The organism is Streptomyces sp. NPDC042201 (assembly GCF_055582185.1).
Genome location: NZ_JBVJDS010000002.1, coordinates 440784 through 554914 on the forward strand (window position 1 = coordinate 440784; position 114131 = coordinate 554914).

Sequence of the window (114131 nt, forward strand, 5' to 3'; positions counted from 1 at the left end):
TTGTCGGCCACTGAATATCGTTGGCTGGCCTGCCGGTTGACCGAGGCCCTGGCGGACGCGCTCCGAGTAGCAGACTCGCGCGGACAGCGCCTCCCGGACCCGGAAGAGGAAGAGGTGGACGAGGGTGCCTGACTCTGCGGACACCGACGCACCGGTCCGCGACTCCGCACGGGGGCGCTACCGATTCCGCGAGTACCACGTGACCACCGTCCCCGACCCCCTGGCTCTGCCGGCCTTCGCGGCGGTCTGCGTCACCGGCGAGGAACGCAACTGCGGTGCCACATCCGGCACACTGCACACCCCGGACGAACTGACCTGTTGGATCGCCGGACACTGCGCCCAGAGCGGCCACGAACTGTATGAGCACACCGTCCGCGCCCTCGTCCGTGCCGAGCCTGGAGCATGGCAGTGAAGTCCCCGGGGGTGACACCACGCCAGCGGCAACGCGACCGCGCGGCCCGAGCCCTTGACGGCAGTAGCGACGGCAACACCTACGGCTTCCCCCGCACAACCACGGACACCAGTGGAACCCGAAACCGCTGCTGATCTGCGAATACTCAGATAGAGAGGGGCCGTGTAGCACACGTACTATGTGCTGGCGGGGGCTACGCCGATCTTGGTGCACAATTGCGACGGTGATATCCATTGGGTAAATCAAAATGCTCACATGAGCCCTGCGGCTCAGGCGTACGACGCTGGAGCTACGGGATCACAATCGGGATTGGCGCCAGCGCTCCAGTACAACAAGCCAAATGGCAGAGCGGCGGTCGTGGCGTGTGCCGACGACCGCCGCGATCGGGCGGGCGCGTCGGCGGTTGGGTCCTGAGCCGTTGAAGGTGCTGTTCGGGCGGGTGTGCCGGCCGGTGGCCGTGCCCGGGACGGCTGGTGCCTGGTATCGGCGGTGGCGTGTGGTGGCGGTGGACGGCACGACGCTGGATCTGGCGGACACCGTGGCCAATGACGGCTTCTTCGGCCGCCCGGGGTCCGGGCGCGGGGCCGGCGCGTTCCCGCAGGCCAGAGTGGTGGCCCTGGCCGAGTGTGGCACCCACGCGGTGTTCGGCGCGGCCATCGGCCCGCTGTCGGCCGGCGAACAGGTGCTTTCCCGGCAGCTGTTCACCGAACTCCGGGCGGGGATGCTGCTGCTGGCCGACCGGGGCTTTTACGGGTTCGAGCTGTGGCAGGCCGCCCGGGCGACCGGCGCGGACCTGCTGTGGCGGATGCGCAAGAGCGCGGCCCTGCCCGTCGTGCAAATCCTGGCCGACGGCTCCTACCTCAGCACGGTCCACGCCGAACGGGACCGCAGGAGCCGCCGCGATCCGGTGGTGGTCCGGGTGATCGAGTACACCCTCACCGGCACCGGCGACACCACTGTCTACCGCCTCCTGACCACCCTGCTCGACCCTGAACAGGCACCCGCCCGGGAACTGGCCGCGCTCTACTCCCAGCGCTGGGAGATCGAGACCACACTGGACGAGATCAAAACCCACCAGCGCGGCCCGAAACTCCTCCTGCGTTCGAAGTATCCGTGGGGCGTGGAACAGGAGATCTACGGCTTCCTCCTCGTTCATCACGCCATCCGGCAGCTGATGCACCAGGCCGCCCTCGACCACGGTCTCGACCCCGATCGCATGTCCTTCACCCGGTCCCTGCGGATCGTGCGCCGCCAGGTCCCCGCCCAAGCGGCGTTTTCCCCCCGGCAGACTCGCACGGGCGCTGACCCGCACCCTGGCTGAGATCGCCGAACGCCTGCTGCCCACACGACGCCACCGGACCTGCCCCCGCGTGATCAAACGCAAGATGTCCAACTGGCCCCTCAAACGCGCCACACACCGCAACTGGCCACCACCAGCCCCAGCAATGATCACCATCACCCAGCCAACAACAACCTAAAGTCACCAGCATTGGGCCTAGGCCGGACGGGGCCTGACCCGCGCCGTCGGCCGTCAGAGCCTGCCGCGTCGGCCGCGCAGTTGCTCCGCCACCGGGGTGAGGGAGGTGCGCAGGTCTGCGAGTGCCTCGGGGGAGAGCAGGTCGATGAAGTGCTTGCGTACGGACGCGACATGGTGCGGCGCGACCTTCCGCATCGTTTCCATGCCCTCGTCCGTGAGGACCGCGTACAGCCCCCGGCGGTCGGACTCGCAGTGCTCCCTGCGGACCAGGCCCGCGGCTTCCATCCGGGTGATCTGGTGCGAGAGCCGGCTCTTGGACTGGAGCGTGGTGGCCGCGAGGTCGCTCATCCGCATGCGCCGGTCCGCCGACTCCGAGAGATTCACCAGGATCTCGTAGTCGTTCATGGTCAGGCCGAACGGCTGCAGGTCCTTTTCCAGCTGATGCGTCAGCAGCTTGTTGACATCCAGGTGGGTGCGCCAGGCGCACTGCTCCGCGTCGGTCAGCCAGCGGGTGGCCGTCTCGCTCTCCATATGTGGATTCTACCTAAGAAGTTGAATTCTGGACGAAGTCTGCGGCTGTGATGCCGCGCACCCGCTCACCCACGGGGGCGCAGGCGTTCGACCTCACACTCCGCAGACTACCGTTCACAGGCCGAAGCGACGCTGGAGATCCCCGAGCTGACCCGGCAGCCGGGGCGCGGCCCCCTGCTGCCCGTGCTGCCCATGCTGCCCGGGGGCAGGGGCGCCGTGGCCCGGCACCCCGGGCTGCTGGGGTGTGGCCCCTGTCGCCAGCTCCGCCATCAGCAGCTCGGTCGACTGGAGCAGTACGGTGCCGGCCCCGACGAACTCGAACTGGTGCTCCTCGCCCGAGGTTCCGCCGATGCCGGTCAGCGCCCGTACGCCGCCCATCACGCCCGTCATATAGCCGTGGTCGTAGTGATGGCAGGGGGAGGGGCAGTCCGACCAGCCCACCAGCGCCTGCGGATCCACCCGGATCGGCGGCTCCATGAACACCACCGGCCCGTTGGACGCCGCCACGAACTTCCCCGTACCGATCAGGGTCAGAAAGCCCGGCACGATCGACTGCTTCAGCGCCAGCGTGGGCTGATAGGCCAGCAGGTTCCCCGAACGGATCGTCAGATTTCCCTGGTCGAGATCGAACGAGTTGACGTCGAAGGCCCGGTCGGCGAGCAGCATCTTGCCGCTGCCCTCCGCCACCACCCAGTCACTGGCGTGCAGTGGCGAATGGAAGCTGGTGCGCACCAGCCGATCGAACCGGCCGTGCCCGATCCCGTTGAAGTCGATCCGCCCGTAGTAGGCGATCATCTTCCCCTTCTGCAGGAACCACTGGCTCCCCTTCAGCTCCACACAGAAGGTGTACGCGTTGACGTTGTCGTCGCTCGGCAGCGTCATCGGGTCGAAAATCACGGGCGCGCTCACAGCTTCTCCTCCGACGCCTGGACATAGACCGCGCCACTGCCGCTCAGCTCCAGCTGGAAGGCCTCGCCCGAGCCGCGCCCCACCATGTCGCGCCAGCCGAGCGCCGTGGAGAGCTTGTTCCGTACGTCGCCGTGGTGCGCCACATACGCCTGCGGGTCCACATGGACGGGCCGGCCCGGGGTGATGGGCACCTCGATCACCCCACCGTGGGCCATCACCGCGACCGCGCCATGGCCCTTGAGCGTCGTGGTGAACAGGCCCTGGCCCGTCACCTGGCCGCGCACCATGCCCATGACCCCGCCCTGCGAGCCCATGAACATCGTCCCCTGCTGGAGCGTCCCGTCGAAGGCCAGCAGCCGGTCGGCCTCGACATACAGGGTGTCGCCGGCGAGGCCGATGACCTGGATGTGGTGGCCGCCGTGACCGAACATCACCGTGCCGCTGCCCTCGACCGTCATCAGCGGGGTCGCCTCGTTGGCCACCCGCCGGCCGATCATCGACATCAGGCCGCCCTGGCCGCCCTGGATGTTCGGGGTGAAGCTGACCTCGCCCCGGTACGCGAGCATCGCGCCGCGCTGGCTGAACATCTTCTGGCCGGGGGCCACCGTCGCCTCGACCATCTTCGAGTTGATCTCACGGAACGGCATCAGACGTCACCACCGATCGTGTTCCGCTCACTCGGCTGTACGTAGACGAGCCCGTCGCCCTCGAAGCGGATCTGGAAGGCCTCGCCCGAGCCCTCACCGATGAACGTCCGGAACGTGACCCCGGACTGGAAGTGCTGCTGCAGGTTGCCCTGGTGGGCGATGTACGCGCCGGGGTCGACGAAGAGCGGGTACTGCGGGGTCACCCGCAGGATCACCGCCTGGCCGTCCGACATGATCGCGGCCTGGCCCATGCCCTCGACGGTCGTCGTGAACAAGCCGTTGCCGGACGCTCCGCCGCGCAGCCCGGTGAAGGACGTGCCGGTCCGCAGCCCCGCGTCCGCGCAGAGCAGATTGCTCGCCTCCACGTAGAGCTTGTCGCCGTGCAGCGAGACGAGGTTGATCTCGCTCGCCCGGTCGGCGAAGTAGCAGGTGCCCTGGCCCTTCACCTCCATCACGGTCATCTGTTCGCCGGTGAGGCGGCGGGTCACCATCCCGCGCACGCCCTCACCGCCGCCGGACATCTTCTTGAAGGCCATCTGGCCGTCGTACGCGACCATCGAGCCGTTCTTCGCTTTGACGGCATCGCCGGTCATATCGACGGCGAGCACCTTGCTGCCTTGGAGTCGAAACTGAGCCACGGGTCGAAGGTAACGGGCCATGCCACCCGCGCACAGGGCCTCTCGCCCTTTATCACCCCTGAACGGACCCTGATAACGGTCGGGCAAAGTCGGGCTGCCACAATGAGCCGACGCTTGTGCGTGGATTCACAAGATCACCTTGCCCCCGATGACGAAGGTGCCTGCCTCGTGGACATCAAGACCGCCTCCTCCCTCCATCGCCTCCGCCTGGTCTCCGCACCGGAGGCCGTGTCCTTCCTGCTGCTTCTCGTCTGCTCGGTGCTCAAGCGAACGACGGAGTTCAACGCGGTTCCCGTAATGGGCGCGGTCCACGGCCTGCTCTTCGTGCTGTACGTGATCTTCTGGCTGGACGCCTGGAACCGCACCAAGTGGTCCTTCGGGACGGCCGCCCTCTACTTCGTCCTCTCCGTCCTGCCGGCCGGCGGCTTCTTCGCCGAGCGCAAGCTCAGGTGCGCCGCCGACGACGCGGTCATCGCCTCCCGCGCTCCCGCGAAGGTACGGTGAGCGCATGATCGTCGCCTTCTCCGTGAGCCCGCTGGGTGTGGGCGAGGACGTCGGTGAGTACGTCGCCGAGGCCGTACGGGTGGTCCGCGAGTCCGGGCTGCCGAACCGTACGGACGCCATGTTCACCTCGATCGAGGGGGAGTGGGACGAGGTGATGGACGTGGTCAAGCGCGCCGTCGCCGCCGTCGAGGCCCGCGCCCCGCGCGTCTCGCTCGTCCTCAAGGCCGACATCCGGCCCGGCGTCACGGACGGCCTCACCTCCAAGGTCGAGACGGTGGAGCGCCACCTCTCCGCCTGAGAGCCTGTCGGGTGCGCCCCGGCGGACCGTCGGTGCCCGGCCGCGACGGCGGTCCGGCCGGGCTGATCGGACCGAAGTTCGAGACGGGGCTGACCAGCATGTGACCAGTGGGTAAGGTCGGGCCCGTGCCGAAGCCGCTCAGCCTCCCCTTCGACCCCATCGCCCGCGCCGACGAACTCTGGCAGCGGCGCTGGGGCCCCGTTCCCTCGATGGGCGCGATCACCTCGATCATGCGCGCGCACCAGATCCTGCTCGCCGAGGTCGACGCGGTCGTCAAGCCGTACGGGCTGACCTTCGCCCGGTACGAGGCGCTCGTGCTGCTCAGCTTCTCCAAGGCGGGCGAGCTGCCGATGTCCAAGATCGGCGAGCGGCTGATGGTCCACCCGACGTCGGTCACCAACACCGTGGACCGGCTGGTGCGATCCGGTCTGGTCGACAAGCGGCCCAATCCCAACGACGGCCGCGGCACCCTCGCCTCCATCACGGAGAAGGGCCGCAAGGCGGTGGAGGCGGCCAGCCGCGATCTGATGGAGATGGACTTCGGGCTCGGGGCGTACGACGCCGAGGAGTGCGCGGAGATCTTCGCGATGCTGCGCCCGCTGCGCGTCGCGGCCCAGGACTTCGACGAGTAGTCCGATGACTGGGCGGCGGGACGACTGCACGGCGGGAGGGCGCCGGAAGATCGCTCGTCGTGCCCGGTTAGGCTCGACGCCATGAAGTCGAATGTGCTGACCCGCTACCGGGTGATGGCCTACGTCACCGCCGTATGGCTGCTGGTGTTCACCGTGGCGATCATCCTGAAGTACGGGTTCGATACCGGCGACACGATGCTGATCTCGCAGATCCACGGCGTGCTGTTCATTGTCTATGTGATCTTCGCCTTCGACCTGGGCTCCAAGGCGAAGTGGCCGTTCGGCAAGCTGCTCTGGGTGCTGGCCGCCGGCTGTATCCCCGTCGCGTCCTTCTTCGTCGAGCCGAAGATCACCCGTGAGGTCCAGCCGCTCGTCTCCGGCCGCGACCAGGCCACCGTCAAGGTGTAGCAACCGCCCCGACGCCCCGCCCGCACGATGTGTGGGCGGTTCGCCATCGACATTTACTTGGACGTCCTAGTAAATTCGAGGGTATGGACGGTGTAGGCAGGGACGGTACGGACGCTCACGCGAACGGCGCGGCGGCCATCGAGGAAGGCCGCCGGCGCTGGCAGGCCCGTTACGACAAGGCCCGCAAGCGCGACGCGGACTTCACGACGCTCTCCGGTGACCCGGTGGAGCCGGTCTACGGGCCCCGGCCCGGCGACACCTATGAGGGCTTCGAGCGGATCGGCTGGCCCGGCGAGTACCCCTTCACCCGCGGACTCCACCCCACCGGCTACCGCGGCAGGACCTGGACCATCCGCCAGTTCGCCGGCTTCGGCAACGCCCAGCAGACCAACGAGCGCTACAAGACGATCCTGGCCAACGGCGGTGGCGGGCTCTCCGTCGCCTTCGACATGCCGACGCTCATGGGCCGCGACTCCGACGACCCGCGCGCGCTCGGCGAGGTCGGCCACTGCGGCGTCGCCATCGACTCGGCCGCCGACATGGAGATCCTCTTCGGGGACATCCCGCTCGGCGAGGTCACCACCTCGATGACGATCAGCGGTCCGGCGGTCCCGGTCTTCTGTATGTACCTCGTCGCGGCGGAGCGCCAGGGCGTCGACCCGGCCGTCCTCAACGGCACGCTCCAGACCGACATCTTCAAGGAGTACATCGCGCAGAAGGAGTGGCTCTTCCAGCCCGAGCCGCATCTGCGTCTGATCGGCGACCTGATGGAGCACTGCGCGCGCTCCATCCCCGCGTACAAGCCTCTCTCGGTCTCCGGCTACCACATCCGCGAGGCGGGCGCGACGGCCGCGCAGGAGCTGGCGTACACCCTCGCGGACGGCTTCGGCTACGTCGAGCTGGGGCTCAGCCGCGGGCTGGACGTGGACACCTTCGCGTCCGGCCTCTCCTTCTTCTTCGACGCCCACCTCGACTTCTTCGAGGAGATCGCCAAATTCCGCGCGGCCCGCCGGATCTGGGCGCGCTGGATGAAGGAGGTGTACGGCGCCAGGACCGACAAGGCCCAGTGGCTGCGCTTCCACACCCAGACCGCGGGCGTCTCGCTCACCGCGCAGCAGCCGTACAACAACGTCGTACGGACCGCCGTGGAGGCGCTGGCGGCCGTCCTCGGCGGTACGAACTCCCTGCACACCAACGCGCTCGACGAGACCCTCGCGCTGCCGAGCGAACAGGCCGCCGAGATCGCGCTGCGCACCCAGCAGGTGCTGATGGAGGAGACCGGCGTCGGCAATGTGGCCGACCCGCTCGGCGGCTCCTGGTACATCGAGCAGCTGACCGACCGGATCGAGGCCGACGCCGAGAAGATCTTCGAGCAGATCAAGGAGCGCGGGCTGCGGGCCCACCCGGACGGACAGCACCCGATCGGTCCCGTCACGTCGGGCATTCTGCGCGGGATCGAGGACGGCTGGTTCACCGGCGAGATCGCCGAGTCCGCCTTCCAGTACCAGCGCTCCCTGGAGAAGGGCGAGAAGCGGGTCGTCGGTGTCAACGTCCACCACGGCTCGGTCACCGGCGACCTGGAGATCCTGCGGGTCAGCCACGAGGTCGAGCGGGACCAGGTCCAGGTCCTCGGTGACCGCAAGGGCGCCCGCGACGACGCCCGGGTGCGCAAGGCCCTGGACGCCATGCTGGCCGCGGCCCGCGACGGCTCCAACATGATCGCCCCGATGCTGGAGGCGGTCAGGGCGGAGGCGACGCTCGGCGAGATCTGCGGCGTCCTGCGGGACGAGTGGGGCACCTACACGGAGCCGCCCGGCTTCTAGGGCGGCTCTGAGCGGCCGCTCCCGGTGCCGGTCCACGGCGCGGGGGGCGGCCGTCGGCTGTTTACTGGGACGGGTGGACCGCGAGGGGTGGAGGACGAGCCGTGGCACTTACCTCTGAGTGAGAGCTAAAATATGGTATGGCCACAGAGGAGTTCCCCGACTCGCTCGCCGCCGTGCTGGCCGGTGTCCAGCGGATGGTCAGACGGCGGCTGCGCCAGAGTCTGACCGCCCCGCCCCTGCGCGGCGCGCAGGTCGAACTCCTGCGTCTGGTCGCGGCCCGCCCCGGCATCAGGGTGTCGGCCGCCGCGAAGGAGCTGTATCTCGCGGGCAACTCGGTCTCCACGCTGGTCAACCAGCTCAGCCGGGCCGGCTATCTGCGCCGTGAGACCGACCCGGACGACCGCCGCTCCGGGCTGCTGCTGCCCACCCAGGCCGCCGAGTCGCGGCTGCGTGACTGGGAAGCCCGCCGGAGCGCGCTGATGCACGCGCAGGTGGAACGTTTGACGGAGGAGGAACGCTCGGCCCTCGCCGCGGCGCTTCCGGCGCTGCGCAAGCTCGCCCAGAACCTGCACGAGGAAGTGGAGGGGACATGACCGATGAACCGGTGACACAGGAGGGGGAGAACGGGCCCGACGCCGTCAGCTGCCGCGGACTGGAGTACGCGTTCGGTGAGACCAAGGCCGTCGACCAGCTCGACCTCTCGGTCCACGCGGGCGAGGTCTTCGGACTGCTCGGCCCGAACGGCGCCGGCAAGACCACCGCGATCCGCTGCATCACCACGCTGCTGCCCGTCCCCGCGGGCATGGTGCGGGTGTTCGGACATGACGCGGCCAAGGAGAAGATGGCGGTGCGCCGGCTGCTGGGGTATGTCCCGCAGCAGTTGTCCGCCGATGCCGCGCTGACCGGCCGGGAGAACGTGACCCTGTTCGCCCGCGTCTTCGACGTGACCCGCCGCGAGCGGTCCGAGCGCGTAGCCCAGGCGCTGTCGGCGGTCGGCCTGACCGACGCGGCCGACCGGATGGCCAAGACGTACTCCGGCGGCATGATCCGCCGGCTCGAACTCGCCCAGGCGCTGGTCAGCGCGCCGCGGCTGCTGATGCTGGACGAGCCGACGATCGGCCTCGACCCGATCGCCCGTACCAGCGTGTGGGAGCACATCAACGCCGTACGGATCGCCACCGGCATGACCGTGCTGGTGACCACGCACTACATGGACGAGGCCGACCAGTACTGCGACCGGGTCGCGCTGATGCACCGCGGCCGCATTCACGCGCTCGGCACTCCCGACGAGCTGCGGGCCGAGCTGCGTGAGCGCCGTCTCGCCTCGGGCGAGTCGGCCGAGAAGGACGCCGTGCCGACCCTGGAGGACGTCTTCCGGGACGTGGCCGGCAGCGGCCTCGACGAGGAGGGAGGCGACTTCCGCGATGTCCGGAGCACCCGCCGCACCGCGACCCGCGTCGGCTGAAACCACGGGCCCGGGACGGCTCGATCTGCTGCTGATCCCGCCGCGGCCCCGCACCGGCTGGCGGGTCCTGCCCGTCAGGGTCGTCGCGATGTGCGTGGTGGAGTTGCAGAAGCTGCGCCACGACCGCACCGAGCTGTACACCCGGGCCGTCCAGCCCGCCCTGTGGCTGCTGATCTTCGGTGAGACCTTCACCCGGATCAAGGCCATCCCGACCGGCGGTGTCCCGTACATCGACTTTCTCGCGCCCGGCATCATCGCCCAGTCCGCGATGTTCATCGCGATCTTCTACGGCATCATGATCATCTGGGAGCGGGACGCCGGCATCCTCACCAAACTGCTGGTCACCCCGACCCCTAGAGCCGCCCTGATCAGCGGAAAGGCCTTCGCCTCCGGGGTGAAGGCGCTGATCCAGGCGGTCGTGGTGATCGTCATCGCGGCGGCCCTCGGCGTGGGCCTGACCTGGAACCCGCTGCGGCTGCTGGGGGTGGCCGTCGCGGTGATCCTCGGCTCGGCCTTCTTCTCCTGTCTGTCGATGACGATCGCGGGGATCGTGCTGACCCGCGACCGGCTGATGGGGATCGGACAGGCCATCACGATGCCGCTCTTCTTCGCCTCGAACGCCCTCTATCCGGTGGCGATCATGCCCGGCTGGCTCCAGGCGGTCAGCAAGGCCAATCCCCTGAGCTATCAGGTCGACGCCCTGCGCGGGCTGTTGCTCGGTACGCCGTCGCATCTGCTGCTCGACTACGGCGTGCTGTTGGCGGCTGCGGTGGCGGGTATCGCGGCGGCCTCGTCACTGCTCGGACGACTCGCGAGATGACACCGGCGGCTGGCCGGCCAGGCCGCCCAGCAGCAGGGCCGTGAAGGAGCGCGCCCACTCCTGGTCGACCGGTTCCGCGCTGACCAGGGCGCGGTGGACCACCGCGCCGGCGATCACATCGAAGACCAGGTCGGTGGTACGGGCCGCCGTCGCCCCGTCCGGCTCGCGGGGGAGTTCACCACGGGCCCGGGCCCGCTCCCGGCCCAGCAGCACCAGCCTCTTCTGGCGGTCCACGATGGAGCCGCGGATCCGCGCCCGCAGCGCCTCGTCCCGGGTGGACTCCGCGACCACCGCCATGAACGCGGTCCTGGTCTCCGGCCGTTCCAGCAGGGCCCCGAACTGCAGCACCACGTTCTCCACATCGGCCGCCAGACTGCCGCGGTCGGGGAGTTCCAGCGCGTCGAAGAGGACCGCGACCGCGTCCACCACCAACTCGCTCTTGCACGCCCAGCGCCGGTAGAGGGTGGTCTTGGCGACGCCCGCCCGGCTCGCCACATCACCCATCGTCAGCTTGGCCCAGCCCAGCTCCACCAGGGCGGCCCTGGTCGCCTCCAGGATCGCGGAGTCGGCCGTGGTGCTGCGGGGGCGGCCCGCCCGGGACGCGGCGGTCCCGGGCGTCGTCACCTCGGACGTCCGCGCGTCGGCGGGGCGGGGGCGGCTGCACATGACGGCGACCATACCGGCCAGTAGCCAATCTGCTGTGAGCCAGTTCACCGGGAAAATCTCACACGTGTTCAGGACCGGGAAGTTACGCTACGGCCCGTAGCGAAAGCCGTGACCGGCCGGTGGCGACGCGGCGGTGCGCGTACCGCTTTCCTGAAGTGTGCGCGGAAGGGGGAGGATGTACTCATGCAGCCTAGGAACATGTCTATGAGCGGCGTCGTCGACCTCGCCGCGGTGAAGGCGGCCGGTGAGGCCAAGGTGAAGGCGGAGCAGGCCCGCGCCGAAGCGGCCCGCCAGGGCGGCACCGGTGCCGTCCCCCCTTCCAGCCTGGTGATCGACGTCGACGAGGCGGGCTTCGAGCGCGATGTCCTCCAGCGTTCCACCGAGGTCCCGGTCGTCATCGACTTCTGGGCCGAGTGGTGCGAGCCGTGCAAGCAGCTCAGTCCGGTACTGGAACGGCTGGCGCGGGAGTACAGCGGCCGGTTCGTCCTCGCCAAGATCGATGTCGACGCCAACCAGATGCTGATGCAGCAGTTCGGGATCCAGGGCATCCCCGCGGTCTTCGCGGTGGTGGCCGGCCAGGCGCTGCCGCTCTTCCAGGGCGCGGCCCCGGAAGCCCAGATCCGCCAGACCCTGGACCAGTTGATCCAGGTCGGCGAGGAGCGCTTCGGGCTGACCGGGATCGCGGTCGACGCCGGCGCGGAGGCGGAGCCCGGCGACGAGCAGGAGGCCGTGGTGCCCGAGGGGCCGTACGACGCCCTGCTGGAAGCCGCCGTACGCGCCCTGGACGCCAACGACTTCGCCGGCGCCGCGCAGGCGTACCGCAATGTCCTCTCCGACGACCCCGGCAACACCGAGGCCAAGCTGGGTCTCGCCCAGGCCGAACTGCTCGCGCGGGTGGAGGGGATGGACCAGCAGCAGGTACGCAAGGACGCGGCGGAGCAGCCGGGCGACGTCCAGGCGCAGATCGCCGCGGCCGACCTCGATCTGGTCGGCGGACATGTGGAGGACGCCTTCGGCCGGCTGGTCGAGGCCGTGCGCCGGACCTTCGGTGACGAGCGGGAGGCGGCGCGGGTGCGGCTGCTGGAGCTGTTCGAGGTCATCGGCGGGGATGATCCCCGGGTGACGGCGGCCCGTTCGGCACTGGCGAGGGTGCTCTTCTGAGGCGTACGCCGGAGCGCCGGCTGACGCGCTGACAGCTCTGCCGCGGCAGGGCGGATTTGGCGACAGAACGATAACAGCGGCCGCGCTTTGCCAAAACTTGGTAAACGTGGCCGCTGTTACTCGCAGTACAGCGAGCCTCTTGGTCTGCCCCTCTATGAGGGGCAATCGCCGCTTCTGGCGCACCCGTTGGCCCCACCCTGTGTGGCCGCTCGATACCCTGGGGTCGCCTGCTGGTTATCGGGTCGTTACTAGCCAGTAACGAACCCCCTTGTGTCGCGGCCTGTAATGCACCACGATCGTCGACGCTCGGTCCAATTCCGTACCAGCACGGCAGCCAGCCGCGCCGTCGGTCCTGGGTCCCCACCGAGCGGACCGGCGGCAGCGCCGCCGGCCCGGACAGGGGGGTTCCTGCCCACCGGCAGGGCCTGTCCAGAGGTTGCGCGAAATGGCGTGGCCAGTGGTTGTCGCTCGGGGGTGATCGCCGGTGATTTCGGACGCACCTCGCGCCTCCGGATCAGGCGCTCTCCTTCCCGAGGACGTAGCACTTCTCCCATCCCAGGACGGGCTCCGGCCCGATCCGGAGATGTACGTCCGAGAAGGAGGAAATTCATGGAGTCCCAAGTTCGTGGCGGGACCAGATGGAAGCGGTTCGCGGTCGTCATGGTGCCGAGCGTGGCCGCGACGGCAGCGATAGGTGTCGCTCTCGCTCAGGGAGCGCTGGCCGCGTCGTTCAGCGTGTCGGGCCAGAGCTTCAAGGTGCGGGCCGACAAGCTGGTCGGTCACGACTTCGTGCAGTACGGCGGAGTCGCCGAGGGGACCGACCTCGAAGGCAAGAAGGCCATCCACCCGGTTGCTGTCTCCGGGTTCAAGACGGCCGAGATCACGGCCATGTGCCAGTCCGTGGTCACCCCGCTGCCGCTGCTCAACACCAGCGTCACGCTGGTGCTGAACGCCGGTAACAAGGGGAGGGACATCGAGGCCGAGAACCTGTACCTGGATGTCGAGTCCCTCGACGCCGACGCGGTGTTCAAGAACATCGACATCGGTGTGGCGGCCGGCGCGAACAAGTCCCCGGGAATTCAGCCGGGGACGAAGGCGAATCCGTACGGTTTCGCCCAGCAGGCCGAGACGGCCACGCTGACCGACGTGAAGCAGACCGCCTGGGCGACCACCGCGGGCACGTTCAAGCTTCCTGACCTCAACCTGAGGCTCAAAGTCGGTGACCCCAGCAAGTACGAGTGCTACTAAGCACTTTTCCCGGGCGGGCCGTACGGTCCCAGGACTGTTCGGCTCGCTCGGCCCCCTGTCTTTCATCGCGATACCGCTTCCAGGGAGCTGTTTTCCATGAGCGCCGAGTCCACAGGTTCCCGCGGATTCACGTACTGGCGGCTTCGTTTCCGGGCCTGGCGAGGCGCCCGGCCGTTCTGGGCGGGCCTGTTCACTCTTCTCGGCGGACTGCCGATCGCCTATTTCCCGTACGCGAAGCTGCACCTCGGGAACCTCACGCTGGCCATGTCCACCACGGCCGGTGCGGGTTCGCTCATCATCGGCGTACTGCTGGTGACGCTGGGGCTGACGATGTGGTTCCACAGCATCGTCCGCGTCTTCGCCGGTGTCGCCGCCATCCTGCTCGCGCTGGTGTCGATCCCGGTCTCCAACATCGGCGGTTTTCTCCTGGGCTTCCTGCTCGCCCTGTTCGGTGGCGCGCTCTCCCTCTCCTGGGCACCGGGCAAGCCGGCCGAGCACGCCGCCGAGAACGACATCCCCCACTACCGGTCTGCGGAGCCCGAGGGCGCCGACGACCCCCTCTTCCCCGGTCCGCGCGAGGGGGAGGACCCGAACGTGACGGATATGACTGCCCATGCCAACGGCGGGAGGAACAGTGCGGGGTGAAGAAACGCAGCGGTTCGCGGCCGGAGGCGATGATTCCCGGGTGAGAAAAGGGCCGCGCCACGCGGCCCCCAGGAAGTCGCTCCTGACCAAGCTGCAGATACCCGCCGGCAAGGCGATGGCTCTGGCCGCGATGCCGACGGCGGTCTTCGTAGGGATGGGGCTCACCCCCAGGCTCGCGCTGGCCGACGACAACAAGGACATACCCTTCGCGCCGGGTCCGTGTGTGACCCGCTCCGACGAGCCCGACGCGTCCGAGTCGCCCTCTCCTTCCGAGTCGGCGAAGCCGTCCGGGTCGCCGTCGCCCTCGTCCTCGGCGACGCCCGGCCCGTCCGCGAGCAGTACGGCCGGGGACGGTACGGACGCGAAGCCGTCAGGGGCTTCGACCTCCGGGCCGGACCAGCCGAAGGAGCCGGAGTCCAAGGCTCCCGCCGCTCCGGAGCCGACCGAGAGCAAGAACCCGCTGGATCCGCTGGGTCTGGGTGACGCGCTGGGCGACATCCTCGGCATTCCCGGCAAGGGGACGACGAGCAGCCCGGCGCCGAGCACCACCGGGAAGCCGGACACCGGAGGGACGTCGAAGCCCACGTCCGAGCCGAAGCCGGACGATCCGGTGGGTGACACGGCCGACGGGGCCGTGGACGGGATCAAGGACGCCATCAAGGAAGCGGCGGACCAGGCCGGCGCCACGGTCGAGGAGCTGGACGAGGACGCGAAGGGTCTCGACGCCCGCAAGGACGACGAGATACCGGCCGGCGCGGACGGGAAGGAACCCTTCCCCTGCCCGACCGCCGACCCCGAGGCCCTCGCCGCGGCCGATCTGGAGCCGGGCATCCCGCTGCTGCCGGACGAGCCGTGGAAGCTGCAGAGCACGCGGCTGACGCTGAACGGTCTCGACTACCACGGCATCGTCGAGGTGAAGACCGGCAGCGGCAAGATCAAGAAGGCGCTGAAGTTCACCGCGTCGTCGCTGGACATCAAGGACCTGCACCAGACCGTCGTCTACCCGCAGGGAAAGACGGCCCATGTGAAGGCCCGCGAAGGCTCCACGTCCACGATCCGCGACGGCGAGGTGACGATGTACACGGAGGAGCTGAAGGGCAACCTCTTCGGCCTCATCCCGATCACCTTCAGCCCTCAGACTCCGCCCCCGCTGAACGTCCCGTTCGCCTTCTTCACGGACGTCCAGGTCACCCAGGCGGGCCAGTTCGGCGGCACGCTCACGGTCCCCGGCCTCCAGAACTACATGACGGACTGACAGACCTCCCGGGAGCCGCGGGAAAAACTGTGGCCCGCACCCCCCACCGGGGTGCGGGCCACAGCCATGCCAGGGGCGTACGGGTCAGTCGCGGTCGCCGCTGCCCACGTGGTGGACGCGCACCATGTTCGTGGTGCCGGGGACGCCGGGAGGCGAGCCGGCCGTGATGATCATGGCGTCGCCCTCGTTGAAGCGCTGGAGCTTCAGTACTTCCTCGTCGACCAGGTCGACCATCTCGTCCGTGCTGCCCACCCAGCGGACGATGAAGGACTCCACGCCCCAGCTCAGCGAGAGCTGGTTGCGGGTCGCCTCGTCCGTGGTGAAGGCCAGGATCGGCTGGGCCGCGCGGTAGCGGGAGAGGCGGCGGGCCGTGTCGCCGGACTGGGTGAAGGCGACCAGCGCCTTGCCGCCCAGGAAGTCCGCGATCTCACAGGCCGCGCGGGCCACGGAACCGCCCTGCGTACGGGGCTTCTTGCCCGGCACCAGCGGCTGGAGGCCCTTGGAGAGCAGCTCCTCCTCGGCGGCGACCACGATCTTCGACATCGTCTTGACCGTCTCGATCGGGTACGCGCCCACCGAGGACTCGGCGGAGAGCATGACCGCGTCCGCGCCGTCCAGGATCGCGTTCGCGACGTCGGACGCCTCGGCGCGGGTGGGACGGGAGTTGGTGATCATGGACTCCATCATCTGGGTCGCCACGATCACCGGCTTGGCGTTGCGGCGGCACAGCTCGATGAGCCGCTTCTGCACCATCGGGACCTTTTCGAGCGGGTACTCGACGGCCAGGTCACCGCGGGCGACCATGACACTGTCGAACGCCGCGACGACGGCCTCCATGTTGTCCACCGCCTGCGGCTTCTCCACCTTGGCGATGACGGGGACGCGGCGGCCCTCCTCGTCCATGATCTTGTGGACGTCCAGCACGTCGTGCGCGTCCCTGACGAACGAGAGCGCGACCATGTCGCAGCCCATCCGCAGGCCGAAGCGCAGGTCGTCGATGTCCTTCTCGGACAGGGCGGGGACATTGACCGCCGCGCCGGGCAGGTTGATGCCCTTGTGGTCGGAGATGACCCCGCCCTCGATGACGATGGACTTGACCTGCGGGCCCTCCACCGCGACGACCCGCAGCTCGACGTTGCCGTCGTTGATCAGGATCTGGTCGCCCTTGGAGACATCGCCCGGCAGGCCCTTGTAGGTGGTGCCGCAGATGGACTTGTCGCCGGCGACGTCCTCGGTGGTGATGGTGAACTCGTCACCGCGCACCAGCTCGACCGGTCCCTCGGCGAAGGTCTCCAGACGGATCTTCGGGCCCTGGAGGTCGACGAGCACACCCACCGCGCGGCCGGTGTCCTTCGCCGCCTTGCGGACGCGGTTGTACCGCTCCTCGTGCTCCGGGTGACTCCCGTGGCTCATGTTCAGACGGGCCACATTCATACCGGCCTCGATGAGCGACTTCAGCTGCTCGTACGAGTCGACGGCGGGGCCCAGTGTGCAGACGATTTTGGAACGGCGCATGAGGCGGATCCTATCGGTTTGTTTCGACGCGGAATATTCCGTCTGGTGGAAAGTACAAATGGGCGGGCGGCCGCTCAGGCGTCGACTGTTCGAACCTCGCCGACGAGTGCGAAGGTCTGCTGGGCGATCTCCAGTTCCTCGTCGGTCGGGACCACGGCCACCACGGTCCTGGCACCGTCCGGCGAGATGATCCGCGGCTCATCGGAACGTACGGCATTACGATCGGCGTCCACCGCCAGGCCCATCGGTCCCAGACCTGCGACGGCGGCTTCCCGTACCGCCGCGGCGTTCTCACCGACACCCGCCGTGAAGACCACGGCGTCCACCCGGCCGAGCACCGCGCTGTAGGCGCCGATGTACTTCTTCAGCCGGTGGATGTAGATGTCGAAGGCGAGCCGTGCCCGCTCGTCGCCCTCGTCGACCCGGCGGCGGATCTCCCGCATGTCGTTGTCCCCGCAGAGGCCGGCCAGACCGCTTTTCTTGTTGAGAAGTTCATCGATCTCGTCCACGGACATCCCGGCGACCCGCGTGAGATGGAACGTGACCGCCGGATCGATGTCTCCGGAGCGGGTACCCATCACCAGCCCCTCCAAGGGGGTCAGTCCCATCGAGGTGTCCACACACCGGCCGCCCGCGACGGCCGCGGCCGAGGCGCCGTTGCCGAGATGCAGGACGATCACATTCACCTCGGAGGGATCCTTGCCCAGCAACGCGGCGGTCTTCCGGGAGACATACGCGTGCGAGGTGCCGTGGAAGCCGTAGCGGCGGATGCGATGGGCGTCGGCCGTCTCGGTGTCGATGGCGTAGCGGGCGGCGTACTCCGGCATCGTCGTGTGGAACGCGGTGTCGAACACGGCGACCTGCGGCAGGTCCGGACGCAGCTCCCGGGCGGTACGGATACCGGTGAGATTCGCCGGGTTGTGCAGCGGCGCCACCGGCACCAGCCGCTCGATCTCCGCCAGCACCCCGTCGTCGATGACGGTCGGTTCGCTGAACTTCAGCCCGCCGTGCACGACCCGGTGGCCGATCGCCGCCAGCTCGGGGGAGTCGAGTCCGAGCCCGTCCCGCGCCAGCTCGTCCGCGACCGCCCGCAGGGCCTCCGTATGGTCGGCGATCTTCCCCGTACGCTCGCGCTTGCCTCCTGCGCCGGCCGTCAGCGGGGTGTGCACCAGCCGGGAGTCCCGCTCACCGATGCGCTCGACCAGACCGACGGCGAGGCGGGAGTGGTCCTTCATCTCCAGCAGCTGGTACTTCACCGACGAGGAACCGGAGTTGAGGACGAGGACACGGGTGGCATGCGCGGTCACGGATCGGGTGCCTTCTGTCGGGGTGGCGGACGCCGGGATGGTGGACGCCGGGGTGGAAGCGGCGGTCATTCGGTTCCGCCCTGCGCCTGGATCGCCTGGATCGCCGTGATCGCGACGGTGTTCACGATGTCCTGGACGAGCGCGCCGCGCGACAGGTCGTTCACCGGCTTGCGCAGACCCTGGAGCACCGGGCCCACGGCCACGGCGCCGGCCGAGCGCTGCACGGCCTTGTAGGTGTTGTTGCCGGTGTTCAGGTCCGGGAAGATCAGCACCGTCGCCCGGCCCGCCACCTCGGAGCCGGGCAGCTTGGTCGCGGCCACGGACGGCTCGACCGCCGCGTCGTACTGGATCGGCCCCTCGATCCGCAGATCGGGACGGGCGGCGCGCACCAGCTTGGTGGCCTCGCGCACCTTGTCGACATCGGCTCCCGAGCCCGAGGTGCCGGTGGAGTACGAGAGCATCGCGATCCGCGGCTCGACCCCGAACCGGGCGGCGGTGGCCGCCGCCTGGACGGCGATGTCCGCGAGCTGCTCCGCGTCCGGATCCGGGTTGACCGCGCAGTCGCCGTACACCAGTACCTTGTCCGCCAGGCACATGAAGAAGACCGAGGAGACGATCGAGGCGTCCGGCTTGGTCTTGATGATCTCGAAGGCCGGGCGGATGGTCGCGGCCGTCGAGTGCACCGCGCCGGACACCATGCCGTCCGCCAGGCCCTCCTGGACCATCAGCGTCCCGAAGTAGTTCACGTCCGCCACGACGTCGTACGCCAGCTCCACCGTCACGCCCTTGTGGGCGCGCAGCCCCGCGTACCGCTCGGCGAACTCCTGGCGCAGCTCGGAGGTGGCCGGGTCGATCAGCTGCGTGGTGCTCAGATCGATACCGAGGTCGGCGGCCTTCTTCCGGATGGCGTCGGTGTCACCGAGCAGGGTGAGATCGCAGACGTCACGGCGTACGAGGACGTCGGCGGCGCGCAGCACGCGCTCCTCGGCGCCTTCCGGGAGGACGACACGGCGGCGGTGCGCGCGGGCCTGCTCCAGCAGTTCGTGCTCGAACATCATCGGGGTCACCCGGCCGCTGCGGGCCACCGACAGCCGGGCCAGCAGATCGGCGGTGTCCACATGGCGCTCGAACAGCCCGAGCGCGGTCTCCGCCTTGCGTGGCGTGGCCGCGCTCAACTTCCCTTCCAGGCCGAAGAGTTCGGTCGCGGTGGGAAAGGAGCTGCCCGGCACCGAGACGACGGGGGTGCCGGGCGCCAGCCGGGCGGCCAGGGTCAGGATGGAATCGCCGGGCCGCTCGTCGAGGGTGAGCACCACGCCCGCGATGGGCGGGGTGCCCGCCGAGTGCGCGGCGAGGGCGCCCACCACCAGATCCGCGCGGTCGCCCGGGGTGACCACCATGCAGCCGGGGGTCAGCGCGGACAGGAAGTTCGGCAGCATCGCGCCGCCGAAGACGAAATCGAGCGCGTCCCTGGCCAGGCCCGAGTCGTCCCCGAGCAGCACCGTGCCCCCCAGGGCCTGGGTGATCTGGGCGACGGTCGGGGCCGCGAGCGCCGGCTCGTCCGGGAGGACGTAGCAGGGGACCGGGAGCCGGGCCTTGAGCCGCTCGGCGATCACCTCGCGGTCCTCGGCGGCGACCCGGTTGACGACCACGCTCAGGACATCGCAGCCCAGGACCTGGTAGGCGCGGTGGGCGTTGCGCGCCTCGGCCCGTACGGACTCGGCCGTCTGGCCCTTGCCGCCCACCACGGCTATGACGGACGCCCCGAACTCGTTGGCGAGCCGGGCGTTGAGCGACAGCTCGTCGGGGAGCTGGGTGGCCGCGAAGTCCGTGCCGAGGACGAGAACGACCTCGTACTCCCGCGCCACCTCGTGGAAGCGGCCGACCAGCCGGGAGACCAGCTCGTCGGTGCCCTGCTCGGCTTGGAGCGCGGACGCCTCGTGGTAGTCCAGGCCGTAGACGGTGGCCGCGTCCTGTGACAGCCGGTAGCGGGCACGCAGCAGATCGAAGAGGCGGTCGGGGCCGTCGTGCACCAGCGGACGGAACACCCCCACCCGGTCGACCTGGCGGGTCAGGAGCTCCATGACTCCCAGCTCGACGACCTGCCGGCCGTCTCCGCGGTCGATCCCGGTCACGTACACGCTGCGCGTCACGCGTGCTCTCCCGTCCATGCTCGTGGGACGCCCCGCGCAGAGCGGGGTGCCCCCGCGCCCGATGGGATGTCCCGGCTCAGTGAACAAAAATTCCCGTTAGGGTGACAATGCCCTCTTGACAATACCTCCGCGGGTGATTAAGGCGACCGTGGATCAAAAGGCGAGGAAACACCAGGCAGGACGCCCCCTGACCGGGGTCCGCGGCCGGCGCGACGGTCGGAGGCGCACGGCCCCGATCGACCGTGGGAGGATCGAACCTGGCTCATGCTGGAGGGCCGGAGGCCCGCCCCCCAGAAAAGCACAGCACTAGCGAGCAGGAGACACAGCACGATGCGTATCGGAGTTCTCACCGCAGGCGGCGACTGTCCCGGCCTGAACGCAGTGATCCGTTCGGTCGTGCACCGGGCCAAAACCGGGCACGGAGATGAAGTCATCGGATTCGAGGACGGATTCAAGGGGCTGCTCGACGGCCACTACCGCACCCTCGACCTCAACGCCGTCAGCGGCATCCTGGCGCGCGGCGGCACCATCCTGGGCTCGGCCCGGCTGGAGCGCGGCCGGCTGCGCGAAGCCGCCGAGAACTGCGCCGAGTTGGCCCACCGGTACGGCATCGACGCGCTCATCCCGATCGGCGGCGAGGGCACACTCACCGCGGCCCGGCTGCTCTCCGACGCGGGGATGCCCGTCGTCGGCGTACCGAAGACCATCGACAACGACATCTACTCCACGGACCGGACCTTCGGGTTCGACACCGCCGTCACGGTCGCCACGGAGGCCATCGACCGGCTCAAGACCACCGCTGAGTCGCACCAGCGCGTGATGGTCGTCGAGGTCATGGGCCGGCACGCGGGCTGGATCGCGCTGGAGTCCGGCATGGCGGGCGGCGCGCACGGCATCTGCCTGCCGGAGCGGCCCTTCGAGGTCGACAGCCTGGTGAAGATGGTCGAGGCGCGGTTCTCCCGGGGCAAGAAGTTCGCGGTCATCTGTGTCGCGGAGGGCGCGCATCCGGCGCAGGGCTCGATGGAGTACGGCAAGGGCGAGATCGACAAGTTCGGCCACGAGCGCTTCCAGGGCATCGGCAACAGCCTCGCCGCGGAGCTGGAACAGCGGCTCGGCAAGGAGGCCAGGCCGGTCATCCTGGGCCATGTCCAGCGCGGCGGTACCCCGACGGCCTACGACCGGGTGCTCGCGACGCGGTTCGGCTGGCACGCGGTGGAGGCGGTGCACCGGGGCGAGTTCGGGCGGATGACGGCGCTGCGGGGGACAGCGGTGGAGATGGTCCCGCTGGCCGAGGCGGTCACCCAGCTCAAGACGGTCCCCGAGGACCGGATGCACGAGGCGGAATCGGTCTTCTAGGGCACAGTCCGGCGGGGGAGGCTCCGCCGGACCATCACCCGTCAGCCCTTCACCGCGCCGCCCAGCGCGAAACCGCCTCCCAGCCGGCGTGAGATCAGGATGTACAGGACCAGGACCGGCGCCGAGTACAGGATCGAGAACGCTGCCAGCTGACCGTAGATCACCGATCCGTAGTTGCCGAAGAAGTTGAAGATCGAGACCGACGCGGGCAGCTGGTCCGGGGTCAGCAGCAGCATGAACGGTACGAAGAAATTGCCCCAGAGCTGGATGAACGTGTAGATCGTCACCACCGTCAGCCCCGGCCCCATCAGCGGCAGCACCACCCGGGTCAGGGTCTGGAGGTTCGAGGCCCCGTCCGTCCAGGCCGCCTCCTCCAGGACCGTTGGCACCCCGTCCATGAAGTTCTTCATCAGCCAGATGGAGAAGGGCAGTTGGGAGGTGGCGAGGAAGAGCGACGTGCCGTACATCGTGTCGACCAGATCGACCTGTACGAACAGCCCGTACACCGGCACCATGATCGCGGTGATCGGCAGACACGTCGTGAACAGGATCGTCAGCAGATACGGACGGTTGAAGCGCGAGCGATAGCGGGAGAGCGGATACGCGGCCAGTGCCGCGCACACCACCGTCAGCAGCGTCGCACTCCCGCACAGCAGCAGGCTGTTGAGCATCGGCGTGAAGGTGATCTCGTCGGTGAGGACCCCGGCGAAGTTCTCCGTGGTCAGCGACGAGGGGGCCCGTACCCGCAGATCGGCCTCGGCGTCGACGGACGCCAGCACCAGCCAGAGCAGCGGCACCGCGAACGCCGCCGCGGTCAGCAGCAGCGAGGCGTCCGCGGCGAGGCGCCCGCGGGTACGGCGGCTGAGGGAGCGCGTCATCAGACCTCCACCTTCATCAGCCGCAGATAGACGAGGGAGAAGAGCGAGCCGACGAGGAGCAGGAGCAGCGCGACCGCCGTGCCGTACCCGATCAGGCTCTTCAGGAACGCCTGGTCGTACATGAACACCGGCAGGGTCTGGCTGCGGTTGCCGGGACCACCTCGGGTCATCGCCCAGATCAGGCCGAAGACGGAGAGCGTGGAGAGGGTGTTGAGCATCAGGTTGGTGCCGATGGAACGGCGGATCATCGGCAGCGTGATGTGCCAGAGCCGCCGCACCCCGCTCGCGCCGTCGACCTGCGCCGCCTCCGTGATCTCCTGGGGGATCTCGGACAGCGCGGCCGAGTAGATCAGCATGGAGAACGCCGTGCCGCGCCAGACGTTGGCGAACGACACCGCCAGGATCGGCAGGGTGAACAGCCAGTTCTGGGACGGCAGATGGAGCCAGTCCAGGATCGCGTTCAGCGTCCCCTCACGGCGGAAGAAGGCATAGAGCAGAAACGCCGCGACGATCTCCGGCAGCACCCAGGCGGCGATCACCAGGGAGCCGGTGAGCGTACGGACCGGCCGGGAGGCGGTGCGCATCAGCCCCGCCAGGGCCAGCCCCAGGGTGTTCTGGCCGACGATCGACGAGATGAAGGTGAAGACGAGCGTCAGCCAGACGGCGTTGCGGAAGTTCTCGTCGGCGAAGGCCCGGCGGAAGTTCGCCAGGCCGACGAAGTCCGAGGTCGACGAGCCGGTCAGCTGGGTGTTGGTGAACGCGATCCAGACGCAGTAGCCGATGGGTCCTGCCAGGAAGAGCAGCAGCAGGATCGTGGCGGGGGCGAGCGGCACCCACCGCCACAGCCGTCCCTGCTGCCGCCCGGCGGGAGCCTTCCTCGCCGGGCGGGCCGACCGCGCCGGGCCTGGCGTGCCCGTGGCGTCGGCCGTATCCAGCGCGCTCACTTGCTGACGACCGCACCGTCGACGATGGTGTTCAGCTGGTCGTCGTAGTCCTTCGCCGCGTCCGCCGGAGACCCGTCACCCGTGGTGACCTTCTCCATCGCCTCACCGATCGCCGTCGACACCTGCGGATAGACCGGCAGCGCCGGGCGGTAGTGGGTGGCCGCGACCAGCCCGGTGAAGAACTCGATGCCCGGCATGGACTTCAGATAGCGGGGATCGGCCGCGACATCCTTGCGTACGGCGATCTGCGCGGCGACCACATCCCACTCGACAGCGTTGTCCTTCGTCTGCTGCGTGGTGATGAATTCCCAGGCGAGGTCCGGGTTCGCGGACTTCTGCGGGATCGCCCACGTCCAGCCGCCGGACATCGACACCTTGCCGGGCGCCTGCCCGTGCTGTGTGGGCATCGGTGCCTGCGCGAGATCCGTCGACCAGTCAGGCCACTCCTTGGGGCCCTTGTTGATCCAGTTCTGGCCCATCCAGGAACCGTCCAGGGAGATGGCGAGCTTCCCCTCGGGGAAGAACTCCGTGGCGACGCGGGTGCCGATATTGGGGTCGAGGGCGTCGGAGACATCGGGGCCGAGCTTCTCCGCGTACACCGTCCGTACGAAGCCCAGCGCGTCCCGGAAACCCTGGCTGCCCGCCACCCACTTCTTGGCGGAGGGGTCGTAGAGGGGGTCCGCGCCGGTGCCGTACAGCAGCATCTCGAAGCCCTGCATCACCGCTGCCTCGCCGGGCCCCTTGCCGGTGTAGACATTCAGCGGGATGACACCGGGGACCTTCTCCTTGACGGTACGGGCCGCGTCCAGCACCTCGGCCCAGTTCTTGGGCTGCCAGTCGGCGGGCAGGCCCGCCTGGGCGAAGATCTTCTTGTTGAACCAGAGGCCGCGGGTGTCGGTGCCGTCGGGGATGCCGTACGTCTTGCCGTCGTCCGCCTTGGCCGCCGCCTTCGCCGTGTCGACGAACTGGTCCCAGGTGTCCCACGTCGCCAGATACTCGTCCAGCGGGCGCAGATAGCCGGCCTTGATGTCGGAATTGATGCGGAAGGTGTCCTCGTAGACCAGGTCCGGGGCGGTCTTCGGGGAGCGCATCATCTGCTGCGCCTTGGTGGCGTAGTCGTTGTCCGGGGCCTGGATCGGGATGAGCTCGACCTTCTTGCCCGGATGGGCCTTCTCGAACTGCTTCTTCACGGACTCCAGGTAGTTGTCCTTGAAGCGGATCTTGTTGTCCGTGGAGCGGTTGTAGGCGACCTTGATGGTGTCCGGATCACTGCCTGAACCGCCGCCGCACGCGGTGAGTGAACCGGCGGCGAGTACGGCGACGAGGATCAGCGGAGCGGTGGGGCGCACGGGCACGACCTCCTCATGAGCCGGTGAGGGCTGCCCGGCGACCGTAGGACTGGGCCGTTACCAAGGTCAATCCCCGTGCAGGACCCGGTCGTTGCCGGTCCCCGGATCAGCGGGTGGCGGAGATCCAGCGGTACTGCAGCTCCGGGCGCCCGATCTGCCCGTACTGCGGGCTGCGTTCCGCGCGCCCGTTGGAGACCAGGTGTTCCAGATAGCGGCGCGCGGTGATGCGGGAGATCCCGGTCTTGATTCCGGCCTCGGCGGCGGTGAGCCCGTCGGCGGACGCGCGCAGCGTACGGGTCACGGCCTCCAGCGTCGGAGCGCTCAGCCCCTTGGGCAGCGAGGCCGGATGGGGCGACCGGAGCGCGCCGAGAGCCCGGTCCACCTCGTCCTGGCCACTGGCCTCCCCGGCCGCCGCGCGGAACTCCGCGTACCGGACGAGCCGGTCCCGCAGGGTCGCGAAGGTGAAGGGCTTGAGGACGTACTGAACGACTCCGAGGGACACGCCTTCGCGCACCACGGCGAGATCGCGCGCCGAGGTGACGGCGATGACATCCGCCTGGTGTCCGCCGGCGCGCAGACTGCGCAGGAGCTGGAGCCCGTGCCCGTCGGGGAGGTAGAGGTCGAGCAGGATCAGATCGATGTCCGTACGCTCCAGCAGCCGGCTCGCCTCCCCCCGCGAGTGGGCGACGCCCGCGACGGCGAAGCCGGGCACCCGGGCCACGTACAGCTGATGGGCGTCGGCCGCGACCGGATCGTCCTCGACCACCAGCACCCGGATCGCCTGGCTCAGGGGGCCGGTGGCGGTCACCGGGCCGCCTCGACGCCGTCGGCGTTGCGGGCACCGTCGGCGTTGCGGGCACCGTCCGCGTCCTCGCGCGGCGCCACCACAGCGGCGTTCCGCGCGCCCAGCGGCAGCCGTACGGTGAACACCGCGCCGCCCTCCGTGCCCCGCGTCAGCTCCACCGTCCCGTGCGCGCGGTGCACGGCCTGCCGTACGAGCGCCAGCCCGAGCCCCCGGCCTGGCCCCCTGGTCGACCAGCCGCGCCGGAACACCTCGTCCATGTCACCGGGATCGACCCCGGCCCCGGTGTCCCGCACGCCGAGCAGCAGTTCCCGGCCGTCCACGAGCGCGGTCACGGTGACCCGCGCGCCCTCGCCGCCCTGGGCCGCGTCCACGGCGTTGTCGATCAGATTGCCCAGGATGGTCACCAGATCGCGGGCCGGCAGCGTCCGGGGCAGCACACCGTCGTCGATCCGGCTGTCCTCGGCGAGCACCAGCTCCACCCCGCGTTCGTTGGCCTGCGCCGCCTTCCCCAGCAGCAGCGCCGCGAGGACCGGCTCGCCGACCGCCCCGACCACCCGGTCCGTGAGCGCCTGGGCCAGCTCCAGCTCCGCCGTGGCGAACTCCACCGCCTGCTCCACCCGCCCCAGCTCGATCAGCGAGACCACCGTGTGCAGCCGGTTGGCCGCCTCATGAGCCTGTGAGCGCAGAGCCTGGGTGAAACCACGCTCGGAGTCCAACTCCCCGGAAAGCGCCTGGAGTTCGGTGTGGTCGCGCAGGGTGATGACCGTACCGCGCCGCTCACCGCCGACCACCGGACTGGTGTTGACCACCACGATCCGATCGGCGGTCATATGCACCTCGTCGACGCGCGGCTCCGGGGCGAGCAGCGCGTCGGTGAGCGGCGCGGGCAGCCCCAGCTCGGTGACGGGACGGCCCACCGCGGAGTCGTCGAGACCGAGCAGCTCCCGGCCGCCGTCGTTCATCAGCGCGATGCTGCGCCGCCCGTCGAGCATCAGCAGCCCTTCGCGTACGGCGTGCAGCGCGGCCTGGTGGTAGTCGTGCATCCGGCTCAGCTCGGCGGCGTTCATGCCATGGGTGTGCCGGCGCAGCCGGGCGTTGATGACGTACGTCCCCAGACCGCCGAGCGCCAGCGCGGCCCCCGCCGTCAGGGCCAGCACCTTGACCTGCTGGGTCACCTCGGTGGAGATCCGGTCCACGGTGATACCGACGCTGATCAGACCGATGACCCGGCCGCCGTCCCGCACCGGGGTGACGGCCCGCACGGACGGGCCGAGCGTGCCGGTGTACGTCTCGGTGAACGTACCGCCGCGCAGCGCCGGAGCCGTACGGCCCAGGAAGGGCATCCCTATCTGCCCCGGATCGGGGTGCGTCCAGCGGATCCCCTGCGGGTTCATGATTGTGATGAAGTCGACGCCGGTGTCCCGCCGCACCCGTTCCGCGTACGGCTGGAGCGTGGCCGTCGGGTCTGCCGTACGGATCGCTTCCCGTACAGAGGGCGAATCAGCCATCGTCCGCGCGGTGGCCAGAACTTGCTTGCGTGCGGTCTCGTCCGTGTGGGCACGACCTGTGACATAGGCGAAGACCGAGCACCCCGCCACGACGGCCGCGACCAGTACGACCTGCATGGCGAAGAGCTGGGCGGCGAGACTGCGCGGACGGGGCAGGTGCATGAAGCAAGTCTGCATCGCCGCATTCATATGAACGAAATGAACACAAGGGTGACCGGCATCACATGCGTGGTGGATAGTCTCCGAGACCCCTCGGGACAGGGACGGGGGCATTGCAGGGACGAGTCAAGGAGGACCCGTGGCCGCAGCAAGGCGGGACCGTACCCACTATCTGTACATCGCGGTGATCGCAGCCGTAGCGCTCGGCATTCTGGTGGGCTTCGCGGCTCCCGGTGTCGCTGTGGAGCTGAAGCCGCTCGGTACCGGCTTCGTGAACCTCATCAAGATGATGATCTCGCCCGTGATCTTCTGCACGATCGTGCTGGGGGTCGGGTCGGTCAGGAAGGCCGCGAAGGTCGGAGCGGTCGGCGGGCTCGCCCTCGGCTACTTCATCGTGATGTCGACCGTCGCGCTGGCCATCGGCCTGGTCGTCGGCAACATCCTGGAGCCCGGCTCGGGCCTCCACCTCACGGACGCCACCCGCGGCGCGGGAGCGGCCCAGGCGGAAGGCGCGAGTGAATCCCTTCCCGACTTCCTGCTGAGCATCATTCCGCACACGATGGTGTCGGCCTTCACCGAGGGCTCGGTGCTCCAGACACTGCTGGTGGCGCTGCTGGCCGGCTTCGCGCTCCAGGCGATGGGCTCGGCGGGTGAGCCGGTGCTGCGGGGCATCGGGCACATCCAGCGCCTGGTCTTCCGCATCCTCGCCATGATCATGTGGGTCGCGCCGGTGGGTGCCTTCGGCGCCATGGCGGCCGTGGTCGGTGAGACGGGCCTCGACGCCCTGAAGTCGCTCGCGATCATCATGATCGGCTTCTATGTCACCTGCGCGCTGTTCGTCTTCGTCATGCTCGGCGCGCTGCTGAGGCTGGTCGCGGGCATCAACATCCTCTCGCTGCTGAAGTACCTGGGCCGCGAGTTCCTGCTGATCCTCTCCACCTCCTCCTCCGAGTCGGCGCTTCCCCGGCTCATCGCGAAGATGGAGCACCTGGGTGTGAGCAAGCCCGTCGTCGGCATCACCGTGCCGACCGGCTACTCCTTCAACCTGGACGGCACGGCCATCTATCTGACGATGGCCTCCCTCTTCATCGCCGAGGGCATGGGCGACCCGCTCTCCATCGGGGAGCAGATCTCGCTGCTCGTCTTCATGATCATCGCGTCCAAGGGCGCGGCGGGTGTCACCGGCGCGGGTCTGGCGACGCTGGCCGGCGGGCTTCAGTCGCACCGGCCCGAGCTGGTCGACGGCGTCGGCCTGATCGTCGGCATCGACCGCTTCATGAGCGAGGCGCGGGCCATGACGAACTTCGCGGGCAACGCGGTCGCCACGGTCCTGGTTGGTACCTGGACGAAGGAGATCGACAAGGCGCGGGTGGACCAGGTGCTGGCCGGCCAGATCCCGTTCGACGAGAAGACCCTGCTGGACGACGGCCACGGCGGTGACGCCGACGCACCGCAGGAGGTGCCGGCGCCGCGCGACGGAGAGAAGACCCAGGCCGGGGTCTGACCCCCCCTTACCCCGGCCCAGCGAGGACCGGCCCGCACGGGGGCGCTTCCGTGCGGGCCGGTCCGTTTTCCATGACCCATCCCCGCGCACGCGTTCGCTCGCGGGCCCGCGAAGATCCGCCGGACAGGGCCTAGCGCCACTGCGGGGTCGGCCCGCCCGCCCGCGGCACGACCTCCTCGACCTTCGTCCTGATCTCTCGCATCACGGCGACGATCCGCCGTTCGTGCTCCTCGGTGAGCCGCGCCGTCGGCACCGAGCAGCTGATCGCGTCCGCGGCGGGTGTGTCGTAGCGCAGTGCGAAGCCGAAGCCCGTGATGCCGGCGACGCCCTCCTCGCGGTCGATCGCGTAGCCCCGCTCCCGTACCTGTGCGAGGTCGGCGGCGAGCGACCCGCGGTCGGTGTGCGTGTTGGCGGTGAGCTGCCCCAACGGGCCTTCGGGCAGCGGCAGTTCCTCGGGATCCCGCTCCGCGAGCAGGGCCTTGCCGAGCGCCCCCACATGCGCCGGGAGCCGGCGGCCCACGCGGCTGAAGGTACGCAGGTACTCGTGCGACTCGCGGGTGGCGAGATAGACGACGTCACCACCGTCCAGCCGGGCGAGGTGGATGGTCTCGCCGAGCGCGTCGGACGCCTCGTCGAGGTACGGGCGCGCGGCCTGGACGCGCGGGTCGCTGTCCAGATAGCTGGTGCCGGTGAGCAGCGCCCGTATGCCGATCCCGTAGAGCGATCCGGTGTCGTCGGTGCGGACCCAGCCGCGGTCGATCAGGGTCTGGAGCAGCGCGTACATGCTGCTGCGCGGCACCCCGAGCTCCTCGGCGAGCTCCCGCAGCCGGGCGGGCCGGTCGGCCCGTGCCGCGAGGAGCTCCAGCAGCTCCGCGGTGCGGGCCGCCGACTTCACTTCGCGTACGCCCCCGGTGTCGGACATGCCTCAGATCGTAATCGGCGGCGCGCGCCGCGCGCGGCCGCGGGTATTGACGCTCCTCGTCCACGTCTCTAACCTCCAGCTCCATACGTAGATATCATCTACATAGGGAGACGATGGCATGACGGCTCTCACGGCCGACGCGGCGACGACGGCGGATCTGACCATCACCGAGGTACGGCTCACCCCGATCCTCGTCGCCGACCCGCCGCTGCTCAACACCCAGGGCGTGCACCAGCCGTACACGCCCCGGCTGATCGTGGAGGTGGTCACGGCCGGCGGGGTAACGGGGATCGGGGAGACCTACGGCGATACGAAGTACCTGGAGCTGGCACGGCCGTTCGCCGAGCGGCTCCCCGGGCACAGCGTCACCGACCTGAACGGGCTGGTCACGCTGGCCGGCCAGGTCGCGGTGGACTCCGCCCGGGTGGACGACTCCGTCGACGTCGGCGGACTGCGCGGCGTGCAGACCGCCGACAAGCTGCGGCTCTCGGTCGTCTCCGGCTTCGAGGTGGCCTGTCTGGACGCCTGGGGCAAGGCCATCGGGCTGCCCGTCCACGCGCTGCTGGGCGGCAGGATCCGCGACCGGGTGGAGTACAGCGCGTACCTCTTCTACCGCTGGGCCGAGCACCCGGACGGCGCGGGCGAACCCGACGACTGGGGCGCCGCCGTGGACCCGGCCGGGATCGTCGCGCAGGCCGAACGGTTCGCCCGCGACTATGGCTTCACCTCCTTCAAGCTCAAGGGCGGGGTGTACGAGCCGGCGGAGGAGATCGCCGCCGTCCGGGCGCTGGCCGAGCGCTTCCCGGGACAGCCGCTGCGCCTGGACCCCAACGGCGCCTGGACCGTGCGGACGTCGCTGAAGGTGGCCGACGAGCTGCGCGGGGTCCTGGAGTATCTGGAGGACCCCACCAGCGGCACCCCGCGCATGGCAGAGGTCGCCGCCCGCGCCGGTGTCCCGCTGGCCACCAATATGTGCGTCACCACCTTCGCCGAGATCCGCGAGGCGTTCACGCGCGGCGCGGTCCAGGTGGTGCTGAGCGACCACCACTACTGGGGCGGGCTGCGCAACACCCGCGAACTCGCCGCCATCTGCCGGGCCTTCGGGGTCGGCCTGTCCATGCACTCCAACACCCACCTCGGTATCAGCCTGGCCGCGATGACCCATGTCGCCGCGACCGTCCCCAACCTCGACTACGCCTGCGACAGCCACTACCCCTGGCAGACCGAGGACGTCATCACCGAGCGGCTCACCTTCACCGACGGCTGCCTGGATGTACCGGACGCCCCCGGGCTCGGCGTCGAACTCGACCGCGACCGGCTCGCTGTACTCCACCGGCGCTGGCTCGACGACGACGGCGCCCTGCGTGACCGCGACGACGCGGCCGCCATGCGCGTCGCCCACCCCGACTGGGTCACCCCCGCCGTCCCGCGCTGGTGACCCCGGGCGGCGGTGACGGTGACACTCGTACGAGGCGGCGGACCCGGAGCGGTCAGCGCCCCGCGGGGGTCGCGTTCACGAACCGGATGCACACGGGATAGCGATGCCGCTCTCCCCGGCTGGCCGCGTCGGCCGCCATGACCTGCAGGATCAGACAGCCCGCGAACAGCAGCAGACTCAGGACCATCCCGACGGCTCCCGCCGCCAGGGTGACGAGATAGCAGACGAACGCCGCGATCAGCACGGTGAGCTGCCAGTTCAGAGCCTCACGGGCCTGGTCCCGCAGGTGCTCGGTCTTCGCCGTCGTCATCAGGATGAGAGGCGGAAGGCAGCAGAGCGGCCACATCAGCGGGAAGAGCAGCACGGCGAGGAACGCCACCAGCAGGGGTGACCAGTGCGCCACCGCGGCGAGCGTCCGCTCACTCGCCCCGCCTCCCGCCGGCGCACCGCTCCCGGGCGCGTACCCCGGGGGAGTCGGCCCGTATCCGGGGGGAGTCGGCCCGTACCCCGGTGCGACTCCGGGCGGTGGCCCGTACCCCGGCGCGACTCCGGGCGGCGGTCCCGCAGGCGGCGGCGGCACCGCGCCGCCGCCGGGAACCGAGCGCGGTGCCTGTCCGGGCGCGGGCCCGTACTGCCGCTGGTAGCGGAAGAGCTGGCAGGGATGGCAGTCGCACGACTCGACGTCATGCGGGTGCCGGCCGGGGCTGGGTATCGCGTTCATGGCCCTCATCCCTCGTCACGCATACACGTCACCGCCGAGCGGCTCGTCCCGCCCGCCCCGCGACACAGCGACGGAAGGCCCGACGAACCCCGATTCACGCGCGTGCATCGTACAGCGCCCGTCCCTCAACAACCCTTCCCCACACGCTACTTGACCGGCAACGCGCGGGTTGGACGATGCCGTCCGTTCAGACCGCGGTCCGTTCCACGGGGATCCACAGTTCCGCGTCGGCCTGTGCCGCGTCCGGGGACAGGCGGGTGCGCAGGATCTCGGGGCCCGGCCTGCTGCGGTACGGGTTCGACGGGAACCACTGGGTGAACACGTCCCGCCACAGATACTGGAGCGCCTGCGGGAACGGCCCCGAGTTCTCGAAGACGGCCCACATGCCCGCCGGAACGGTGAGGGTGTCCATGCCCTCGGGTGCGGCGGAACGGGTCACCACGCCGTGGTAGTAGTCGAGTTCGGTCCCCTCCGCCCGGCTGTCGGCGAGTTTGTCGCTCGCCGAGACGATCCCCTTCGGCTCCCCGTCGGACAGCTCCTCGATCTGCCGCAGTGTCTCCTGGCCGATGCCCCGGATGAACGAGGCGATGGCCGGGTTCATCCCCTCGTGGACGAGGGGGACACGAGCCTTCTTGCCCACCACCCGGAACTCCTCCTTCTCCACAACCCGGTATCGCATGCTGCCACTCCCTTCGACGATGAGACGGAAGGACATCCGTGGCTGGGAGTGCAGAGCCGCACCGGTCCGCCTGGCCTCACCCGGACCGACGCCGTGCACGGCACGGAACGCGCGCGCGAACGCCTCGCCCGATCCGTAGCCGTAGCGCACCGCGACCGCCAGGAGCGTTCGCTCTCCGGCGAGCACCTCGGCGCCCGCGACGGTCAGCCGCCTGCGCCGGATGTACTCCGACAGCGGGATACCGGCCAGCGCGGAGAACAGCCGCCGCAGGTGGTACTCCGATGTCAGAGCGATCCGTGCCAGCTCGGCCACCTCGATCCGCTGGTCGAGATGGCCCTCGATGTGCTCCATGGCCTGGTTCAGCCGCTCCAGCACCCCGGCCTCCTTCCCTTCGGTCACCGACACTAGGAAGAAGTCACCCTGCCGGACCCGACATTCTGTGCCCGCCCCGGTCGGGCCCACGAAGACCGACCGGACACCGCTGACCGGACACCGCCTAGGCTGAGCGGGTGACCGAGACCTGGAAGCCCACCGACCCGGGAGTGCTGCGCCTTCCCTCCGGACGCCTGGTCCGAGGCCGAGGGCTGCGCCGGCCGCTTCCGGCCGGTCAGGTGCCCACGTACGCCGTCCATCTCCTCGGCAAGCAGCCACCCGAGGTCCCCTGGGAGGCCCAGTGGCTGCGCTGGCCGGACTTCCGGCTGCCCAGCAGCCGTACGGACGCCCAGCGCATCCTTCGTGAGGCCTGGGCTCGCGCCGACGAGGAACGTGTCGAGCTCGCCTGCGGCGGCGGCCGTGGACGAACCGGCACCGCGCTGGCCTGCCTCGCCGTCCTGGACGGAGTGCCGGCCGGCGAGGCGGTGGACTTCGTACGGCGGCACTATGACCGCCACGCCGTGGAAACGCCCTGGCAGCGGCGGTACGTGCTGCGCTTCGCCGACTGACGGGCGGCGTCCTGAATCCCGCCGGGCCCCCTACGGGTTCCCGGCGGGAAGCGACGGCCGCGCGTCAGTTGAACGGGATACGGACCACCGACTGGTTGCCGATGCCGAGGGTGCCGGCGCCGTTGCCGATGGCGTTCCAGACCTCGATACGTACCTTGCCGTTGACCAGATTGCCGTGCGATCCGGTGGCCGAGTTCAGCCCCTTCGCCTGGGTGTAGTGCTCATAGCCGGCGACGGGGTCGGTCGCGAAGTACCCGTACGTCTCCGTCCGGTCCCAGGTTCCGTCGCCCGTACGGTCGTAACTCACCCTGACCTGTTGGCCGTTGCCGACCGTGGTGCCCGAGTCCACGAAGAGGTCGAACTGCGTCGAGCCGCCGTTGTACGTCCGGGTGATCCCGCTGGAGGTGAACACCTGCGGGCTGTGCGGGGATCCGTCGTAGTTGGCGCCGCCCGCCGAGGCCACGGTGGCTGTCGCGGCCGAGCCCGCGGAGTCGCCGAGTCCGGCGCCGGTCCGTGCGTACAGCTGCGAGGAGCCCGACGGCGGGGGGTCGGTGGGCGGGTTCGTCGGCGGGTCCGTCGGCGTCGAGCCGCCGCCGCGGGTCCAGACGGCCACGTAGTCGACGAGCATGGGGTGGCCGGGAACGGTCGCGGCGGTCGGGGTCGGGCCTCCCAGCGCGTCGGGGAACGCGCCGCCGATCGCCACGTTGAGCAGGATGAAGTACCCGGCGTGGTCGGTCATATTGGCCCACGTGCCGGCGTCGACCCGGTCCTGACGCACGGTGTGGAAGAGCTGGTCGTCCACGTACCAGCGCAGCTCGTTCGGGGTGACGGAGCGGTCCCACTCGAACCGGTAGGTGTGGAAGGCGGACTGGCAACTTGCCCCGGGGCAGGCGCGGTTGGCGCCGATGCCGGTGGTCTCGTTACAGGGGCCGCCCGGGTTCACGCCGCAGTGCAGCACACCCCAGACCGAGTTGATGCCGTTGACGTTCTCCATGATGTCGAACTCGCCCGTGCCCGGCCAGTTCCAGTAGTTGCCGCGGTACGGCGAGCCGAGGGCCCAGAAGGCCGGCCAGTAGCCGAGCGCGGCGCTTCCCGTCACGTTCGGCATCTGGATACGGCCCTCGATGCGGAGGGTGCCGCCCGTCGGAGCCTTGAAGTCGGCGCGCTTGGTCTCCACCCGCGCCGAGGTCCAGTTGCCCCCGCCGTCCCTGAGGGGGGTGATGCGGAGATTGCCGTTGCCGTCGAGGCTCAGGTTGTCGGGGCTCGCGGTGTAGTTCTGGATCTCGCCGGTGCCCCAGTTGCCGGGTCCGCCGGGGTAGCCGTGGCCGGTGTCGGTCTGCCAGTTGGCGGACGACGGCGGGGTGCGGTCGGCGCCGTTGAAGTCGTCGCTCCACTGCAGGTTCCAGCCGGGCGCGGGCGGTACGGCGCCGCGCGCGGTGCCGGCGCCCGTGACGCCGATGAAGCCGGCCAGGGCGACGGTCATCGCGAGGACCGCGGTGAGGAGGGGCGTACGTCTGATGCGGCTCGTTCTCAAGGAAGGACCTCCGGTGCGAAGCGTGCAGAGGAAGGATTGAGAGCGCTCTCAGTACGTCTTGTAGTGGCGCGGGAAGGGGGCGTCAATGGGCTGCGGCGCGTTAACTTCCCGAACGGTTCACCGGCTGAGCCCGTCAGGGCGGAGGACGAGCGCTTGCCTTGACCTCGGCGTCAAGGATTACGGTCGGAGACATGCGCATCGGCGAGCTGGCGGAGCGGGCCGGGACGACCACCCGCACTCTGCGTTATTACGAGTCCCGTGGTCTCCTGCCCGCCCGGCGGGGGGTGAACGGCTATCGCACGTACGACGAGAACGATCTGCGGCTCCTCCAGCAGATCAGGACCCTTCAGGACGTCGGGTTCGATCTCGAGGAGACGCGGCCGTTCGTCGAGTGCCTGCGCGCCGGGCATCCGGCGGGGGACTCCTGTCCTGCCTCGCTCGCCGTCTATCGCCGCAAGCTCACCGAGCTGGACGGTCTGATCGACCAGCTCCAGTCGGTCCGCGCCCAGGTCGGGGCGCAGCTCGCGCGGGCCGAAGAGGCGCGCACCGGGCCGGCGGCCGGCGTGGACGCGGACGGGCTGGGCGGTTCTGAACCGCGGTGCGAGCTGACGGGCACGCTGACGGGCGCGATGGATTACGGCGGTTACGAGAGCGACGAAAGCTATGGAGGCGTAGAGAAATGATCACAATAGAGGGCGTCGACGCGGTCACCGACGCGGACTTCGACGACGCGGTACTGAATTCCGGGCTGCCGGTCCTGGTGGAGTTCACCGCCGACTGGTGCGGTCCGTGCCGACAGCTCGCACCGGTCCTGAGCGCCTTGGCCTCGGAGGAGGCCGGCCGGATCAAGATCGTGCAGCTCGACGTGGATACCAACCCGGAGATCACGGCGCGGTACGGCGTACTCGCGATGCCCACGCTCCTGGTGTTCCGCGCGGGCGAACCGGTGAAATCGATGGTCGGCGCACGCCCCAAGCGCAAGCTGCTCCAGGAACTGGCAGAGGTGCTGTGAGCTCCTCGACGGGTTCGCGGGTTGGCGGGCTAAGACATCGCTTCTTATGGACTGATCGCTCGTTGAACCGTGCATGACGGATCTGGTTGAGCGGTTGGTGCCGGATGAGGACTGGTCGCGGTGCGCGATCGACTCGGGTTGCCGGTTGCTGAGACACGCTCCGAGCTAGGCGTCGAGCGTCATGAAGAGGCTGTTGAGGCCCTCGGCCAGCAACGGGTGCGTGAAGACGGCGTTCGCCATGGCGGTGTACGGGAGTTTGCCCAGCATGGCGACCTGGATGATCGTCATGATCTCGCCGCCTTCCGCGCCGAGCACGGCAGCGCCGAGGATCTGGCCGGTGTGCGCGTCGATGACGGCCTTCATGAAGCCGCGGGTCTCCCCGGTCTCCAGGGCCCGGATGACGGCGTTCATCGGCAGCTTCGCGACGCGGACCGCGCGGTTCTGCTCCCTGGCCTGCCGCTCGGTCAGGCCGACGCGACCGAGTTGCGGGTCGATGAACACGGTGTACGGGACGATCCTGTCCAGCGTGCTCACCTTCTCGCGGCCGAGCAGGTTGGCGTGCAGGATCCGGTAGTCGTCGTAGGAGAGGTGGGTGAAGGCCGGGCCGCCTTTGACGTCTCCCATGGCGTAGACGCCGGGGACGGAGGTCTCCAGGTAGTCGTCGACCTCGATGAAGCCGTTGTCGCGCAGCCGGATGCCGGCCGCCGCCGGCGCGAGCGCCTCCGTGTTGGGGACGCGGCCGATTGCCGCGAGCATGTGGGAGCCCTCGAGTTGCTGCTCGCCGTCCGGCGTGCGAACGGTCAGCCGCACCCGCCCGCGGCCTGCGTCCTCGACCCGGTCCGGCGTCGCCGACGTCAGGACCGTGATCCCGTCTTCGCGCAAGATGGCGGCGACCTCGTCGGAGATGTCGTCGTCCTCCATCATCAGCAGGCGCGGGCCGGTCTGGACGATCGTGACCTCGCTGCCGAACCTGCGGAACATCTGCCCGAATTCCAGCCCGATGTAGCCCCCGCCGAGAATGATCAGGTGCTCAGGGAGCTCGCCCAGCTCCATGATCGACGTTGAGTCCAGGACAGGGACGTTCTGCGCGCCGCTGATTGCCAGCGGCCTGGGCCCGGCGCCCGTGTCGATGACGATCACCGGCGCGCTGATCTCCCGCGTCCCGCCGTCCCCCAGGGCGATCTCGACCGTCTTGGGCCCCGTGAAACGGGCCTCGCCTTCGATCAGGTCGAGCCCGTCCTGCGCCAGGCGGCTCGCGTAGTTCTCCCGCGCGCCCGCGACCATCGCCCGTTTGCGTTCCCGCACGGCGGCGAGGTCGACCGACACCGGACCGGTCCGGACGCCGTACTCCGCGCCGCGCCGTGCCTGGTAGGCCAGGCGCGCGCTGGCGACCATCGTCTTGGTCGGGGTGCACCCGCTGTTCACACAGACGCCACCTAGGTGGTCGCGCTCGACGAGCGCCACCTTCTTGCCGGCCTTCGCCAGATCGACGGGGAGGAACCGGCCACCCTGGCTGGTCCCGACCATAATCACTTCATAGCTCTCGTCTGACACAGGAGGATCGTAACCCTGTGTTTTCCTGCGTGCACTGAGGGTGCGCCGGTGGGCGTGGGCGGTTTACTGGCAGGCGGGGTGGTCGCACTGTGATCGGTGGCCGCGAACAGGTTCGAGTAGGCGGTGTGCGGTGGTGAGGGCCTCGCTGAGAGCCCGCCCCCGGCCCGTCGTAGCCGAGGCCGGGAAGTACCAGCAGGTCCGACGGTGGAGCAGCGCTGCCACAGGTCCCAAAACCAGCAGTGCCTCGGTGGCACCGAGAACGGTGGCTACGAGCGTCGTCCATTCCATCTCGGCAAGCTAGGACATGCGAGCCGGAGTGGGTGGTCGTCACGTTGCCGTGCGTGCGGGATGGAGGCCGATGAGCCGGCTCACCTGACCGCACTCCGCAGGCTCCGTGAGCCACAGTTACCAATCCCCCGGGGGAAGTGACGACACACCCATCATGACAGGTCAGAGGCTGTTTTCGTAGGACGAACGGCACAGGTCACCAGGCTTGTCCGGCCTTCTCCGAGACACCCAGAATCTCCCTCATGAATCACTCGGGAAAAGTCGATCAGGACGACATCATGCGGGCGCGGAATGTACTGCTCGCGTCGGGACGCCGCACTCCACGCGAGGAAGTCGACGCCTACCGGGTGCTCGCCCAGGTCAGTCCTGCCGCCTACCTGCCCCGCCTGGCCAAGGCCCTGCAGCGCCTGAGTTACGACTCCGGCTCCGGCCAACGGCATCCGGCCTGTCTCGCGCTGCGCGAGGAGGCGGTGGCCGCGGCGCGGGCCATCGATCCGGCCGAACCTGCCCGTGCGGATCTTCTGTACGAGGCACTCGACACGTGCCAGAGAGAGCTGTACACCCTGGGTCGACGCGCCGAAGGGCTCGCCATGCGCGCCGAGATGCTCTCCATCGGCCGTGCGCAGGCCGAACTGTCCGGAGGCCCCGCGGTCAAGGGGCTGCGTGACTGGGCTGCCGGTCTCTCCGAGGAAGGCCGGTATGCCGAGGCTGCTGATGCCCTGACCGAGTGGGTCGCTGCGATCCTGCCGGACGGGCCCGGCGAGGGGAGCCTCGCCTGGTCACTCCTTGAGTGGATCGCCGCTCTCTATGACGCCGGCCGGTCCGGCGAAGCACTCGCCGCGTTCGAGACGCTCGTCAGCATGGAAGCGGTCGAGGCCACGAACGACCGCGGCCCGATGTCCTGCCACCTCTACTCGCTGATCGGGTACGCGCAGCTGCTCGACACCTGTGGCCGAGGAGAACAGGCGGCCGCCGTACGGCAAGAGGCGCTCGCCTTGCTGACGGAGCTGGCCGCCACCGGTGAGCGCAAGTCCTGGAGCGGCTATCAGGCGTCCTACTGGGCGGTTCTGTTGTCCTGCTCCGGCGCCGACAGCGAGCGACCGACGGCCGGCGGGCCGCGTCCGCCTTCGGGGGCGACGCCCATGCAGTGGTCCCCCGATGCGAAGCGGCGCTACTTCGACAGCCGCATCACTCTGCGCGAAGAAGTGGACGCCCTTGCTCCGCGAGCCGCCGAAGATCCGGACCGACACCTGGCCGAACTGGTCCGGCTGCACCGGGTACTCACCGTCCGCTCCGCTGTCTACTGGGAGCACCGCACCCATCTGTTCGCGGCGCACGTACGCTCCCTGTTCGATGACGGGGTGGGCCTGGCCCGCCGGCTGTACCAGCACCACCCGGCATGCGGAGCCCCGGTACTGGCCCAGGTCCTGACGGACCGATCGACCTTCCACACCGCCGTCGGCGAGTTCGGGCCCGCCCTCGATGACTTCCGCCAAGCCCTGAGCTACCTGGGGGAGGCCGGCTGACGCGAGCTCTCTGCCGCGCGGAGAACGTGGGCACAAAAATACCCCGATCCGAATTGGCGGTCGGGGTGTTTCTCTGCGTATATTGGGGGTTTCCATGTCTGACGTGAATGAAGACATGAAACCAGGTCGCTGAAGGCAGCATATCGAACAGGGGCTGAATTGTCAAACGAGGAATTGCAGAACGAGCAGCAATTCGTCTCCCTTCTCTATGGGCGTCTCGACGCTCTCCGGGAGCAGGCCGAGGATGCCGTGCGGGCGTCGATCGGGCAGGTCAACACCGTGCGGCAGGCTCGGGTCGAGCGTGATATCAGCGTGGCTGAGCAGTCCGGCCTGGTGTCCTCGTTGAATGCCGTGGAGTCCGGGCTGTGTTTCGGCCGGATTGACCTCGGGGCCGGTGAAACCGGCGACGGCACGACCCATCACATCGGGCGTATCGGAATGCGGCGGGACGATCCGGAACGCACTCCTCTGCTGATCGACTGGCGGGCCCCGGTGGCGCGGCCCTTTTATCTCGCCACCGGATATTCCCCGATGGGGCTGCGCCGGCGCCGGCACATCACCACCGAGGAGCGCCGTGTCACCGCGCTGCATGACGAGATCATGGATCTCACCGACACCACCCGCACCGGGTACGAGGACCCGGACGGCGACGCCGTCCTGCTCTCCGCGCTGAACTCCGCGCGTACCGGCCGGATGAGCGACATCGTGCAGACCATCCAGGCCGAGCAGGACCGCGTCATCCGCGCACCGCACCGCGGGGTCCTGGTCGTCGAGGGTGGTCCCGGCACCGGGAAGACCGCGGTGGCGCTGCACCGCGCGGCGTATCTGCTCTACGCCTACCGGGAACAGCTGGCCCGCCGCGCCGTGCTGATCGTCGGCCCCAACCCCGCTTTCCTCGGCTACATCGGTGAGGTGCTGCCCTCGCTCGGTGAGACCGGGGTGCTGCTGGCGACGACCGCCGAACTGTTCCCCGGCGTACGGGCCACCGGGACGGACACCCCGCACGCCGCCGAGATCAAGGGCCGGGCGGAGATGGCCCAGGTGCTGGCCGCGGAGCTGCGCGACCGGCAGACCCTTCCCGACCCCGTGCTGGAGATCGCGCACGAGGACCACGGCACGCTGTTGCTCGACCGCGCTACGGCGTACGAGGCGAGGCAGCGCGCCCGCGACACCGGGCTGCCGCACAACCAGGCCCGGCCGGCCTTCGCCTTCCGGGTCATCGACGCGCTCACCGAGCAGCTCGCGGACCGGATCGGCGCGGACCCGCTCGGCGGGCCGAACCTCCTCGACGCCACCGACATCGCCCAGCTCGGCAAGGAGATCGCCACCAGCCCCGACGTGCAGGCCGCCATCGACACGCTGTGGCCGAGCCTCACCCCGCAGCAGCTCGTCGGCGGGTTCCTGGAGGAGCCCGGGCGGCTCGGCGCGCGCGACGCCGCCGCCGTACGGCGGCCGGTGCCCCGGACCGGCGCCGACGCCAGGACCGACTGGACCCCGGCCGATGTGCCGCTGCTCGACGAGGCGGCCGAACTGCTCGGTGAGGACGACACCGAGGCCCGCGCCGCCGCCGCGCGGGAGCGGCAGGAGCGGATCGCCTACGCACAGGGCGTACTGGAGCTGTCGTACGGCTCCCGTACGCAGGAGTTCGAGGACGAGCAGGAGTCGGAGGTCCTCGCCGCGCACGACATCATCGACGCCGAACGGTTCGCCGACCGGCACGAGGAGACCGATGCCCGCAGCGCCGCGGAGCGGGCCGCCGCCGACCGCACCTGGGCCTTCGGCCATATCGTCGTGGACGAGGCCCAGGAGCTGTCCGCCATGGCCTGGCGGCTGCTGATGCGCCGCTGCCCGAGCCGCTCCATGACCCTGGTCGGCGACCCGGCCCAGACCGGGGACGCGGCGGGCTGCGACTCCTGGCAGCAGATCCTGGAGCCGTACGTCGGGGAGCGCTGGGAGCTGGCGAAGCTCGGCGTCAACTACCGCACGCCCACCGAGATCATGGCGGTCGCGGCCGAGGTGCGCAGGATGGCGGACCCGCTGTTCGAGCCGCCGGAGTCCGTACGCTCGACGGGCACCGGGCCGCTCGTACGGGTGGTGGAGCCGGCCGCTCTCGCCCGTACGGCCGCCGGGCTGGCGACCGAGCACCCGGGCGAAGGACGGCTCGCGGTGATCGCCCCGGCCGCGCTGCTGCCCGCCCTCGCGACCGAACTGCCCAACGCCTCCTGGGGCGCCATGCCCGATCTGACCCGTCCGGTGGTCCTGCTCGACGCCCGGCAGGCCAAGGGGCTCGAGTTCGACACGGTGATCGTCGTCGACCCGGAGGGAATTCTCGACGGCTCGCCGCGCGGCACCAATGATCTGTACGTCGCGCTGACCCGGGCGACCCAGCGGCTCGGGATCGTACGCGACTCCGAGGTCCCGTCCCGGCTGGCGTCGTTGGACCCCACCGACTCGGCGCTCAACACGGCACGGTGAAAGGGCCGTGAAAGCGCCGGAAGCCCCGTGACAGCGCGGTGGCCCCGCCGGAGCGGATCCGGCGGGGCCAGCACATATATGAGGGTACGTCAGGAAGGCCGCAGCCAGACCGTCGCCAGCGGCGGCAGCGTCAGCTGGATGCTCGCGGGACGGCCGTGCGCGCCCACCGACTCGGGCTTCAGCGGCTCGGTGTTGAGCACATCGCTGCCGCCGTAGCGCGCCTCGTCCGTATTGAGGACCTCGGTCCAGGCCGCGAACTCCTCGGGGACACCGAGGCGGTACTGATGGCGGACCACCGGCGAGAAGTGGGAGACCGCCAGCAGGGGGGAACCCGCCGCGTCGAAGCGCAGGAACGCGAAGACATTGTCCTCACCGGCGTCGCCGTCCACCCACGAGAAGCCCTCGGGCACGGTGTCCCGCTGCCAGAGCGCGGGCGTCGAGCCGTAGACCGTGTTGAGATCGCGGACGAGATCCCGCACGCCCCGGTGATCCGCCTCCGCCCCGTACGACGGGTCGAGCACCCACCAGTCCGGGCCGTGACTCTCCGACCACTCGGCTCCCTGGGCGAACTCCTGTCCCATGAAGAGCAGTTGCTTGCCGGGATGCGCCCACATGAAGCCGAGATAGGCACGTGCGTTGGCGCGCTGCTGCCACCAGTCGCCGGGCATCTTGGAGACCAGCGAGCGCTTGCCGTGCACGACCTCGTCGTGCGAGATCGGCAGGACGTAGTTCTCGCTGTACGCGTAGACCATGGAGAAGGTCATCTCACCGTGGTGGTACTTACGGTGGACCGGCTCCTTGGCGACATAGTCCAGCGAGTCGTGCATCCACCCCATGTTCCACTTCAGCCCGAAGCCCAGCCCGCCGAAGCCGTCGGGGCCGACTTCGTGCGTGGCGCGGGTGACGCCGTTCCAGGCGGTGGACTCCTCGGCGACGGTCACCACACCGGGGCAGCGGCGGTAGACGGTGGCGTTCATCTCCTGCAGGAACGCGACGGCGTCCAGATTCTCGCGGCCGCCGCGCTCGTTCGGAGACCACTGGCCTTCCTCGCGGGAGTAGTCGAGGTACAGCATCGAGGCGACCGCGTCGACGCGCAGCCCGTCGATATGGAACTCCTCGCACCAGTACACGGCGTTGGCGACCAGGAAGTTACGGACCTCCGTGCGGCCGTAGTCGAACTCCAGCGTGCCCCAGTCGGGGTGCTCGGCCCGCTGCGGGTCGCTGGGCTCGTACAGCGGACGGCCGTCGAACTGCGCCAGCGCCCAGTCGTCCTTCGGGAAGTGCGCGGGCACCCAGTCGACGAGTACGCCGATGCCGGCGCGGTGCAGGGCGTCCACGAGATACCGGAAGTCGTCCGGGGTGCCCATCCGGGATGTCGGCGCGTAGAAGCCGGTGACCTGATAGCCCCAGGAGCCGCCGAAGGGATGCTCCGCGACCGGCATCAGCTCGACATGGGTGAAGCCCAGATCCTTGACATAGGCGGGCAGCTGGGAAGCGAGCTGACGATACGTCAGGCCGGGCCGCCAGGAGGCAAGATGGATCTCGTAGACGGAGAACGGCGCCTCGTGCACGGGGCGGTCGGCCCGGTGCGCCATCCATTCCTCGTCGTGCCACACATGGTGCGACTCGGTCACGATGGAGGCGGTCGCCGGCGGCACCTCGGTGCGCCGGGCCATCGGGTCGGCGCGCAGCGTGTGCGACCCGTCGGGCCGGGTGATGTCGAATTTGTAGAGCGCGCCCTCGCCGATCCCCGGCACGAACAGCTCCCACACGCCGGTGGAGCCGAGCGAGCGCATCGGGAGGCTCGTACCGTCCCAGTAGGTGAAGTCGCCGGTGACCCGCACCCCCCGGGCATTGGGCGCCCATACGGTGAAGCGGGTGCCGGTCACGTTCTGGTGGATCATGGGCTGGGCGCCGAGGACCTTCCACAGCTCCTCGTGCCGGCCCTCGCCGATCAGATGCAGATCGAGATCCCCGAGGGCGGGCAGGAAGCGGTACGGGTCCTGGATCTCCAGCTCGTCGGGCTCCGCGTCGTCGTCGCCGTAGCGGACGAGCAGCGAGTACTCCGGCACGGCGCGCAGCGGCAGGACCCCGGAGAAGAGGCCGTCCCCGTCATCGTTCAGCTCGGCCCGCATCTCCTTGGAGACGACGGTCACGGCGCGCGCGTACGGCCGCAGCGCGCGGAAGAGCACTCCGTCCTCCGTCGGGTGCGCGCCCAGCAGTGCGTGCGGATCGTGGTGCGAGCCGGTGAGCAGCCGCTCCCGGTCGCCGTCGTCCAGCGGCCGCGCGGCCCGCACCCCGCGGTCGCCCGCGTCCTTGCGCGGCTTGGGGGCCGTGGGAGACGCGGGGGCGGCGCCGCCCTTGGCGGGCTGGGGGCGCTTGCGGCGCGCGGACTGCTTTCCCGCGGCCGGGGCGGGGACCGGGGCCGGGAGGGAGGTGATGGGGTGCTCTGGCTCGGACGGGCTGTCGGACGGCGGGCGGGCGGTCACGGGAGCTGCCTCCTCGGCGGGCTTGGGTACGGGACGGTCGGATGCGGATGCGGTGGGGGACGCGGTTGGGGACACGGACGCGGATGCGGACGGGGACGGGGATGGGGTCGGGGGTGGTGGGGACCGGTGTGGCGCCGGGGGCGGGACCGCGGGGATGCGGCCGGTGGGACGTCAGGGGCGGTACGGGACCGGCGCCCGCGGCCCCCGGCGCGGCGGCCGCCCCGCCGTCAGGCGTCGCCCGCCAGCCGGCGGATCGCCGCCATCGGGACCGGCAGCCAGTCGGGGCGGTGTCTCGCCTCGTACAGGACCTCGTAGACCGCCTTGTCCGTCTCGTACGCCCGCAGCAGCTCGGGCTCCGCGCGCGGGTCGATGCCGGAGGACAGGGCATATCCCTCGCAGTACGCCGCCCGGCAGCGCGCCGCCCAGTCCGGGCGCCACGGCTCGTGGGAGCGGGCCGCGTAGTCGAAGGAACGGAGCATGCCCGCGACATCGCGGACCGGTGGCTGAGGGCGGCGCCGCTCCGCCAGCGGCCTGGCCGGCTCGCCCTCGAAGTCGATGACCGACCATCTGCCGTCCGGAGTCCGCAGGGCCTGCCCGAGGTGCAGATCGCCGTGGACGCGCTGGGCCGGCCTGGCGCGCCCCGCCTCGTCGAGCCTGGCGAGCGCGCCGAAGGCGGTGCGCAGCCCGGGGACGTACTGCCGCAGGGTCGGCACCGCCTGCGCCGCCGCCTCCAGGCGCTCGGACATCCCGCTCGCCAGCTGCGCGGTCTGCCGGCGGCCCAGGGTCACCGTCGGCAGGGCGGCGGCGAGCGCGGTGTGCACCTCGGCGGTCGCCCGCCCCAGGGCGCGGGCCTCCGTGGTGAACTCGCGGCCGCCCGCCAGCGCCGCCAGCGCCAGCTGCCAGCCGTCCTGGGAGCCGCGCAGATAGGGCTGGAGCACGCCGAGGGTGAGGGAGTCCCCGCTGCCCGACGGGTCGGCCGCCTCGAACCAGCCCACGGGCGCGGGCACCCGGTCGCAGCCTTCCGCCGCCAGGGCCAGCGGCAGTTCCAGATCCGGATGCGGGCCGGGGAAGACCCGGCGGAGGATCTTCAGAATGTAGGCGTCCCCGTAGACCAGGGAGGAGTTCGACTGCTCGGCGCCGAGGAGCCGGCCGGTGAGCCCGGCCGGGATCGCGCCCGCCCGGTCGAACCGCAGCGGCCCCAGCGCGCCGGGGTTGCGCAATCGTTCCAGCAGAAGGTCGGCGAGGCGTGGATCGTGCAGTCCCTCGTAGACGGTACGGCCGGTCAGCGGCCCCTGCGTCGCATGGCCGATCAGCGCGGACGCGAGATACGGCGGCAGCGCCTTCCGCACCCCGAGCAGCAGCTGGTAGCAGTCACCGGCCGACGGCGCCACCGAGGGGGTGGAAGACGGGATCGACGGCGGCGGCCCGGAGGCACCCCGCTGCTCGACCCGTACGAGCAGATGCAGCAGACCCGGACCCCCCGGTTCCATGGGCAGCAGCTCGGTGACCGCCACCGGCACGAAACCGGTGATCTGCCGGCCCTTGCCCGCGAACCAGCGCTGGCGGGGCAGCCAGTCATGGAGCAGCGGCGCGAGCGAGCCGGCCAGCGCTCTCGCGTCGGCGGGTGACACGGCGGGCGAGGCGGCGGGCGAGGCGGCGGCGAGGAACGGGGTAGTCCGGGTGGATGCAGCCTTCGACATGGCATCGCGTCCTTTCCCCGGGCACACCACAGGATGCGCAGAGTGTCCCGGATTGCGGCAATGGCTGTCCGGCTGTGCGGGACGTGTCGGGTGAGGATGATCCGTACGGCTTGATTCCGTACGAAACTCGATCGAACTGGATGTGAGGGAGGGTGCCCCGTGCGGGGCGGTGGAAACCGCCCCGCACGGGGCCACGGGTTAACACCGTGTCACGAGGACGCGATGTCCTTCCTGAGCCGGAACCAGTAGAAGCCGTGGCCCGCGAGCGTCAGCAGGTAGGGCCATTCCCCGATGGCGGGGAAGCGCACCCCGCCGATCAGCTCCACCGGATGACGCCCGCTGAAGGCCTTCAGATCGAGCTCAGTCGGCTGTGCGAAGCGTGAGAAATTGTGCACGCAGAGCACCAGATCGTCGCCGTCCCCCTCTTGGGAGGGCGCCTCGCGCAGGAAGGCGAGTACCGCCGGGTTCGACGACGGCAGCTCGGTGTACGAGCCGAGCCCGAAGGCGTGGTTCTGCTTCCGGATCTCGATCATCCGGCGGGTCCAGTGCAGCAGCGAGGACGGCGACGCCATCGACGCCTCCACGTTGGTGACCTGGTAGCCGTAGATCGGGTCCATGATCGTCGGCAGATAGAGCCGCCCGGGGTCGCTGGAGGAGAATCCCGCGTTCCGGTCGGGGGTCCACTGCATCGGGGTCCGCACGGCGTCCCGGTCGCCGAGCCAGATGTTGTCGCCCATCCCGATCTCGTCCCCGTAATAGAGGATCGGCGAGCCCGGCAGCGACAGCAGCAGAGCGGTGAACAGCTCGATCTGGTTGCGGTCGTTGTCCAGCAGCGGGGCGAGCCGGCGCCGGATGCCGATGTTCGCGCGCATCCGCGGGTCCTTGGCGTACTCCGCGTACATGTAGTCGCGCTCTTCGTCCGTGACCATTTCGAGGGTGAGCTCGTCGTGGTTGCGCAGGAAGATGCCCCACTGGCAGCCCGTCGGGATCGCCGGGGTCTTCGCCAGGATTTCCGAGACCGGGTAGCGGGACTCGCGCCGTACGGCCATGAAGATCCGCGGCATGACGGGGAAGTGGAACGCCATATGGCATTCGTCGCCGCCGGCCGCGTAGTCCCCGAAGTAGTCGACGACATCCTCGGGCCACTGGTTGGCCTCGGCGAGGATCACCGTGTCGGGGTAGTTGGCGTCGATCTCCTTCCGGACCCGCTTGAGGAACTCGTGGGTGGCCGGGAGGTTCTCGCAGTTGGTGTTCTCACGCTGGTACAGATACGGCACGGCGTCCAGCCGGAAGCCGTCGATGCCCAGGTCCAGCCAGAAGCGCAGCGCGGAGACGATCTCCTCCTGCACCGCCGGGTTCTCGTAGTTGAGATCCGGCTGGTGGGAGAAGAACCGGTGCCAGTAGTACTGCTTGCGCACCGGGTCGAAGGTCCAGTTGGACGTCTCCGTGTCGACGAAGATGATCCGGGCGTCCTGGTACTGCTTGTCGTCGTCGGCCCAGACGTAGTAGTCGCCGTACGGCCCGTCGGGGTCCTTGCGGGACTCCTGGAACCAGTCGTGCTGATCGCTCGTGTGGTTCATGACAAAGTCGATGATCACGCGCATGCCGCGCTGGTGCGCGGCGTCGACGAACTCCACGAAGTCGGCGAGATCGCCGAATTCGGGGAGCACCGCCGTGTAGTCGGACACGTCGTAGCCACCGTCGCGCAGCGGCGACTTGAAGAACGGCGGCAGCCAGAGACAGTCGACCCCGAGCCACTGGAGATAGTCCAGTTTGGCGGTGATGCCCTTGAGGTCACCGATGCCGTCGCCATTGCTGTCCTGGAACGAACGCACCAGGACCTCGTAGAAGACGGCTCGCTTGAACCAGTCGGGATCGCGGTCCTTGGCCGGGGTGTCCTCGAAGGTGTCGTGGACGGGCTCATTGACGATCATGTTGTGGGTGACCCTCCGATCGGCGGGGACGGTCGCAGCACCACGATGTGCGCGGGCGTGACGCCCGGCTCTAGGCGCACATAGTTGGCTCTGCCCCAGTGATAGGTCTCGCCGGTGAGCTCATCGCGCACCGGGGCGGTCTCGTGCCGGTCGAGGCCGAGCCGCTCCATGTCCAACGAGACCGTCGCCTCCTGGGTGTGGTGAGGGTCGAGGTTCACGACCACCAGAACGATGTTCGAGCCTGACCGCTTGCTGTACGCGATGACCGCGTCGTTGTCGGCATGGTGGAAGTGGATGTCGCGCAGCTGCTGCAGGGCGGGATGGCGCCGTCTGATCCGGTTGAGCGTGGTGATCAGCGGGGCGATGGTGCGGCCCTCACGCTCGGCCGCATCCCAGTCCCGGGGCCTCAGCTGGTACTTCTCCGAGTCAAGGTACTCCTCGCTGCCCGGCTTGGCAGGGCTGTTCTCGCAGAGTTCATATCCCGCGTACACGCCCCATGTCGGCACCATCGTCGCGGCCAGCACGGCCCGCACCTCGAACGCCGGGCGGCCGCCCTCCTGGAGATAGGCGTGCAGGATGTCCGGAGTGTTCACGAAGAAGTTGGGCCGCATGTACGAGGCGGACTCACCGGACAGCTCGATGAGGTAGTCGGTGAGCTCCTGCTTGGTGTTGCGCCAGGTGAAGTACGTATACGACTGCTGGAAGCCGACCGCGCCCAGGGTGCGCATCATCGCGGGCCGGGTGAAGGCCTCGGCCAGGAAGATCACATCGGGATCGGTGCGGTTGATGTTCGCGATGACCTTCTCCCAGAAGACCACCGGCTTCGTGTGCGGATTGTCGACGCGGAAGATCCGTACACCGTGGGTCATCCAGTGGCGCAGCACGCGCGTGGTCTCCCGGACCAGGCCGCGCAGATCGCGGTCGAAGTCGATCGGGTAGATGTCCTGGTACTTCTTCGGCGGGTTCTCGGCGTAGGCGATGGAGCCGTCCGCGCGGTGGTGGAACCAGTCGGGGTGCTTGGCGACCCAGGGGTGGTCGGGGGAGCACTGGAGCGCGAAGTCCAGCGCGACCTCCATCCGCAGTGTGCGCGCCGTCTCCACGAAGTGGTCGAAGTCCTCGATCGTTCCCAGGTCGGGGTGGACCGCGTCATGGCCGCCCTCGGCGGAGCCGATCGCCCAGGGCACGCCGACATCCTCGGGACCGGGATCGAGGGAGTTGTTGGGGCCCTTGCGGTACGTGGTGCCGATGGGGTGGATCGGCGGCAGGTACACGACGTCGAAGCCCATCGCGGCGACCGCGGGCAGCCGCTCGGCGGCCGTTCTGAACGTGCCGCTGACCGGCGGCTCGCCCTCTCTGACGACCGCGCCCTCGGAGCGCGGGAACAGCTCGTACCAGGAGCCGAACAGCGCCCGCGGGCGCTCGACCAGCAGCGGCGCCGGGCGCGAGGAGCTGACCAGCTCGCGCAGCGGATGGCGGGCGAGGGCCGCGTCGGCCTCGGGGGAGAGCGCGGCGGCGAGCCGGGACGTGGCGGGGAGCGACTCGTCCCGCAGGGCGTCGACGGCGGCCAGCACGGCTTCCCGGCCTTCGCGCTTCGGTACGCCGGCGGCGGCCCGCTCGTACAGCTCGGCGCCCTCCGCGAGGACGAGAGCGGTGTCGATGTCCGCCGGGATCTTGATGCCGGCTGCGTGGCGCCAGGTGGCGACGGGATCGCTCCACGCTTCGACGGTGTAGGTCCAGCTGCCTTCCTCCGTGGGGGTGACCTCGGCGCCCCAGCGGTCCGTGCCGGGGGCGAGCTCGTGCATGGGGGTCCAGGGGCCCGGGTGGCCCCCTGGATCCAGCAGGACGACATTGGCCGCGACGGCGTCATGGCCCTCGCGGAAGACGGTCGCGGTGACCTGGAAGGACTCACCGCTCACCGCCTTCGCGGGGCGTCTGCCGCAGTCGACGAGCGGGCGTACGTCCAGGACGGGAATGCGACCAATCAGCGGTTTCACTGGATCACCTGAGGGCTGTGCGGGCTTGACAGGCATGGCAGGTCGAGCGGGTTGGGAACCTTTACGGGGTTTTGATGTTCTTTGTAGCTGCTCGGTAGACGACTGGGAGGCTGCGGGCATGGCCGCTCCTGTCCGCGTTCACTCGAATAGCGCTGGAATCGCCCGGAATCGTGTGGAGACGCGCTCGTGTGCCGTGCGTAAGGGCTGTGCGGGTGCGCCGTGCGGGTGGACCGTGTGTACCGGAGGAGCCTTCCCCCTCCATTCGGGTGAGCAATCCGGTGTTTTGTTAATTGCCGGGGCGCGGAGAAAGACACCCGTTGCTTTATCGGATGCCCCGCCGGGGCGCGGAAACCCCGGGACATGTGCGCGGATGCGCCGTGGTTGCCGAGGGCGAGGTGCGACTACCGTCGGAGGGACGGCGGGGCCGCACCCCGTGGCGCGTCCCCTCCGGCTCGTACGTCCCCTGCGAAGGTGGAACACGTGAAGGCAATCCGTCGGTTCACCGTCCGCCCCGTCCTGCCCGAACCACTCCAACCGCTCAGCGACCTCGCCCGTAATCTGCGCTGGTCCTGGCACACCGAGACCCGTGAGCTCTTCGAAGCCGTCGATCCCGCCGGCTGGCGAGCCGCCGACGGCGACCCCGTACGGCTGCTCGGGGCCGTATCCGCCGCCCGCCTCGCCGAGCTGGCCGGGGACCGTCCCTTTCTGGACAGACTGACCGCCGCCGCCGACGATCTCGACACCTATCTGCGCGGCGAGCGCTGGTACCAGGCGCGCGACGGCCAGGGCGCCGAGCTGCCCGCCGCCGTCGGCTACTTCTCGCCCGAGTTCGGGGTCACCGCGGCCCTGCCGCAGTACTCCGGCGGCCTCGGCATCCTCGCCGGCGACCATCTCAAGGCCGCCAGCGACCTCGGCGTACCGCTCATCGGTGTCGGCCTGCTCTACCGGCACGGCTACTTCCGCCAGTCGCTGTCCCGGGACGGCTGGCAGCAGGAGCAGTATCCGGTCCTCGACCCCAACGAACTGCCGCTCACCCTGGTGCGCGAGGAGGACGGCACACCCGCCCAGGTCGTCCTCACCCTGCCGGGCCGGCGGGCGCTGCGCGCCTGTATCTGGCAGGCGCACGTCGGGCGCGTGCCGCTGCTGATGCTCGACTCGGACGTCGAGGAGAACGGTCCGGGCGAGCGCGATGTCACCGACCGGCTCTACGGCGGCGGCAGCGAGCACCGCCTCCTCCAGGAGATGCTGCTCGGCATCGGCGGGGTCCGGGCCGTGCGCACGTACTGCCGGCTCACCGGCCACCCCGCGCCCGAGGTGTTCCACACCAACGAGGGCCACGCCGGATTCCTCGGCCTGGAGCGCATCAGGGAACTCGCCGGCACCGGCCTCGGCTTCGACGCCGCGCTGGAGGTCGTCCGGGCCGGCACGGTCTTCACCACCCACACCCCGGTGCCCGCCGGGATCGACCGGTTCGACCGCGAGCTGATCGCCCGCCACTTCGGGGACGACGGCGAACTGCCCGGCGTGGACGCGGAGCGGATCCTCGGCCTCGGCCTGGAGACCTATCCGGGCGGCCGGCCGAACCTCTTCAACATGGCCGTGATGGGACTGCGGCTCGCCCAGCGGGCCAACGGCGTCTCCGCCCTGCACGGCGCCGTCAGCCGGGAGATGTTCGCCGGGCTCTGGCCCGGCTTCGACCCCGAGGAGGTGCCGATCACCTCCGTCACCAACGGGGTGCACGCGCCGACCTGGGTCGCGCCCGAGGTCGCCCGGCTGGGCGCGGCGGGGGCGTCCGGGGCAGCGGGGGCCGCGAGCGCGGGCTCCGGGAGCGGCTCGTCGCGCTGGGACGCCGGATCCGAGATCCCCGACGGCGATCTGTGGGACGTGCGCCGCGTCCTGCGCGAGCAGCTGGTGACCGAGGTACGCAAGCGGCTGCACGCGTCCTGGCGGCTGCGCGGCGCCCAGGCCGCCGAGCTGGGCTGGATCGACGGCGTGCTCGACCCGGACGTCCTCACCATCGGCTTCGCCCGCCGGGTGCCCTCGTACAAACGCCTCACCCTGATGCTGAGCGACCGCGACCGGCTGCGGGCGCTGCTGCTCCACCCGGAGCGGCCGGTGCAGATCGTGGTCGCCGGCAAGGCGCATCCGGCGGACGACGGCGGCAAGCGGCTGGTGCAGGAGCTGGTGCGGTTCGCGGACGATCCGCGGGTGCGCCACCGCATCGTCTTCCTGCCCGACTACGGCATGGCGATGGCGCAGAAGCTCTATCCGGGCTGCGACGTCTGGCTGAACAATCCGCTGCGGCCGCTGGAGGCGTGCGGCACCAGCGGAATGAAGGCCGCGCTCAACGGCTGTCTCAACCTGTCGGTCCTGGACGGCTGGTGGGACGAGTGGTTCGAGCCGGACTTCGGCTGGGCCATCCCCACCGCGGACGCCTCGACCTCCGACGAGCACCGCAGGGACGAACTGGAGGCGAACGCCCTCTACGAGCTGATCGAGGACCGGGTCGCGCCCCGCTTCTACGACCGGGGCGCCGGCGGGCTGCCCGACCGCTGGATCGCGATGGTCCGCCGCACGCTGGGCACGCTCGGCCCCAAGCTGCTCGCCGACCGGATGGTCCGCGAGTACGTGGAACGGCTGTACGCCCCCGCCGCCCACGCCCACCGCCTCCTGGACACCGGCACCGCGACGGAGCTGGCGGCCTGGAAGGACCGGACGCGCGCGCTCTGGCCGCGGGTCTCCGTCGACCATGCCGAGGCCGTGGCGGCGACCGCCGTCGGCAGCACCGCCGAGCTGGGCTCCACGCTCTCCCTGCGGGTACGGATCGGCCTGGGCGAACTCGACCCGGACGATGTGGAAGTACAGGCCGTCGCGGGACGGGTGGGCTCCGACGACGCGATCGTGGACGCCCGGTCCTTCCCGCTGAAGCCGGCCGGCGGGCCCGACATAGAGGGCCGCTGGATGTACGAGGGGCCGCTCGCCCTGGACCGTACGGGCCCCTACGGCTACACGGTCCGCGTGCTGCCGGCCCATCCGCTGCTCGCCACCAGCGCGGATCTGGGGCTGGTCGCCCTGCCGACGGAGGCGACGGGGGAGGGCGCGGGCGTGCTGATGCGCTGACGGACGCGCCGGCCGGCGCGTTGACCGAGGATCAGGGCCGGGCACCGCGGGTGCCCGGCCCTTCGCGTGGGCCCACGGAGGAACCTGACGTTCCATAGGTCCAGACCTTGACGTGTTCATGCGATGGTTCTAGGTTCCTCAGTCAATAACGGGTTCACAACTCCACTCAATGTTCACATGAGTGAACGGAGTTGCGGGCCGTCCATCTGACCGGAAGGCACCCCCACATGCGCCCCGGATCCATCCCCAGATTCCTCGGACTCTCCGCAGCCCTGGCCGGCGTGATCGCCGCGGCCTTCATGGCTCCCGCCTCCGCCGCGAAGGCGCCGGAGGCCCGGGTCTCGGCCACGAAGACGGCGGCCGTCGCCGCCGCCCCGGCGAACTTCACCCACCCCGGCGTGAACCTCAGCACCGCCCAGCTCGACTTCGTACGGGGCAAGGTGCAGGCCGGGGCGCAGCCCTGGAAGGCCGCGTACGACCAGATGATGGCGAGCAGGTACGCCTCCCTGACGCGGACGGCCAAGCCGCGCGCGATCGTCGAGTGCGGCTCGTACTCCAACCCCAACTACGGCTGCACGGACGAGCGCGAGGACGCGATTGCCGCCTACACCGACGCGCTGGCCTGGTACATCACCCGCGACGAGCGGTACGCGAAGAAGTCCATCGAGCTGATGGACGCCTGGTCCAACTCCATCCAGGACCACACCAACAGCAACGCCCCGCTCCAGACCGGCTGGGCCGGCTCCTCGTGGCCCAAGGCCGCGGAGATCATCAAGCACGTCTACGGCAACTGGCCCAACTCCGGTCGTTTCAGCACCATGCTGCGCAACGTCTATCTGCCCAAAATCATCAACGGCTCCAACTCCAACGGGAACTGGGAGCTGACCATGATGGAGGCGGCGGTCAGCATCTCCGTCTACCTCGATGACGCGGCCAGCTACGACAAGGCGATCGGCAAGTACCTCGTCCGCGTGCCCGCGTACATCTATCTGTCCTCCGACGGCGCGCTGCCCAAGACCGTGCCCAGCCAGAACCTGGACACCCGCGACAAGATCGTCAACTACTGGCAGGGCCAGGGGACCTTCGTCACCGGTCTCACCCAGGAGACCTGCCGCGACTTCGTCCACACCGGCTACGGCATCTCGTCCGTCTCGCATGTCTTCGAGACCGCCCGTCTCCAGGGACAGGACCTCTTCCCGCAGGTCGGCGAGCGGCTGCGGCAGGCGCTCGGCTTCCAGTCCAAGTACGAGGTGCAGGCCGAGCCCGTGCCGTCGTCGCTGTGCGGCGGCAGCGTGACCCGCGGTCTCGGGCCCATCACCGAGGTCGGCTACAACGCCCTCAACACCCGGCTGGGCTACGCGATGACCAACACCCAGCGCCTCACCGAGCAGCAGCGGCCCTCCGGGACCAACAACCTGTTCGTGGCCTGGGAGACCCTGACGAACGCGAGCAACCCGAACTAGCAGGACAGTGGCCGACGACAGAGCCGCCCGGGGTGTGTGGCACCCCGGGCGGCTCGTTTGCGTCAAGCGGTTGTGCGGTCGGGACTCAGGCCCCGCTCGGACAGGCTCAGGCTCAGAAGGTGAGCTTGAAGCTGTTGATGCGGCCGACGTCCTGCGCCGCGACATCCTGGACCCGCAGCTTCCAGGCACCGTTGGCGACCTCGGAGGAGGCGTTCACGGTGTAGGTCTCCACGACGTTGTCCGCCGAGTCGCCGCTGCTGGAGTTCTTCACGCGGTACGCGGTGCCGTCCGGCGCGACCAGGTCGATGACCAGGTCACCGCGCCAGGTGTGCGTGATGTCCACGCCGACCTGGAGGGCGGCGGGGGCGTTGCCGGTGATTCCGGTGACGTTGACGGTCGAGGTGACCGCCGCGCCGGCGTCCGGGATGGTGACGGCCGTGGTGCTCTCGAAGACCGTGCCGCCTCCGCCACCGCCGCCGCCGGGACGGGTGCCGACCGCGATACCGGCCCAGGCGTCCGCGACGGACTTGTACTCGGCGCTGGCGGTGCCGTACAGCTCACCGGCGACCGCGAGGGTGCCCGTGCGGGCCGCCGCGTAGTTCGTCGTGGAGGTGAACTTCGTGGCGAGCGCCTTGAACCAGATCTGCTCGGCCTTCGCCCGGCCGATGCCGGTCACCGGCAGACCGTCGGAGGTCGCGGAGTTGTACGAGACACCGTTGACGACCTTGGCGCCGCTGCCCTCGGAGAGCAGGTAGAACCAGTGGTTGGCCGGGCCCGAGGAGTAGTGGACGTCGACGCTGCCGATGCCGGAGTACCAGTAGTCCTTGGAGGCGCCGTCCTTGCTCGGCTTGTCCATGTACCGCAGCGGCGTGCCGTTGCCGTTGATGTCGATCTTCTCGCCGACCAGGTAGTCACCCGGGTCCTGCGGGCTGTTCGCGTAGAACTCGACCGCCGCGGCGAAGATGTCGGAGGTGGCCTCGTTCAGACCGCCGGACTCACCGCTGTAGACCAGGCCGGCCGTGTTGGCGGTGACGCCGTGGGACATCTCGTGGGCGGCCACGTCGATGGACGTCAGCGGCTTGGCGTTGCCCGTGCCGTCGCCGTACGTCATGCAGAAGCAGCTGTCCTGCCAGAAGGCGTTGACGTAGCCGCTGCTGTAGTGGACGCGGGAGTACGCGCCGACACCGTCACCGCGGATACCGGTGCGGCCGTGCACGTTCTTGAAGTAGTCCCACGTCTCGCCGGCGCCGTACGCGGCGTCCGCGCCCGCGGTCTCCAGGTTGGCCGGGGCGCCGTTGCCCCAGACGTCGGTGGAGTTCGAGAAGAGGGTGCCGGTGCCCGAGGTGCCGCGGTTCAGGTTGTACGTCTTGTGGCTGCCGCGGGTGCCGTCGGTCAGGTTGTACGTCGACCCCGACTGGGTGGAGCCGATGCTGACCTGGCCGCTGTACTGCGTGTTGCCCACGCCCGTCTCGACGCCCTGCCACTCGTAGATCTTCTTGCCGGTGGCGGCGTCGGTGACGACGTGCAGCTCGTTCGGGGTGCCGTCGTGCTGGAGGCCGCCGACGACGGTCTCGAAGGCGAGGGTGGGCTTGCCCTGCGCCATCCACACGACCTTGCGCGGGGCGCGGTCGGCCTCGGCCTTCTTCGAACCGTCCGCCGCGGCGGCGCTCAGCGCCTGCTTCTCGGCGGCGGCCGGGGCGATGTCCGCAGTGGTGGCGACGTCCTTGAGGGCGGACCGCGACGCCTTGCTGACGGACTGGGTCGCGCCCGCCTTCGTCGCCGCTACCACGAGGTCACCGCCGAGGACCGGAAGGCCCTTGTAGGTGCGCTCGTAGCGGGTGTGCGTCGTGCCGTCGACGTCCTGGAGGACGTCACGGACAACGAGCTTCTCCTGCGTGCCGAGACCGAGGTCCTTGGCGGTGGCCGCCTTGGTGGCGTCGGCCTCGCGTATCAGCGCGGCGCGCTGAGCGGGAGAGAGATCGCGCGGCAGCGCACCGGGGTCGGCCTTGCCGGCCACCGGTGCGGCGGGAGCGGTGTCGGGCTGCGCGGTGGCGGTGCCGGCCTGCACACCGACGGTGAGCAGCGCTGCTGCGGCGATCAGAGCGCCGGTCGCGGTGGCGCGACGGCTGGGCGTGGATCTCACGCGAACTCCTTCTGCGAGGGGGGTACCGGGCCGCTCGGTGGGCCGCCCGGAAGTGCACGCGGAGCAAGGTGGTGCGAAGAACGGGGGAAGAGTGGCAGTCGTGACGCCTCGCTGTCAGGACCGCGTCAACAAGTTGGCCGGAAATCGTCCGCTGCCCGAAAGCGCTTGTTCGTTAAGCGGACGTTTCGTCGATCATCATCGCAACGCCGCCAAGGGTTCGCCCCACTGCTTCAAAGAGTCTGTGGAGAACCAGTTCGAAGTTGGCGTATGTGAACGGGGTGTTGAACGGAGCATGCGTGAAGGCTGACGCGATCGGTTCGTAACGTGGCTGGATTTATACCATCCACTCGTCGCCGAAGACCGGGCCGGACGGCCGGAGTCAGGCGGTGGGCCGGTAGGAGTCGATCAACCGGGCCAGATGGCTGCCCGCGATGCGCAGGGGTTCGTCGCTCCGTGAGACCTGGGCGGCCAGTTCGGCGCCCTCCAGGGCGCTGATCACCGTGTGACCCAGATCGAGGGCGTCCTGCTCGGCGATGCCGGCGCGGCGGAGGGTGTCGGACACGAGGCCCCGCCAGTGCTCGAAGGCCTGCGCGGCGGCCTGTTGGATGTCCGGGGCGCGGCCCGCCGTGCCCAGGGCGGTGGCGGTGACCGGGCAGCCGTCGAGCCAGTCGGAGGCGCGCAGGCCCTCCGCGAGGCTCCGGGTGCAGGCGACGACCGCCTTCGCCGGGTCCTCTTCGCTGTCCAGTACCTCGCGCAGGATGCCGGCGAACTCCTGGTCGCCGTGGTGGACCGCCGCGACGGCCAACTCCTGCTTCCCGCCGGGGAAGAAGTGGTAGACGGAGCCGAGCGTGGCGCCGGCCTCCTGGGCGATCTGCTTGATCCCCGACCCGTCGTACCCCTGTCGCTGCATCAGGCGCGAGGCCGCACGGACGACTCGCTCGCGCGTGCCGAGGGCGGCGTCGGGGCCCGGGGTCCTGTCGTCTCGCGGCTTCGTCTTCACCGGCCCAGGTTATCGGATAGAGCGTTCGTTCCAGTGGCATGCTAGGTTCCCTCCTGGATAGAGCGTTCGTTCTAGAGGGGGTATCCCATGAACAAGCAGACCGGCACCGGCACCGGCAACGTCACTGTCATCGGCCTGGGTCCGATGGGCCAGGCGATGGTGCGGGCGTTCCTGGACGACGGCCGCCAGGTGACCGTGTGGAACAGGACCGCGAGCAGGGCGGACGAGCTGGTGGCCCGGGGCGCGATCCGCGCGGCCACCGTCGAGGAGGCGCTGACCGCCAACGAGCTGGTGATCCTCAGCCTGACGGACTACGACGCGATGTACGCGATCCTCGGACCCGCCGCCGGGTCGCTCTCCGGGCGGGTCCTCGTCAACCTCAGCTCGGACACACCCGCGAAGGCCCGCGAGGCCGCCGGCTGGGCGGCCGGCCACGGCGCCCGCTATCTCGCCGGCGGTGTGCAGGTGCCGCCCTCGGGCATCGGCACACCGGAGTCGTCCACCTTCTACAGCGGCCCCAAGGACGTCTTCGAGGCGCACGCCGGCAGCCTGGCGGTGCTGACCGGCACCGACTACCGCGGCGAGGACCCGGGGCTGGCCCCGCTGTACTACCAGATGCAGATGGACATCTTCTGGACCGCGATGACCAGTTATCTGCACGCCCTCGCGGTGGCCGACGCGAACGGCATCTCTGCCGCGGAGTTCCTGCCGTACGCCACGTCCACGGTCTCCTCGCTGCCGGGCTTCCTCGCGTTCTACGCGCCCCGGATCGACGGCGGCGAGCACCCCGGCGACGTGGACAAGCTCGCCATGGGCGTGGCGAGCGTCGACCACATCGTCCACACGACCAAGGACGCCGGGGTCGACACCGCGCTGCCGGAGGCGGTGCTCGGTCTCTTCCGGCGGGGCGTGGCGGCCGGCCACGCGGATGACAGCTTCACCAGCTTGATCGAGGTCTTCGGGCGGACCGCCCCGTAGGCTCGGTCCATCCCGTGGGGCAAGCCGTGAAGTGCGTCACAGTGCCGTGAGTGGGCGGTGTCTGTCGTTCAGGGCTTGGTGCCGGCAACGGCCCACGCCTGTCGTTCGATCCGTGGGTGCCCCGTCGATGGGCCGGGTGGAGCGTCGCCCCGGGCGGTCCCGGGGCGACTTAGGCCACCCTTCCCTGTGGGCGTGGCCGCCTGGTAGAGATGGTGGGGTTCCGCCAGCACATCGGGAGTCTCGCCATGAACCAGGACAACGCCACCGGCCTCATCCCCTTCACGATCGATCTGACCTTCGAGGAAGTCCGGCGGCGGGCCGAGGTCGTGGCCGCGCTGGGGCCCGACTGGGATCCGGTGGCCGCCCTCCGAGGCGAGGACGAAGCGTATGCCCTCCTCTACTCGGGCCTGGACGCCGAGCAGCAGCGCACCTACGACCTGCTGGTGGCGACCGGTGTCCTGCCGGGGGAGGAGCAGGGCCGTGCGGCTGCCCATTGATCCACAGGCGGACCTCGCCCGTCGCGCCTGGGTGGCCTGCCCCGTCTGCGACGACGCCCGCCACTGCGCGACCTGCGCCGAACGCCGCAACTGCGGCGAGCACTGGCGCTATCTGATCTCCAGCAACGGGCCGGTCGTCCACCTCCAGTGCCCGCGATGCACGCACCTGTGGTCCCTGAACACCCGGCCCGGCGTCACCCGCCCCGGCGACACCACCCCCTGCTCCTGACGAATCGCGCCGCCGGCGACTGACCCCGCCCCGCGTCGGGTCAGGCCAGACTGTCGCGCCAGGCGCGGTGGAGGTCCGCGAAGTGGCCCGTGGCGGCGATCAGTTCCGCCGGCGGGCCGTCCTCGACGACACGGCCGTGCTCCATCACCAGCACCCGGTCCGCGATCTCGACCGTCGACAGACGGTGGGCGATCACCACCGCGGTGCGGCCGTGCAGGACCGTGTCCATCGCACGCTGCACCGCGCGTTCACCCGGGATGTCGAGGGAACTGGTCGCCTCGTCGAGGATGAGGACCGCCGGGTCGGCGAGCAGCGCGCGGGCGAAGGCGACCAGTTGGCGCTGTCCCGCGGAGATACGGCCGCCCCGCTTGCGTACGTCCGTGTCGTAGCCGTCCGGCAGACCGCTGATGAAGTCATGGGCGCCGATCGCCTTCGCCGCGCGCTCGATGTCCTCGCGGGAGGCGTCCGGGCGGCCGATGGCGATGTTCTCGGCGACCGTGCCGGAGAAGAGGAACGCCTCCTGGGTCACCATCACCACCCCCCGCCGCAGCTCGGGTGTGTCCAGCTCGCGCAGATCGACACCGTCGAGGAGGACCCGCCCCTGGGTGGGGTCGTAGAACCGGGCCAGCAGCTTGGCCAGCGTGGACTTGCCCGCGCCCGTCGAGCCGACGACCGCGACCGTCTGGCCGGCCGGGACCGTCAGGTCGAACGCGGGCAGGACCTCGCCGCCCGTACGGTACGCGAAGCTCACCCCGTCGAAGACGACCTCGCGGCCGGGGAGTTCACCGGTGAGCGCGGGCAGCGGCCGGGGATCCGCCGCCTCGGGCACCGAGGGCGTCTGGGCCAGCAGACCCGCGATCTTCTCCATGGAAGCGGCGGCGGACTGATACGAGTTGAGGAACATCCCGAGCCGGTCGATCGGGTCGTACAGCCGCCGCAGATACAGCACGGCCGCGGCCAGCACCCCGAGCGCCAGGGTGCCGCCCGCCACCCGGTAGGCGCCCCAGAGCACGATCCCGGCGACGGCGACGTTGGCGATGAGGCGGGAGCCGATCACATAGCGGGCCATCTCCAGGAGGGCGTCGCCGTTGCTGCGTTCATGGCGGTGGTTGAGCACATGGAAGTCCGCGTCGTTGGCGCGCTCGCGCCGGAACGCCTGCACCGGCCTGATGCCGTTCATCGTCTCCGCGAACTTGACGATGACGGCGGCGATGGCGGTGGAGCGCCGGCCGAAGACCTGGCCCGCCCGCCGCTGGTAGACCCGGACCAGCAGATACAGCGGCACGAAGGAGATCACGGCCACCGCGCCGAGACCGACATCCAGATAGAGCAGCATCGCCGAGATGTAGACGAAGGCCAGCACCACCGCGATGAGTTCCTGGAGTCCTTCGCCGAGCAGCTCGCGCAGCGACTCCACATCGGTGGTCGACCGGGAGATCAGCCGCCCGGAGGTGTACCGCTCGTGGAAGTCCACGCTCAGCGCCTGGGCATGACGGAAGATCCGGCCGCGCAGATCCAGCAGGACGTCCTGGTTGACCCGGGCGGCGGCCCGGATGAAGGCGTACTGAAAGACTCCCGAGCCCAGCGCGCAGACCAGATAGCCCGCGCCGACGGCGATCAGCGGACCGTGGTCGCCGTCCCGGAAGGCGGGCACCCCGCGGTCGATGGCGTACGCGACGATCAGCGGGCCGGCCTGGGCGGCGGCCTGCTGGAGCAGCAGGAGCAGCGCGGCCACGACGACCCTGCCGCGCCGGGCGCGCAGCAGCGACCGCAGCAGGGCGCCGGTGGCCCCCGGAGGCGCGGGCAGCGCGTCCTTGCCGAAGGGGTCGTCGGGCGGGGTGGGGGCGCCGGGAAGCGCCGCCTCGTCCCCGCTCCCGGTCGTGTCCCCGGCCCCGTCCGGAGCCGGGCCGGCGCCCTGGGTGGCGGTCGACGTGGTCATCGGATGCTCTCCTCAACGGCCTCGGCGTCGGCGTCCGATGCCGTCCCGGTCTCCGTGCCGGACATCAGCCAGGCATACTCCGCGCTGCTCCGCAGCAGTTCCTGATGGGTGCCGACCGCCGCGATCCGCCCCCGCGAGATCAGCGCCACCCGGTCGGCGAGCAGCACCGTCGACGGGCGGTGCGCCACGACCAGCGCGGTGGTCCCCTGGAGCACCCGGCGCAGCGCCGCCTCCACCAGCGCTTCCGTATGCACATCCAGCGCGGACAGCGGATCGTCCAGCACCAGGAAGCGCGGCCGCCCGATCACCGCCCTGGCGAGCGCGAGCCGCTGGCGCTGGCCGCCGGAGAGGCTGAGCCCCTGCTCGCCGACCTCGGTCCGCACCCCCTGCGGCAGATTCTGTACGAAGCCCGCCTGGGCCACGTCCAGCGCCCGCAGCAGCGCCTCCTCGTCGGCGTCCTCCGCGCCCATCCGCACGTTCTCCCCGACGCTCGCGGAGAACAGCGTCGGCTCCTCGAAGGCCACCGACACCAGCTCCCGCAGCCGCCGGCGCGGTATCAGGGCGATGTCCTCCCCGTCGAGCGTGATCCGCCCGCCGGTCACTTCGTGCAGCCGAGGTACGAGCGCGGTGAGCGTGGTCTTGCCCGAACCGGTGGCCCCGACGAGGGCCATGGTCTCCCCGGGTCTGATGTGCAGATCGACCCGCGCCAGCACGGGTACGGAGTCCTCGCCGGCGTCCGGGTAGCGGAACGAGACCCCCTCGAAGCGCAGTCCGCCGCCGGAGGCGTCCGCCGGCTTCACACGCGCGGCGTCCGCCGCCTCCGCCTCTTCCCGTACGTCCATCACTTCGAAGAACCGCTCGGTCGCCGTCGCCGACTCCTGGCTCATCGCCAGCAGGAACCCGATCGACTCCACCGGCCACCGCAGCGCCAGCGCCGTCGAGAGGAAGGCGACCAGGGTGCCCGCCGAGAGTTCGCCGTCCGCCACCTGGATCGTGCCCAGCACCAGCGCCGCGCCGATGGCCACCTCAGGAATGGCCATGATCAGCGCCCAGATGCCCGCCAGCAGCCGGGCCTTGCCCAGCTCGGTGGCGCGCAGCCGCTGCGCGAGCGCGCGGAAGGCGAGGGACTGGCTGCGGTGGCGGCCGAACCCCTTGATGATCCGGATGCCGAGCACGCCCTCCTCGACGACCGTCGTCAGATCGCCGACCTGGTCCTGCGCCCGGCGTGCGACGAGGGAGTACCGCGACTCGAAGAGCGAACACAGGATGACCAGCGGCGCGGCCGGGGCCAGCAGCACCAGCCCCAGCGACCAGTCCTGCATCAGCAGGATGATGAAGCCGGCCAGGATCGTCGTCGCGTTGACCAGCAGAAAGGTCAGCGGGAAGGCCAGGAACATCCGCAGCAGCATCAGATCCGTCGTCCCGCGCGAGAGCAACTGGCCCGACGGCCAGCGGTCGTGGAAGGCGACGGGAAGGCGCTGGAGATGCCGGTAGAGATCGGCCCGCATCGCGGCCTCCACCCCGGCCAGCGGTCTGGCCACCAGCCACCGCCGGAAACCGAACAGCACCGCCTCGACGATCCCGAGCACCAGCAGGACGAACGCCCCCAGCCAGACGCCGCCCGGATCCCGGTCCGCGACCGGCCCGTCCACCATCCACTTCAGTACGAGGGGGAACACCAAGCCGAGGCAGGATGCGACGATCGCGACAAATGCCGCACTGAAGAGACGTGTTCGCACCGGGCGTACGTACGGCCACAGCCGCAGGAGTGAACGTGCGGCGGACCGGTGCTCGGTGGCTTCGTGTGTTTCGGACATCAGGAGCGAGCCTACGGTTTGCCACTGACATCGCCCATGTGATTTTCCGCCGGTCGCCGTCATGGTCACCGGGTCGTACCACCGCATCAACCGATCGGCTGATGCGCGGTCGAGCGCGACGGCGGATGTTCCTCGCCCCCGCCGGGTGCGACCCTCGGCGCATGGCGATTATCGAAGTGACCGGCCTGCGCAAGGCATACGGCGCCACGGCCGCCGTGGACGGGGTGTCCTTCGCCGTCGAGGAGGGCGAGATCTTCGGAATCCTCGGCCCCAACGGCGCGGGGAAGACGACGACCGTCGAATGCGTCGAGGGGCTGCGGATCCCCGACGCCGGTACGGTCCGGGTGGCGGGGCTCGATCCGGTCGCCGACCACGAGCGGGTGACGCGGATTCTCGGCGCCCAGCTCCAGGAGAGCGAGCTGCAGCCCAAACTGACCGTGCGGGAGGCGCTGGAGCTGTACGCCGCGTTCTACCCGAAGCCCGCCGACTGGCGGCCGCTCGCCGAGCGTCTCGGGCTCACCCCGAAGCTCACGACGCGGTTCGCGAAGCTGTCCGGCGGCCAGAAGCAGCGGCTGTTCATCGCGCTCGCCCTGATCGGCAACCCGCGTGTCGTCGTACTCGACGAGCTGACCACCGCACTCGACCCGCGTGCCCGCCGGGACACCTGGAGCCTGATCGAGGAGATACGGGACTCCGGCGTGACGGTGCTGCTCGTCACCCACTTCATGGAGGAGGCGCAGCGGCTCTGCGACCGTATCGCCGTGATCGACAAGGGCAAGGTCGCCGCGATCGACTCCCCGGCCGGGCTGATCGGCAGGTCGACCGCCTCCACCGTCATCTCCTTCACGCCCTCGCGGCCGCTCGACGACCAGGAACTCGCCGGGCTGCCGCAGGCCGCGTCGGTGGAGACCAAGGGCGACCGCGTCGTGATCAACGGCACGGACGAGACCGTCAACGCCGTGATCTCCCTGCTCGTCCGCCACCGCGTCACCGCCCATCAGCTCCGGGTCACCGAAGCCACGCTGGACGACGCGTTCCTCGACCTGACCGAGACCCCGACCGCGAGTGCCCCCGCGGCCGAAACCGGGACCGACACCCACCAGCCGGAAGAGAGGGTCTGAGATGGCCTCCGCGTCCACCGCCGTCCTCAGGACCGAGGCACGGCTCTTCCTGCGCGAGCCCGGAAGCCTCTTCTGGGTCATCCTGTTCCCGACGCTCCTGATGACGATCCTCGGGCTGATCCCGACCTTCCGGGAAGCCGACGCCGCCCTCGGCGGCCGCCGGGTCATTGATCTCTATGTCCCCATCGCCGTCCTGCTCGCCCTGATCACGGCCGGGATCCAGGCGATGCCCCCGGTCCTCACCGGCTACCGGGAGCGCGGCATCCTGCGCCGGATGTCGACCACGCCGGTACGGCCCGCCTCCCTGATCACCGCCCAGCTCACCCTGCACGGCGTGTCCGCCCTCTGCTCGGCCGTGCTCGTGATCGCCGTGGGCCGGCTCGCCTTCGACGTACGGCTGCCGGCGCAGCCCGCCGGATACGCCCTGGCCCTGGTCCTGACGACGGCGAGCGCCCTCGCGCTGGGCGCCACGGTCTCCGCCGTCTCCCGGACCCAGAAGATCGCCGGCGCCGTCGGCTCGGTCGTCTTCTTCCCCGCGATGTTCACCGCGGGCGTCTGGCTGCCGGTGCAGACGATGCCCGAGAACCTTCAGCGCATCGCGCAACTCACCCCCTTCGGCGCCGCCTCCGAGGCGCTCGACCAGGCGATGCGCGGCGGCTGGCCGGGCTGGGACCACCTCGGGGTGACGGCGCTGTGGGCGGTCCTGCTGACCGGGGCCGCGGCCCGCTGGTTCCGGTGGGAGTGAGCCGGGTCTCCGCGCGGACCACGGCCGTGCCGGGCAGGGCCGTGCCGGGCAGGGCCGTCTCCGTCGAAGAGCGCTGGGAGCAGTTCTACCGCTGGGGCCCGTACGCCCTGCTGGCCCTCGCCACCCTGATCGCGGCAGCGACCGCCGGCAGCCTGGAGATGAGCCGCACCGCGATCTACGCGGCCGGGGCGCTCGTCCTGGCCGCGGCCGCCCTCCAGCTGTGGTGGGGCCGGGCCGGGCGCGGGCAGCCCGGGCATGCCGTACCCGGCCGGATCTACTACAGCGTGCGGACCGCGCTCGCGTTCGCGCTCACCTGGCTCAACCCCTTGTTCGCCGTCTACGCGGTCCTCGGTTACTTCGACTCCGAGCGGCTGCTGCCGAAACGCGCCGTCAGACCAGGACTGATCGTCACCGCGGTGACCATGGCGGGATCGCAGGCCGGTGGCCTGCCGCCCAAAGGGGTCGTCGGCTGGACCCTCTTCGGAGGTCTCTTCGCCCTCAACGGCTTCCTGACCCTCATCTTCGCCCACCTCGCGATCAGGGAGGCCGAGGCCGCCAGAGAGAAGGCGGCCACCATGGCCGAGCTGGAGCGCGCCAACGCCCGGCTGGAACAGGCCCTCGCGGAGAACGCCGGGCTCCACGCCCAGCTCCTCGTCCAGGCGAGGGAGGCGGGTGTCGCCGACGAGCGCCGCCGGCTCGCCGCCGAGATCCACGACACCATCGCGCAGGGCCTGACCGGCATCATCGCCCAGCTCCAGGTGGTGTCGGGCGCCCCCGACGGCGCGCTCGCCCGCGAACATCTGGAGCGCGCCGCCGCTCTGGCCAGGCACAGCCTCGGCCAGGCACGCAGGTCGGTGCAGAACCTCAGCCCGGCCGAGCTGGAGAACGACGCGCTCCCCGTGGCGCTCAGGAAGACGGTCGCCGCCTGGGCCGACCACGCGGGCCTGCGGGCACGGTTCACCGTCACCGGCACGGAGGAGCCCCTGCACGACGAGGTCGCGGCGACCCTGCTCCGTATCGCCCAGGAGGCCCTGGCCAACACCGCCCGGCACGCGCGGGCCACCCGGGCCGGCGTCACCCTCTCCTACATGGGTGACGAGATCAGCCTGGACGTCCGGGACGACGGCCGCGGCTTCGACCCGGTCGCCCTGCCCCCGCGCTCCGGCACCGGCGGCTTCGGCCTGGCAGGCATGCGCGCCCGCGCCGAGCGCATCGCGGGCACCGTCACCGTCGAGTCAGGGGAGGGCCGGGGCACGGCCGTCTCGGCTCGCGTACCGTTGGTCCGCCATGGCTGACCGGACCATCACCCTGATCGTCGTCGACGACCATCCCGTCGTACGGGACGGTCTGCGCGGCATGTTCGACTCCTCGCCCGGCTTCGAGGTGCTCGGCGAGGCCGCCGACGGAGTCGAGGGCGTCGAACTCGCCACCCGGCTCGACCCCGATGTCGTCCTGATGGACCTGCGGATGCCGGGCGGCGGCGGGGTCGACGCGATTGCCGAACTGACCCGCCGCGGCGCCCGGTCCAAGGTCCTCGTCCTCACCACGTACGACACCGACTCCGACACGCTGCCCGCGATCGAGGCGGGCGCCACCGGCTACCTCCTCAAGGACGCGCCGCGCGAGGAGCTGTTCACGGCGGTACGGGCGGCCGCCGAGGGCCGTACGGTGCTCTCGCCGGCGGTCGCCTCCCGGCTGGTCTCCCGGGTGCGGACGCCGGCCGCCGCGGGCCGGGAGCCGCTGTCCGCGCGCGAGCGCGAGGTCCTCGCGCTGGTCGCCAAGGGCACCTCGAACCGGGAGATCGCCGTCGAACTGTTCATCAGCGAGGCGACGGTGAAGACCCATCTCACTCACCTCTACGCCAAGCTCGGCGTCAAGGACCGCGCGGCGGCGGTCGCGGTGGCGTACGAGCGGGGCATCCTCGGCTGACACCGCCCCCGTACCCAAGCCGCCCCCGTACCCAAGCCGGCCCCGCCACCGACGCCGCGCCCCGCGTCGGCAGCGCTCACACACGGACCTTGAACAGCAGCACCGCCCGCTCCGGCACCCGCACCCTCGCCCCGCCGACGTACACTGTCCCCGGCGCCCGCGTCTGGTCCTCCCGTGAGGTGTCGACCACCAGCTCGTACGCCTCCGCCCACGGCGGTCCCGGCAGTACGAAGTCCACCGGCCGGTCCGCCGCGTGCAGGACCGTCAGGAAACTGTCGTCCGTGATCTTCTCCCCGCGCGCGTCCCGCCCCGGGATGTCCCGCCCCGACAGGAAGAGCCCGAGCGTCGACGCCGGCGCGTACCAGTCCTGCTCCGTCATCTCCGCGCCGTGCGGGGTGAACCACGCCAGGTCCCGCAGCCCGTCGGCCGTCTGCGGCCGGCCGGAGAAGAAGGCGCGGCGGCGCAGCACGGGATGGGCGTTGCGCAGGGCGAGCAGCCGGACGGTGAGCTGGTGGAGCCCGCGCGCGTCCGGCCGCTCCAGCAGCGACCAGTCGAGCCAGCTCACCTCGTTGTCCTGGCAGTACGCGTTGTTGTTGCCGCCCTGCGTGCGGCCCATCTCGTCGCCCGCCACCAGCATCGGTACCCCGGTCGACAGCAGGAGCGTGGTGAGCAGATTGCGCTGCTGGCGCCGCCGCAGGGCGTTGACCTCGGCGTCGTCCGTCTCGCCCTCCACCCCGCAGTTCCAGGCGCGGTTGTCGTTGGTCCCGTCCCGATTGTCCTCGCCGTTGGCCTCGTTGTACTTCTGCTCGTACGAGACGAGGTCGCGCAGCGTGAATCCGTCGTGCGCGGTGACGAAGTTGACGGAGGCGTACGGCCGCCGCCCGCCCCAGGCGTACAGATCGCTCGACCCGGACAGCCGGTAGCCGAGGTCCCGTACATCCGGCAGGGCGCCGCGCCAGAAGTCCCGTACGGCGTCGCGGTAGCGGTCGTTCCACTCCGTCCAGAGCGGCGGGAACGCCCCCACCTGATAGCCGCCGTCGCCCACGTCCCACGGCTCGGCGATCAGCTTCACCCGGCGCAGCACCGGGTCCTGGGCGATCACGGCGAGGAACGGCGAGAGCATGTCGACGTCGTGCATGGAGCGGGCCAGCGCCGCCGCCAGATCGAAGCGGAAGCCGTCGACACCCATCTCGGTGACCCAGTAGCGCAGCGAATCGGTGATCAGCCGCAGCACATGGGGCTGGACCACATGGAGGGTGTTCCCACAGCCGGTGTAGTCGGTGTACCGGCGGGCATCGGCCGGGAGACGGTAGTAACCGCGGTTGTCGATCCCGCGCAGGGAGAGGGTCGGACCCAGCTCCCCGGCCTCCGCTGTGTGGTTGTAGACCACATCGAGGATGACCTCGATCCCCGCCGCGTGCAGGGCCCGCACCATCTGCTTGAACTCCTCGACCTGCTGTCCCCGGGTGCCGCCCGCCGCGTAGCCGGCGTGCGGCGCGAAGTAGCCGAGGGAGTTGTAGCCCCAGTAGTTGTGCAGCCCGCGCCGCAGCAGATGGTCCTCGTGCGCGAACTGGTGCACCGGGAGCAGCTCGACCGCCGTCACCCCGAGCCGCCGCAGATGGCCGATGGCCGCCGGGTGCGCGAGGCCCGCGTAGGTGCCGCGCAGCTGCTCCGGGATCCCCGGATGGAGCTTGGTGAAGCCCCGCACATGCAGTTCGTAGATGACCGAGTCGGCCCAGGGCGTCTTGGGCCGCCGGTCGTCGGCCCATTCGTCGTCGGGCGCGTCGTCGTGGACGACGACCCCCTTGGGGACGTACGGAGCCGAGTCCCGGTCGTCACGCACGGTGTCCGCGACCTGACGCTGCGGCCAGTCACGCACATGGCCGTAGACCTCGGGCGGCAGCCGGAAGTCCCCGTCGATCGCACGGGCGTACGGATCGAGCAGCAGCTTCGCCGGATTCCAGCGGGCGCCCGTCCAGGGATCCCAGCGGCCGTGCACCCGGAAGCCGTACCGCTGCCCCGGCTGGACGTCCGGCACGAAGCCGTGCCAGATCTGATGCGTCAGCTCGGTCAGCGACAGCCGGGTCTCGGCGCCGCTGTCGTCGAACAGACACACCTGGACCGCCTCGGCGCCGCCCGCCCAGAGCGCGAAATTGGTCCCCGCCACCCCGTCGGGACCGACCCGGTAGCGGGCCCCCAGCGGCGTCGGCGCCCCCGGCCACACGGGGAGCCTGACCGCGCCGGGCTCCCGGCGGCGGCCGTTGCCCGCAGCCGAGGGGAGTGCGCCGGCCCGTCCGTTCCGTACCATTCGCCGCCCTTCCCCGGCCGTCCCCTCCGCCGCTTTCCGCGCCGCCTCCTCCACCGCCTGCTGCACTGCCCGCTGCTCGGCTGCGCTCGCCACCGTCCGGCCTCCCGCGGCTCGTCGGCCTCGCGGATCGGTGCGCACGGCGTCCCGGCCGTGGCTCTCCTCGCGTGGTCCTTCCCCGTGTTCTTCCCGCAAGAGGGGCCGCCCTCACGTTTCCCCGGGAGGGGGGTGGTCGTTGGGCGGGCGTGAGACACGTACTGAAGCGGACAGGGACGGGCATCGCCGCGGCCCTGACATGGGCAGGACTGATGGCAGGGCTGGCCGGACTGGCGGGATGCACCGGCGGGGACGACTCCGGGGACACCGGGAAAAAGTCGTTCACGAAGGGCACGTCACGCGCTCCGGGGGACACGATCCGGATCACCCCGGACAACGGCGCGAAGGGAATCGGCCTGACTGACCGAATCGAGGTGAAGGTGCCCGACGGACGACTGGAGCGGGTCACGGTGATGCAGATCGAGGACGCGCAACCCACCGAGCTGCTGGGACAGATCTCCAAGGACGGCCGCTCCTGGACACCGGCGCGCGGCGCGCGGGTCACGCTGGCCGCCAAATACACGATCGACGCGGTGGCCGTGGACGCGCAGGGCCGCCGCTCGGCCCGCCACACCACCTTCATGACGGCCGTCCCCAAGGACCGGTTCATCGGCTATTTCGCTCCGGAGAACCGCGCCACCGTCGGCACCGGCATGATCGTCTCCTTCGACTTCAACCGGCAGATCCAGGACCGCGCCGCCGTCGAGCGTGCCATCAAGGTCACCTCGGTGCCGCGGGTGGAGGTCGCGGGACACTGGTTCGGCGACAAGCGCCTCGACCTCCGGCCGGAGGCGTACTGGAAGCCGGGCACCAAGGTCACGATCGAGGTGGGGCTGCGGGACGTCGAGGCGGCTCCGGGGGTGTTCGGCATCCAGCGGAAGACCGTCCGCTTCACGGTCGGCCGCTCCCAGGTCTCCCTGGTCGACGCCGCCGCGCACACCATGGAGGTACGGCAGGACGGCGAGCTGGTCTCGACGCTGCCGATCACCGCGGGCGCCCCGGAGAACACCACATACAACGGGAAGATGGTGGTCTCGGAGCTGTACGACGTCACCCGCATGGACGGCAGGACGGTCGGCTTCGGCGGGGAGTACGACATCCCGGACGTGCCGCACGCGGTACGGCTGACCACCTCGGGGACCTTCCTGCACGGCAACTACTGGGCGTCGGCCGACACGTTCGGCACGGCGAACGTCAGCCACGGCTGTGTCGGGCTGCGTGACATCAAGGGCGGCGGATCGGACACCCCGGCCGGCTGGTTCTTCGAACGGACCCTGGTCGGCGATGTGGTGGAAGTCGTCAACTCCCTCGACCGTACGGTCTCCCCGGACAACGGCCTCAGCGGCTGGAACCTGGACTGGCCGACATGGAAGGCCGGTTCGGCCGTGAGCTGAGCTGTTCCGGACTCCTCCGATCCCCTCGCGCCCCCCGCGCGGCCCGTATGACCTGCACCGTCACGTCCCTGTTGGGACGGAATGGTGACATGCGCGAGATCTCCGCAACGCCCCTGGTGTGATTATCTTTTGCCGTGCGCGTGGACTCAACGCGTGGGAGTGCGGGCCGTGGCGGGGCCAGGCCGCGCGAGGGGAGACGACCATAGTGAACGGGCTGCCGATATCGGGGACATCGGCCGGGTCGGGCCGGGGGCCGCAGGGCCGGGGACCGGTACGACGTGGGGGACGCGGGGGGACGGGGCCGCTGGCCCTGATGCTGGGGGCGCTGCTCCTGGCCGTCACCGCGTGTGGCGGCGGGGGCGGGGACTCCGGCGCCGGGGGCGGTGACAAGAACGGCGGCAAGGGCGCGGCGAAGGTCGAGAACGCCGCCTCCGTGGCGGTCGTGACGATCGCACCGAAGGACGGCGCGAAGGGGGTCGCCACCACCGGCGCCCTCAAGGTCTCCGCGGCCAAGGGCAAGCTGACCACGGTCACGGTCAAGGACGACAAGGGCAGCCCGGTCGAGGGCAAGCTGGCTGCCGACGGCGCCAGTTGGGAGCCGCTGCAGCATCTGGCCGGTGCCACCAAGTACAAGGTGCACGCCATCGCCAAGGACGACGAAGGGCGGGAGTCCGCCAAGGACATCGCCTTCACCACGCTCGTCCCGCAGAACACCTTCATCGGCCAGTACACGCCGGAGGACGGTTCGACCGTCGGTGTCGGTATGCCGGTCTCGATCAACTTCACCCGGGGCATCACCGAGCCCGAGGCCGTGGAGAAGGCGATCACGGTCACGGCCGAGCCGGCCGTGCCGATCGAGGGCCACTGGTTCGGCAACGACCGGCTCGACTTCCGGCCCGAGCAGTACTGGGCGGCGGGCACGAAGGTGACCGTCAAGCTCAACCTGGACGGCGTCGAGGGCCGCCCCGGGGTGTACGGCAAGCAGGCCAAGTCGATGTCCTTCACCGTCGGCCGCAGCCAGGTCTCCACCGTCGACGCGAGCGCCCACACGATGAAGGTCGTGCGGGACGGCAAGCAGATCAAGAACATCCCGATCACCGCGGGCGCCCCGTCGACCACCACGTACAACGGTCAGATGGTCATCAGTGAGAAGTACGAGGTGACCCGGATGAACGGCGCGACGGTGGGCTTCGGCGGTGAGTACGACATCAAGGACGTGCCGCACGCGATGCGCCTGTCCACCTCGGGCACCTTCGTCCACGGCAACTACTGGGCGCCCCCGAGCACCTTCGGCTCGGCGAACGTCAGCCACGGCTGTGTGGGCCTGCGGGACATCCGCGGCGGCGGCGACAACGGCTCCCAGTCGGCCTGGTTCTTCAACTCCTCGATCATCGGCGACGTGGTGATCGTGAAGAACTCCAAGGACAAGCAGATCGCCCCGGACAACGGCCTGAACGGCTGGAACATGTCCTGGGCGGAGTGGACCGAGTAACACCTGACCGACCGACGGACGGACCCGGCGCACAGTGATCGAGTGCGCCGGGTCCTTCCGCGTTAGCGACGGTTAACCTCGTCCGTATGGCAACCGTGAACCTCGAAGTCTCCGGCGGCGTCGGTACGATCCGGCTCGACCGCCCCCCGATGAACGCTCTGGACACCTCCATCCAGGACCGGCTGCGCGAGCTGGCCGAGGAGGCGGGCCGGCGTGACGACGTACGCTCCGTGATCCTGTACGGCGGCGAGAAGGTCTTCGCGGCCGGCGCCGACATCAAGGAGATGCGGGGCGTCGACCACGCGGGGATGGTCGTACGCTCCCGGGCGCTCCAGGAGTCGTTCACCGCCGTGGCCCGTATCCCCAAGCCCGTCGTCGCGGCGGTCACCGGCTACGCGCTGGGCGGCGGCTGCGAGTTGGCCCTCTGCGCCGACTACCGGATCGCCGGGGACAACGCCAAGCTGGGCCAGCCCGAAATCCTGCTGGGACTGATCCCGGGCGCCGGCGGTACCCAGCGGCTCGCCCGGCTGATCGGTCCGTCCCGGGCCAAGGACCTCATCTTCACGGGCCGTCAGGTGAAGGCGGACGAGGCGCTGGCGATCGGCTTGGTCGACCGGGTGGTCCCGGCGGCGGAGGTGTACGAGCAGGCGCACGCCTGGGCCGCGAAGCTGGCCAAGGGCCCCGCGCTCGCGCTGCGGGCCGCCAAGGAGGCGGTGGACGCCGGTCTGGAGACGGACCTGGAGACCGGACTTGCCATCGAGCGCACCTGGTTCGCGGGTCTGTTCGCCACCGAGGACCGGGAGCGCGGCATGCGCTCCTTCGTGGAGGACGGTCCCGGCAAGGCCGAATTCCTCTGATGGCGGCCCCTGTTGGCCGGAGGGACCGCCGCGTCAACCTGGCGCACGGCCTGACACAACCTTAAGAGAACCTTAAGATAATCGCCGTGATCGCTCTTGGCGATCATCCGAACGCGGAACGTTATCGCAGGTCACGTGGGAGACCGGGCAGGCATACTGCCAGAGTCATATGCCAATCACGCCCCCCGGAATGACCCGTTCCGGGGGGTTGATTACGCCGGAACGGCCCCGGAGGGCGCGCGCGGCGGCCATGATGGTGGTCATGGCGGGCCTGGAGGGTGTGGAGCAACCGCGGCAGCGCGCTAACGCGGCCGCTGCGCGGTGGACGCCGTCCGTCGAAGAGGACGAGCAGGCGCTCAGAGCGGTGGAACTGTTCGGCAATCCGACGGATGAGGAGGTCCAGCTGCCCTCCCGCCCCGAATCTGCCTTGGCCGCCCGCCGGATCACCCAGTGTGTGGTGCTGCGTCAGTGGGCGCTCTCGCCGCAGACCGCGGAGTACGCGGTCCTGCTCGTCTCGGAACTTGTCGGAAACGCCGTACGGCACACCGGGGCGCGGGTCTTCGGGTTACGGATGCTGCGCCGCCGCGGCTGGATCCGGATCGAGGTGCGCGACCCCAGTCGCGGGCTGCCGTGTCTGATGCCGGTGCGTGAGATGGACACCAGCGGCCGTGGGCTCTACCTCGTCGACCGGCTCTCCGACCGGTGGGGCGTGGATCTGCTGCCGCGCGGCAAGACGACCTGGTTCGAGATGCGGGTCACCGACCGTCAGGCGCCCTGAGTCTCCCCGGCATTTGATGCACAGAAGCCCCCGGGCGGCCGGGGTGCGGCACCGAGGGGCTTCTGTGAGGCGCCGTGGATGAGGGGGTGTATCCACGGCTGGTGTGCGGCGACCTGGCCCGGGTCAATGGAGGTCGTTTCTTCGACTATGACAGACGGGTGGGTGTGAAGCCAAAGTTTTCCAGAGGAATCCTCGGTGAACTGCGCCACTCGCCTGGTAATTATTGAGTGAATGGAAGGTTCCGGGGATGATTCATTGATCAATTCGGTGGCAGGGCTCGCCTGAGGGGCGACCCGTAAAGTCCCCGGACCGGGTCAATCGTCATCTTTCGCCCTTCTCCCCCCTTAAATGGGGGCGTGAATCCGATCGACCGTCGCAATGCTCTGCGCGCAGCAGTCGGCGCGGCCGTCACAGGCGCCCTCGCCACCGGCTGTACGGACGGCGCTCCCGCCGCGCCCGTTCCCGCAGCATCGTCCGTACCGCCCCGCGGCCCCACCCCCAGTGGGGCACGGCCCGGCGCCCGTACCGCTCCCGCGCCCCGGCGGTTCCCCGGGCAGCCCGCCGAGATCGTGAGCGGGCCCCGCGGCGCCGCCCGGGTCGCGCTCACCTTCCACGGCCAGGGCGACCCCGCCACCGCCACCGCCGTGCTGGCCGAGGCGGAACGCGCCGGGGCCCGCATCACGGTCCTCGCCGTGGGCGGCTGGCTCGACGAGAACCCGGCCCTCGCCCGCCGGATCCTCGACGGCGGTCACGATCTCGGCAACCACACGCTGCACCACACCGACATCTCCACGATGGACGAGGCGGAGGCGTACGCGGAGATCACCGGCTGTGCCCAGCGGCTGCGGCGTCTCACCGGCTCCATCGGCACCTGGTTCCGGCCCTCCCGGACCCAGCACGCCACCCCGCTCGTCCAGCGGCTGGCGCAGCGGGCCGGCTACCCGCACGTCCTCTCGTACGACGTCGACTCGCTCGACTTCACCTCGCCCGGCGCCGCGGCCGTCACCAGCACCGTCACCGGACAGATCCGTAACGGATCGGTGGTGAGTCTGCACTTCGGCTACGCGGACACGGTCGCCGCGCTACCCGCCCTCCTCGACGCACTGAAACGCCGCGGCCTGCGCGCGGTGACGACCACGGAGCTGCTGACCTGATGTACCGGATGCTTCCCCTCACCACACGGACCACCGCCCTGCTGGCGACCGCCGTCCTCGCCCTGCTCGCGGGCTGCGGTGGGCCCGACACCGCGCGGACCGGGACGACCGCCACCACGGCCGCCGCGCGGCCCGTCGTCTCCAAACCGGCCCCGCCGCCCGGGCTGCCGGGCATGCCGCCGGTGCGGAACCCCAAGGACATCTACGCCGCGGACCGGCCCGGCATGATGTCGCCTGTCGTGAAGGGCTTCCTCAACCGGGTGTACGTCCCCAACACCAACTCCGACACGGTCTCGGTCATCGACCCGAAGACGTACAAGGTCATCGAGACCATCCCGGTCGACACACAGCCGCAGCATGTCGTGCCCTCCTGGGATCTGAAGACCCTCTGGGTCAACAACAACCGCGGCCATACGCTCACCCCGATCGACCCCGCCACGGGCAAGGCCGGCGAGCCGGTCGACGTACACGACCCGTACAACCTCTACTTCACGCCCAACGGCAAGTACGCGATCGTCATGGCCTCACTCGACCGTGAGCTGGTCTTCCGCGACCCGCACACCATGCGGGTGGTGAAGACCGAGCCCGTCACCTGCGCGGGCGTCAACCACGCCGACTTCTCCGCGGACGGCCGCTACTTCATCGTCTCCTGCGAGTTCTCCGGCGAACTCCTCAAGGTCGACACGGAGCGGATGAAGGTCATCGGCCAGCAGAAACTGCCCTTCGACGGCGCCATGCCGCAGGACGTGAAGATTTCGCCCGACGGCAAGACGTTCTATGTCGCCGACATGATGGCCCACGGCGTATGGGTGCTGGACGGCAAGAAGTTCACCACCCCCAAGCTGCTGCTCACGGGCAAGGGCACCCACGGCCTCTACATCAGCCGCGACTCCAGGGAGATGTACATCCCCAACCGGGGTGAGGGCTCCATCTCCGTCTTCGACTTCGCGCAGAACCGGCTGACCAAGAAGTGGCAGCTGCCGAACGGCGGCAGCCCCGACATGGGCGGGGTCTCGGCGGACGGCAAGGTCCTCTGGCTGTCCGGGCGTTACAACGCCGAGGTGTACGCGATCGACACCCGCACCGGCGCACTGCTGGCCCGGATCCCGGTCGGCAGCGGTCCGCACGGACTCGCGGTCTATCCGCAGCCCGGCCGCTACTCGCTGGGGCACACGGGAATCTTCCGCTGACGCGGGCGCTGATGTCGGCGCTGTTGCCGGCGCTGTGATGCTGCCCCGGCCTGCCCGTTGGCGGGCTGGCCGGGGGCAACATCCGCAGCTGACACGCCCCCGTTCGGGTGACGGTCCACGGCCCGCCGCCGTACAGCCGGGAGGGTGCTCCTCATGATCACCTCTCGCTTGCGGCGGCGGGCCGCGGCCGTCGCCCTGTCCGTCGCCGCCCTCCTGGTCCCGGTCTCCGCCACCGAGGCCGCGCCCGCGGCCCCCGTGGTGGTGGCCGCCCCCAAGGCCGCCGAACGCTGTCCCGTCGTCACCGACCCGCTGTCCGCCGCGGCGGACCGCAGGGCCGACGTGGCCCGGATCACCCCGACGCCCTCCTGGCGCACCAACTGCCGTCAGCTCTACCGCGCCGACAGCCGTGCGCCCGAGATCGTCTTCAAGGAGGGGTTCCACCCCAAGGCCACGGTGGACGGCCAGTACGACATCGAGAAGTACGTCCTGGTGAACCAGCCCTCGCCGTACGTCTCCACCACGTACGACCACGACCTGTACAAGCAGTGGTACAAGAGCGGCTACAACTACTACGTCGACGCCCCCGGTGGCGTCGACGTCAACAAGACGATCGGGAACACCCACAAGTGGGCCGACCAGGAAGAAGTCGCCTTCCCCGGCGGTATCTCCCGCCGGTACATCGTCGGTGTCTGCCCGGTCGACAAGCAGAAGAAGACCGAGATCATGTCGCAGTGCGTGGACAACCCCTACTACGAGCCCTGGCGCGGCTGACCCTCCGCCGGCCCGTCCCGGCCCCATGATCCGCCAAGGCCCCGGGCTGCCGCCGTACGGGTGAGCGGCAGCGGATAATCTGACCCCGTCAATACGGCACCACGAAGGGGCGGAAACAGTGGCGGACATCGACGACGCGCGCAAGGCGTTCGACCGGTTCGACGCGAACGGCGACGGGCTCATCACGGCGGCGGAGTACAAGAGCGCGATGGCGCAGCTCGGTGACTTCAATGTGACGGAGACCGTGGCCCAGGCCGTCATCAACGCCCACGACGCGAACAGCGACGGGCTGCTGACCTTCGACGAGTTCTGGGCCGCGCGCAAGGGCGAATAAGACAGGCTTTCGACAGCGGCGCGCCCCGGGGGCGCGCCGCTTGCCGGGGGGGCATACACCATTCGCTACGTCGCGTTGGCGCGTGGCGCGCGGGGTGGCGATGATCAAACGGTGATATCTCCGGGTCCGTACACCGATGGCACGTCCAGCTCCGCCGGCCGCAGGACCGCCCTGACGGCGGGGCTGATAGCCGGGGGCGCCCTGTTCGCCGTGCTCGTCGCGCTGCTCGGCGTGGGCATCGCCGGACGCGGCACCGGAGAGCTGCGAATACCCGACGCGGGCGCCACCACCGCACTGCGCGTGGCCGTCTTCGCCGCTCTCGCGCTGCACCTCGGCGAGCTGGCCGGCCGCCGGCTCGCCCGTACCGGCCCCGCACCGCGCAGCTGGACGCTCACCGCCGCGCTCGCAGGGGCGCTCGCCTCGGCCGGGCAGATCGTGCTGCTGGCGGACATCAGCGGCCTCGACATCACCACGGTGTACGGCACCGTGCAGGGCCGTCTGCTGCTCGTCATGGCCAACGGCTTTCTGCTGGCAGCCGGTTGCGCCGCGCTGGGGCGCCCCTTCTGGGCCCTGGCGCCACTGGCCGTCGTCATCGGCGCCGAGGCGCTCCGGGCGCACCCCGAGCAGCACACCCCGCTGCTGGGCGCCGGGCTCACCGTCGTCCATCTGACCGCGGCCTCACTGTGGACCGGCGGTCTGCTGTACGTGCTGCGCACGATGTGGCTGCGCCGGGGCGAGCCCGCCGAGGCCAGGGCGGTGCTGGCCCGCTACGCCCGGCTCGCCGGCTGGCTCGTCGCCGCGCTCGCCGCCACCGGCACGGTCTCCACCCTGCGCAGGCTCCCCGCGGACGTCGTGTTCCACACGGCGTACGGCCGCGTGCTGATCACGAAACTGGCGCTGGTCGTGGTCGCCTGCGGGCTGGCCGTGGCGGCCAGACGCCGGCTGTACGGCGGGCGGGACGCCGGCCGCCCCGCCCGCGCCGAGCTGACCGTCCTGGCGCTGGTCGTCCTGGTCTCGGCGGTTCTGACGGTGGTGCCCGACCCGCACTGGGTCAGCAGCCAGTGATCCCCGCCGGACAGGACCCGGTCGGACCCACCCGGATCAAGGAGGAGCGCTCATGGCATTCGACGTGATCGTGGAGATCCCGCAGGGGTCACGCAACAAGTACGAGATGGACCACGAGGCGGGGCGGATCCGGCTGGACCGGACGCTGTTCACCGCCACCCGCTATCCGGCCGACTACGGCTATGTCGAGCACACGCTCGGCCGGGACGGCGATCCGCTCGATGCCCTGGTCCTGGTCGGCGAAAGGACGTTTCCCGGCTGCACGATCAGCTGCCGTGCGATCGGCATGTTCATGATGAGCGATGAGAAGGGGCCGGACGAGAAGGTCCTGTGCGTCCCTGCCGGTGACCCCCGCCACGCGGGCATGCAGGACATCACCGATGTCTCCGAGTTCGACCTGCTGGAGATCACCCACTTCTTCGAGGTCTACAAGGACCTGGAGCCGGGCAAATCCGTGGAGGGATCCCACTGGGAGGGCCGCGATCAGGCCTACGCCGAGATCGACGCCTCCCGGGCCCGAGCCGTCTCCCACGGTCGTACCGGCTGACCGGTGGCCGGTCCACGACCTACAGCGCCTCGGCGAGCGTGACGCCCGCGTAGACCGCGCCCAGCCCGGCCGCCACGCTCGCGACGACATTGGCGGCGGCGTAGAACCTGGCGCCGTCCTCGGCCAGCCGCAGCGTCTCGTAGCTGAACGTGGAGTACGTCGTCAGCGCGCCGCACAGCCCCGTACCGATGAACAGCTGTACCGGGGACGAGGCCGCACCCGCCGTGACCGCGCCCGTCAGCAGCCCCAGGACCAGACAGCCCACGACATTGACGAGGAACGTCCCCCAGGGGAAGAGGCTGTCGTGCCTCCGCTGCACGGCCCGGTCGGTCAGATACCGCAGAGGAGCCCCGATGGCCGCCCCGGCCACGACCAGCAGCCAGTTCACCCGCTCGCCTCCCGGCCGACATGGCGGACCACCTCGCAGTCGTCCAGGATCACCAGCCCCTCGCTGACCAGCTCGTCCAGCTGCGGCAGAAACGCCCGGACCTTCTCCTCGGTGTCCACGATCACGATCGCCACCGGCAGGTCCTCGCTCAGCGACAGCAGCCGCTGCGTATGGATCAGCGAGGACGCGCCGAACCCCTCGATCCCGCGGAACACACTCGCGCCCGCCAGCCCCGCCTTGTGCGCCCGGTGCACGATCTCCGTATAGACGGGCCGGTGGTGCCACAGATCCGACTCCCCGACGAAGACCGTCACCCGCAGGGCCGTGCCCGTCAGCCTGGTCATGAGTGCCTCCATGCCACCGCGCGGCGCGTCAGCCACACCGCGCTCCACACCGCCGCGAGCGCCGCGAGCAGCGTCAGTCCCAGATAGGCCACGCCCGCGCCGGCCCGTCCGGTGGCCAGCAGATGCCGGATGTCCGCCGCGTACGTGGAAAACGTGGTGAACCCGCCCAGCACGCCTGTCCCGAAGAACGGCCGCACCAGGGAGTGCGCCGCCCATACGTCCGTGATCACCACCATGAACACGCCGATCACCGCACACCCCACGACGTTCACGCCCAGCGTCGTCCAGGGAAAGCCGCCGGAGGAAGTGGGCCAGAGGAGAGAGGCTCCGTACCGGGCCGTCGCGCCGATCGCGCCGCCCAGCGCCACGACGGCCACCACCGGCCACAGCACCCGTGCCCGCTCACGCCGCTGCGCGGGCACGGACAGATCGACATCGGGATCGGTGGGCTCACTCACCACGCGGAACCACGCATTTCCCCCGCACGTATGTCCCCCGCACGCGCCTCTCCTGCCCGCCGGGCGGCACCACCCCGCGTCCGAACCGCCCACGGTACTCAGGGCACGGCATACAGGCCGACCCGGTGTGCCGGCGTCGCGGCGGGAGCCGATTCCTCGGACTCCTGGTAGGCGATCTCGCGCTGGTGCAGGTGCCGCAGCCCGTACAGATGCGCGGTGCCCGGTGGCCTGAGCGTGAGGCGAGGCAGGTCGTCCATCGGTACGAACAACGGCTCACGCCCCTCCTCGCACGGACGGGGTTCGCCGGGCACCGATTCGGAGGGGATCAGGACGATCTCGACCAGGTAGCGCCCGGTCTCCTGGTCGTGCACATCCATGACGAACGCGCAGTGCAGCGCTTCGGCCAGCAGACCGGTCTCCTCGCGCAGCTCGCGGCGGGCGCAGGCGATCAGCCCCTCGGCGGCCCGGACATGGCCTCCCGGCAGCTTCCAGACATCGGAGCCGTGCTCCTCGGTGCGTACGAGCAGCAGGCTGTCACCACGGAAAACGGCGACCGAGCAGCGCGTTTCCGTTCTCTGCGTAAGGTCCGGCATCGGCACGGGTCACCTCTCCGGCCGGGCGTACCCGGGAAGGCACGCGTCTCTTCCAGAGGCCATCAGCGGCGGTGTGCGCGGTTTGCGGCGAGCCTCATCGCCTGTTCCTCCATCCTCGCGCGCGCCCCCGGCCCCGGCAACGCGGAGCGTCCTTGGGACCGTCCCGAAGTCCTCCCGTCCGGCGGCCGGGCACGAAGGCACCGGCGCTGAGGACGGAGAGCAGCATCCATCCGGCGGCGTAGAGGAACCCGGCGGTCGGCGAGACCGTGGTGTAGAGGATGCCGACGACGACGGTGGCCACGACGTCGCCCACCGCCTGTACGGCGCCGAGGATGCCGAATCCGCTGCCGCGCAGCCGGTCGGGCAGCAGCTGGGCGACGAGCGCCGATTCCGCGGTCTCCGCGCATCCGATGCCGGCCCCGGCGAGGCTGAAGAAGATCAGCAGCACCCACCAGGAATGGGAGCCCGTCGCGAACCCGGCGTAGGCCAGTACATAGAGGGCCGAGCCGGCGGCGAACACGACACGCGGGCCCGCCCGGTCGATCCAGTGGCCTCCGGCGTAGGCGACGACCGCGCCGACGGCGTTGTGCGCCGCGTAGATGAGGATGGCCAGGGACGCCGCCGCGGCGGCCGAGCGTCCGTCCGTCCGCAGCAGTTGCGTGGCCCGCAGGATCAGCAGGGTGACCGCGAGATTGCCGAACTCGAAGAGCAGGATCGGCAGCATGGGCCGGAGCAGCCCCGCGCCCCGCAGCCCGGCGAAGCGCAGCCGGATCGGTTCCCGGCCGGCGCCGGCGTGCAGGCGGCGGGCCTCGCGGGCCGCGACGGTGATGGCGAGCGCCGCGAGGATCCCGGGCAGGAAGGCGAACCAGAGCGCGGGCCGGATGCCGATCCAGGCCACCAGCCCGGCGGCGGCCAGCGGGCCTGCCACGGCTCCGAGGTTGTCCCCGGCGCGCTCCAGACCGTACGCCCGCCCGTAGGCGCGGGGCGGGACCAGGGACGCGAGCAGCGTGTCCTTGGCCGGCGAACGCAGGCCCCGGGACGACCAGGCGACGGCCCGCAGGACACCCACCTGCCACACCGCCGTGGCGAAGCCGATGGCCCCGGTCGCCAGGGCCGTACCCAGGTAGCCGCCACTGGCCATACGGCCCCGCCGGCGCGGGTCGTTGGCGAGCGGGCCGCCGACGAGCTTGGCGACGCCGGTGAGCGCGTCGCTGAAGCCTTCGATCAGGCCGAGCGAGGCCGCGGATCCGTGCAGGACGCCGGTCGTGAAGCTGGGGAGGACCGCGGTGGCGATCTCATGGCCGGAGTCGGAGAGGAAACTGGTCACCGAGACGCTGCCGACCCCGGTGGTCAGCCACCTGCCGTCCTCGTCCGTGCGGGGCGGCGTGCCGGGGTCCGGTGTGCCAGGGTCCGGCGTACCGGGGTCGGGCGTACCGGGGTCGGGCGTACCGGGCGGGGGTGCGGGGTCGTCGGGCACGGGTCCGGGCCTTCGCCGTCGGGAAGCGGGCCCGGTCGGGCCTGGCGGTCACCGATGATGCCAGCCCCTACGGCGATTGCCCCGCGGACAGCACCGCGGCGGGTCTCCGGGTCAGCTGTCCGGTCCCGCGCGGTCCTGCACCCTGGTCCGGTACAGCCACAGGCCGACCGCGCAGGCGAGGACGGCGAGGGCGATGCCCAGTTCCTTGTAGCCGCCGTACCCGGTGGTGGAGAAGCCGGTGGCGCCGACGACCAGGACGATCACCAGCAGGACGGTCAGGACCCAGGCGAGCGGGACGAAGAAGCCGGGCACCCGGATCGGCCGGGCCAGGTCGGGACGGTCCCTGCGGAGCATCGCGAAGCCGGAGATCGCCAGGATGTGGGTCAGGATGTATCCGAGGTTCCCGGTGACGATGATCGCGAGCGGGGACTCCAGGAAGACGAGCGCGAGCACATTGATGACCAGGGCCACGCTCAGCGCGCGGGCCGGGACACCGCGGCGGTTGAGCACGCCGACCTGGCGGATGGTGGTGCCCTCCTTGCCCATGTTGTAGAGCACCCGGGAGCCGTCGGCCAGACCGGTGATCATGATGAGCAGCAGTGACGCGATGAGGAAGACGACCATCAGGTCCGCGGCGCCGCCGACGAGGTCCGCGAAGGCGCCTACGTAGAAGGTGGTCGGGTCCTCGCCGATCCGCGCCTCGCCGAGGTATCCCGCGAGGGCGAGCGGCAGCAGGATGAACACGCCCAGTGAGAAGAGCACGCCCGCGCGCAGCGCGCGGGAGGTGTCACGGACGGTGTCCTTGTACTCGGGGGCGAAGGTCGCGCAGACCTCGACGCCGAAGGAGGTCCAGGCCATGACGTAGAGCCAGACGAGCGCTTCGCGTACGCCGGATATGCCGTGCAGGTTCCAGTGCAGTCCGCCGGCGCTCCAGTCGCCGCTGAGGAAGGGAAGGACGAGGAAGACCGCGAGCGGTATGAGCAGCATGGCGCCGGTCACGTACACCACCCACATCGCGACATGCAGGCCGAACATCGCCGCGGCGAACAGCAGGACGACGATGCCGATGCCGACCGTGATGGGGAAGGTGATGTTCGCGGGCCCCAGGGACCAGCTCCAGTCCTGACCGGGGAACCACTGGGCCTGGACGAGGGAGCCGATGATGCCGGCGTACACCGACAGCGCGGTGGTCCAGGCGAACCAGTAGCCGATGCTGGCGAGCGGGCCGACGAACGGGGCGCGCTTCTTCCAGCCCTCGGTGGCGTAGTGCGCGATGCCGCCGGAGGCGTCCGGGAACATCGTGGCCATCTCGGAGTAGATCCAGTTGCAGCCGGTGGCCAGGACCATGGAGATCGCCCACAGGGCGATGGCTCCCCAGGCGCCGAGGCTGCCGATGGAGGCGCCGAGCGAGGCGATCAGAGCCGCAGGCATGGCCAGCGACAGGGCGAAACCGTCGTACCAGCGCATCTTCTTGGCCAGCGCCGGCCGCTCCGGCGCGGGGGAGGAGGGCGGGGACGAGGGTCTGGGCGTGGACGGGGAGACCTGCTCGGACATGGGCGTGCCCTTCAGCGGGAGAGGGGAGGGATCGAGATCGCAGGCAGGGGAGCGGGATGACCGTGCTGCGGGGGGCACCAGGTCCGGGAATCCGGGGTGGGGTCCTTGTGGGGTCTTGTTATAGATGTGTCAAGTCAGCACTGTCAACGGGTCATCTCTGTCGATCAAGCAAGGTCGAGCGACAGGTATTGCTGATTTCTGAGTATTGACACGCGCATCTTGTTGGATGAACTCTTTGGCTGTCTCCGTAGCTGTCTCCGTAGCTGTCTCTGTAGCTGACTTTGGGGCCGCCCGCCGCGGCTCCGACCTGTTGGAGAGGAACCCATGAGCACCACGAGTCCCGCCCGCTACCAGTTGTTCGTCAACGGCGCCTACGTGGACGGCACGGGCCCCGACGCGTACGAGGTTCACAGCCCGGCGACCGGCGAGCACATCGGTACGCTCCCGGCGCCCTCCGCCGCCGACCTCGACGCGGCGGTCAAGGCCGCCAACGACGCGCAGGCGCTGTGGGCGAAGGTCAACGTGTGGGAGCGCGCCAAGGTGTGCCACCGCATCGGCGACGAACTCACCAAGCGCGTGGACGAGCTGGCGCGGCTGCAGACCCTGGAGCAGGGCAAGCCGCTCGCCGAGTCGGTCGCCGACATCGAGGAGGCCGCGCAGCTGTTCCATCTGCACGCCGAGGACGCGGTACGGCTGCACGGCGAGACCATGCCGTCCACCGTCGGCGACAAGCGGATGTTCACCTTCTACCGGGCGGTCGGCACCTGGGGCATCATCACGCCCTGGAACTTCCCGCTGCTCATGCTCGCCGAATTCGTCGCCCCGGGCCTGGCCACCGGCAACGCGCATGTGGTCAAGCCGCCGGCCAACACCCCGCTGACCGTCCTGAGGGCGATGGAGGCATTCGCCGCCGCCGGGCTGCCGGAGGGTCTGGTCAACATCGTCCCGGGTGAGGGCGCCACCGGCGACGCGCTGGTCCGCCACGCCGGCATCGACGCGATCGGCTTCATCGGCTCCTCGGCCACCGGCGCGAAGATCCAGGCCGCGGCCGGCCTCAAGCGTTCGATCATGGAGTGTTCGGGCAACGGCCCGCTCGTCGTCCTCGCCGACGCCGATCTCGACGCCGCCGCCAAGGCCGCGGTGTACGGCGCGTATCTGTGCTCGGGCCAGGTCTGCTGCGCGACCGAGCGCGTGATCGTGCACCGCGACGTCCACGACGGCTTCGTCGAGGCGGCCCTGCGCGCGGCGGCGGACGTGGTCCTCGGCGACCCGTTCGACCCCGCCGTCAACCTCGGGCCGCTCAACAACGAGGGCGTCGCCGCCAAGATGGACCGTCATATGGCCGACGCCCGCGAGCGCGGCGCCCGGATCCTGACCGGCGGGCAGCGCCGCGCCGGGCAACCGACCGACCTCTACTACGAGTTCACCGTGGTCGACGATGTCCCCGTCGAGAGCCTGCTGTCCCGCGAGGAGTCGTTCGGCCCGGTCCTGCCGGTCATCACCGGGGGAAGCGACGACGAGCTGCTGCGCATCGCCAACGACGACAAACTCGGCCTCCAGGGCGCGGTGTTCACCCAGAACATCTCCGCCGCGTTCCGCTTCATCGAGGAGATGGCCGTCGGCCAGGTCGTCGTCAACGACAGCACCTGCTTCTGGGACATCAACATGCCGTTCGGCGGCGCGGGCAACCGGGGCACCGGGTGGGGCAGGATCGGCGGCAAGCACACCCTGCTCGACATGTCCGATCTGCGTACCGGCGTCATCACGCTCTGAGGCGGCCGGGGCTGACGGTACGTCCGCACGTCCGCACGTCCGCACGTCCGCACGTCCGCACGTCCGCACGTCCGCGGCCCGTCGTGGGCGGGGGTCTCCCCGCTCCCGCCCACGGCACGCCCCCCCGGAGCGCCCGCCCCGCTTCCCACCCGTTCGCCCTCGCCGTCCCGCGACGACGGCGGCTACGCACCAGCACGCAGCGAGGACCGTCGATGAGCGTCAGCACGAGCGCCGGATCCGGCCGTGGCACCCACCGCGCCACCCTGAGCCGTACCGCCACCGAGCCGTACTGGCTCGACCGGCCCGAACGGCCCGCCGCGCTGCCACGCCTCACCGCCGACACGACGGCCGGACTGGCCGTCGTCGGAGGCGGCTACACCGGACTGTGGACCGCCCTGCTGGCCAAGCGCCGCGACCCGGGCCGCGACGTCCTGGTCATCGAGGCCGGCACCTGCGGCCACGCCGCGAGCGGACGCAACGGCGGTTTCTGCTCGCCGAGCCTGACCCATGGCCTCGCCAACGGCGCGACACGCTGGCCCGACGAGATCGACACGCTCCAGCGGCTCGGCAGCGCCAACCTCGACGCGTTCGAACGCGACCTGGACACCCAGGGCGTCGACTGCGGGTTCGCCCGTACCGGCAAGGTCTCCGTCGCCGCCACCCCCTGGCAGGCCGAGGCGCTGCGCGAGGCGGCGGCGCTCGGTGCACGGCACGGTGAGCGGTCCCGGTTCCTGCCGCGCGGCGAACTGCGCGACCTGATCGACTCGCCGGCCTGGAGCGCGGGGCTCTGGCAGCCGGACTACGCGCTGCTCGACCCGGCGCGGCTGGTGTGGGGCCTGCGTACCGCCTGCCTCGAACGGGGCGTACGGATCGCCGAGCGCACCGAGGTCACCGGCCTCGACGCCCGGCGCACCGGCCGGGTCCGGCTCACCACCCCGTACGCCGAAGTGGCCGCCGAACAGGTCGCGCTGGCCACCAACATCTTCCCGCCGCTGCTGAAGCGGCTCGGTGCGAGCGTGGTCCCGGTGTACGACTACGCCCTGACCACCGTCCCCCTGACGGGTGAACAGCTCGCCGCGGTCGGCTGGGCCGGGGACCACGGGATCACCGACGCGGGCAACCAGTTCCACTATCTGCGCAAGACGGCCGACCGGCGGATCCTGTGGGGCGGCTATGACGCGGTCTATCCGTTCGGCGGGCGCGTCGACGAGGCGCTGACCCAGCGCCCGGCGACCTTCGACACCCTCGCCGCGCAGTTCGCCGAGACCTTTCCGGCCCTGGCCGATGTGGCCTTCTCGCACGCGTGGGGCGGTGTCATCGACTCCACCACGCGCTTCTGCATGTTCACCGGCACGGCCTCCGGCGGCCGGGTCGGCTACGCGCTCGGCTTCACCGGGCTCGGCGTCGGCGCGACCCGGTTCGGCGCGGAGGTGATGCTCGACCTGCTGGAGGGCCGCGCCACCGAACGCACCTCGCTCCGGATGATCCGCCGCGGACCGCTGCCGTTTCCCCCCGAACCGGTGCGTTATCTCGGCATTCAGGCCACCCGGTGGTCGATGGCCCGCGAGGACCTGCACGGACGCCGCAACCTGTGGCTCCGTACGCTGGACCGGCTGGGGCTCGGTTTCGACTCCTGACCACACGCCGTCAGGACGACGGACGACGGACGACGCATGACGCACTAGGCACGACGCACGACGCTTCGCACGCGGAGAGGACACACGCGCATGGGTGGCCAGGACCACACCCAGGACCACAGCCGGGACCACAGCAAGGACGTGGCCCCCGGAGCCGGGGCGGGCCCGTCGCCGCGAGACCACCGGGCCGGCCGTACGCCCACCGGCCCGCTCGACGCCACGGACCGGCGAATCATCGCCATCCTCCAGGCCGACGGGCGCCGTCCCTACAGCCAGATCGCGGACGACCTGGGCATCCCGGCCTCCTCGGTGCGCTACCGGGTGCAGCGTCTTGAGGAGACCGGAGTCCTCCAGATCGTCGGCATCGCCAATCCGCTGACGATCGGCTTCGACCGGCTCGCGATGATCGGCATGCGGGTCAGGCCGGGCACCGCCCAGGAGGTGTGCCGCAGCCTGCGCGACCTCCCCGAGACCTCGTACGTGATCATGACGGCCGGTCAGTACGACGTGATGGCCGAGGTGATCTGCCGCGACACGGACCACTTCACCGATCTGATGAACCGCCGGCTGCACCTGATCGACGGCGTCGTGTCCACCGACTCCTTCTTCGTCCTCGAAGTCCACAAACTGGCGTACGGCTGGGGCGTGGGAGCCGTGGAATCCTCCCCGACGCCGTCCACCGGCCCCCCGAGCGGCATCGACCAACGCCCCACCCGCTGACCCCGCGACCACCCCCGCCGCACGCGGTGTCAGGTGGCTGCCCGGCGGTGGTCACCGCTGTTCTGGCGGAGTCCTTCGGTATGGCGGGTGACGGTGTCGACACGGGCCGCGAGCTCAGGGTGCTGTGCCCGCAGGTGCGGCTGGGTGTCGGCGAGCGCGCCGATGAGGTGGGCGGCGTCGTTGTCGGCGAGGGCGTCGGTGAGTCTGGCGAGGGGCGCGCCGGACGCTGCGGGGAGGTCGGTGAGGGAGCTGATCTGACCGGCGAGCCGGCGCAGGTCGGCGGCGTTGCCGCGGGCCCAGGCGGTGACGGTGCGGTCGGCGGCGCGGTGGCTGCGGGTGGCCTGCACGCGCTGTTCGCCGGTGGTGCCGGGGGTTCCGGGGCGTACGCGCAGGTAGCGGCGTTCGGCGGCCTGCCGGCTGGCGACGCCGAGGGGATGGGCGAGCTCGGCCCAGCTGGCGCCCGCGGTACGGGCCGCTTCGATCAGTCCTGGTTCCCATCCGGCGAGCTGCTCGCGCAACTCGCGCAGCAGAAGCAGGGCGGCCAGGGCCTCCCCGGAACTGGCCTGTCCGGCCTCGGTCTGCGGGGTCTGCGGGGTCTGCGGAGTCTGGGGGGTCTGCGCGGTGCGTACGGCGTCGTTGATCGCGCTCAGCGCCGCTGCGGCGGCGACGATGAACGCGGGATTGCCGGGCTGGTCGGCTGTGGTCATGGAGTCCCTTTCCTGGCTGTCGCCCGTCTGACGACATCGTACTTGTCATCGATTGGATGACATGTTAGAACGGTGTCAGATGAAGCGCATCGGCAGTTCCTGCCTGAACCTTTGGAGGTGTTTCGCGATGTTGATGCGTACCGACCCGTTCCGCGAACTCGACCGGCTCGCCCAGCAGCTGACGGGCACGACCGGGACTTGGTCCAGGCCCTCGGCGATGCCGATGGACGCCTACCGTGAGGGCGAGGAGTACGTGATCGCCCTCGACCTGCCCGGTATCGCGAAGGACGCGATCGACATCGACGTCGAGCGCAACATGCTGACGGTCAAGGCGGAGCGACGGCCTGCCGCGAAGGCCGATGACGTGCAGATGGAGCTCTCCGAGCGTCCCCTGGGTGTCTTCTCCCGCCAGCTGGTGCTGGCCGACACCCTGGACACGGAGCGCATCAGTGCCGACTACGAGGCCGGGGTCCTGACTCTGCGGATCCCGATCGCCGAGCGTGCGAAGCCCCGCAAGATCGTCATCGGCGGCGAGCCCGCGCGCCGGCAGATCAGCGGCTGAGCCACCTTCGCGACTCGCTCGTGCCACCGGCGGAGGACGGAACGCGATCTCCCCCTCCAGTCCGTCCTCCGCCTTCGTACTCGTACCGAGACGACCAGTACCGAGATGAAGGGGGCAGCCGTGGTCATGCGATGGGAAGCGTTCCTCGAAGAGGTTCAGGAACGCGGCGAGTACGGCACGTCCCAGGAAGCCGAACGGGCAGCACGTACCGTTCTGGCCCTGCTGGGCGCGCATCTGGTGGGTGAGGTCCGGGCCGAGCTGGCCGCCCGCCTCCCGGAGACCTTCGCCCTGATCCTGCTCAATCCGCTTCAAGCCGCCGAACCGCTCTCCGCGGACCGGTTCGTGCGGGCCACCGCGGCCTGGATCGAGGGAGCCACCGAACGGACCGCGACCTGGGACGTCAGTGCGGTGCTGAGCGTGACCGCCGACGCGGCGGGAGAGGAACTCACCCGCCGCGTCCTGCTCCAGCTCCCTCCGGGTTACGACCTCCTCTTCGGCCGCCCCGAGCACACCTGACTCCTGGACGCCCTCGCCCGAGAAAGGCAACCACTCCACCGTCGCCCACCTCGTCGGCCCCGGTCTCCTCGACCGTATCCTCGCCCAACTCCCGTCCGGCTACGCGCTCCTGTTCGGTCGCGCCGAACTCACCCAGGCCGCCTGACGACCGCACCTCGTAAACGCTTCGCCACGCAGCTGAATCAACAGGTGTGGGGGGTGGAACCGGGGGCATTCGCTGGCCTGGAGGTTGATAACAATGGTTCCTATTCTTCTCGTTCTGCTGCTCGCGCTGATCCTTTTCGGTGCGGGCTTCGCCCTCAAGGCCCTGTGGTGGATCGCCGTCATCGTGCTCATCGTCTGGGTACTCGGCTTCGTCATCCGTCCCGCCGCACACGGCGGAAAGCGTGGTCGCTGGTATCGCTGGTAAAGCGGCACCCCGTATTAACAGCACCCCACTACACGCCGAGGGCGGCCCCGACAGAAACTGCCGGGGCCGCCCTCTTCGCCCCACAGTGGTGACCATGCATAACCGAGTAGCTGTCCTGTCCGACATTCACGGAGTCCTGCCGGCCTTGGAGGCTGTGCTTGCCGAACCAGAGGTGCGCGCCGCCGATCGCATCGTGCTCACCGGCGACATCACCGCCGGCCCGCAACCGACCCAGGTTCTCGACCTGCTGACCGGTCTCGGCGACCGCGTCGCCTGGATCAGCGGCAACGCCGACCGCGAACTCCTTGAATACCGCCGGGGGCAGCTCGACTCGATCCCCGATCCGATCGCACCCTGGGCCGCCGAACAGCTCCGCGAGGACCACCTCGACCTGCTCGGCTCGTTGCCCCGATCACTCTCCCTGTCCGTGCGCGGCCTGGGGAAGGTGCTGTTCTGCCATGCCACCCCCCGTAATGATGAAGAGGTCGTCCTGGTCGACTCTCGCCTCGACCGGTGGAAAGAGGTCTTCGGCGGACTCGATACCGACATCCGCACCGTGGTCTGCGGCCATACCCACATGCCGTTCGTCCGCCTCGCTCACGGCCGTCTTGTCATCAACCCCGGCAGCGTCGGCATGCCCTACGGAAGAGCCGGAGCCCACTGGGCCGTCCTGGGCCCGGGCGTCGATCTGCGAACCACGAACTTCGACATTGAGGCCGCTGCCATCCAGGTCAGCCAGGACTCCGCCTACCCCGAAATTACCGAGTGGGCCGACTATTTCCTGCACGCTCGCGCAACCGACGAAGACGCTCTCGAAGCCTTCGGCCCACGGGACGGACGCGACCCCACACCGTGATGCCCATTCCCTTTCAGAGGTCGAGCAGTTCCTCGTAGAAGCCCCCGAAGCCCCGCTCACGGTCGATGAGATGGATCTCCAGGATCCAGTGAAGGAGCTGCCCCGCTTCGTCCGTGCGCCGCAGCGGCCTGTCGTTGGCGGGCACGATGTGGGAGTCGACGTCCTCCCAGTTGTTGTACTCGGGCGGGAACTCGCCCACCAGGTGGCCGGCGTGCCAGCCGCCGAGCTGCCAGCCCGCTTCGGCCGCCAGCCGCTCGACCTCGGCGTAGAGCTGCTTGCCGGTGATGTCCGGGTCCGCTTCGAAGGCTCGGCGGCCCGCTGCGAAGACGGTTGACAGGTCGTCGCGCAGGCGGTGCTTGATGGGGTCGTCGCCGAGCACGAAGGTCCGCCCGAAGTCGGCCTCGAACTCCTCGAAGATCGGCCCGAAGTCGGCGAAGACGATGTCGTCCGCGCCCATGACCCGGTCCGGTGGGTTCTCACGGTACGGCAGGAGGGTGTTCGGTCCGGACCGCACGATCCGCTTGTGCCAGTAGTGCGTGGTCCCGAACATCTCGTTCGCCAGGTCACGGATCCGGTCGCTGACCGCGCGTTCGCCCTGGCCCGCGGCGACCAGGTGCCGCGTCTCGATCTCGGCGAACAGCGACGCCGCTTTGGCCTGGGCGTCCAGGAGCCGTGCCGCGCGTGTGGATTCGTCCGTCACATCGCTCACCGTAGGAGTGCCGGCTTCGTTTCGGCAACCGTACTGATCACGGGCGGACATGCCCGGCGGCGAGCGCCCTCGCGAGCCGCCGCGCCTCCTGTACCGCGTGCGGGATGTCACCGACGGGGAAGAGCACGTGCCGTACGGTCCGCTGCCGGTCGAGGACCAGGACGCTGCGCTTGAGTCGCAGTTGGCCGGCCCCGTGGAAGGTGGGCAGGCGCAGGGCGGCGGCAAGGCGCAGGTGGGTGTCCGACAGAAGGGGGTACGGCACCGACTCGGCTTGGGCGAACGCCGCCTGCTCGTGAGGGAGCTGGGTGCTGACGCCATGGACGGCGGCGCCCGCGTCGCGGAAGGCGGGCCAGGAGTCCCGGAACAGCCGGTTCTCCAGGGTGGAGCCGAGTTCATGATCGCGCCGATCGGCGCGGCCACCTTCGCCGAGGCCGTACGCATGGGCTCCGAGGTCTTCCACACCCTGCGCCGGGACCTCATCGCCGCCGGTCACAGCACCGGCGTCGGGGACGAGGGGGGCTTCGCGCCCGACCTGCGCACGGCCGACGAGGCGCTGGACTTCGTCGTCCGGGCCGTTGAGCGCACCGGCTACAAGCCCGGCGAGGACATCACGATCGTCATGGACCCCGCCACATCGGAGTTCTTCCGGGACGGGGTCTACGACTACGCGGGTGAGGGCCTCCGGCGTACGCCCGAGGAGCACGTCGACTACCTCGCCGGGCTCGTCGCCCGCTACCCGGTGGCCTCGATCGAGGACCCGATGGCCGAGGACGACCTCGACGGCTGGCGGCTGCTCATGGCCCGGCTCGGAGACCGCTGCCAGCTCACCGGCGACGACGTGTTCTGCACCAACGAGACACTGCTGCGCGAGGGCATCGACAACGGGGTGGCCAACTCCGTCCTGGTGAAGGTCAATCAGATCGGCACCCTCACCGAGACCCTGGCCACCGTCGGCACCGCCCACCGGGCGGGCTACACCACGGTGATGTCGCACCGCTCCGGCGAGACCGAGGACACCACGATCGCCGACCTCGCCGTGGCCACCGGCTGCGGGCAGATCAAGACCGGGTCGATGTCCCGCTCCGACCGGACCTCCAAGTACAACCAGCTCATCCGCATCGAAGAGGAACTGGGCCCCCAGGCGCGCTACGCGGGCAGAAACGCTCTCGGCCTGCGCGGCTAGCGCAAACCGACAGCCCACCCACCGGGCCGCCCCTTCCTCCGAAGAGGCGCGCAACGCGCCCGACCCATCCCGCGCCCGTCGGTGCGGTTCCTCAGCACTCGATGATGTTTACCGCGAGGCCGCCGCGTGCCGTCTCCTTGTATTTGACGGACATGTCCGCGCCCGTCTCCTTCATGGTCTTGATGACCTTGTCGAGGGAGACCTTGTGGGTGCCGTCGCCGCGCAGGGCCATCTTCGCCGCCGTGACGGCCTTGACCGCCGCCATGCCGTTCCGCTCGATGCACGGGATCTGCACCAGGCCGCCGACCGGGTCGCAGGTGAGGCCGAGGTTGTGTTCCATGCCGATCTCGGCGGCGTTCTCGACCTGTTCCGTGCTGCCGCCCAGGACCTCGGCGAGGGCGCCCGCGGCCATCGAGCAGGCCGAGCCGACCTCGCCCTGGCAGCCGACCTCGGCGCCGGAGATGGAGGCGTTCTCCTTGAAGAGCATGCCGATGGCGCCGGCGGAGAGGAGGAAGCGGACCACGCTCTCGTCCTTCTCCTGCTCGGTGGCGCCGCCGGCCGCGAAGTTCATGTAGTAGTGCAGGACGGCCGGGATGATGCCCGCCGCGCCGTTGGTGGGGGCGGTGACGACGCGGCCGCCCGCGGCGTTCTCCTCGTTCACGGCCATCGCGTAGAGCGTGATCCACTCCATGGCGTGGGCCTGCGGATCGCCCTCGGCGCGCAGTTGGCGTGCCGAGTGGGCGGCGCGGCGGCGGACCTTGAGGCCGCCGGGCAGGATGCCCTCGCGGCCCATCCCGCGCGAGACACACGCCTGCATGACCCGCCAGATCTCCAGCAGCCCGGCCCGGATCTCGTCCTCGGTGCGCCATGCCTTCTCGTTCTCCAGCATCAGCGCGGAGATCGACAGGCCCGTCTCCGCCGACAGCCGCAGCAGTTCGTCACCGGTACGGAAGGGGTACGTCAGCACCGTGTCGTCGAGCTTGATCCGGTCCTCGCCGACCGCGTCCTCGTCCACGACGAAGCCGCCGCCCACCGAGTAGTACGTCTTCTCCAGGAGCGGGCCGCCGTCGGCGTCGTACGCGAAGACCGTCATGCCGTTGGCGTGGTACGGCAGGGTCTTGCGGCGGTGCAGCACCAGGTCCGTGTCGGCGTCGAAGGCGATCTCGTGCATCCCCAGCAGATTCAGCCGGCCGCTGGTGCGGATACGTTCCGCCTGGGCGTCGGCGTTCTCCACGTCGACGGTGCGCGGGGAGTTGCCCTCCAGGCCGAGGAGGACGGCCTTCGGGGTGCCGTGGCCGTGGCCGGTCGCGCCGAGCGAGCCGTACAGCTCGGCCCGTACGGAGGCGGTGTGCGCGAGCATGCCCTCGTTCTTGAGGCGGCGGGCGAACATGCGGGCCGCGCGCATCGGGCCGACCGTGTGCGAGCTGGACGGGCCGATACCGATCGAGAACAGGTCGAAGACCGAGATGGCCACGGTGGTACTCCTTGCTGGGTTGGTAGACGCCGTTGTCTGCCGGGGTGGTGCGGAGATGACGGTGCGCGTGGAGCGGGGCACCACGCGACACGGTCCAGTGTGCGCGGTGCCCCGGAAATTCAGGCTGTACGGACGACTACAGGCCCGGGTACAGCGGGTGCTTCGCGGCCAGGGCGGAGACCCGGCCGGCCAGCGCCTCGCGGTCGAACGACGGCTTGAGTGCCGCCGCGATGATGTCCGCGACCTCGCTGAAGTCCTCGGTGGTGAAGCCGCGGGTGGCGAGCGCCGGGGTGCCGATCCGCAGACCCGAGGTGACCATCGGGGGGCGCGGGTCGTTCGGGACGGCGTTCCGGTTGACCGTGATGCCGACCTCGTGGAGCCGGTCCTCGGCCTGCTGGCCGTCCAGCTCGGAGTGGCGCAGGTCGACGAGGACCAGATGGACGTCCGTGCCACCGGAGAGGACGGAGACGCCCACCTCGGTCACATCGGGCTGTACCAGGCGCTCGGCGAGGATACGGGCGCCGTCCAGGGTGCGCTGCTGGCGCTCCTTGAACTCGTCCGTGGCCGCCACCTTGAAGGAGACCGCCTTGGCCGCGATGACATGCTCCAGCGGGCCGCCCTGCTGACCGGGGAAGACCGCGGAGTTGATCTTCTTGGCCAGCTCCTGGGTGGAGAGGATCACACCGCCGCGCGGGCCGCCCAGGGTCTTGTGCGTGGTCGTGGTGACGACGTGCGCGTGCGGCACCGGGTTGGGGTGCAGGCCCGCGGCGACCAGACCGGCGAAGTGCGCCATGTCGACCATCAGGTAGGCGCCGACCTCGTCCGCGATCCGGCGGAAGGCCGCGAAGTCCAGCTGGCGGGGGTACGCCGACCAGCCGGCCACGATCAGCTTCGGACGGGACTCCTTGGCGAGCCGCTCGACCTCGGCCATGTCGACCTGGCCGGTCGTGTCGTCCACGTGGTACGCGACGACGTTGTAGAGCTTGCCGGAGAAGTTGATCTTCATACCGTGGGTCAGATGCCCGCCGTGGGCGAGGTTCAGACCCATGATCGTGTCGCCGGGGGAGAGCAGCGCGAACATCGCGGCCGCGTTCGCCTGAGCGCCCGAGTGCGGCTGGACATTGGCGTGCTCGGCGCCGAACAGCGCCTTGACGCGGTCGATGGCGATCTGCTCGATCACATCGACATGCTCACAGCCGCCGTAGTAGCGGCGGCCGGGGTAGCCCTCGGCGTACTTGTTGGTCAGGACGGAGCCCTGGGCCTCCATGACCGCGACCGGAGCGAAGTTCTCCGAGGCGATCATTTCGAGGGTGGACTGCTGACGGTCGAGCTCGGCGTCGACGGCGGCGGCGACGTCCGGGTCGAGCTCGTGGAGCGAGGTGTTCAGAAGCGACTTCGAAGACATCACAGTCCCTTGGGTCTCAGGTGCCGAGGTACGTCAGTTGCCGGAAAACTCTGTGTACTCGTCGGCGGAGAGCAGGTCCTTCGGCTCCTCCGTGACGCGTACCTTGAACAGCCAGCCGCCCTCATAGGGAGCGGAGTTCACCAGCGAGGGGTCGTCCACGACGTCCTGGTTCGCTTCGACGACCTCGCCGGTCACCGGGGCGTACAGATCGCTGACCGACTTGGTCGACTCCAGCTCACCGCAGGTCTCGCCCGCGGTGACCGTGTCACCGACCTCCGGGAGCTGGACGTACACGACATCGCCGAGGGCGTTCGCCGCGTGCTCCGTGATACCGACTGTCGACACGCCCTCCTCGGCGGCCGTCAGCCACTCGTGCTCCTTGCTGTAGCGCAGCTGCTGGGGGTTGCTCATGACCTGAATTCTCCTGTACGCGGGGGAGTGCTGAGGAACAGATGTCTTACGGACCGAGACGTCCGTATCACTTCTGGCGCTTGTAGAAGGGCAGCGCCACGACCTCGTACGGCTCGTGCGAACCGCGGATGTCGACCCCGACACCGGCCGTGCCGGGCTCGGCGTGCGAGGCGTCGACGTACGCCATGGCGATCGGCTTGCCCAGGGTCGGGGAAGGGGCGCCCGAGGTGACCTCGCCGACGACCGCGCCGCCGGCGACGACCTGGTAGCCGGCGCGCGGGACGCGGCGGCCCTCGGCGACCAGGCCGACCAGCTTGCGCGGCGGGGCGCTCGCGGCGCGCTCGGCGGCGGCCGCCAGGGCCGTACGCCCGACGAAGTCGCCGTCGTTCGAGGTCTTCTCGAACTTGACGACCCGGCCGAGGCCCGCGTCGAACGGGGTCAGTCCGGTGGTCAGCTCGTTCCCGTACAGCGGCATGCCCGCTTCGAGGCGGAGGGTGTCACGGCAGGACAGCCCGCAGGGCACCAGGCCGACGCCCTCGCCGGCCTCGGTCAGCGCCTGCCAGAGCCGCTCGGCGTACCGGGGCTCGACGAACAGCTCGAAGCCGTCTTCGCCGGTGTAGCCGGTCCGCGCGATCAGCGCCGGGACACCGGCGACGGTGCCGGGCAGGCCCGCGTAGTACTTGAGCCCGTCCAGGTCGGCGTCGGTCAGCGACTTCAGGATGCCGGGTGACTCGGGGCCCTGGACGGCGAGCAGGGCGTACGCGTCGCGGTCGTCGCGCACCTCGGCGTCGAAGCCGGCCGCGCGGGCGGTCAGCGCGTCCAGCACGGTCTGCGCGTTGGAGGCGTTGGCGACGACCATGAAGGTGTCCGCACCGGGGGTGTCCTCGGCGAGGCGGTACACGATCAGGTCGTCGAGGATTCCGCCGTCCTCCTGGCAGATCATCGTGTAGCGGGCGCGGCCGACGGCGACGGAGCCGATGTTGCCGACGAGCGCGTAGTCGAGGAGCTGTGCGGCCGCCGGTCCCGAGACGGTGATCTCGCCCATGTGGGAGAGGTCGAAGAGACCGGCCCTCGTGCGGACGGCGTTGTGCTCGTCGCGCTCACTGCCGTACCGCAGCGGCATGTCCCAGCCCGCGAAGTCGGTCATGGTCGCGCCCAGCGCACGGTGCACCGCGTCGAGCGCGGTGAGACGGGGGCTGCTGGGGGTGCTGCTCGGGGCGGCGTGGCTCATCGGTGTGGCTCCCAGGGCATGACGGCGAGGACGGTCCTCCCCATCTGTCATCGGAACCTGAGAGGTTCATCACGACCACACGTAAAGACGGTCATGACTTGCACCTTGGGTGGAGCCGCACAGCTGCGGCCCGCTTTTCAGATCTGCCTCATCCACGCGGTACGGGGCCTGAGAGATTCAAGGGAGGAACTTGCTCCTTCGGCGCCCGGCGCACACGGTGACCGGGACTCTCCCGCGCGGATTCAAACGGCCGGTATGCAGTTGGCGGGCACATCATCGCACGCGTCGCGGCCGAACGGGACGGCCGGTCCACAACTCGCCGTACACCGTGAAAAGCTTGTGCCGCATTACCATTTCTTTACACTTTATGGGCAAGGGTCTTGGGCCAGGGTGACTGAGCTGACAGGGGGACGGCGATGATGTCGCAGGGGTCCGGCGCGTATGCCACGACGGCGGGGGTGCCCGCCCAGCAGGGCGCCAGGGAGGTAGTGACCGGGCCGGTGCCGGTCGTCCGGGATCTGCGGGGGAGGAGCGGCCGGGTGCCGGCGGCCCTGGTCTTCGCGGCGGGGGACGTGGTGGTCGTCTCCGGGCTGCCAGGCAGCGGCAAGTCCACCCTGATCCGGCGGGCCGCCGAGGGCGGCGGGATCGACTCCCAGGACGCCAGGGACCGCTGGCGGCGCCGGCTGCCCGGCTCGCTGCCGTACGCCGTCTACCGCCCGTTCGTCCGGATCGCCCACTACCGGGGGCTGTGGCGCGCGCTGCGCTCCGGCGTGAGCGTCGTCGTCCACGACTGCGGTACGCAGACCTGGGTACGGCGCTGGCTGGCCCGCGAGGCCCGCAGGCGCGGCCGCGGGCTCCATCTCGTCCTGCTGGACGTCACCCCCGAGGTGGCCCGCGCGGGCCAGCTCGAGCGCGGCCGCGGAGTCTCGGGCTACGCCTTCGCCCGCCACCGCCGCGCCGTCGGCCGGCTGCTCGGCGGCGCGGAGACCGGCCGCCTGCCCCGTGGCTGCGCCACAGCGGTCATCCTGGACCGGGACGCGGCGGCAGCGCTGGCCAGGATCGCCTTCCCGGCGCTGCGGGGGGAGTGAGCGCCTGTCGCTCCGGGCCCGGGCCCGCACCTTTCACCGCGCGGCCCCGCACCTCCCGCCGCCCGGCCCGCGTATCGCCCATCGCGCGCCGGCGCACGTTCCGGCCTGCGGCGTTAGGGTGCTGCGGCAAGGTCGAGGGTGGAGGGGAATGACTGTGAACGCAGCATGGCCGGGCAACGAGCTCGAAGAGGTGCTCGCCGCCTCGCTCGGGAGCGACACGGCGGGCGGGCGGCTGATCGAGGTGCTGGGGCGGAGTCAGGTCTGGGTGCCGCTCCCCAACGGCGGCGGCCCCGAGAGCCGCGACCTCGACCTGCCGACGATGGAGATCGAGGGCGCCCCGTACGTCCCGGTGTTCAGCTCCGAGCAGCAGTTCCTGCAGAGCGCCGGCGCCCATATGTCCTTCGCCGTCGCCCCGGCCCGCGATTTTGCCCGGGGCCTGCCCCCGCAGCTCGGGATCGCGGTCAACCCGGGCGGCGCGGTCGGACTGCCGCTGCCGCCGCCCGCCGTCGCCGAGCTGTGCCGGGCGGGCCGCACCCCGCTCGACGGCCCGGCGAGCGGCGGCCGGGTCCGGCTCTTCGAGCCGGACTGGCAGGAGGACCCGGTCGACTTCCTCACCGCCGCCGCGAGCGAGTTCGAGTCCTCCGGTGTGGTGGTCTCCGCCCGCCGCGCGCTCGCCAGCGTCGAGGGTGAGGCGCCGGTGCTCTTCATAGGTGTCCAGCTCTCCTCCTGGGAGGCGGCCGACCGCAACGCCCCGATGGACGCGCTCGGCCGCGCGCTGGGCCGGGTGGGGGTGAGCTGGCCCGTCAATCTCGTGCTGCTGGACGTCGCCCAGGACCCGGTGGGCGACTGGCTGCTGGCGAAAGTGCGTCCGTTCTTCGAGCGTGGGTACGTCTGACCTGGAGCGCGGGTCCGCCCAAAAGGGACAGGCACCGGCCCGGAAGGGCCGGCCGCCTGTCCGGTGGGCACGCCCGATGTCAAGTCAGTGTCAGGACCGCCGCCTAAGCTGGTTTGATGGGTGGGGCCGGCACCGGTCGCCCGGAGGGGCCCGCCCACGACTCACACCGCGGGGGACTCCGGGGGAGCCGGCCGAATGGTGGATCGAAGAGGGGCGGAACCCAGAGTGAGCGCGTCAGGCACCGCGGCGGCCGGGCAGGTCGAGCACATGCTGCGCCAGGTGACGCCAGGGCGCTACGACGCGTACGAGGCGCTCCTCCAGGCCCTCGCCGACGACAGCGTCTGGATGCTGCTCTGGCACGGCCGGGCCGGTGCGCCCGACGCCCAGTACGGCAACATGGAGATCGACGGCCAGGGATACGCCCCGTGCGTCACCTCCGCCCAGGAGCTCTCCCTCAGCGGCTGGACCCGCGCGCACGAAGTGGTCACCGGCCAGGAGATCGCCCGCGCGCTCTACCCCGACCGCTGGGGAATCTGGCTCAACCCGCACGCACCCGGCGGCGGTGTCGGCATCCCCTGGCTCGATCTGCGGCGCATCGCCACCGGCCTCGACCGGATGCCCGCGGGACCGCTGCGGCTCTCCGAACCGGCCATCGAGCTTCCGCAGTTCTACGCCCTGCTCACGCAGAACGCGCATCGCACCCCGGCGGTCCGCTCCCTGCGCCGCGCCTGGGTGCAGCCGGCGCTCGGCGCCCCGTATCTGGCGATCGGCCTCGATCTGTACGACACGAGCCCGGCGTCCGTCGAGTCCGTACGCGCGATGATGCGGCAGTCGATCGCCGCCGTCCCGGACGGACTGCCGGTCTCCACCGTCGCGATGTCCGACGAGTACGACCCGGTGACGATGTGGCTGGGTGCCAACTCCCGCCCGTTCTACGACCGTGAGGCGCATGTGTCGCCGGCGCCGCCGTCCGGTTACGGCTACCCCCCGCCCGCCTCACGCGCCTACTGAACACCCGGCACACCCGGCGTGCGCCCGGGACGCGGTCGGCGGATGCCCCCGTTCCGCACCGCATAGCGGCAGTAGGGCGACATGTCCGATCTGGGGGAATAGCGACCGAGATGGTCCGCTGAGAGGCGCGCGGCGTCCGGATAACGGAAACCCTCTGAGCGCATCACGTTTGAGCAAACATTCCCCGTCAGGTCTGGCGGGTGATCGCAAAGTCGCTGAAGACTCCCTGCAGCAGGTGGTCCCGACTTCATGGACGATGCGCTGACATCAGCGGTTCCCGTCCGGGCGGACCACATGCGACATGTGATGTGAAAGAGCCGCTACAGCGGCGGTCATGGGCCGGCCACCGTCGGCCGAGAGGGGTCTCCAGCGCAATGACGGCACCTATCGAGACCACCGGGTCGGCGGCGCGAGCGCAGCCGGAAGCGGTGCTGGAAGGCGCCGGGGGCAAGCAGATCGAGGGCCGTTCGCTCGGCCGGATCGCGTGGACGCGTTTCAAGCGGGACAAGGTCGCCGTAGCGGGCGGCGTCATCGTGATCCTGCTGGTTCTTGTCGCCGTACTCTCCAAGCCGATCCAGGCGGTGTTCGGGCTCGACCCCAATGCCTTCAACCAGGACCTGGTCGACCCCACCCTGCTCGCACCCAAGGGCAGCTTCGGCGGTATCAGCTGGGATCACCCGCTGGGCGTCGAGCCGCAGACCGGCCGCGACATCCTGGCCCGCATCATCGAGGGCTCCTGGGTCTCCCTGGTGGTCGCGGCGGGATCCACGCTGCTGTCGGTCGTCATCGGCGTCGTGATGGGCGTGGTGGCGGGCTTCTACGGCGGCTGGGTGGACAGCGCCATCAGCCGCATGATGGACACCTTCCTCGCCTTCCCGCTGCTTCTCTTCGCGATCTCCATCTCGGCATCGCTCCAGGGCAGCGCGTTCGGCCTGGAAGGGCTTCCGCTGCGCATCGCGGTGCTGATCTTCGTCATCGGCTTCTTCAGCTGGCCGTACATCGGCCGGATCGTGCGCGCGCAGACGCTGAGCCTGCGTGAGCGGGAGTTCGTGGAGGCGGCCAGGTCCCTGGGCGCACGCGGCCCGTTCATCCTGTTCCGCGAGCTGCTGCCCAACCTGGTCGCGCCGATCCTCGTCTACTCGACGCTGCTGATCCCCACCAACATCCTCTTCGAGGCTTCTCTCAGCTTCCTTGGGGTCGGTATCGCTCCACCGCAGTCTTCATGGGGCGGCATGCTGTCCACCGCGGTCGATCTCTACCAGGTCGACCCGATGTTCATGATCATCCCCGGCATGGCGATCTTCATCACCGTGCTGGCCTTCAATCTGCTGGGGGACGGGCTGCGTGACGCACTCGACCCCCGTGGCAAGTAATAGCGGCCCTGCCGCATCGGTCAATCGAGGGGGCTTTCCTCAGGATGAACAGCAGAAAGACGGCAGCGGCCATCGCCGTGACGCTGGCCATGGCGCTCGGTGCGAGTGCCTGTGGCAGCTCCGACAAGGACACTGACGACAGCAACGGCGGTGGCGGCAGCGCCAAGGTCGATGCCGCGATGTCGAGCATCGTCAACGCGACCGACAAGAAGGGGGGGACGGTCACCTACGAGCACTCCAGTGGTCCCGACTCCCTGGACCCGGGCAACACCTACTACGGCTGGGTGCAGAACTTCTCCCGCCTGTACGGCCGTTCCCTGGTCACCTTCAAGCCGGCCGCCGGCAAGGAGGGTCTCGAGGTCGTCCCCGACCTCGCGACCGGACTCGGCAAGGCGAGCGCGGACGCCAAGACCTGGACCTACACGCTCCGCAAGGGCGTCAAGTACCAGGACGGCACCGAGATCACCTCGAAGGACGTCAAGTACGCCGTCGAGCGCAGCAACTTCGCGCCCGAGGCACTGTCCAACGGTCCGACCTACTTCAAGGCGTACCTTGAGGGCGGCGACAAGTACAAGGGTCCGTACAAGGACAAGTCCCCCGAGGGTCTGAAGTCCATCGAGACCCCGGACGACTACACGATCGTCTTCAAGCTCAACAAGCCGTTCGCGGACATGGACTACCTGGCCGCCTTCTCGCAGACCGCTCCGGTCCCGCAGAAGGCCGACAAGGGTGCCGAGTACGTCCAGAACATCGTCTCCTCCGGCCCGTACAAGTTCGACTCGTACAGCGAGAGCAGCGGCGCGACCCTCTCCCGGAACCCCGAGTGGGACCAGGCGAACGACCCGATCCGCAAGGCTCTGCCGGACAAGATCGAGCTGAAGTTCAACGTCAACGCCACCACGATCGACGAGCACCTGCTCAACGACTCGATCACGGCGGACGTCGGCGGCACCGGCCTCCAGGCCAAGACGCAGCCGAAGGTGCTCGTCAAGGCCGCCGAGAAGGCCAAGACGGACAACCCGTACGCGGGCGCGCTCCAGTACATGGCGATGAACGTCAACGTGAAGCCGTTCGACAACGCCGACTGCCGCAAGGCCGTGCAGTACGCGGTCGACAAGGCCGGCGCGGTCAACTCCATCGGCGGCTCGGTCAAGGGTGACCCGGCCACCACGCTGATCCCGCCGTCGGTGAGCGGTTACAAGAAGTTCGACCTGTACGCGACGCCGGGCAACAAGGGCGACGCGGCCAAGTCCAAGGCGGCTCTCACCGCCTGTGGCAAGCCGGGCGGCTTCAAGACCACGCTGACGGCCCGCGCGGACCGTCCCGACGAGGTCACCGTGGCCACCCAGATCCAGGAGAGCCTGAAGAAGGTCGGGATCGCGGCGGAGATCAAGACCTTCCCGTCCGACAAGTACTTCACGGACTTCGCCGGTGTGCCGGACTGGGTCCACAAGAACAACGCGGGCCTCATGATGATGGCCTGGGGTGCCGACTGGCCGACCGGCTTCGGTTTCCTCGACCAGATCGTGAACGGTTCGGCCATCAAGCCGTCCGGTGGCACGAACCTGATGGAACTGAACGACCCGAAGATCAACAAGGCGCTGTCCGACGGCATCGGCACCGTTGACCCCGCGGCCCGCCAGGCGGCCTGGGGCAACGTCGACCAGCTCGTCATGGAGAACGCCTCGGTCGTGCCGCTGTTCTACCGCAAGAACCTGCTCTACCGGCCGGACTCCGCGGCCAACGTCACGGTCACCGAGGCCTACCTCGGCATGTACGACTACGTGCTGATGACCTCGTCCAAGTGACGGTGGCACCGGGTGATCCCGGTGACACCACGTAACACCTGTACATCAAAACAGCACCCCCCGAAAGGCAGGTGAAGGTGTCGGGCCGTCCAGGCGTACCCCGCCCGGACGGCCCGGCACCAAACGGCTGTGGCTGCGTACATCATCCGACGCGTCTTCGCCGCGGTGTTGCTGCTGCTGGTGGTCAGCGCAGTCACGTTCGCGATCTTCTTCCTCGTGCCCCGTCTCGGCGGGCAGACGACCGACTCGCTGGCCGCCCAGTACATCGGCAAGAGTCCTACCCCGGACGCCATCGCCGCTGTCAAGAAGAATCTAGGGCTCGACCAGCCCGTTTACCTCCAGTACTGGGACTTCATCAAGGCCATCGTGGTCGGTGCCGAGTACAACTTCGGCCCCAACCCCTCGGTCTGTCACGTCCCCTGCTTCGGCTACTCGTTCAAGACACATGTCGAGATCTGGCCCGAGCTCCTCCGCCGTATACCGGTGACCCTGTCGCTCGCCGTCGGCGCCGCTGTGCTCTGGGTCGTCTCCGGTGTCGCCATCGGTGTGCTCTCCGCGCTCAAGCGGGGATCGATCTTCGACCGGCTCGCCATGGCCGTCGCCCTGGCCGGTGTCTCGCTGCCGATGTTCTTCACCGGTCTGGTCGCCGCCGCCCTGTTCAGCTTCCACTGGACGATCTGGGACAGCATCGAGTTCGTACCGTTCACCGAGAATCCGGCCGACTGGGCCTGGAATCTGATTCTTCCCTGGTGCACGCTCGCCTTCCTCTACTCGGCGCTCTACGCACGGCTCACCCGAGCCGGGATGCTGGAGACGATGGGCGAGGACTACATCAGAACCGCGCGGGCCAAGGGTCTGCGTGAGCGCAAGGTGATCTTCAAGCACGGCCTGCGCGCCGCGCTGACCCCGCTCGTCACCATCTTCGGCATGGACTTCGCACTGCTGCTCGGTGGCGCGGTCATCACCGAGCGCGTCTTCAGCTTCCAGGGCATGGGCGCCTACGCCATCCAGGGCGTGATCCAGAGCGACCTGCCCAAGGTGATGGGTGTGACGATCGTCGCCGCCTTCTTCATCGTTGTCTGCAACCTGCTGGTGGACCTTGTGTACGCCGCGATCGACCCCCGGGTGAGGCTCTCATGAGCGACGTACGCAAGACGGGCGCGGACGCGGCCGCCACGGGGACGAGCACGGGTACGGGGACGAGCACGGGTACGGATTCCGCGGGTGCCGCCGAGAAGTTCCTGTCCGTACGGGACCTCCGCATCCACTTCGACACCGACGACGGCCTGGTGAAGTCCGTCGACGGCGTCAGTTTCGACCTGAAGGCCGGCCAGACGCTCGGCATCGTCGGCGAGTCCGGCTCGGGCAAGTCCGTGACCTCGCTGGGCATCATGGGGCTGCACAACTCCGAGCGGGCCAGGATCTCCGGTGAGATCTGGCTGGACGGCGAGGAGCTGATCGGCGCCGGAGCCGAGCGGGTGCGCAAGCTGCGTGGCCAGAAGATGGCGATGATCTTCCAGGACCCGCTGTCCGCGCTGCACCCGTACTACAGCATCGGCGCGCAGATCGTGGAGGCCTACCGCGTCCACAACGCCGTCGACAAGAAGACTGCCAAGAAGCGGGCCGTCGACATGCTCGACCGGGTCGGAATCCCCGAGCCCGCCCGGCGCTTCCACGACTTCCCGCACCAGTTCTCCGGCGGTATGCGCCAGCGCGCGATGATCGCGATGGCCCTGGTCAACAACCCCGAGCTGCTGATCGCCGACGAGCCGACGACGGCCCTGGACGTGACCGTCCAGGCGCAGATCCTCGACCTCATCCGCGATCTGCAGAAGGAGTTCAGGTCGGCGGTCGTCATCATCACCCACGACCTGGGCGTCGTCGCCGAGATCGCGGACGACCTGCTGGTGATGTACGCCGGCCGCTGCATCGAGCGCGGATCCGCCGAGAAGGTCTTCTACCAGCCGCAGCACCCCTACACCTGGGGCCTGCTGGGCTCGATGCCCCGCATCGACCGGGAACAGACCGAACGGCTGGTGCCGGTCAAGGGCACCCCGCCCAGTCTGATCAACGTGCCGTCCGGCTGCGCCTTCCATCCGCGCTGCCCGTACGCCGACATCCCCAAGGACAACGTCACCCGCACCGAGCGTCCGGAGCTGCGGCAGATCACCGACGGGCACTTCTCCGCCTGCCACATGTCGCCGGCGGAGCGGGAACAGATCTGGACCGAAGAGATTGCGCCGAAGCTGTGACTGATCTGAGCAAGAAGATTCCGCAGCAGGCGTCGGACAGTTCCGGACCCGAGCCGCTCCTCAAGGTCACCGGCCTGGTCAAGCACTTCCCGATCACCAAGGGCGTGCTCAAGCGCAAGGTGGGGGCGGTCCAGGCGGTCGACGGACTGTCCTTCGACGTGCGCCCGGGGGAGACCCTCGGTGTGGTCGGCGAGTCGGGCTGCGGCAAGTCGACCATGGGCCGGCTGATCACCCGGCTGCTCGAACCGACCGCTGGAAAGGTCGAGTTCCAGGGGCGGGACATCACGCATCTGTCCGCCGGCGCGATGCGGCCGATGCGCCGTGACGTCCAGATGATCTTCCAGGACCCGTACGGTTCGCTGAACCCGCGCCACACCATCGGCGGGATCGTCAGCACCCCCTTCAAGCTCCAGGGCATCGAGCCCGAGGGCGGCGTGAAGCGGGAGGTCCAGCGGCTGCTGGAGCTGGTGGGCCTCAGCCCCGAGCACTACAACCGCTATCCGCACGAGTTCTCCGGCGGTCAGCGGCAGCGCATCGGGATCGCGCGGGCGCTCGCGCTCAACCCGAAGCTGGTCGTCGCCGACGAGCCGGTCTCGGCGCTGGACGTGTCGATCCAGGCGCAGGTGGTGAACCTGCTGGACGACCTCCAGGACGAGCTGGGTCTGACGTACGTGATCATCGCGCACGACCTGTCGGTCATCCGCCATGTCTCGGACCGCATCGCGGTGATGTACCTCGGCAAGATCGTCGAGCTGTCGGACCGCAAGTCGCTGTACGAGTCGCCGATGCATCCGTACACCAAGGCGCTGCTCTCCGCCGTGCCGGTGCCCGACCCGGGCAGGCGCGGGGCGAAGAGCGACCGGATCCTGCTCAAGGGCGATGTGCCGTCGCCGATCTCGCCGCCGAGCGGCTGCCGCTTCCACACCCGGTGCTGGAAGGCGACAGAGATCTGCAAGACGACCGAGCCGCCGCTGATCCAGCTCGCGCTGGGCCACCAGGCGGCCTGCCACCACCCGGAGAACGCTCCGGACCAGCACCCCGAGGACACGGTGCTGCTGTCGGACCTGGCGGACCGCGAGACGATCGAGCTGGCGGACGTGCCGGCCGGAACGTCCGAGGACCCGGCCACGGACTCCGCCGGCGAGGTCTCCAAGGACGCGGGTGCCGGGGTCTCCAAGGACCAGGGATCCACGGACACGGGAGCCCCGGTCAAGGAGTAGGCCAGAGAACAGCCCCGGCCGGCCCAGCGGATGGGCCGGCCGGGGCTGTTCTGCTTCCCGGCACAATGAACAGGTGTTCCACGACCTCGTCACGCCCTCTGTCCAGCACGCGCTCGACCTCGCGGGCATCTTCGTCTTCGCGATATCCGGCGCGCTGCTCGCCGTACGCAAGAACTTCGACGTCTTCGGTATGGCGGTGCTGGCCGAGATCACCGCGCTGGGCGGAGGGCTGCTCCGTGACCTGATCATCGGCGCCGTCCCGCCGGCCGCCTTCACCGATCTCGGCTATTTCTCCATGCCCCTGGTGGCGACCGCCCTGGTGTTCTTCCTGCATCCCCAGGTCGAGCGCATCCAGGGCTCGGTCAATGTCTTCGACGCGGCGGGGCTCGGCCTCTTCTGTGTCACGGGCACCACCAAGGCGTACGAGTACGGCCTCGGCCTCACCGCCTCGGTGGTGCTCGGTCTGGCCACGGCGGTCGGCGGCGGTGTGCTGCGCGACGTCCTCGCCAACGAGGTGCCCTCACTGCTGCGCTGGGACCGCGATCTGTACGCCGTCCCGGCCATCGTCGGTGCCACGATGGTGGCGCTCTGCATCCGCTTCGACACGCTGAACGCGCTGACCAGCGGTCTCGCCGTACTGACCGCCTTCCTTCTGCGGCTACTGGCGATGCGCTTCCACTGGCGGGCGCCGCGCGCCTGGAACCGGCGCTCGGACGCGGCCGAGGAGACCACCCCGGCCCGAGGTTAAGCTACCGCTTAGTACGATCCTGTTGTACGGTTACCTGTCATGGCACAGGCATCCATCGGGGACAGCGAGTTCGACCGTGGCACCGCTGTCACCCCGCGTGAACCGGGCGTCTATGACGCGCAGCTCTCCCCGGGCTGGACGATCATGAACGTACTCAACGGCGGCTATCTGCTGGCGACCATCGGCCGCGCCCTCGGTGACGCCCTGCCGCATCCTCATCCGTTCGCCGTCTCGGCGCACTACCTCACACCGTCGGTGCCCGGCCCGGCCGTGGTGCGAACCGAGACCATACGGTCCGGCCGTACGCTCTCCACCGGTCAGGCGTCCCTCTTCCAGACCGAGGAGGACGGCAGCGAGGTCGAGCGGATCCGGGTCCTCGCCTCCTACGGAGATCTGGAGACGCTGCCCGACGACGTACGGACGACGGCGAAGCCGCCCGCGATTCCGCCGCTGGAGCACTGCGTCAGTACCGCTGACGGGCCGTCGCAGCCCGGCGACTTCTCGATGATCGACCGGCTCGCCATGAGGATCGACCCGGCCACGATCGGCTGGGCCGTGGGCGCGCCCTCCGGTACGGGCGAGATGCGTGCCTGGTTCGCCCTCGCGGACGGCCGCGACGCCGACCCGCTCTCGCTGCTGCTCACCGTGGACGCGCTGCCGCCGACCTCGTTCGAGCTGGGGCTGCGGGGCTGGACACCGACCATCGAGCTGACCATCCATGTCCGCTGCCGCCCGGCGCCCGGGCCGCTGCGGGTCGCCATCACCACCCGTAACCTCGCCGGCGGCTTCCTGGAGGAGGACGCGGAGGTCTGGGACAGCGCGGACCGCCTGGTCGCCCAGGCCCGCCAACTGGCCCGCGCGCCACGCGACTGAACGGGCCGCGCGACGGACGGGCCGCGCGACTGAACGGGCCGAGTGGCGGACGGGCCGCGTGGCGTCCACCGGCCACCACGGGACCGGCTGCGTGATGGCGGGCCCGCGGCTCGTAGAATCGAGCCCACCATGGCTTACCTCGACCACGCCGCGACCACTCCGATGCTGCCGGAGGCGATCGAGGCGATGACCGCCCAGTTCGCCTTCGCCGGCAACGCCTCCTCGCTCCATGCCGCCGGGCGCCGGGCCCGCCGTACCGTCGAGGAGGCCCGCGAGACGCTCGCGGAGGCCCTCGGCGCACGGCCCAGCGAGGTGGTCTTCACCTCGGGCGGCACGGAGGCGGACAACCTCGCCGTGAAGGGCCTGTACTGGTCCCGCCGCGATGCCGACCCGGCCAGGACCAGGGTGCTGGCCAGCCCGGTGGAGCACCACGCCGTCCTGGACGCCGTCGACTGGCTCGGCGAACACGAGGGCGCGACCGTCGAATATCTGCCGGTTGACGCCTACGGCCGGGTCCTCCCCGAGACGCTGCGCGCGGCCATCGAACGGAACCCCCAGGACGTCGCCCTCGCCACCGTCATGTGGGCCAACAACGAGATCGGCACCATCCTGCCGGTCCGCGAACTGGCCGATGTGGCGGCGGAATTCGACATTCCGCTGCACTCCGACGCCGTCCAGGCCTTCGGCCAGACGGAGCTGGACTTCGCCGCCTCGGGACTGGCCGCGATGACCGTTTCCGGCCACAAGATCGGCGGCCCCTACGGCATCGGCGCCCTGCTGCTCGGCCGCGAGTACACCCCCGTCCCCGTGCTGCACGGCGGTGGCCAGGAGCGTCATGTGCGCTCCGGCACCCTCGACGTCCCCGCCATCGCCGCCTTCGCCGTCGCGGGCCGGCTGGCCGCGCAGCGGCGCGAGGACTTCGCCCGCGAGATCGGCGCCCTGCGGGACGAACTGATCAAGGCCGTATGCGACGCCGTCCCCGACGCGGTCCTCGGCGGCGACCCCGACCACCGCCTCCCGGCCAACGCCCACTTCAGCTTCCCCGGCTGCGAGGGGGACTCGCTGCTCCTGCTCCTGGACGCCCAGGGCATCGAGTGCTCGACGGGCTCGGCCTGCACGGCGGGCGTGGCCCAGCCCAGCCATGTCCTGCTGGCCACCGGCAGCGACCCCGACCTGGCCAGGGGAACCCTGCGCTTCTCCCTCGGCCACACCTCGACCAGGGCGGACATCGAAGCGGTGGCCAAGGCCATCGCCCCCGCGGTAAAACGAGCCAGAAGCGCCGGCCTCACCTGACCCCGCGCCGGGCGCTGACCCGTCCGGGGCGAGCACCCGCTACGGCGAACCGCCGCCGCCCCTCATCTGCTCGGGCGGCTGGGGCCCCGGTGAGGGCGACGCGCCGGTGCGCACCTGCTGCCAGATCGACAGCAGCGCCACGACCTGGGCGACGAAGAAGGCGATCTGCACGGAGGCCGTACGCAACTGGTAGAGGGAGAGCAGCAGCCCCGCCCGGGTCGGCCAGTAGTGCTTCTCCGAACGGAAGGTGTCGACGTCCATCGCGACGCCGCTGAGGGACAGTACGAGGAGCAGCAGGGACGCCCACAGGGTGCTCGTGCCGACCGCCTGGCCGAAGGCCACATTGCCCAGCCGGTCGACCAGCACGGGCAGGGCGCACGTCAGCGACAGCCCCAGCGCCCGGACAGGGCCGCGCCGGCCGGGCAGCACCCGCCACAGCGCGCCGAGGGTGAACCCGGCGCATGCCCAGACGATCTGCTGACTGATCACGTACTCCACGAAGCCCGCCAGGCCGAAGCGCGCACTGAACATGTCCGCCCAGAGCACCCCCTTGACCTGGTCCGCCCAGAACAGCACGGCGGTGGCGGGCAGCCCGAAGAGCGAGGCGAAGAACGCCGCCCGGCCGGCATTGCCCAGCCACGTCGCCCGTGGGCCCCAGGCGAGCGCCAGCTCCACCGGCCGTACCGAGTCCGGCAGCGGCACCCGGGTGTGCGGATGCGTCGCGTGGGGTGGTGTCCAGCGGTGCAGGCGGTCGAGCGTCCGCTCGATGGCCGCGCGTTCCTTGTCGCCCTGCCCCTGTTCCAGCCGGCGCAGCTGAGCGTGCAGCTCCCGCTGGCGGCGGGCCGATCCGATGAGCCGCTGCCGGTCGCCGTCCTTCACCACGCTGAGCAGCGGAACGCCGGGCACCAGCTCCTGGGCGAGGACCGAACGCCATCGGCCGAGGGCGAGCAGCCCGGACAGTGTCAGCCAGAACACGAACAGGGATATCAGCGGGACCGGAGTGCCGCCGTACCAGCCCATCACGGGGGCCACCCCGATCACGAAGAAGACCCGGAGGACCAGCCATTCCGTCCTCGACGGGGCGGAGACGGTGGCGTGGGGCGCCGCCGACCGCGCACGCAGTACGGCGAGCAGGGCGATCGGAGTCGTCCACCACCAGATGGTGAAACCGAGCCAGTCCGGCAGATCGGACGCGAACCAGGCGAGATCCCAGAACAGATCGTATGTGTGCCGATGGCCGTAGTCCCAGTCGCTCTTCTGCGTGCTGAGCCAGCTGATCCGCTCCCAGTTGTTCTCCGCCGCCCACAGACCCGCCGCCGGGAGGAACAGCGCGAAGAGAGCGAGCAGGCCGAGGACGCTGTGCGGGAAGCGGCCGGGGGAGGTGGCCGCAGGGGGAGTGGCGAAGGACCGCCACAGCCGCAGCGCGCAGGACACCACGCCGACCAGCCAGATGAAGGCGAGGGCGGCGCAGGCCAGGGCCAGCCAGTAGACGCCGCCGGTGGCGGCGAGCCGGTCGACACCTGCCGGGTCGCTCTCCCAGTCCAGGGCGAAGCGGCGGGGCAGGGCGAAGGTCTCGGGGGTGAGCGCCACCGCGGTGATGTACGCACCGGAGAGCAGCACAGAAACCGTGGCGACGAGCCGTGGCTTTCCGAAGAGACACATCAGCCCGCCCATGGCGGTGGACAGCAGCAGATGGATGGATATGCGGTTCTGTGACCAGAAATCGCCGGAACCCAGCGTCTGCCTGAGGTGGTTCAGCAGATTGTCGTCGAGCGCGTAGGCGAGCATGACGGCGAACAGGAGCCAGGCCCACAGCAGCAGGTTCCGGCGAGCCGCTTCCTCGGCCGGTGTCGGTAGGGACGAGACGGCGTCACGCCGCAGCTGCCACAGCGTGGCGAGCAGCATCGCGAACACCGCGAAGTCCCAGGTCATCCAGGCGAACGCGGAGTAGATGTACCAGGGGTACGTACTCCACCTGGCCGCCATCGCCTTGGCGGCGGGCGGCTGGAGCAACAGGCGCACCTCGGGGGGCCGGTGGCCGGCCTTGGTCTGCGTCCAGGTCAGCAGACCGGCCGATCCGGCGGCCGGGGCGGGCGAGACGGACCGCGCGGCCCGTTCACCGAGGTCGACCTCGACCTCTTTCCACCAGGACCCGGCGAGAGCCCGCGGATGGATCAGCCTCAGCGTCCAGAAACGCTTGCCGGCCTCGATGCGCCACGGTCCGAAGTCCCGCTCGCTGAGGTCGTTCACCCAGGTCGAGGCCCGGTACTCGACGACGACCCACGCCTTGTCGAGAGAGATCTTCGGCGCTCGGTAGCGCCATTCCGAGTCGCGGTAGGGGACGGTCGTGGCGGGATCCCGGAAGAGGCAGCGCATGGCGGCGCGGTACGGCTCCGTATCGCCGTTGAGCAGCAGGTTCGAGGCCCGCTTCCAGGAGGTGGGGACCTTGACGACGAAGACGCTCTCGGCCATCGAGTAGTCCTGGCCGTCATGATCGAGTCGTACGGACGCGGTCACCCGGGCCTTGGCCAGCTGCTCGGTGGCGCAGACGTCGTCGCCGGGCGCCGGAGTGGCGGCCGCGGCGGGAGTGGCCGGGCAGGCCAGCAGAAAGACCAGCCCGAGCAGCATCAGCCCGAACGCCTTCGGTAATCGCCTCATGACCGCCGTATGTATCACCTGTCGCGTCGGGCTGGACACCCTGGATCGGGCTCTGTTGCCGAAGACGGTCCGGAGCGGGTCTATACCGGGGTCCGGGCCTCGCGGACGAGTTTTAGGTAGCGGTCCCAGTCCCAGTGGGGCCCCGGGTCCGTGTGGTCCGTGCCCGGTACTTCCACATGGCCGACGATGTGCTCGCGGTCCACGGGTATGTCGTACCGCTCGCAGATCCCGGCGGTCAGCCGGGCCGAGGAGCGGTACATCGCGTCCGTGAAGGAGGCCGGCTTGTCCACCCAGCCTTCGTGCTCGATGCCGACGGACCGTTCGTTGTAGGGGCGGTTTCCCGTGTGGTACGCCACATCCAGCTCGCGGATCATCTGCGCCACCTGCCCGTCCTTGCGGACCACATAGTGCGTGGCCGCGCCGTGGGTCGGGTTGCGGAAGACCCTGAGGGCCACCTGATAGCTGCCCTGGACGACATGGATCACCACCCGGTCCACGGTGTAGTCGGCCGGGCGGTCCGCACGCCGGTAGTTCTCCGGGGAAGCCGCGACCCACAGGGCCCGGGCGTAGTCCAGCTCGCCTTCCGTGCGTGCCCTCTCGATGCCCGGTGTCTGCCACCAGAGCCTGCTCAGCTCCTCCCGCGCCGCCACGCCCCCACCGAGCACCGCGGCCGCGCTGCCGATCAGTACCGCCCGCCGTCCGACCCGGGGGCCGTCCGTGGATGCGCGTCCGCGCCGGCCCCCGCCGCTGCCCGCGGCCCCCCGTGTTTTCTCGCCCATGTGATCGCCAACGAATACACGCGCGACTGTGGTTCCCCCGGCCCGTACCCTGGTGGGGCTATGACTCAGAATTCCCAGCGCCCCCTCCGCGTGCTCGCCGCCATGTCGGGCGGCGTGGACTCCGCCGTCGCCGCCGCCCGTGCCGCAGAAGCGGGCCATGATGTCACCGGAGTGCATCTCGCGCTCTCCGCGAATCCGCAGTCCTTCCGCACCGGCGCGCGCGGCTGCTGCACCATCGAGGACTCCCGCGACGCGCGCCGCGCCGCCGACGTCATCGGCATCCCCTTCTACGTCTGGGACCTCGCCGAGCGCTTCCGTGAGGACGTGGTCGAGGACTTCGTCGCGGAGTACGAGGCGGGCCGCACCCCGAATCCGTGCCTGCGCTGCAACGAGAAGATCAAATTCGCTGCACTGCTCGACAAGGCGCTCGCCCTCGGCTTCGACGCCGTGTGCACGGGGCACTACGCGACGGTCGTCACCGGCCCGGACGGCGCCCGCGAGCTGCACCGCGCCAGCGACATGGCCAAGGACCAGTCGTACG

General features: G+C 70.1%; 102 protein-coding genes, 3 pseudogenes and 2 riboswitches (1 of these 107 only partly in view). Of the genes and pseudogenes, 62 read left to right on the forward strand and 43 right to left on the reverse strand.

The features are described from left to right. Positions 1-124 precede the first annotated feature (124 nt). Positions 125-412, forward strand: a complete 288-nt coding sequence (locus ACZ6MZ_RS05875; RefSeq protein ID WP_469350051.1) for a DUF7848 domain-containing protein — start codon at positions 125-127, stop codon at positions 410-412. Positions 413-752: 340 nt separating this feature from the next. Further along, the gene (locus ACZ6MZ_RS05880) at positions 753-1733 is read left to right on the forward strand and encodes an IS4 family transposase (protein ID WP_469350052.1); all 981 of its coding nucleotides are present in this window, start codon (positions 753-755) and stop codon (positions 1731-1733) included. A gap of 210 nt (positions 1734-1943) precedes the next feature. On the opposite strand, the gene ACZ6MZ_RS05885 is transcribed toward ACZ6MZ_RS05880, so the two are convergent. The 4 genes from ACZ6MZ_RS05885 to ACZ6MZ_RS05900 all read right to left on the reverse strand — a co-directional run bounded on the left by ACZ6MZ_RS05885 (position 1944) and on the right by ACZ6MZ_RS05900 (position 4635). Continuing rightward, a complete protein-coding gene (locus tag ACZ6MZ_RS05885) occupies positions 1944-2420 on the reverse strand; it encodes a MarR family winged helix-turn-helix transcriptional regulator (RefSeq protein WP_384181501.1) in 477 nt (158 codons plus the stop codon). Between the two features lie 114 nt (positions 2421-2534). Continuing rightward, positions 2535-3329 (reverse strand): AIM24 family protein, encoded by a 795-nt coding sequence (locus tag ACZ6MZ_RS05890; protein ID WP_469350053.1) that lies wholly within the window; start codon positions 3327-3329, stop codon positions 2535-2537. Continuing rightward, complete coding sequence (locus ACZ6MZ_RS05895) at positions 3326-3976, reverse strand: AIM24 family protein (RefSeq protein ID WP_384334575.1); 651 nt, start codon at positions 3974-3976, stop codon at positions 3326-3328. Before ACZ6MZ_RS05895 ends, ACZ6MZ_RS05890 begins: the two co-directional genes overlap by 4 nt. Next, entirely contained in the window at positions 3976-4635 is a 660-nt protein-coding gene (locus ACZ6MZ_RS05900; RefSeq protein WP_389783804.1) for an AIM24 family protein, read from the reverse strand. The genes ACZ6MZ_RS05895 and ACZ6MZ_RS05900 overlap by 1 nt, the downstream gene beginning before the upstream one ends. Positions 4636-4782: 147 nt before the next feature. On the opposite strand from ACZ6MZ_RS05900, the pseudogene ACZ6MZ_RS05905 reads away from it, so the two are divergent. The 8 genes and pseudogenes from ACZ6MZ_RS05905 (at position 4783) to ACZ6MZ_RS05940 (ending at position 10564) form a co-directional block, all read left to right on the forward strand. After that, positions 4783-5126: pseudogene (locus ACZ6MZ_RS05905) on the forward strand (DUF3817 domain-containing protein). Then, positions 5123-5416 (forward strand): MTH1187 family thiamine-binding protein, encoded by a 294-nt coding sequence (locus ACZ6MZ_RS05910; RefSeq protein WP_384181509.1) that lies wholly within the window; start codon positions 5123-5125, stop codon positions 5414-5416. The pseudogene ACZ6MZ_RS05905 and the gene ACZ6MZ_RS05910 overlap by 4 nt, the downstream one beginning before the upstream one ends. Before the next feature lie 125 nt (positions 5417-5541). Beyond that, positions 5542-6048 (forward strand): MarR family winged helix-turn-helix transcriptional regulator, encoded by a 507-nt coding sequence (locus ACZ6MZ_RS05915; protein WP_384181512.1) that lies wholly within the window; start codon positions 5542-5544, stop codon positions 6046-6048. Between the two features lie 81 nt (positions 6049-6129). Next, positions 6130-6456 carry a DUF3817 domain-containing protein gene (locus ACZ6MZ_RS05920; protein WP_469350058.1) on the forward strand — a complete coding sequence of 109 codons (327 nt, stop codon included), beginning with the start codon at positions 6130-6132 and terminating at the stop codon, positions 6454-6456. Between the two features lie 83 nt (positions 6457-6539). Next, positions 6540-8279: an acyl-CoA mutase large subunit family protein gene (locus ACZ6MZ_RS05925; protein ID WP_389676438.1), complete on the forward strand. Its 1740-nt coding sequence runs from the start codon at positions 6540-6542 to the stop codon at positions 8277-8279. Between the two features lie 137 nt (positions 8280-8416). Next, complete coding sequence (locus tag ACZ6MZ_RS05930) at positions 8417-8872, forward strand: MarR family winged helix-turn-helix transcriptional regulator (protein ID WP_384181518.1); 456 nt, start codon at positions 8417-8419, stop codon at positions 8870-8872. After that, on the forward strand, positions 8869-9744 hold the full coding sequence (locus ACZ6MZ_RS05935) for an ABC transporter ATP-binding protein (protein WP_386878209.1): 876 nt from the start codon (positions 8869-8871) through the stop codon (positions 9742-9744). Before ACZ6MZ_RS05930 ends, ACZ6MZ_RS05935 begins: the two co-directional genes overlap by 4 nt. Next, the gene (locus ACZ6MZ_RS05940) at positions 9704-10564 is read left to right on the forward strand and encodes an ABC transporter permease (protein WP_384181522.1); all 861 of its coding nucleotides are present in this window, start codon (positions 9704-9706) and stop codon (positions 10562-10564) included. Before ACZ6MZ_RS05935 ends, ACZ6MZ_RS05940 begins: the two co-directional genes overlap by 41 nt. Here ACZ6MZ_RS05940 and ACZ6MZ_RS05945 read toward each other — a convergent pair. After that, the gene (locus ACZ6MZ_RS05945) at positions 10538-11230 is read right to left on the reverse strand and encodes a TetR/AcrR family transcriptional regulator (RefSeq protein WP_469350060.1); all 693 of its coding nucleotides are present in this window, start codon (positions 11228-11230) and stop codon (positions 10538-10540) included. The genes ACZ6MZ_RS05940 and ACZ6MZ_RS05945 overlap by 27 nt on opposite strands. Positions 11231-11428: 198 nt before the next feature. Here ACZ6MZ_RS05945 and ACZ6MZ_RS05950 point away from each other — a divergent pair, with 198 nt between their 5' ends. The 4 genes from ACZ6MZ_RS05950 (at position 11429) to ACZ6MZ_RS05965 (ending at position 15539) form a co-directional block, all read left to right on the forward strand. Beyond that, a complete protein-coding gene (locus ACZ6MZ_RS05950) occupies positions 11429-12391 on the forward strand; it encodes a tetratricopeptide repeat protein (RefSeq protein WP_469350062.1) in 963 nt (320 codons plus the stop codon). Positions 12392-13000: 609 nt separating this feature from the next. Next, positions 13001-13639 carry a DUF6230 family protein gene (locus tag ACZ6MZ_RS05955; RefSeq protein WP_384181528.1) on the forward strand — a complete coding sequence of 213 codons (639 nt, stop codon included), beginning with the start codon at positions 13001-13003 and terminating at the stop codon, positions 13637-13639. A gap of 96 nt (positions 13640-13735) precedes the next feature. Then, complete coding sequence (locus ACZ6MZ_RS05960) at positions 13736-14284, forward strand: DUF6114 domain-containing protein (RefSeq protein ID WP_384181530.1); 549 nt, start codon at positions 13736-13738, stop codon at positions 14282-14284. Next, positions 14274-15539 (forward strand): hypothetical protein, encoded by a 1266-nt coding sequence (locus ACZ6MZ_RS05965; protein ID WP_389783786.1) that lies wholly within the window; start codon positions 14274-14276, stop codon positions 15537-15539. Before ACZ6MZ_RS05960 ends, ACZ6MZ_RS05965 begins: the two co-directional genes overlap by 11 nt. Positions 15540-15623: 84 nt before the next feature. Here ACZ6MZ_RS05965 and pyk read toward each other — a convergent pair whose 3' ends face one another. The 3 genes from pyk to pta all read right to left on the reverse strand — a co-directional run bounded on the left by pyk (position 15624) and on the right by pta (position 20511). After that, entirely contained in the window at positions 15624-17054 is a 1431-nt protein-coding gene (pyk, locus tag ACZ6MZ_RS05970) for a pyruvate kinase (RefSeq protein WP_384181535.1), read from the reverse strand. A 74-nt stretch (positions 17055-17128) separates the two neighbouring features. Further along, positions 17129-18361, reverse strand: coding sequence for an acetate kinase (locus ACZ6MZ_RS05975; protein ID WP_469350393.1), 1233 nt, complete (start codon positions 18359-18361; stop codon positions 17129-17131). Between the two features lie 65 nt (positions 18362-18426). Further along, positions 18427-20511, reverse strand: a complete 2085-nt coding sequence (gene pta / locus ACZ6MZ_RS05980; protein ID WP_469350064.1) for a phosphate acetyltransferase — start codon at positions 20509-20511, stop codon at positions 18427-18429. A gap of 330 nt (positions 20512-20841) precedes the next feature. Between pta and ACZ6MZ_RS05985 the strand changes: the two genes are divergently transcribed. Next, entirely contained in the window at positions 20842-21867 is a 1026-nt protein-coding gene (locus ACZ6MZ_RS05985) for an ATP-dependent 6-phosphofructokinase (protein ID WP_384181539.1), read from the forward strand. 41 nt (positions 21868-21908) lie between these two features. Here the strand turns inward: ACZ6MZ_RS05985 and ACZ6MZ_RS05990 are convergent, their stop codons facing one another. The 5 genes from ACZ6MZ_RS05990 to ACZ6MZ_RS06010 form a co-directional block, all read right to left on the reverse strand. Next, positions 21909-22745 (reverse strand): carbohydrate ABC transporter permease, encoded by an 837-nt coding sequence (locus ACZ6MZ_RS05990; protein WP_384181541.1) that lies wholly within the window; start codon positions 22743-22745, stop codon positions 21909-21911. Further along, positions 22745-23680, reverse strand: a complete 936-nt coding sequence (locus ACZ6MZ_RS05995) for a carbohydrate ABC transporter permease (RefSeq protein WP_469350395.1) — start codon at positions 23678-23680, stop codon at positions 22745-22747. The genes ACZ6MZ_RS05990 and ACZ6MZ_RS05995 overlap by 1 nt, the downstream gene beginning before the upstream one ends. A gap of 5 nt (positions 23681-23685) precedes the next feature. After that, positions 23686-25038, reverse strand: a complete 1353-nt coding sequence (locus tag ACZ6MZ_RS06000) for an extracellular solute-binding protein (RefSeq protein WP_384181543.1) — start codon at positions 25036-25038, stop codon at positions 23686-23688. Between the two features lie 106 nt (positions 25039-25144). Further along, positions 25145-25846: a response regulator gene (locus ACZ6MZ_RS06005; RefSeq protein WP_469350067.1), complete on the reverse strand. Its 702-nt coding sequence runs from the start codon at positions 25844-25846 to the stop codon at positions 25145-25147. Further along, the gene (locus tag ACZ6MZ_RS06010; RefSeq protein ID WP_469350068.1) at positions 25843-27513 is read right to left on the reverse strand and encodes a sensor histidine kinase; all 1671 of its coding nucleotides are present in this window, start codon (positions 27511-27513) and stop codon (positions 25843-25845) included. Before ACZ6MZ_RS06010 ends, ACZ6MZ_RS06005 begins: the two co-directional genes overlap by 4 nt. A gap of 136 nt (positions 27514-27649) precedes the next feature. On the opposite strand from ACZ6MZ_RS06010, the gene ACZ6MZ_RS06015 reads away from it, so the two are divergent. After that, entirely contained in the window at positions 27650-29014 is a 1365-nt protein-coding gene (locus ACZ6MZ_RS06015; RefSeq protein ID WP_389783774.1) for a cation:dicarboxylate symporter family transporter, read from the forward strand. A gap of 130 nt (positions 29015-29144) precedes the next feature. Here ACZ6MZ_RS06015 and ACZ6MZ_RS06020 read toward each other — a convergent pair whose 3' ends face one another. Next, positions 29145-29936 carry an IclR family transcriptional regulator gene (locus tag ACZ6MZ_RS06020; protein WP_469350070.1) on the reverse strand — a complete coding sequence of 264 codons (792 nt, stop codon included), beginning with the start codon at positions 29934-29936 and terminating at the stop codon, positions 29145-29147. A 118-nt stretch (positions 29937-30054) separates the two neighbouring features. Between ACZ6MZ_RS06020 and ACZ6MZ_RS06025 the strand changes: the two genes are divergently transcribed. After that, entirely contained in the window at positions 30055-31374 is a 1320-nt protein-coding gene (locus ACZ6MZ_RS06025) for a glucarate dehydratase family protein (RefSeq protein ID WP_469350071.1), read from the forward strand. A gap of 52 nt (positions 31375-31426) precedes the next feature. Here the strand turns inward: ACZ6MZ_RS06025 and ACZ6MZ_RS06030 are convergent, their stop codons facing one another. Together ACZ6MZ_RS06030 and ACZ6MZ_RS06035 are read right to left on the reverse strand one after the other, a co-directional pair. Then, positions 31427-32095 carry a DUF4870 domain-containing protein gene (locus tag ACZ6MZ_RS06030; RefSeq protein ID WP_469350073.1) on the reverse strand — a complete coding sequence of 223 codons (669 nt, stop codon included), beginning with the start codon at positions 32093-32095 and terminating at the stop codon, positions 31427-31429. Positions 32096-32282: 187 nt separating this feature from the next. Next, the gene (locus ACZ6MZ_RS06035; RefSeq protein WP_469350396.1) at positions 32283-33149 is read right to left on the reverse strand and encodes an AraC family transcriptional regulator; all 867 of its coding nucleotides are present in this window, start codon (positions 33147-33149) and stop codon (positions 32283-32285) included. Positions 33150-33283: 134 nt separating this feature from the next. Between ACZ6MZ_RS06035 and ACZ6MZ_RS06040 the strand changes: the two genes are divergently transcribed. Next, positions 33284-33715 carry a protein-tyrosine phosphatase family protein gene (locus tag ACZ6MZ_RS06040; RefSeq protein ID WP_469350075.1) on the forward strand — a complete coding sequence of 144 codons (432 nt, stop codon included), beginning with the start codon at positions 33284-33286 and terminating at the stop codon, positions 33713-33715. Between the two features lie 64 nt (positions 33716-33779). Here the strand turns inward: ACZ6MZ_RS06040 and ACZ6MZ_RS06045 are convergent, their stop codons facing one another. After that, positions 33780-35198 carry a glycoside hydrolase family 16 protein gene (locus ACZ6MZ_RS06045; protein WP_469350398.1) on the reverse strand — a complete coding sequence of 473 codons (1419 nt, stop codon included), beginning with the start codon at positions 35196-35198 and terminating at the stop codon, positions 33780-33782. Positions 35199-35440: 242 nt separating this feature from the next. Here ACZ6MZ_RS06045 and ACZ6MZ_RS06050 point away from each other — a divergent pair, with 242 nt between their 5' ends. Both ACZ6MZ_RS06050 and trxA read left to right on the forward strand, forming a co-directional pair. Then, entirely contained in the window at positions 35441-35932 is a 492-nt protein-coding gene (locus ACZ6MZ_RS06050; RefSeq protein WP_469350077.1) for a MerR family transcriptional regulator, read from the forward strand. Continuing rightward, a complete protein-coding gene (trxA, locus tag ACZ6MZ_RS06055; RefSeq protein WP_469350079.1) occupies positions 35929-36261 on the forward strand; it encodes a thioredoxin in 333 nt (110 codons plus the stop codon). Before ACZ6MZ_RS06050 ends, trxA begins: the two co-directional genes overlap by 4 nt. A gap of 165 nt (positions 36262-36426) precedes the next feature. On the opposite strand, the gene ACZ6MZ_RS06060 is transcribed toward trxA, so the two are convergent. Beyond that, on the reverse strand, positions 36427-37815 hold the full coding sequence (locus tag ACZ6MZ_RS06060; protein ID WP_469350081.1) for a mercuric reductase: 1389 nt from the start codon (positions 37813-37815) through the stop codon (positions 36427-36429). 530 nt (positions 37816-38345) lie between these two features. On the opposite strand from ACZ6MZ_RS06060, the gene ACZ6MZ_RS06065 reads away from it, so the two are divergent. After that, positions 38346-39629 carry a hypothetical protein gene (locus ACZ6MZ_RS06065; protein WP_469350083.1) on the forward strand — a complete coding sequence of 428 codons (1284 nt, stop codon included), beginning with the start codon at positions 38346-38348 and terminating at the stop codon, positions 39627-39629. Between the two features lie 162 nt (positions 39630-39791). Here ACZ6MZ_RS06065 and ACZ6MZ_RS06070 read toward each other — a convergent pair whose 3' ends face one another. Continuing rightward, positions 39792-40049, reverse strand: coding sequence for a hypothetical protein (locus tag ACZ6MZ_RS06070; RefSeq protein WP_389783759.1), 258 nt, complete (start codon positions 40047-40049; stop codon positions 39792-39794). Positions 40050-40067: 18 nt separating this feature from the next. Here ACZ6MZ_RS06070 and ACZ6MZ_RS06075 point away from each other — a divergent pair, with 18 nt between their 5' ends. Then, on the forward strand, positions 40068-42104 hold the full coding sequence (locus tag ACZ6MZ_RS06075) for a HelD family protein (protein WP_469350085.1): 2037 nt from the start codon (positions 40068-40070) through the stop codon (positions 42102-42104). A gap of 89 nt (positions 42105-42193) precedes the next feature. On the opposite strand, the gene glgB is transcribed toward ACZ6MZ_RS06075, so the two are convergent. The 4 genes from glgB to ACZ6MZ_RS06095 all read right to left on the reverse strand — a co-directional run bounded on the left by glgB (position 42194) and on the right by ACZ6MZ_RS06095 (position 50212). Beyond that, positions 42194-44401: a 1,4-alpha-glucan branching enzyme gene (gene glgB / locus ACZ6MZ_RS06080; protein ID WP_389783866.1), complete on the reverse strand. Its 2208-nt coding sequence runs from the start codon at positions 44399-44401 to the stop codon at positions 42194-42196. Between the two features lie 419 nt (positions 44402-44820). Then, positions 44821-46293: a maltokinase N-terminal cap-like domain-containing protein gene (locus ACZ6MZ_RS06085; protein WP_469350088.1), complete on the reverse strand. Its 1473-nt coding sequence runs from the start codon at positions 46291-46293 to the stop codon at positions 44821-44823. Between the two features lie 209 nt (positions 46294-46502). Beyond that, on the reverse strand, positions 46503-48227 hold the full coding sequence (gene treS, locus ACZ6MZ_RS06090) for a maltose alpha-D-glucosyltransferase (RefSeq protein WP_384181571.1): 1725 nt from the start codon (positions 48225-48227) through the stop codon (positions 46503-46505). Next, positions 48224-50212 (reverse strand): alpha-1,4-glucan--maltose-1-phosphate maltosyltransferase, encoded by a 1989-nt coding sequence (locus ACZ6MZ_RS06095; RefSeq protein ID WP_389783863.1) that lies wholly within the window; start codon positions 50210-50212, stop codon positions 48224-48226. Before ACZ6MZ_RS06095 ends, treS begins: the two co-directional genes overlap by 4 nt. Positions 50213-50701: 489 nt before the next feature. On the opposite strand from ACZ6MZ_RS06095, the gene glgP reads away from it, so the two are divergent. Beyond that, positions 50702-53341: an alpha-glucan family phosphorylase gene (gene glgP, locus ACZ6MZ_RS06100; RefSeq protein WP_469350090.1), complete on the forward strand. Its 2640-nt coding sequence runs from the start codon at positions 50702-50704 to the stop codon at positions 53339-53341. 227 nt (positions 53342-53568) lie between these two features. Next, positions 53569-54804, forward strand: coding sequence for an alginate lyase family protein (locus ACZ6MZ_RS06105; RefSeq protein ID WP_469350091.1), 1236 nt, complete (start codon positions 53569-53571; stop codon positions 54802-54804). 112 nt (positions 54805-54916) lie between these two features. Here the strand turns inward: ACZ6MZ_RS06105 and ACZ6MZ_RS06110 are convergent, their stop codons facing one another. Both ACZ6MZ_RS06110 and ACZ6MZ_RS06115 read right to left on the reverse strand, forming a co-directional pair. Next, a complete protein-coding gene (locus ACZ6MZ_RS06110) occupies positions 54917-56947 on the reverse strand; it encodes a M4 family metallopeptidase (RefSeq protein ID WP_469350092.1) in 2031 nt (676 codons plus the stop codon). 379 nt (positions 56948-57326) lie between these two features. Further along, on the reverse strand, positions 57327-57947 hold the full coding sequence (locus ACZ6MZ_RS06115) for a TetR/AcrR family transcriptional regulator (RefSeq protein WP_389783747.1): 621 nt from the start codon (positions 57945-57947) through the stop codon (positions 57327-57329). Positions 57948-58034: 87 nt separating this feature from the next. Between ACZ6MZ_RS06115 and ACZ6MZ_RS06120 the strand changes: the two genes are divergently transcribed. The 3 genes from ACZ6MZ_RS06120 to ACZ6MZ_RS06130 all read left to right on the forward strand — a co-directional run bounded on the left by ACZ6MZ_RS06120 (position 58035) and on the right by ACZ6MZ_RS06130 (position 59651). After that, entirely contained in the window at positions 58035-58925 is an 891-nt protein-coding gene (locus tag ACZ6MZ_RS06120; protein WP_469350094.1) for an NAD(P)-dependent oxidoreductase, read from the forward strand. 245 nt (positions 58926-59170) lie between these two features. Beyond that, positions 59171-59422 carry a DUF6400 family protein gene (locus ACZ6MZ_RS06125; RefSeq protein ID WP_469350095.1) on the forward strand — a complete coding sequence of 84 codons (252 nt, stop codon included), beginning with the start codon at positions 59171-59173 and terminating at the stop codon, positions 59420-59422. Continuing rightward, positions 59406-59651, forward strand: a complete 246-nt coding sequence (locus ACZ6MZ_RS06130) for a hypothetical protein (RefSeq protein WP_389783744.1) — start codon at positions 59406-59408, stop codon at positions 59649-59651. Before ACZ6MZ_RS06125 ends, ACZ6MZ_RS06130 begins: the two co-directional genes overlap by 17 nt. A gap of 40 nt (positions 59652-59691) precedes the next feature. Here the strand turns inward: ACZ6MZ_RS06130 and ACZ6MZ_RS06135 are convergent, their stop codons facing one another. Both ACZ6MZ_RS06135 and ACZ6MZ_RS06140 read right to left on the reverse strand, forming a co-directional pair. Further along, on the reverse strand, positions 59692-61590 hold the full coding sequence (locus ACZ6MZ_RS06135; RefSeq protein WP_469350098.1) for an ABC transporter ATP-binding protein: 1899 nt from the start codon (positions 61588-61590) through the stop codon (positions 59692-59694). Beyond that, a complete protein-coding gene (locus tag ACZ6MZ_RS06140) occupies positions 61587-63407 on the reverse strand; it encodes an ABC transporter ATP-binding protein (RefSeq protein ID WP_469350100.1) in 1821 nt (606 codons plus the stop codon). Before ACZ6MZ_RS06140 ends, ACZ6MZ_RS06135 begins: the two co-directional genes overlap by 4 nt. 161 nt (positions 63408-63568) lie before the next feature. Here ACZ6MZ_RS06140 and ACZ6MZ_RS06145 point away from each other — a divergent pair, with 161 nt between their 5' ends. The 4 genes from ACZ6MZ_RS06145 to ACZ6MZ_RS06160 are packed head-to-tail and all read left to right on the forward strand — an operon-like array spanning position 63569 to position 67202. Then, the gene (locus ACZ6MZ_RS06145; protein WP_469350102.1) at positions 63569-64528 is read left to right on the forward strand and encodes an ABC transporter ATP-binding protein; all 960 of its coding nucleotides are present in this window, start codon (positions 63569-63571) and stop codon (positions 64526-64528) included. 1 nt (position 64529) lies between these two features. Next, positions 64530-65273: an ABC transporter permease gene (locus ACZ6MZ_RS06150; protein ID WP_469350105.1), complete on the forward strand. Its 744-nt coding sequence runs from the start codon at positions 64530-64532 to the stop codon at positions 65271-65273. Then, positions 65270-66568 carry a sensor histidine kinase gene (locus ACZ6MZ_RS06155; RefSeq protein ID WP_469350106.1) on the forward strand — a complete coding sequence of 433 codons (1299 nt, stop codon included), beginning with the start codon at positions 65270-65272 and terminating at the stop codon, positions 66566-66568. The genes ACZ6MZ_RS06150 and ACZ6MZ_RS06155 overlap by 4 nt, the downstream gene beginning before the upstream one ends. After that, positions 66561-67202, forward strand: a complete 642-nt coding sequence (locus ACZ6MZ_RS06160; protein WP_386878231.1) for a response regulator — start codon at positions 66561-66563, stop codon at positions 67200-67202. The genes ACZ6MZ_RS06155 and ACZ6MZ_RS06160 overlap by 8 nt, the downstream gene beginning before the upstream one ends. Before the next feature lie 76 nt (positions 67203-67278). On the opposite strand, the gene glgX is transcribed toward ACZ6MZ_RS06160, so the two are convergent. Beyond that, positions 67279-69603, reverse strand: a complete 2325-nt coding sequence (gene glgX, locus ACZ6MZ_RS06165) for a glycogen debranching protein GlgX (protein WP_469350110.1) — start codon at positions 69601-69603, stop codon at positions 67279-67281. A gap of 149 nt (positions 69604-69752) precedes the next feature. Here glgX and ACZ6MZ_RS06170 point away from each other — a divergent pair, with 149 nt between their 5' ends. From ACZ6MZ_RS06170 to ACZ6MZ_RS06215, 10 genes are all read left to right on the forward strand, one after another. Further along, entirely contained in the window at positions 69753-70997 is a 1245-nt protein-coding gene (locus ACZ6MZ_RS06170; RefSeq protein WP_384181600.1) for a L,D-transpeptidase, read from the forward strand. Positions 70998-71202: 205 nt separating this feature from the next. Then, positions 71203-72489, forward strand: a complete 1287-nt coding sequence (locus tag ACZ6MZ_RS06175; protein WP_389783729.1) for a L,D-transpeptidase — start codon at positions 71203-71205, stop codon at positions 72487-72489. Between the two features lie 86 nt (positions 72490-72575). After that, a complete protein-coding gene (locus ACZ6MZ_RS06180) occupies positions 72576-73346 on the forward strand; it encodes an enoyl-CoA hydratase/isomerase family protein (RefSeq protein WP_389783727.1) in 771 nt (256 codons plus the stop codon). 250 nt (positions 73347-73596) lie between these two features. Next, the gene (locus ACZ6MZ_RS06185; protein WP_389783860.1) at positions 73597-74124 is read left to right on the forward strand and encodes an ATP-binding protein; all 528 of its coding nucleotides are present in this window, start codon (positions 73597-73599) and stop codon (positions 74122-74124) included. Positions 74125-74480: 356 nt separating this feature from the next. After that, the gene (locus tag ACZ6MZ_RS06190; protein ID WP_384181606.1) at positions 74481-75278 is read left to right on the forward strand and encodes a polysaccharide deacetylase family protein; all 798 of its coding nucleotides are present in this window, start codon (positions 74481-74483) and stop codon (positions 75276-75278) included. An 8-nt stretch (positions 75279-75286) separates the two neighbouring features. After that, complete coding sequence (locus tag ACZ6MZ_RS06195; protein WP_389783857.1) at positions 75287-76468, forward strand: YncE family protein; 1182 nt, start codon at positions 75287-75289, stop codon at positions 76466-76468. Between the two features lie 153 nt (positions 76469-76621). Beyond that, on the forward strand, positions 76622-77239 hold the full coding sequence (locus ACZ6MZ_RS06200) for an ADP-ribosyltransferase (RefSeq protein WP_469350112.1): 618 nt from the start codon (positions 76622-76624) through the stop codon (positions 77237-77239). Between the two features lie 118 nt (positions 77240-77357). After that, positions 77358-77573 carry an EF-hand domain-containing protein gene (locus ACZ6MZ_RS06205; protein WP_384181610.1) on the forward strand — a complete coding sequence of 72 codons (216 nt, stop codon included), beginning with the start codon at positions 77358-77360 and terminating at the stop codon, positions 77571-77573. A 111-nt stretch (positions 77574-77684) separates the two neighbouring features. Further along, positions 77685-78638: a CopD family protein gene (locus ACZ6MZ_RS06210; RefSeq protein WP_469350114.1), complete on the forward strand. Its 954-nt coding sequence runs from the start codon at positions 77685-77687 to the stop codon at positions 78636-78638. Positions 78639-78690: 52 nt separating this feature from the next. Then, a complete protein-coding gene (locus ACZ6MZ_RS06215) occupies positions 78691-79185 on the forward strand; it encodes an inorganic diphosphatase (RefSeq protein WP_469350118.1) in 495 nt (164 codons plus the stop codon). Between the two features lie 19 nt (positions 79186-79204). Here ACZ6MZ_RS06215 and crcB (ACZ6MZ_RS06220) read toward each other — a convergent pair whose 3' ends face one another. From crcB (ACZ6MZ_RS06220) to ACZ6MZ_RS06245, 6 genes are all read right to left on the reverse strand, one after another. Further along, entirely contained in the window at positions 79205-79573 is a 369-nt protein-coding gene (gene crcB, locus ACZ6MZ_RS06220) for a fluoride efflux transporter CrcB (RefSeq protein WP_469350120.1), read from the reverse strand. Continuing rightward, positions 79570-79917: a DUF190 domain-containing protein gene (locus ACZ6MZ_RS06225; protein WP_389783718.1), complete on the reverse strand. Its 348-nt coding sequence runs from the start codon at positions 79915-79917 to the stop codon at positions 79570-79572. The genes crcB (ACZ6MZ_RS06220) and ACZ6MZ_RS06225 overlap by 4 nt, the downstream gene beginning before the upstream one ends. Next, positions 79914-80378 carry a fluoride efflux transporter CrcB gene (gene crcB, locus ACZ6MZ_RS06230; protein WP_469350125.1) on the reverse strand — a complete coding sequence of 155 codons (465 nt, stop codon included), beginning with the start codon at positions 80376-80378 and terminating at the stop codon, positions 79914-79916. The genes ACZ6MZ_RS06225 and crcB (ACZ6MZ_RS06230) overlap by 4 nt, the downstream gene beginning before the upstream one ends. Before the next feature lie 95 nt (positions 80379-80473). Continuing rightward, positions 80474-80968: an NUDIX hydrolase gene (locus tag ACZ6MZ_RS06235; RefSeq protein ID WP_389783713.1), complete on the reverse strand. Its 495-nt coding sequence runs from the start codon at positions 80966-80968 to the stop codon at positions 80474-80476. 46 nt (positions 80969-81014) lie between these two features. Beyond that, positions 81015-81079: riboswitch (Fluoride riboswitch) on the reverse strand. Beyond that, entirely contained in the window at positions 81063-82445 is a 1383-nt protein-coding gene (locus ACZ6MZ_RS06240) for an MFS transporter (RefSeq protein WP_469350129.1), read from the reverse strand. It overlaps the preceding riboswitch by 17 nt. 111 nt (positions 82446-82556) lie before the next feature. Further along, positions 82557-83999 carry an APC family permease gene (locus ACZ6MZ_RS06245; protein ID WP_469350131.1) on the reverse strand — a complete coding sequence of 481 codons (1443 nt, stop codon included), beginning with the start codon at positions 83997-83999 and terminating at the stop codon, positions 82557-82559. A 324-nt stretch (positions 84000-84323) separates the two neighbouring features. Here ACZ6MZ_RS06245 and ACZ6MZ_RS06250 point away from each other — a divergent pair, with 324 nt between their 5' ends. The 3 genes from ACZ6MZ_RS06250 (at position 84324) to ACZ6MZ_RS06260 (ending at position 88129) form a co-directional block, all read left to right on the forward strand. Next, positions 84324-85772, forward strand: coding sequence for an aldehyde dehydrogenase family protein (locus ACZ6MZ_RS06250; protein WP_384334485.1), 1449 nt, complete (start codon positions 84324-84326; stop codon positions 85770-85772). A gap of 212 nt (positions 85773-85984) precedes the next feature. Further along, positions 85985-87409, forward strand: a complete 1425-nt coding sequence (locus ACZ6MZ_RS06255; RefSeq protein WP_469350134.1) for an NAD(P)/FAD-dependent oxidoreductase — start codon at positions 85985-85987, stop codon at positions 87407-87409. A 90-nt stretch (positions 87410-87499) separates the two neighbouring features. Beyond that, complete coding sequence (locus ACZ6MZ_RS06260) at positions 87500-88129, forward strand: Lrp/AsnC family transcriptional regulator (protein WP_469350136.1); 630 nt, start codon at positions 87500-87502, stop codon at positions 88127-88129. A gap of 29 nt (positions 88130-88158) precedes the next feature. Here ACZ6MZ_RS06260 and ACZ6MZ_RS06265 read toward each other — a convergent pair whose 3' ends face one another. Next, on the reverse strand, positions 88159-88836 hold the full coding sequence (locus tag ACZ6MZ_RS06265; protein WP_469350138.1) for a type III effector protein: 678 nt from the start codon (positions 88834-88836) through the stop codon (positions 88159-88161). A 127-nt stretch (positions 88837-88963) separates the two neighbouring features. Here ACZ6MZ_RS06265 and ACZ6MZ_RS06270 point away from each other — a divergent pair, with 127 nt between their 5' ends. The 5 genes and pseudogenes from ACZ6MZ_RS06270 to ACZ6MZ_RS06290 all read left to right on the forward strand — a co-directional run bounded on the left by ACZ6MZ_RS06270 (position 88964) and on the right by ACZ6MZ_RS06290 (position 91179). Continuing rightward, positions 88964-89398, forward strand: coding sequence for an Hsp20/alpha crystallin family protein (locus tag ACZ6MZ_RS06270; RefSeq protein WP_389676507.1), 435 nt, complete (start codon positions 88964-88966; stop codon positions 89396-89398). 126 nt (positions 89399-89524) lie between these two features. Beyond that, complete coding sequence (locus tag ACZ6MZ_RS06275; RefSeq protein WP_389783701.1) at positions 89525-89914, forward strand: DUF2267 domain-containing protein; 390 nt, start codon at positions 89525-89527, stop codon at positions 89912-89914. A 40-nt stretch (positions 89915-89954) separates the two neighbouring features. Next, positions 89955-90059 (forward strand): annotated as a pseudogene (locus ACZ6MZ_RS06280) (DUF2267 domain-containing protein); the annotation flags it as partial. 93 nt (positions 90060-90152) lie between these two features. Further along, a complete protein-coding gene (locus tag ACZ6MZ_RS06285) occupies positions 90153-90323 on the forward strand; it encodes a hydrophobic protein (RefSeq protein WP_384189395.1) in 171 nt (56 codons plus the stop codon). A gap of 94 nt (positions 90324-90417) precedes the next feature. Next, complete coding sequence (locus tag ACZ6MZ_RS06290) at positions 90418-91179, forward strand: metallophosphoesterase family protein (protein ID WP_469350142.1); 762 nt, start codon at positions 90418-90420, stop codon at positions 91177-91179. Between the two features lie 13 nt (positions 91180-91192). On the opposite strand, the gene ACZ6MZ_RS06295 is transcribed toward ACZ6MZ_RS06290, so the two are convergent. Both ACZ6MZ_RS06295 and ACZ6MZ_RS06300 read right to left on the reverse strand, forming a co-directional pair. Next, complete coding sequence (locus tag ACZ6MZ_RS06295; protein WP_469350145.1) at positions 91193-91888, reverse strand: M24 family metallopeptidase; 696 nt, start codon at positions 91886-91888, stop codon at positions 91193-91195. A 37-nt stretch (positions 91889-91925) separates the two neighbouring features. Next, complete coding sequence (locus ACZ6MZ_RS06300) at positions 91926-92381, reverse strand: redoxin domain-containing protein (protein WP_469350146.1); 456 nt, start codon at positions 92379-92381, stop codon at positions 91926-91928. On the opposite strand from ACZ6MZ_RS06300, the pseudogene eno reads away from it, so the two are divergent. Next, positions 92277-93071 (forward strand): annotated as a pseudogene (eno, locus tag ACZ6MZ_RS06305) (phosphopyruvate hydratase); the annotation flags it as partial. The gene ACZ6MZ_RS06300 and the pseudogene eno overlap by 105 nt on opposite strands. 91 nt (positions 93072-93162) lie before the next feature. On the opposite strand, the gene ACZ6MZ_RS06310 reads toward eno, so the two are convergent. From ACZ6MZ_RS06310 to gcvT, 4 genes are all read right to left on the reverse strand, one after another. After that, positions 93163-94545 carry an L-serine ammonia-lyase gene (locus ACZ6MZ_RS06310; RefSeq protein WP_389783679.1) on the reverse strand — a complete coding sequence of 461 codons (1383 nt, stop codon included), beginning with the start codon at positions 94543-94545 and terminating at the stop codon, positions 93163-93165. 136 nt (positions 94546-94681) lie between these two features. Then, positions 94682-95950 (reverse strand): serine hydroxymethyltransferase, encoded by a 1269-nt coding sequence (gene glyA, locus ACZ6MZ_RS06315; RefSeq protein WP_384189386.1) that lies wholly within the window; start codon positions 95948-95950, stop codon positions 94682-94684. Between the two features lie 33 nt (positions 95951-95983). Then, positions 95984-96361: a glycine cleavage system protein GcvH gene (gene gcvH, locus ACZ6MZ_RS06320; RefSeq protein WP_384189384.1), complete on the reverse strand. Its 378-nt coding sequence runs from the start codon at positions 96359-96361 to the stop codon at positions 95984-95986. A gap of 67 nt (positions 96362-96428) precedes the next feature. Further along, positions 96429-97592: a glycine cleavage system aminomethyltransferase GcvT gene (gene gcvT, locus ACZ6MZ_RS06325; RefSeq protein ID WP_469350147.1), complete on the reverse strand. Its 1164-nt coding sequence runs from the start codon at positions 97590-97592 to the stop codon at positions 96429-96431. 147 nt (positions 97593-97739) lie between these two features. Beyond that, positions 97740-97837, reverse strand: a riboswitch (glycine riboswitch). A 171-nt stretch (positions 97838-98008) separates the two neighbouring features. Between gcvT and ACZ6MZ_RS06330 the strand changes: the two genes are divergently transcribed. From ACZ6MZ_RS06330 to ACZ6MZ_RS06380, 11 genes are all read left to right on the forward strand, one after another. Beyond that, positions 98009-98680: an AAA family ATPase gene (locus ACZ6MZ_RS06330; RefSeq protein WP_389783673.1), complete on the forward strand. Its 672-nt coding sequence runs from the start codon at positions 98009-98011 to the stop codon at positions 98678-98680. Positions 98681-98828: 148 nt separating this feature from the next. Next, positions 98829-99575, forward strand: a complete 747-nt coding sequence (locus tag ACZ6MZ_RS06335) for an enhanced serine sensitivity protein SseB (protein ID WP_469350150.1) — start codon at positions 98829-98831, stop codon at positions 99573-99575. A gap of 225 nt (positions 99576-99800) precedes the next feature. Then, a complete protein-coding gene (locus ACZ6MZ_RS06340) occupies positions 99801-100586 on the forward strand; it encodes an enhanced serine sensitivity protein SseB C-terminal domain-containing protein (protein WP_389783669.1) in 786 nt (261 codons plus the stop codon). Positions 100587-100960: 374 nt separating this feature from the next. Next, a complete protein-coding gene (locus ACZ6MZ_RS06345; protein ID WP_389783667.1) occupies positions 100961-101959 on the forward strand; it encodes an ABC transporter permease in 999 nt (332 codons plus the stop codon). Positions 101960-102003: 44 nt separating this feature from the next. Continuing rightward, positions 102004-103767 (forward strand): ABC transporter substrate-binding protein, encoded by a 1764-nt coding sequence (locus tag ACZ6MZ_RS06350; protein WP_389783666.1) that lies wholly within the window; start codon positions 102004-102006, stop codon positions 103765-103767. 129 nt (positions 103768-103896) lie between these two features. Further along, positions 103897-104907, forward strand: a complete 1011-nt coding sequence (locus ACZ6MZ_RS06355; RefSeq protein WP_469350152.1) for an ABC transporter permease — start codon at positions 103897-103899, stop codon at positions 104905-104907. Further along, positions 104904-106019, forward strand: coding sequence for an ABC transporter ATP-binding protein (locus ACZ6MZ_RS06360; protein WP_389783663.1), 1116 nt, complete (start codon positions 104904-104906; stop codon positions 106017-106019). Before ACZ6MZ_RS06355 ends, ACZ6MZ_RS06360 begins: the two co-directional genes overlap by 4 nt. After that, positions 106016-107239, forward strand: a complete 1224-nt coding sequence (locus ACZ6MZ_RS06365) for an ABC transporter ATP-binding protein (protein WP_469350154.1) — start codon at positions 106016-106018, stop codon at positions 107237-107239. Before ACZ6MZ_RS06360 ends, ACZ6MZ_RS06365 begins: the two co-directional genes overlap by 4 nt. Before the next feature lie 73 nt (positions 107240-107312). After that, positions 107313-107987, forward strand: a complete 675-nt coding sequence (locus ACZ6MZ_RS06370) for a trimeric intracellular cation channel family protein (RefSeq protein WP_469350156.1) — start codon at positions 107313-107315, stop codon at positions 107985-107987. Between the two features lie 39 nt (positions 107988-108026). Continuing rightward, positions 108027-108860 carry a thioesterase family protein gene (locus ACZ6MZ_RS06375; RefSeq protein ID WP_384189363.1) on the forward strand — a complete coding sequence of 278 codons (834 nt, stop codon included), beginning with the start codon at positions 108027-108029 and terminating at the stop codon, positions 108858-108860. Between the two features lie 129 nt (positions 108861-108989). Continuing rightward, the gene (locus tag ACZ6MZ_RS06380; protein ID WP_389783654.1) at positions 108990-110153 is read left to right on the forward strand and encodes a cysteine desulfurase family protein; all 1164 of its coding nucleotides are present in this window, start codon (positions 108990-108992) and stop codon (positions 110151-110153) included. A gap of 39 nt (positions 110154-110192) precedes the next feature. Here the strand turns inward: ACZ6MZ_RS06380 and ACZ6MZ_RS06385 are convergent, their stop codons facing one another. After that, positions 110193-112811, reverse strand: a complete 2619-nt coding sequence (locus tag ACZ6MZ_RS06385; RefSeq protein WP_469350159.1) for a DUF6185 family protein — start codon at positions 112809-112811, stop codon at positions 110193-110195. 80 nt (positions 112812-112891) lie between these two features. Next, entirely contained in the window at positions 112892-113590 is a 699-nt protein-coding gene (locus tag ACZ6MZ_RS06390; protein ID WP_469350161.1) for an N-acetylmuramoyl-L-alanine amidase, read from the reverse strand. A 60-nt stretch (positions 113591-113650) separates the two neighbouring features. Between ACZ6MZ_RS06390 and mnmA the strand changes: the two genes are divergently transcribed. Beyond that, positions 113651-114131, forward strand: the 5' portion of a protein-coding gene (mnmA, locus tag ACZ6MZ_RS06395; protein WP_469350162.1) for a tRNA 2-thiouridine(34) synthase MnmA. 647 nt of this gene lie beyond the right edge of the window; only the first 481 of its 1128 coding nucleotides appear in the window; the start codon lies at positions 113651-113653; the stop codon falls past the right edge of the window.

What these genes read in the sequence shown, in the direction of transcription:
- ACZ6MZ_RS05880 (WP_469350052.1), top strand. Translation starts at nt 753, where the DNA reads ATGGCAGAGCGGCGGTCGTGGCGTGTGCCGACGACCGCCGCGATCGGG.
- ACZ6MZ_RS05885 (WP_384181501.1), bottom strand. Translation starts at nt 2,420, where the DNA reads ATGGAGAGCGAGACGGCCACCCGCTGGCTGACCGACGCGGAGCAGTGC.
- ACZ6MZ_RS05895 (WP_384334575.1), bottom strand. Translation starts at nt 3,976, where the DNA reads ATGCCGTTCCGTGAGATCAACTCGAAGATGGTCGAGGCGACGGTGGCC.
- ACZ6MZ_RS05900 (WP_389783804.1), bottom strand. Translation starts at nt 4,635, where the DNA reads ATGGCCCGTTACCTTCGACCCGTGGCTCAGTTTCGACTCCAAGGCAGC.
- ACZ6MZ_RS05910 (WP_384181509.1), top strand. Translation starts at nt 5,123, where the DNA reads ATGATCGTCGCCTTCTCCGTGAGCCCGCTGGGTGTGGGCGAGGACGTC.
- ACZ6MZ_RS05920 (WP_469350058.1), top strand. Translation starts at nt 6,130, where the DNA reads ATGAAGTCGAATGTGCTGACCCGCTACCGGGTGATGGCCTACGTCACC.
- ACZ6MZ_RS05925 (WP_389676438.1), top strand. Translation starts at nt 6,540, where the DNA reads ATGGACGGTGTAGGCAGGGACGGTACGGACGCTCACGCGAACGGCGCG.
- ACZ6MZ_RS05930 (WP_384181518.1), top strand. Translation starts at nt 8,417, where the DNA reads ATGGCCACAGAGGAGTTCCCCGACTCGCTCGCCGCCGTGCTGGCCGGT.
- ACZ6MZ_RS05935 (WP_386878209.1), top strand. Translation starts at nt 8,869, where the DNA reads ATGACCGATGAACCGGTGACACAGGAGGGGGAGAACGGGCCCGACGCC.
- ACZ6MZ_RS05940 (WP_384181522.1), top strand. Translation starts at nt 9,704, where the DNA reads ATGTCCGGAGCACCCGCCGCACCGCGACCCGCGTCGGCTGAAACCACG.
- ACZ6MZ_RS05945 (WP_469350060.1), bottom strand. Translation starts at nt 11,230, where the DNA reads ATGTGCAGCCGCCCCCGCCCCGCCGACGCGCGGACGTCCGAGGTGACG.
- ACZ6MZ_RS05950 (WP_469350062.1), top strand. Translation starts at nt 11,429, where the DNA reads ATGTCTATGAGCGGCGTCGTCGACCTCGCCGCGGTGAAGGCGGCCGGT.
- ACZ6MZ_RS05955 (WP_384181528.1), top strand. Translation starts at nt 13,001, where the DNA reads ATGGAGTCCCAAGTTCGTGGCGGGACCAGATGGAAGCGGTTCGCGGTC.
- ACZ6MZ_RS05960 (WP_384181530.1), top strand. Translation starts at nt 13,736, where the DNA reads ATGAGCGCCGAGTCCACAGGTTCCCGCGGATTCACGTACTGGCGGCTT.
- pyk (WP_384181535.1), bottom strand. Translation starts at nt 17,054, where the DNA reads ATGCGCCGTTCCAAAATCGTCTGCACACTGGGCCCCGCCGTCGACTCG.
- ACZ6MZ_RS05985 (WP_384181539.1), top strand. Translation starts at nt 20,842, where the DNA reads ATGCGTATCGGAGTTCTCACCGCAGGCGGCGACTGTCCCGGCCTGAAC.
- ACZ6MZ_RS05990 (WP_384181541.1), bottom strand. Translation starts at nt 22,745, where the DNA reads ATGACGCGCTCCCTCAGCCGCCGTACCCGCGGGCGCCTCGCCGCGGAC.
- ACZ6MZ_RS06010 (WP_469350068.1), bottom strand. Translation starts at nt 27,513, where the DNA reads ATGCACCTGCCCCGTCCGCGCAGTCTCGCCGCCCAGCTCTTCGCCATG.
- ACZ6MZ_RS06020 (WP_469350070.1), bottom strand. Translation starts at nt 29,936, where the DNA reads ATGTCCGACACCGGGGGCGTACGCGAAGTGAAGTCGGCGGCCCGCACC.
- ACZ6MZ_RS06025 (WP_469350071.1), top strand. Translation starts at nt 30,055, where the DNA reads ATGACGGCTCTCACGGCCGACGCGGCGACGACGGCGGATCTGACCATC.
- ACZ6MZ_RS06030 (WP_469350073.1), bottom strand. Translation starts at nt 32,095, where the DNA reads ATGAACGCGATACCCAGCCCCGGCCGGCACCCGCATGACGTCGAGTCG.
- ACZ6MZ_RS06045 (WP_469350398.1), bottom strand. Translation starts at nt 35,198, where the DNA reads ATGACCGTCGCCCTGGCCGGCTTCATCGGCGTCACGGGCGCCGGCACC.
- ACZ6MZ_RS06050 (WP_469350077.1), top strand. Translation starts at nt 35,441, where the DNA reads ATGCGCATCGGCGAGCTGGCGGAGCGGGCCGGGACGACCACCCGCACT.
- trxA (WP_469350079.1), top strand. Translation starts at nt 35,929, where the DNA reads ATGATCACAATAGAGGGCGTCGACGCGGTCACCGACGCGGACTTCGAC.
- ACZ6MZ_RS06065 (WP_469350083.1), top strand. Translation starts at nt 38,346, where the DNA reads ATGAATCACTCGGGAAAAGTCGATCAGGACGACATCATGCGGGCGCGG.
- ACZ6MZ_RS06070 (WP_389783759.1), bottom strand. Translation starts at nt 40,049, where the DNA reads ATGGGTCGTGCCGTCGCCGGTTTCACCGGCCCCGAGGTCAATCCGGCC.
- ACZ6MZ_RS06075 (WP_469350085.1), top strand. Translation starts at nt 40,068, where the DNA reads ATGCGGCGGGACGATCCGGAACGCACTCCTCTGCTGATCGACTGGCGG.
- ACZ6MZ_RS06085 (WP_469350088.1), bottom strand. Translation starts at nt 46,293, where the DNA reads ATGTCGAAGGCTGCATCCACCCGGACTACCCCGTTCCTCGCCGCCGCC.
- treS (WP_384181571.1), bottom strand. Translation starts at nt 48,227, where the DNA reads ATGATCGTCAATGAGCCCGTCCACGACACCTTCGAGGACACCCCGGCC.
- ACZ6MZ_RS06105 (WP_469350091.1), top strand. Translation starts at nt 53,569, where the DNA reads ATGCGCCCCGGATCCATCCCCAGATTCCTCGGACTCTCCGCAGCCCTG.
- ACZ6MZ_RS06120 (WP_469350094.1), top strand. Translation starts at nt 58,035, where the DNA reads ATGAACAAGCAGACCGGCACCGGCACCGGCAACGTCACTGTCATCGGC.
- ACZ6MZ_RS06125 (WP_469350095.1), top strand. Translation starts at nt 59,171, where the DNA reads ATGAACCAGGACAACGCCACCGGCCTCATCCCCTTCACGATCGATCTG.
- ACZ6MZ_RS06135 (WP_469350098.1), bottom strand. Translation starts at nt 61,590, where the DNA reads ATGACCACGTCGACCGCCACCCAGGGCGCCGGCCCGGCTCCGGACGGG.
- ACZ6MZ_RS06140 (WP_469350100.1), bottom strand. Translation starts at nt 63,407, where the DNA reads ATGTCCGAAACACACGAAGCCACCGAGCACCGGTCCGCCGCACGTTCA.
- ACZ6MZ_RS06145 (WP_469350102.1), top strand. Translation starts at nt 63,569, where the DNA reads ATGGCGATTATCGAAGTGACCGGCCTGCGCAAGGCATACGGCGCCACG.
- ACZ6MZ_RS06150 (WP_469350105.1), top strand. Translation starts at nt 64,530, where the DNA reads ATGGCCTCCGCGTCCACCGCCGTCCTCAGGACCGAGGCACGGCTCTTC.
- ACZ6MZ_RS06160 (WP_386878231.1), top strand. Translation starts at nt 66,561, where the DNA reads ATGGCTGACCGGACCATCACCCTGATCGTCGTCGACGACCATCCCGTC.
- ACZ6MZ_RS06180 (WP_389783727.1), top strand. Translation starts at nt 72,576, where the DNA reads ATGGCAACCGTGAACCTCGAAGTCTCCGGCGGCGTCGGTACGATCCGG.
- ACZ6MZ_RS06185 (WP_389783860.1), top strand. Translation starts at nt 73,597, where the DNA reads ATGATGGTGGTCATGGCGGGCCTGGAGGGTGTGGAGCAACCGCGGCAG.
- ACZ6MZ_RS06195 (WP_389783857.1), top strand. Translation starts at nt 75,287, where the DNA reads ATGCTTCCCCTCACCACACGGACCACCGCCCTGCTGGCGACCGCCGTC.
- ACZ6MZ_RS06200 (WP_469350112.1), top strand. Translation starts at nt 76,622, where the DNA reads ATGATCACCTCTCGCTTGCGGCGGCGGGCCGCGGCCGTCGCCCTGTCC.
- ACZ6MZ_RS06215 (WP_469350118.1), top strand. Translation starts at nt 78,691, where the DNA reads ATGGCATTCGACGTGATCGTGGAGATCCCGCAGGGGTCACGCAACAAG.
- ACZ6MZ_RS06225 (WP_389783718.1), bottom strand. Translation starts at nt 79,917, where the DNA reads ATGACCAGGCTGACGGGCACGGCCCTGCGGGTGACGGTCTTCGTCGGG.
- ACZ6MZ_RS06235 (WP_389783713.1), bottom strand. Translation starts at nt 80,968, where the DNA reads ATGCCGGACCTTACGCAGAGAACGGAAACGCGCTGCTCGGTCGCCGTT.
- ACZ6MZ_RS06245 (WP_469350131.1), bottom strand. Translation starts at nt 83,999, where the DNA reads ATGTCCGAGCAGGTCTCCCCGTCCACGCCCAGACCCTCGTCCCCGCCC.
- ACZ6MZ_RS06250 (WP_384334485.1), top strand. Translation starts at nt 84,324, where the DNA reads ATGAGCACCACGAGTCCCGCCCGCTACCAGTTGTTCGTCAACGGCGCC.
- ACZ6MZ_RS06255 (WP_469350134.1), top strand. Translation starts at nt 85,985, where the DNA reads ATGAGCGTCAGCACGAGCGCCGGATCCGGCCGTGGCACCCACCGCGCC.
- ACZ6MZ_RS06260 (WP_469350136.1), top strand. Translation starts at nt 87,500, where the DNA reads ATGGGTGGCCAGGACCACACCCAGGACCACAGCCGGGACCACAGCAAG.
- ACZ6MZ_RS06265 (WP_469350138.1), bottom strand. Translation starts at nt 88,836, where the DNA reads ATGACCACAGCCGACCAGCCCGGCAATCCCGCGTTCATCGTCGCCGCC.
- ACZ6MZ_RS06270 (WP_389676507.1), top strand. Translation starts at nt 88,964, where the DNA reads ATGTTGATGCGTACCGACCCGTTCCGCGAACTCGACCGGCTCGCCCAG.
- ACZ6MZ_RS06275 (WP_389783701.1), top strand. Translation starts at nt 89,525, where the DNA reads ATGCGATGGGAAGCGTTCCTCGAAGAGGTTCAGGAACGCGGCGAGTAC.
- ACZ6MZ_RS06285 (WP_384189395.1), top strand. Translation starts at nt 90,153, where the DNA reads ATGGTTCCTATTCTTCTCGTTCTGCTGCTCGCGCTGATCCTTTTCGGT.
- ACZ6MZ_RS06290 (WP_469350142.1), top strand. Translation starts at nt 90,418, where the DNA reads ATGCATAACCGAGTAGCTGTCCTGTCCGACATTCACGGAGTCCTGCCG.
- glyA (WP_384189386.1), bottom strand. Translation starts at nt 95,950, where the DNA reads ATGTCTTCGAAGTCGCTTCTGAACACCTCGCTCCACGAGCTCGACCCG.
- gcvH (WP_384189384.1), bottom strand. Translation starts at nt 96,361, where the DNA reads ATGAGCAACCCCCAGCAGCTGCGCTACAGCAAGGAGCACGAGTGGCTG.
- gcvT (WP_469350147.1), bottom strand. Translation starts at nt 97,592, where the DNA reads ATGAGCCACGCCGCCCCGAGCAGCACCCCCAGCAGCCCCCGTCTCACC.
- ACZ6MZ_RS06330 (WP_389783673.1), top strand. Translation starts at nt 98,009, where the DNA reads ATGATGTCGCAGGGGTCCGGCGCGTATGCCACGACGGCGGGGGTGCCC.
- ACZ6MZ_RS06335 (WP_469350150.1), top strand. Translation starts at nt 98,829, where the DNA reads ATGACTGTGAACGCAGCATGGCCGGGCAACGAGCTCGAAGAGGTGCTC.
- ACZ6MZ_RS06345 (WP_389783667.1), top strand. Translation starts at nt 100,961, where the DNA reads ATGACGGCACCTATCGAGACCACCGGGTCGGCGGCGCGAGCGCAGCCG.
- ACZ6MZ_RS06350 (WP_389783666.1), top strand. Translation starts at nt 102,004, where the DNA reads ATGAACAGCAGAAAGACGGCAGCGGCCATCGCCGTGACGCTGGCCATG.
- ACZ6MZ_RS06360 (WP_389783663.1), top strand. Translation starts at nt 104,904, where the DNA reads ATGAGCGACGTACGCAAGACGGGCGCGGACGCGGCCGCCACGGGGACG.
- ACZ6MZ_RS06375 (WP_384189363.1), top strand. Translation starts at nt 108,027, where the DNA reads ATGGCACAGGCATCCATCGGGGACAGCGAGTTCGACCGTGGCACCGCT.
- ACZ6MZ_RS06380 (WP_389783654.1), top strand. Translation starts at nt 108,990, where the DNA reads ATGGCTTACCTCGACCACGCCGCGACCACTCCGATGCTGCCGGAGGCG.
- ACZ6MZ_RS06385 (WP_469350159.1), bottom strand. Translation starts at nt 112,811, where the DNA reads ATGAGGCGATTACCGAAGGCGTTCGGGCTGATGCTGCTCGGGCTGGTC.
- ACZ6MZ_RS06390 (WP_469350161.1), bottom strand. Translation starts at nt 113,590, where the DNA reads ATGGGCGAGAAAACACGGGGGGCCGCGGGCAGCGGCGGGGGCCGGCGC.